General features: G+C 39.0%; 80 protein-coding genes, 1 tRNA gene, 1 riboswitch and 3 other annotated features. Of the genes, 6 read left to right on the plus strand and 75 right to left on the minus strand.

The annotated features are described in order from the left end of the window. From safA to nadB, 4 genes are all read right to left on the minus strand, one after another. The coding region (gene safA, locus CWS20_RS06110) for a SafA/ExsA family spore coat assembly protein (protein WP_142385364.1) at positions 1-495 on the minus strand (495 nt) is incomplete at its 3' end. A 317-nt stretch (positions 496-812) separates the two neighbouring features. Beyond that, the gene (gene nadA / locus CWS20_RS06115; RefSeq protein ID WP_066191723.1) at positions 813-1,916 is read right to left on the minus strand and encodes a quinolinate synthase NadA; all 1,104 of its coding nucleotides are present in this window, start codon (positions 1,914-1,916) and stop codon (positions 813-815) included. Positions 1,917-1,940: 24 nt separating this feature from the next. After that, entirely contained in the window at positions 1,941-2,774 is an 834-nt protein-coding gene (gene nadC / locus CWS20_RS06120) for a carboxylating nicotinate-nucleotide diphosphorylase (RefSeq protein WP_066191720.1), read from the minus strand. Next, entirely contained in the window at positions 2,743-4,314 is a 1,572-nt protein-coding gene (gene nadB / locus CWS20_RS06125) for an L-aspartate oxidase (RefSeq protein WP_066191717.1), read from the minus strand. The genes nadC and nadB overlap by 32 nt, the downstream gene beginning before the upstream one ends. A 176-nt stretch (positions 4,315-4,490) precedes the next feature. On the opposite strand from nadB, the gene CWS20_RS06130 reads away from it, so the two are divergent. Beyond that, the gene (locus tag CWS20_RS06130; RefSeq protein WP_066191714.1) at positions 4,491-5,615 is read left to right on the plus strand and encodes an IscS subfamily cysteine desulfurase; all 1,125 of its coding nucleotides are present in this window, start codon (positions 4,491-4,493) and stop codon (positions 5,613-5,615) included. Between the two features lie 23 nt (positions 5,616-5,638). Next, positions 5,639-6,175, plus strand: a complete 537-nt coding sequence (locus tag CWS20_RS06135) for a transcription repressor NadR (RefSeq protein WP_066191712.1) — start codon at positions 5,639-5,641, stop codon at positions 6,173-6,175. 277 nt (positions 6,176-6,452) lie between these two features. On the opposite strand, the gene pheA is transcribed toward CWS20_RS06135, so the two are convergent. From pheA to CWS20_RS06250, 22 genes are all read right to left on the minus strand, one after another. Next, a complete protein-coding gene (gene pheA, locus CWS20_RS06140) occupies positions 6,453-7,319 on the minus strand; it encodes a prephenate dehydratase (RefSeq protein WP_066191710.1) in 867 nt (288 codons plus the stop codon). Positions 7,320-7,458: 139 nt separating this feature from the next. Next, positions 7,459-7,914, minus strand: a complete 456-nt coding sequence (locus CWS20_RS06145; protein ID WP_066191708.1) for an ACT domain-containing protein — start codon at positions 7,912-7,914, stop codon at positions 7,459-7,461. A 27-nt stretch (positions 7,915-7,941) separates the two neighbouring features. Beyond that, the gene (gene obgE / locus CWS20_RS06150) at positions 7,942-9,231 is read right to left on the minus strand and encodes a GTPase ObgE (RefSeq protein ID WP_066191706.1); all 1,290 of its coding nucleotides are present in this window, start codon (positions 9,229-9,231) and stop codon (positions 7,942-7,944) included. A gap of 246 nt (positions 9,232-9,477) precedes the next feature. Then, positions 9,478-9,882 carry a Spo0B C-terminal domain-containing protein gene (locus CWS20_RS06155; RefSeq protein ID WP_338064069.1) on the minus strand — a complete coding sequence of 135 codons (405 nt, stop codon included), beginning with the start codon at positions 9,880-9,882 and terminating at the stop codon, positions 9,478-9,480. A gap of 408 nt (positions 9,883-10,290) precedes the next feature. Next, the gene (gene rpmA / locus CWS20_RS06160; protein ID WP_009333115.1) at positions 10,291-10,584 is read right to left on the minus strand and encodes a 50S ribosomal protein L27; all 294 of its coding nucleotides are present in this window, start codon (positions 10,582-10,584) and stop codon (positions 10,291-10,293) included. Then, a complete protein-coding gene (locus tag CWS20_RS06165) occupies positions 10,585-10,929 on the minus strand; it encodes a ribosomal-processing cysteine protease Prp (protein WP_066191702.1) in 345 nt (114 codons plus the stop codon). An 11-nt stretch (positions 10,930-10,940) separates the two neighbouring features. Then, complete coding sequence (gene rplU, locus CWS20_RS06170; protein WP_066191699.1) at positions 10,941-11,249, minus strand: 50S ribosomal protein L21; 309 nt, start codon at positions 11,247-11,249, stop codon at positions 10,941-10,943. A 12-nt stretch (positions 11,250-11,261) separates the two neighbouring features. After that, positions 11,262-11,341, minus strand: a sequence feature (ribosomal protein L21 leader region). Between the two features lie 47 nt (positions 11,342-11,388). Next, entirely contained in the window at positions 11,389-12,846 is a 1,458-nt protein-coding gene (locus CWS20_RS06175) for an Rne/Rng family ribonuclease (protein WP_066191697.1), read from the minus strand. Positions 12,847-12,862: 16 nt separating this feature from the next. Further along, a complete protein-coding gene (locus tag CWS20_RS06180; protein ID WP_066191694.1) occupies positions 12,863-13,729 on the minus strand; it encodes a M50 family metallopeptidase in 867 nt (288 codons plus the stop codon). Continuing rightward, positions 13,722-14,492 carry a M23 family metallopeptidase gene (locus tag CWS20_RS06185; RefSeq protein WP_066191688.1) on the minus strand — a complete coding sequence of 257 codons (771 nt, stop codon included), beginning with the start codon at positions 14,490-14,492 and terminating at the stop codon, positions 13,722-13,724. Before CWS20_RS06185 ends, CWS20_RS06180 begins: the two co-directional genes overlap by 8 nt. A 632-nt stretch (positions 14,493-15,124) precedes the next feature. Further along, positions 15,125-15,928: a septum site-determining protein MinD gene (minD, locus tag CWS20_RS06190; protein WP_066191686.1), complete on the minus strand. Its 804-nt coding sequence runs from the start codon at positions 15,926-15,928 to the stop codon at positions 15,125-15,127. A 1-nt stretch (position 15,929) separates the two neighbouring features. Then, positions 15,930-16,607, minus strand: a complete 678-nt coding sequence (minC, locus tag CWS20_RS06195; protein ID WP_066191683.1) for a septum site-determining protein MinC — start codon at positions 16,605-16,607, stop codon at positions 15,930-15,932. A gap of 392 nt (positions 16,608-16,999) precedes the next feature. Further along, positions 17,000-17,518 (minus strand): rod shape-determining protein MreD, encoded by a 519-nt coding sequence (gene mreD / locus CWS20_RS06200; RefSeq protein WP_066191680.1) that lies wholly within the window; start codon positions 17,516-17,518, stop codon positions 17,000-17,002. Further along, the gene (gene mreC, locus CWS20_RS06205; protein ID WP_066191677.1) at positions 17,515-18,411 is read right to left on the minus strand and encodes a rod shape-determining protein MreC; all 897 of its coding nucleotides are present in this window, start codon (positions 18,409-18,411) and stop codon (positions 17,515-17,517) included. The genes mreD and mreC overlap by 4 nt, the downstream gene beginning before the upstream one ends. Positions 18,412-18,640: 229 nt before the next feature. After that, positions 18,641-19,663 carry a rod shape-determining protein gene (locus tag CWS20_RS06210; protein WP_066191673.1) on the minus strand — a complete coding sequence of 341 codons (1,023 nt, stop codon included), beginning with the start codon at positions 19,661-19,663 and terminating at the stop codon, positions 18,641-18,643. A 160-nt stretch (positions 19,664-19,823) separates the two neighbouring features. After that, on the minus strand, positions 19,824-20,513 hold the full coding sequence (gene radC / locus CWS20_RS06215) for a RadC family protein (RefSeq protein ID WP_066191670.1): 690 nt from the start codon (positions 20,511-20,513) through the stop codon (positions 19,824-19,826). 54 nt (positions 20,514-20,567) lie between these two features. Next, a complete protein-coding gene (locus CWS20_RS06220) occupies positions 20,568-21,134 on the minus strand; it encodes a Maf family protein (RefSeq protein WP_066191667.1) in 567 nt (188 codons plus the stop codon). A gap of 223 nt (positions 21,135-21,357) precedes the next feature. Then, on the minus strand, positions 21,358-22,455 hold the full coding sequence (locus CWS20_RS06225) for a hypothetical protein (RefSeq protein ID WP_066191664.1): 1,098 nt from the start codon (positions 22,453-22,455) through the stop codon (positions 21,358-21,360). Positions 22,456-23,121: 666 nt separating this feature from the next. After that, positions 23,122-23,871: a prepilin peptidase gene (locus tag CWS20_RS06235; RefSeq protein ID WP_066191661.1), complete on the minus strand. Its 750-nt coding sequence runs from the start codon at positions 23,869-23,871 to the stop codon at positions 23,122-23,124. A gap of 492 nt (positions 23,872-24,363) precedes the next feature. Further along, positions 24,364-24,747 carry a type II secretion system F family protein gene (locus CWS20_RS06240; protein WP_066191660.1) on the minus strand — a complete coding sequence of 128 codons (384 nt, stop codon included), beginning with the start codon at positions 24,745-24,747 and terminating at the stop codon, positions 24,364-24,366. Positions 24,748-25,188: 441 nt separating this feature from the next. Beyond that, positions 25,189-26,490, minus strand: coding sequence for a bifunctional folylpolyglutamate synthase/dihydrofolate synthase (locus tag CWS20_RS06245; protein WP_066192069.1), 1,302 nt, complete (start codon positions 26,488-26,490; stop codon positions 25,189-25,191). Between the two features lie 80 nt (positions 26,491-26,570). Beyond that, on the minus strand, positions 26,571-29,216 hold the full coding sequence (locus tag CWS20_RS06250) for a valine--tRNA ligase (protein WP_066191655.1): 2,646 nt from the start codon (positions 29,214-29,216) through the stop codon (positions 26,571-26,573). Between the two features lie 145 nt (positions 29,217-29,361). Continuing rightward, positions 29,362-29,603 (minus strand) — a binding site (T-box leader). A gap of 216 nt (positions 29,604-29,819) precedes the next feature. Here CWS20_RS06250 and CWS20_RS06255 point away from each other — a divergent pair. Then, positions 29,820-30,011 carry a YszA family small membrane protein gene (locus CWS20_RS06255; protein WP_241198789.1) on the plus strand — a complete coding sequence of 64 codons (192 nt, stop codon included), beginning with the start codon at positions 29,820-29,822 and terminating at the stop codon, positions 30,009-30,011. A gap of 11 nt (positions 30,012-30,022) precedes the next feature. Here CWS20_RS06255 and ysxE read toward each other — a convergent pair whose 3' ends face one another. The 8 genes from ysxE to hemA all read right to left on the minus strand — a co-directional run bounded on the left by ysxE (position 30,023) and on the right by hemA (position 39,554). Next, a complete protein-coding gene (ysxE, locus tag CWS20_RS06260; RefSeq protein WP_066191648.1) occupies positions 30,023-31,087 on the minus strand; it encodes a spore coat protein YsxE in 1,065 nt (354 codons plus the stop codon). 114 nt (positions 31,088-31,201) lie between these two features. After that, positions 31,202-32,713 carry a LysM peptidoglycan-binding domain-containing protein gene (locus CWS20_RS06265; RefSeq protein ID WP_066191645.1) on the minus strand — a complete coding sequence of 504 codons (1,512 nt, stop codon included), beginning with the start codon at positions 32,711-32,713 and terminating at the stop codon, positions 31,202-31,204. A gap of 563 nt (positions 32,714-33,276) precedes the next feature. Next, positions 33,277-34,563, minus strand: a complete 1,287-nt coding sequence (hemL, locus tag CWS20_RS06270) for a glutamate-1-semialdehyde 2,1-aminomutase (protein ID WP_066191643.1) — start codon at positions 34,561-34,563, stop codon at positions 33,277-33,279. An 18-nt stretch (positions 34,564-34,581) separates the two neighbouring features. After that, positions 34,582-35,562: a porphobilinogen synthase gene (gene hemB / locus CWS20_RS06275; RefSeq protein ID WP_066191641.1), complete on the minus strand. Its 981-nt coding sequence runs from the start codon at positions 35,560-35,562 to the stop codon at positions 34,582-34,584. Between the two features lie 11 nt (positions 35,563-35,573). Next, positions 35,574-36,338 carry a uroporphyrinogen-III synthase gene (locus tag CWS20_RS06280; RefSeq protein ID WP_241504147.1) on the minus strand — a complete coding sequence of 255 codons (765 nt, stop codon included), beginning with the start codon at positions 36,336-36,338 and terminating at the stop codon, positions 35,574-35,576. Continuing rightward, positions 36,335-37,270 carry a hydroxymethylbilane synthase gene (hemC, locus tag CWS20_RS06285; RefSeq protein ID WP_066191639.1) on the minus strand — a complete coding sequence of 312 codons (936 nt, stop codon included), beginning with the start codon at positions 37,268-37,270 and terminating at the stop codon, positions 36,335-36,337. Before hemC ends, CWS20_RS06280 begins: the two co-directional genes overlap by 4 nt. A gap of 95 nt (positions 37,271-37,365) precedes the next feature. Next, on the minus strand, positions 37,366-38,199 hold the full coding sequence (locus tag CWS20_RS06290; protein WP_066191637.1) for a cytochrome C assembly family protein: 834 nt from the start codon (positions 38,197-38,199) through the stop codon (positions 37,366-37,368). A gap of 14 nt (positions 38,200-38,213) precedes the next feature. After that, positions 38,214-39,554 carry a glutamyl-tRNA reductase gene (hemA, locus tag CWS20_RS06295; RefSeq protein ID WP_066191635.1) on the minus strand — a complete coding sequence of 447 codons (1,341 nt, stop codon included), beginning with the start codon at positions 39,552-39,554 and terminating at the stop codon, positions 38,214-38,216. 269 nt (positions 39,555-39,823) lie between these two features. Between hemA and CWS20_RS06300 the strand changes: the two genes are divergently transcribed. Continuing rightward, a complete protein-coding gene (locus CWS20_RS06300) occupies positions 39,824-40,309 on the plus strand; it encodes a LiaI-LiaF-like domain-containing protein (RefSeq protein WP_066191632.1) in 486 nt (161 codons plus the stop codon). 85 nt (positions 40,310-40,394) lie between these two features. Here CWS20_RS06300 and CWS20_RS06305 read toward each other — a convergent pair whose 3' ends face one another. The 24 genes from CWS20_RS06305 to CWS20_RS06420 all read right to left on the minus strand — a co-directional run bounded on the left by CWS20_RS06305 (position 40,395) and on the right by CWS20_RS06420 (position 68,647). Next, positions 40,395-41,132, minus strand: a complete 738-nt coding sequence (locus CWS20_RS06305) for an amino acid ABC transporter ATP-binding protein (protein ID WP_066191629.1) — start codon at positions 41,130-41,132, stop codon at positions 40,395-40,397. A 16-nt stretch (positions 41,133-41,148) separates the two neighbouring features. Continuing rightward, the gene (locus CWS20_RS06310; protein ID WP_066191627.1) at positions 41,149-41,796 is read right to left on the minus strand and encodes an amino acid ABC transporter permease; all 648 of its coding nucleotides are present in this window, start codon (positions 41,794-41,796) and stop codon (positions 41,149-41,151) included. 171 nt (positions 41,797-41,967) lie between these two features. After that, entirely contained in the window at positions 41,968-42,750 is a 783-nt protein-coding gene (locus tag CWS20_RS06315; protein WP_066191623.1) for a transporter substrate-binding domain-containing protein, read from the minus strand. 318 nt (positions 42,751-43,068) lie between these two features. Then, positions 43,069-43,653 (minus strand): ribosome biogenesis GTP-binding protein YihA/YsxC, encoded by a 585-nt coding sequence (gene yihA, locus CWS20_RS06320; protein WP_066191620.1) that lies wholly within the window; start codon positions 43,651-43,653, stop codon positions 43,069-43,071. Next, on the minus strand, positions 43,650-45,977 hold the full coding sequence (gene lon, locus CWS20_RS06325; protein ID WP_066191617.1) for an endopeptidase La: 2,328 nt from the start codon (positions 45,975-45,977) through the stop codon (positions 43,650-43,652). The genes yihA and lon overlap by 4 nt, the downstream gene beginning before the upstream one ends. Before the next feature lie 203 nt (positions 45,978-46,180). Beyond that, on the minus strand, positions 46,181-47,863 hold the full coding sequence (gene lonB, locus CWS20_RS06330) for an ATP-dependent protease LonB (protein WP_066191614.1): 1,683 nt from the start codon (positions 47,861-47,863) through the stop codon (positions 46,181-46,183). Positions 47,864-48,409: 546 nt separating this feature from the next. Continuing rightward, positions 48,410-49,675, minus strand: coding sequence for an ATP-dependent protease ATP-binding subunit ClpX (clpX, locus tag CWS20_RS06335; RefSeq protein WP_066191612.1), 1,266 nt, complete (start codon positions 49,673-49,675; stop codon positions 48,410-48,412). 619 nt (positions 49,676-50,294) lie between these two features. Further along, the gene (gene tig / locus CWS20_RS06340) at positions 50,295-51,581 is read right to left on the minus strand and encodes a trigger factor (protein ID WP_066191607.1); all 1,287 of its coding nucleotides are present in this window, start codon (positions 51,579-51,581) and stop codon (positions 50,295-50,297) included. Positions 51,582-51,746: 165 nt separating this feature from the next. After that, positions 51,747-52,766 (minus strand): tetratricopeptide repeat protein, encoded by a 1,020-nt coding sequence (locus CWS20_RS06345; RefSeq protein WP_083957182.1) that lies wholly within the window; start codon positions 52,764-52,766, stop codon positions 51,747-51,749. Between the two features lie 100 nt (positions 52,767-52,866). Next, positions 52,867-53,451, minus strand: coding sequence for a 3-isopropylmalate dehydratase small subunit (gene leuD / locus CWS20_RS06350; RefSeq protein ID WP_066191604.1), 585 nt, complete (start codon positions 53,449-53,451; stop codon positions 52,867-52,869). A gap of 24 nt (positions 53,452-53,475) precedes the next feature. Then, entirely contained in the window at positions 53,476-54,891 is a 1,416-nt protein-coding gene (gene leuC / locus CWS20_RS06355; protein ID WP_066191601.1) for a 3-isopropylmalate dehydratase large subunit, read from the minus strand. 193 nt (positions 54,892-55,084) lie between these two features. Continuing rightward, positions 55,085-56,197 (minus strand): 3-isopropylmalate dehydrogenase, encoded by a 1,113-nt coding sequence (gene leuB, locus CWS20_RS06360; RefSeq protein ID WP_066191599.1) that lies wholly within the window; start codon positions 56,195-56,197, stop codon positions 55,085-55,087. A gap of 15 nt (positions 56,198-56,212) precedes the next feature. Continuing rightward, positions 56,213-57,766, minus strand: a complete 1,554-nt coding sequence (locus CWS20_RS06365) for a 2-isopropylmalate synthase (protein ID WP_066191596.1) — start codon at positions 57,764-57,766, stop codon at positions 56,213-56,215. Then, entirely contained in the window at positions 57,753-58,775 is a 1,023-nt protein-coding gene (gene ilvC / locus CWS20_RS06370) for a ketol-acid reductoisomerase (protein ID WP_066191594.1), read from the minus strand. The genes CWS20_RS06365 and ilvC overlap by 14 nt, the downstream gene beginning before the upstream one ends. Positions 58,776-58,811: 36 nt before the next feature. Further along, positions 58,812-59,330, minus strand: coding sequence for an acetolactate synthase small subunit (gene ilvN / locus CWS20_RS06375; protein ID WP_066191591.1), 519 nt, complete (start codon positions 59,328-59,330; stop codon positions 58,812-58,814). Then, complete coding sequence (gene ilvB / locus CWS20_RS06380; protein WP_066191589.1) at positions 59,327-61,045, minus strand: acetolactate synthase large subunit; 1,719 nt, start codon at positions 61,043-61,045, stop codon at positions 59,327-59,329. Before ilvB ends, ilvN begins: the two co-directional genes overlap by 4 nt. A 73-nt stretch (positions 61,046-61,118) precedes the next feature. Then, positions 61,119-61,374: a binding site (T-box leader), on the minus strand. 759 nt (positions 61,375-62,133) lie between these two features. Further along, positions 62,134-62,210, minus strand: a tRNA-Arg gene (locus CWS20_RS06385). 115 nt (positions 62,211-62,325) lie between these two features. Continuing rightward, entirely contained in the window at positions 62,326-62,847 is a 522-nt protein-coding gene (locus CWS20_RS06390) for a metallophosphoesterase family protein (protein ID WP_066191586.1), read from the minus strand. Beyond that, the gene (locus CWS20_RS06395; protein WP_066191583.1) at positions 62,844-63,452 is read right to left on the minus strand and encodes an XTP/dITP diphosphatase; all 609 of its coding nucleotides are present in this window, start codon (positions 63,450-63,452) and stop codon (positions 62,844-62,846) included. The genes CWS20_RS06390 and CWS20_RS06395 overlap by 4 nt, the downstream gene beginning before the upstream one ends. Before the next feature lie 187 nt (positions 63,453-63,639). Then, positions 63,640-64,707 (minus strand): GerMN domain-containing protein, encoded by a 1,068-nt coding sequence (locus CWS20_RS06400; RefSeq protein WP_066191580.1) that lies wholly within the window; start codon positions 64,705-64,707, stop codon positions 63,640-63,642. Positions 64,708-64,828: 121 nt separating this feature from the next. Beyond that, positions 64,829-66,964, minus strand: a complete 2,136-nt coding sequence (gene recQ, locus CWS20_RS06405) for a DNA helicase RecQ (RefSeq protein ID WP_066191575.1) — start codon at positions 66,962-66,964, stop codon at positions 64,829-64,831. 156 nt (positions 66,965-67,120) lie between these two features. Further along, positions 67,121-67,918 (minus strand): glutamate racemase, encoded by a 798-nt coding sequence (racE, locus tag CWS20_RS06410; protein ID WP_066191572.1) that lies wholly within the window; start codon positions 67,916-67,918, stop codon positions 67,121-67,123. Positions 67,919-67,930: 12 nt separating this feature from the next. Next, positions 67,931-68,389, minus strand: coding sequence for a MarR family winged helix-turn-helix transcriptional regulator (locus tag CWS20_RS06415; protein WP_066191570.1), 459 nt, complete (start codon positions 68,387-68,389; stop codon positions 67,931-67,933). A 153-nt stretch (positions 68,390-68,542) separates the two neighbouring features. Then, entirely contained in the window at positions 68,543-68,647 is a 105-nt protein-coding gene (locus tag CWS20_RS06420) for a spore gernimation protein (RefSeq protein ID WP_101226251.1), read from the minus strand. A 925-nt stretch (positions 68,648-69,572) separates the two neighbouring features. On the opposite strand from CWS20_RS06420, the gene CWS20_RS27920 reads away from it, so the two are divergent. Next, positions 69,573-69,743, plus strand: coding sequence for a hypothetical protein (locus CWS20_RS27920; RefSeq protein WP_157090489.1), 171 nt, complete (start codon positions 69,573-69,575; stop codon positions 69,741-69,743). 929 nt (positions 69,744-70,672) lie between these two features. Here CWS20_RS27920 and CWS20_RS06425 read toward each other — a convergent pair. The 6 genes from CWS20_RS06425 to CWS20_RS06450 all read right to left on the minus strand — a co-directional run bounded on the left by CWS20_RS06425 (position 70,673) and on the right by CWS20_RS06450 (position 79,147). After that, positions 70,673-70,897 carry a helix-turn-helix domain-containing protein gene (locus CWS20_RS06425; RefSeq protein WP_066191568.1) on the minus strand — a complete coding sequence of 75 codons (225 nt, stop codon included), beginning with the start codon at positions 70,895-70,897 and terminating at the stop codon, positions 70,673-70,675. 147 nt (positions 70,898-71,044) lie between these two features. Further along, a complete protein-coding gene (locus tag CWS20_RS06430) occupies positions 71,045-71,509 on the minus strand; it encodes an acyl-CoA thioesterase (protein WP_066191566.1) in 465 nt (154 codons plus the stop codon). Between the two features lie 234 nt (positions 71,510-71,743). Then, the gene (locus CWS20_RS06435) at positions 71,744-75,610 is read right to left on the minus strand and encodes a 5'-nucleotidase C-terminal domain-containing protein (protein WP_066191564.1); all 3,867 of its coding nucleotides are present in this window, start codon (positions 75,608-75,610) and stop codon (positions 71,744-71,746) included. A gap of 299 nt (positions 75,611-75,909) precedes the next feature. Then, complete coding sequence (gene sdhB, locus CWS20_RS06440) at positions 75,910-76,683, minus strand: succinate dehydrogenase iron-sulfur subunit (RefSeq protein WP_066191561.1); 774 nt, start codon at positions 76,681-76,683, stop codon at positions 75,910-75,912. A 31-nt stretch (positions 76,684-76,714) separates the two neighbouring features. Further along, the gene (sdhA, locus tag CWS20_RS06445) at positions 76,715-78,466 is read right to left on the minus strand and encodes a succinate dehydrogenase flavoprotein subunit (protein WP_066191557.1); all 1,752 of its coding nucleotides are present in this window, start codon (positions 78,464-78,466) and stop codon (positions 76,715-76,717) included. Positions 78,467-78,538: 72 nt separating this feature from the next. After that, a complete protein-coding gene (locus CWS20_RS06450; RefSeq protein ID WP_066191555.1) occupies positions 78,539-79,147 on the minus strand; it encodes a succinate dehydrogenase cytochrome b558 subunit in 609 nt (202 codons plus the stop codon). 470 nt (positions 79,148-79,617) lie between these two features. Between CWS20_RS06450 and CWS20_RS06455 the strand changes: the two genes are divergently transcribed. Continuing rightward, positions 79,618-80,061 (plus strand): YslB family protein, encoded by a 444-nt coding sequence (locus tag CWS20_RS06455; protein WP_066191553.1) that lies wholly within the window; start codon positions 79,618-79,620, stop codon positions 80,059-80,061. A gap of 125 nt (positions 80,062-80,186) precedes the next feature. On the opposite strand, the gene CWS20_RS06460 is transcribed toward CWS20_RS06455, so the two are convergent. The 11 genes from CWS20_RS06460 to polX form a co-directional block, all read right to left on the minus strand. Further along, complete coding sequence (locus CWS20_RS06460; RefSeq protein WP_066192066.1) at positions 80,187-81,416, minus strand: aspartate kinase; 1,230 nt, start codon at positions 81,414-81,416, stop codon at positions 80,187-80,189. A 153-nt stretch (positions 81,417-81,569) separates the two neighbouring features. Then, positions 81,570-81,750, minus strand: a riboswitch (Lysine riboswitch). 69 nt (positions 81,751-81,819) lie between these two features. After that, a complete protein-coding gene (gene uvrC, locus CWS20_RS06470) occupies positions 81,820-83,592 on the minus strand; it encodes an excinuclease ABC subunit UvrC (protein WP_066191547.1) in 1,773 nt (590 codons plus the stop codon). A gap of 119 nt (positions 83,593-83,711) precedes the next feature. Beyond that, complete coding sequence (gene trxA, locus CWS20_RS06475; protein ID WP_066191545.1) at positions 83,712-84,029, minus strand: thioredoxin; 318 nt, start codon at positions 84,027-84,029, stop codon at positions 83,712-83,714. A 180-nt stretch (positions 84,030-84,209) separates the two neighbouring features. Beyond that, the gene (locus CWS20_RS06480; RefSeq protein ID WP_066191540.1) at positions 84,210-85,187 is read right to left on the minus strand and encodes an electron transfer flavoprotein subunit alpha/FixB family protein; all 978 of its coding nucleotides are present in this window, start codon (positions 85,185-85,187) and stop codon (positions 84,210-84,212) included. A gap of 41 nt (positions 85,188-85,228) precedes the next feature. Then, the gene (locus CWS20_RS06485; protein ID WP_066191537.1) at positions 85,229-86,002 is read right to left on the minus strand and encodes an electron transfer flavoprotein subunit beta/FixA family protein; all 774 of its coding nucleotides are present in this window, start codon (positions 86,000-86,002) and stop codon (positions 85,229-85,231) included. Positions 86,003-86,241: 239 nt separating this feature from the next. Continuing rightward, positions 86,242-87,015: an enoyl-CoA hydratase gene (locus CWS20_RS06490; protein ID WP_066191535.1), complete on the minus strand. Its 774-nt coding sequence runs from the start codon at positions 87,013-87,015 to the stop codon at positions 86,242-86,244. Positions 87,016-87,055: 40 nt separating this feature from the next. Next, positions 87,056-87,640: a fatty acid metabolism transcriptional regulator FadR gene (gene fadR / locus CWS20_RS06495; RefSeq protein ID WP_066191531.1), complete on the minus strand. Its 585-nt coding sequence runs from the start codon at positions 87,638-87,640 to the stop codon at positions 87,056-87,058. Positions 87,641-87,923: 283 nt separating this feature from the next. After that, the gene (locus CWS20_RS06500) at positions 87,924-89,630 is read right to left on the minus strand and encodes a long-chain-fatty-acid--CoA ligase (protein ID WP_066191529.1); all 1,707 of its coding nucleotides are present in this window, start codon (positions 89,628-89,630) and stop codon (positions 87,924-87,926) included. A gap of 319 nt (positions 89,631-89,949) precedes the next feature. After that, entirely contained in the window at positions 89,950-90,357 is a 408-nt protein-coding gene (locus CWS20_RS06505; RefSeq protein WP_066191525.1) for a DUF350 domain-containing protein, read from the minus strand. Positions 90,358-90,375: 18 nt separating this feature from the next. After that, positions 90,376-92,733, minus strand: coding sequence for an endonuclease MutS2 (locus CWS20_RS06510; protein ID WP_066191521.1), 2,358 nt, complete (start codon positions 92,731-92,733; stop codon positions 90,376-90,378). 23 nt (positions 92,734-92,756) lie between these two features. Further along, on the minus strand, positions 92,757-94,484 hold the full coding sequence (gene polX, locus CWS20_RS06515) for a DNA polymerase/3'-5' exonuclease PolX (protein ID WP_066191520.1): 1,728 nt from the start codon (positions 94,482-94,484) through the stop codon (positions 92,757-92,759). Positions 94,485-94,601: the final 117 nt, after the last annotated feature.

Consider the following 94,601-nt stretch of genomic DNA (forward strand, 5'->3'; position numbering starts at 1 on the left):
TTGTTGAATAGGCTGCAATGGCTTCTGCTGCTCAACAGGCTTTAACGGTTTTTGTTCTTGTATCGGCTTTAATGGCTTCTGTTTTGGCAAAGGCTTTTGTGGGGCTACATTGTCAAAATTAAGCATATAGTAGTTATTTATATCAATATCTGGCAAAATCTGCTTGGGCATTTTTGGTTTATAAGGCTTCTTCTGCTCCGCCTTCGGTGCAACCTGCTTAGGCGCTTCTTTTGCAGGTAATGTTTGCGGCTTTTCTTTTGGCTGCTCCTTTTTAGGCATTTCTTTTTTCGATCCAAAATTCACATTCGCCCCTGAAATTGGTGCTTCTTTTTTTATAGAACCGCCAGATCCAGGCACTTTTATTTTCATACCGGGCATAATCATATCAGGGTTACTAAGCTGTGTATTCATTTTTTTCAGCTCTTCAAAATTTACGCCGTACTTCTTCGCAATCTTCCAAAGGGTGTCTCCCTTTTGAACGATATGGATCTTCACTCTGAATTCCCTCCTATGCAAAAAACTTTCCTCAGTGGGAGCTAATTCCACTGATGGTTGATATAACTAATCGGGCATTAAAGCAGTTTCACCTAAACTACAAGCAACCGGGCAAATGACCTGCTTTTCGACGAGTCCATATAGTGTATGAAGAAATGGGCAAATTGCTAATAATCTTCAAAAAAACTTATGCCAAAAGTTTTAAAAATATGCTTGATAGTTGTAAAAGCATCAAAGAGCCTTTTAATCGCTTCTGGAAAATAAATCATAAAAAAACTGATTAGAAGTATTTTCTAATCAGTTCCTTCAATATCCGGTTATCTTGCCAGCATTCTGTCCAATGCTAACTTTGCATCGGCACCGATATGGGATTCGACTTTTATTATATTATGAGGTTCTCCTTGTTCAATCGCTTCCAAACACCAAGCAAGATGAGGGAGGTCAATGCGATTCATCGTCATACATGGGCACATATGCGGATTTAATGAAACAATTTCTTTATCAGGATGTTCTTTTATAATGCGGTTAACAAGGTTCATTTCCGTCCCAATTGCCCAAGCTGATCCCTGTTCGCTTCTATTTATTTCATTGATAATATAATTCGTTGATCCAGCAAGGTCGGATAATTCTACAACTTCTCTACTGCATTCAGGATGAACGATAATTTTCATATCCGGTTTTGACTGGCGAATTTCTTTGATGTTCTCAACAGTGAAGTTTTCATGAACAGAGCAATGCCCTTTCCAAAGAATCACCTTCACCTTTTCAATATCACCTTCAAATTCTAAACGATCTAATATAGGGTTCCAAACTGCCATTTCATTCAGGGGTACACCTAAATTGAAAGCTGTGTTTCTTCCTAAATGCTGATCAGGCAGGAATAGAATTCTTTGTTTTTGCTCAAATGCCCATGTGACCATTTCCTCTGCATTTGAGGAGGTTACAGTTGCCCCTCCGTTTTTACCGACAAAGGCTTTGATTGCAGCAGTGGAGTTGACGTATGTTAAAGGAAGAATTGTGTTGCCAAACAACTCCGCAAGTTTTAGCCATGCTCTATCTGTTTGATGAATATCTGCCATATCTGCCATAGAGCAGCCAGCCCTCATATCCGGCAAATACACCTTTTGTTCTGGTGTTGTTAAAATATCTGCAGTTTCTGCCATAAAATGTACCCCACAAAAAACAATGTATTCTGCTTCTTTATTTTCCTCGGACAGTTGAGCAAGCTTTAATGAATCACCAGTTGCATCTGCAAATTGAATGACTTCATCTTTTTGATAATGATGGCCTGGCAGGAATAGTTTGCTTCCTAACTTAGTCTTCACTCTTTGAACAATAGCTTCAAGCTCACATGTTGTCATTTGCCTGTATTTTTCTGGTAGCATGCCTGCCTTTTCTTCCACCGCTTTAAATATATTCATTTTCCTCTTACCCCTTTAATTTATTTATATAGAAACTTTCACGCTTATATCCAGGGCATTGACTGAATGCGTTAAAAATCCTAAAGAAATATAATTCACACCTGTTAGACCGTAAGCCGGCAAATCTTCCATTGTTATGCCTCCAGAAGCTTCGGTAATAATCCCTTCTGGCACATGTTTGACAAACTCCTTAATCTCCTCTGGAGAACGATTATCAAACATAATGACATCTGCTTTAGCCCGGGCAGCTTCCACCACTTGTTCAAGCGTCTCTGTTTCTACTTCGACCTTTACCATATGCCCCACGTTTGACCGAATTGCTTCAACAGCGGTTGTAATGGACCCGGCAAAGGCAATATGATTATCCTTAATCATCGCCGCATCATATAATCCGAAGCGATGGTTAAATCCTCCACCGCAACGGACTGCATACTTTTCCAACATTCTTAAACCAGGTGTCGTTTTACGTGTATCAACAATCTTTGTTTCGGTACTATTAAGGGCATGAACAGCTTCATTAGTTTTTGTCGCAATGGCGCTCATTCTTTGTACAAGATTTAAAATTACACGCTCCCCTTTTAATAAAGCCGCGACAGAACCACTTACTTCCGCCAGTACCATACCCCGCTCAAAAGCTTCACCATCCTTTACTCTAAGAATGATTTCACAGTCTTTTTCGAGCAGAGGAAAACCAATGTTAATCACATCCTCACCTGCAAATATGCCGGACTCTTTAGCAATAAACGCGATCTTCCCCTGCTCCTGATCTCCAAATATCAATTCACTTGTTACATCTCGTTCACCTATATCTTCAAGAAAGTATTGCTCAAGTTGCAACCGCAATTTCAGTTTGTTCATGAATATCATCCTTCTTTTTAGTTTGTATGACTGTTTTCGCGAGCCAGCTCTTCGTTTCAGCAGGGTAGTCCGTCCGGTAGTGTCCACCTCTGCTTTCCGTTCTTAATAGTGCTGCTGACGTGATTAATTTTGAAGTTATTATCATAAAAATGGTTTGTATTTGCTCAATTGAAAGTTGGCTCAAGGACCATTCAGTGTTGTAATTGCTTAACCATTCCTTTTGCCGTAATAGATCTGCTTCCTCTCGTACGATACCGACACGATCCATCATTGTTTTTTGTATCTCACATGTTGTCGGAAGTTTTAGCTTTACATTATCCTCGTAAAGCTCAATCTCTGTGGTGGCTGGCGGCATCATTGCCGTACAAGCATCCTGTTTATTTAAGTAACCCGCCAGCTGTTTTCCAAAGAATAATCCTTCTAATAACGAGTTGCTTGCCAGACGGTTTGCACCATGCACACCCGTTCGTGCAACTTCGCCGATTGCATACAAACCTTTTATATTTGTGCGGCCATAAAGATCTGTGCAAACACCTCCCATTAAAAAATGGCTGCCCGGAACAACTGGAATGCGCTTACTTTTTAAGTCAACACCATTGTCCTTGCATAATTGGGCAATAGTTGGAAAACGGAATGCAAAGCGAGTAACTCCCGAAATATCTAAATAGATTGGTTGCTTTTGTTGTAAATAGCTATATATTGTTTGCGAAACTACATGGCGCGGTGCCAAATCTTTTAAAGGATGTACTCCCTCCATAATTTTGAATCCATTTTCAGTTACTAATTTTCCTCCTTCACCTCTTACTGCTTCTGATACAAGTCCTCTCGCTCTTCCGTTGATATAGAGAAGTGTCGGATGAAATTGCATAAATTCCATATCTGCCAACCTTGCACCTGCCTGGTAAGCAAGGGCAATGCCATCGCCACAGACCGAAGCTGCATTTGAAGTGTAGCTGTATAATTGCCCACAGCCTCCTGTAGCCAATACAATATGATTCGCCATATAAGTCTCAATCCCGCCGTCCGTTCTCTTTACTTTTACTCCATAGCAGCGATTTGCCTGATGATCTATAAGCAGTTCGTAAGCAAGTCTGTTCTCTTTTATTACTATATTCTTTTGCAGGCTGTACGAAAGAAAGTTCATCACTTGCTTGCCAGTCGCATCACCGCCACTATGAACAATGCGATTTTTACTATGTGCACCTTCCAGACCTAGCTTCAGCATTCCGTTTGAATTGTGATCAAATGCACAGCCTTGAGCCATTAATTCTCTAATTAAAAAAGGACCAGCAGCCGTAATGGCCTCAACAACTGCTGCATTATTGTGATACCTTCCTGCTTCAAGGGTATCCTCATAATGATTTTTCGGACTGTCGAGGGCGTCTATTGCAGCAGCAATTCCTCCTTGTGCCATATTAGAATTGCCTGATAGCAATTTAGACTTTGTGATAATTATCACATTTAAATCATGACGAAGATTCTTTGCTAGTTGCAAGGCCGCAATACCGCTGCCAATAATTATGACATTCTCCTGCTCCATTATTTAACCCCCTGAAAGATCCGCTCTTCCACATATACATAATTAATTGATTTAACATCTGTCTTGACACCTATATTTACATAGTTTTAAACTTATGACAAGTATTTTTATTGATTAATTCAGAATGAGCGTCGAAAATACTAGATATTATCTAATAATAGGAGTGTTTACTTCAGATGATTTATTTTGACTATGCCGCCTCTTGTCCGCTGGATGAAGAAGCTGCCGAGGTTTATATAAAAGCATCAACTGAATATTACGGAAATACGAAAAGTTTGCATGATATTGGCAGCAAGGCAGGCACCTTGCTGGAACATTGCCGACAAGAATTGGCAAGGCTGCTGGCAGTTGAAGAAAAAGGGGTTTATTTTACAAGTGGTGGATCCGAGGGGAATTTCCTTTCGGTAAGAGCATTGTTATCTTCCACAGAAAAAAAAGGAAAGCACATTATTACAAGCATTGCAGAACATTCCTCTATACAATCTGTGTTTCAACAATTGGAAGATGAAGGGTATGAAACAACTTACCTTCCATTGGATAATGAGGGCTTCATTCACATGGATCAACTGCATGCTAGCATAAGAGAAGATACAATTCTAATATGCATCCAGCATGGAAATTCAGAAATTGGAACACTGCAGCCGATTTTAGATATAAGTCGCATCTGCAAGAAAAAAGATATCCTTTTCCATAGTGATTGTGTGCATACATTTGGTAAAATTGATTTAAAGCCTATTGCGCAAGTCGTAGATAGTCTCTCTATTTCCAGTCATAAATTTTATGGACCAAAAGGTGTTGGCCTTATATATATTCACCCACGACATAATTGGCAGCCTTTTTTTCCAGGTGCTGTTCATGAAAAAGGCATTAGGCCCGGTACAATTAATTTACCAGCTATTGCAAGCATGACTGTCGCTGCGTCAAAGGCATATAACACACTGCAGCAATCCCAATCGCATTATCGAATGTTAAGGAAAGCCTTGATACAGCATATAGCATTGGCCAATCAGCCAATATTAGTCTATAATGCGGATGAAAATAAACAAATAATGTCAACAATAGGGATGAGAATAAAGGGCTTGGAGGGTCAATATGTCATGCTTGAAGCAAATCGGCTAGGATTCGCGCTTGCAACCGGCAGTGCATGTTCAACCGATCAACTGGCGCCTTCAAAAACAATGAAAGCAATAGGCGTTCCTTATAAAGAAGCAAAGGAGTTTTTCAGAATTTCCTTAGGCCGTTCTACGACATTAAAAGATATAGAGGAATTAGCAGCTGCACTATTAAAGATAACTCATTAATATTAAGACGTAGGAGGTTTCACATGAGCGACCAAAAGAAAGTATTGGGAGAAGAAAGACGGGCGCTGCTGCTAAAGCTTTTAAAGGACAGCGATCAGCCGATTACCGGAAGCGACTTAGCAGCAAAAGCAAATGTGAGCAGGCAAGTGATTGTTGGTGATATTACTCTGCTTAAGGCAAGAAATGAGCCTATTATTGCCACAAGCCAAGGATATATGCGGCTAAATCATTCTTCACCTAATCCAATTGCAGCAAGAACCATTGCCAGTTACCATCCTCCTGATCGCACGGAGGAAGAACTTAATTTACTTGTCGATTATGGAGTAACAGTAAAAGATGTAACGATTGAGCATCCAGTATACGGTGATTTAACAGCCTCCATTATGGTATCCAACCGTAAGGAAGTCAAACATTTCATGGACAAAATCCATTCAACAGGTTCTTCCTACTTATCCGAGTTAACTGGCGGCATACACCTTCACTCCCTTACCGCCTCCAGCGAACAAAAACTGGACGAAGCGGAACAAGCATTAAAGGAAGCAGGATTCTTAGTAGAATAATGGAGATTGATTCATCCCCTTTAAGCTAATTGCTTAGAGGGGTATTTTTCTTCAAAGAGTAGGAGAATGCCTTTGCGCTTTGCAGCTTCGCCCATCTAAATATCGAATAAAATGACGGGCTCCTTCTCGCTGATGGCGTTTGTCTCTTTAAACTTCAATTAAAGCGACGATTTCCTTCTCGTAGTTGGCGATTGTCTCTTTAAACTTCAAATAAAATGCCAAAAACCTATTTTTCACTAGAGGTTTTCGGCACTTTGGATAGGGATCGCCTAAAGAATTAGCTTACTACTTGCTTCTCCCTCCCTAGTTGAAAGGAAGGATAGCTCCCCAAATTATTTACTTTACAGCCGAGTGCCTCAAGTTCTGCTACTACACCTGGGATTAAGATATGGTCTTCTTTCATTTCAATATCGATAATGAAGAAATAATTGCCCAAGCCTGTTTTCATTGGCCTTGATTCGATTTTTGAAAGATTTAACTTTCTCCAGGCAAAGGCAGACAAAACTTGATGGAGCGCACCAGCTCGATCATCCGGTAATGATACCATCACAGTTGTCTTAAAGCCTTTAAAGTCTCTATTTTCTGTTTCCAGTTTGCGATTTTGTTTAGAGACGACGATGAATCGTGTATGGTTGTGTGAAAAATCATGGATATCCGTTTTCACAACTTTTAGTGCGTATTCTTCAGAGGCTAAAATATTCGCAATCGCGGCTGCCTTTTCTTGCGGGTTTTCTTTAATATATTTCGCAGCAGCTGCTGTAGATGTTGTATTTACAAGACTTGCTTCCTTTAATTCTGCATGCAAATATTTATGACACTGGGCAATCGCATGCGAATGACTGTAGACTGTCTCGATTTCTTCAAATTTATTATCGGGATGAATCATTAAATGTTGACGAATCGGCGCAGTCACTTCTCCTACAATTGGATAATTCGCTTCATGCACCAAATAATCAAGCGTAATATTTACTGATCCTTCCAAAGCGTTCTCAATTGGCACGACAGCTAAATCGATTGCTTCTGCCGCTAATGCATCAAGGCATGACGGAATAGTTGGATAAGGCATAGCTGATTCGTCAGGAAATAATCCTCGAACTGCTATATCTGTAAATGTTGCTTTTGGACCTAAGAAACCTATTTTCATGATTGTTGTACTCCTCTCAAGAACCGCTTCTTGCTTTATGTTATTTTTGAAAAATAAGAAAACTCATAATAGTACTTTACCACTTTACACCACCAATGTAAAAGCAAAAAAATAGGAGGCTGGAGAGAAGCGTAAAAATTTACGCTCCTGATCCAAGAACCTCCACTTTATCAATAAATTCAAGTTTTCTTAAGCTTGTAAGCAAGTCATCGATTTCCACGGCCATGTCTGCCACATTAAGAGAAAGAGTCACATTCGCTCTTCCCATCAGCGGAATAGTCTGATGTATCGTCAATACGTTGCAGCCGGAAGAAGCAACAATACTTAAGAGCTCTGATAAAGTACCGGACCGATCCTCCAAGTGGAAGAACAAAGTAATAATCCGTTCTTTTACAACCGTATGGAAAGGAAAAACAGTATCTCGATATTTATAAAATGCACTTCTGCTTAAGTCTACTTTCTGCACAGCATCCCATACCGATTCTGCTCTCCCTCTTTCAATCATTTCCTTTGCATCAAGCGTCTTTTTCATTGCTTCAGGTAATACATCCTCACGCACCAAGAAAAACTTTTTATAAGATTTATCTTGTTTCATTCGCACACCTCATCGCCTTCGAAAAGGTTAATCAATAAACTCAAATTCGTAGTCCATCAATTTTACTATATCTCCATCTTCAGCGCCTTTTTCACGCAATGCCTCATCTACACCCATTCCTCTAAGCTGTCTTGCAAAACGGCGCACAGATTCGTCTCGAGAGAAGTCCGTCATTTTAAATAATTTTTCAACCGCATTACCAGAAACAATAAATGTGCCGGAAGAATCTCTCGTAATAACAAATTCTGTTTCCTCTACTTCATGTTTATAAAGGACACGATGGACACCAGTATCTTCTTCCTCATGAGAAAGAGGGAATTCCGGTGTTTCCTCTATTTTATCTGCTATCGCAAATAAAAGGTCTCTTAATCCAGATCTTGTAACTGCTGAGATGGGGAAAATCGGATGATCCTCTTCCAGCTGTTCCTTAAATCTTTGCAGGTTTTCTTCCGCATCAGGCATGTCCATTTTATTTGCAACAATAATTTGTGGTCTCTCAGTTAACCTCAAATTATACTCCTGAAGCTCTTTGTTAATCGTTACATAATCAGTATAAGGGTCTCTGCCCTCCATTGCAGCCATATCAATAACATGAACAATTACTCGGGTTCTTTCAATATGTCTCAAAAATTGATGACCTAATCCTACACCTGAATGTGCTCCTTCAATCAAACCAGGCAGATCAGCCATAACAAAGCTTCTGCTATCTTCTGTTTCAACCATGCCTAGATTCGGTGCAATGGTTGTAAAATGATATTCGGCAATTTTTGGACGAGCGGCTGAAACAACAGATAGCAAGGTTGACTTTCCAACGCTTGGAAAACCGACTAATCCTACATCCGCTAAAAGTTTTAGTTCAAGGACAATATCTCTTTCCTGTCCAGGCTCACCATGCTCCGATAATTCCGGTGCTGGGTTTGCCGGTGTAGCGAAACGAGTATTACCTCTTCCGCCTCTTCCACCTTTAGCAATGATAGCTGTTTGACCATGCTCTGTTAAATCAGCAATTACTTCCTGAGTTTCTGCATCAGTCACAACCGTGCCAGGAGGAACTTTCACAATCATATCCTTAGAATTACGTCCATGCTGGTTTTTAGACATACCATGTTCCCCACGGTCTGCCTTGAAATGACGCTGGTATCTAAAGTCCATCAGTGTTCTTAAACCCTCTTCAACAACGAAGACAACATTTGCTCCTTTGCCGCCATCACCGCCTGCAGGTCCACCTTTTGGCACATATTTTTCACGGCGGAACGCAACCATCCCGTTGCCTCCGTCACCGCCTTTTACATATATTTTCACTTGATCCACAAACATAGATCATTTTCCTCCTATCTCAAGATGCACCTATTCAACCCTTGAAAAACGCATCGTATATCCTCTTTTAAAAAAGCGCTTTTTTTCCATAAAAAAGAATGATAAGCATTATGTTAACTATAGTTCATAAAAACATCAAATGAGAGCTCCTCAGTGGATAGAGACTGCATTGTTAGTTTTAATGCAGATGGTATAGTTTCAAAAAATGATTTCATATCCTTCTTATGTATTATTATCCCGCTAAAATCAAAAAAAGAAACGAACTCCTTGCTTTTGCGGTTCAATTGATACAGATAAATGATTTTCATTAAAGGGTTGGATAGCATGATTCAGACACGAGAAAAAGGATCTAGTCCAATTTGCAAGACTTTTGTCATCCAATTTACCGCATCTTATTTCCTCTAAAACATCATATTCGAGTTGAAACATATGATTTTCCCAATTATATGTAAACAAAAGTGATGCAAATTCAGGGAGATGCAAATTAGAAAGCTTAGCTTCCTGCTGGGCTTCCACTACAATCTCATCTATTATCTCCTTTGCCCTATCCACCTTATTAAGAGCTAAGTTACCTTTGATTAATTGTATTTTATTTAGCCAGTCATGCCTAGTATGACGCAGCACTTCTATCATATCCCAGTCTTTTTCCATAATTTACTCCTACACTTCTTTTAAGGTATTTACAATTTACACTATATGTTGTAAGTATATCAAAAAAGCATATAGGCGTATGTACCTTTATAGTAGAAAGAAAAGAAAATTTGCCGAAAGGTTTCTTTTTATTTCCAATAAATATATAAAATAACTAACTCAGCAAGAAAATTACTTATTATTTTTGTGAAGACTCACTAAAAATGATAAATAATGTCTTGCCGTTGCATTTATCCGGCACAGGTTTAGTCTACCAACCAGGTATGGGTCATGCAAGCTGTTTCTCTGCTGCATGGACAAAGCTGTACTGCTTTGTTTATCGAGCTAATCGGGCTAAACAAAGCGCCCCAGCTTTTCTTATAAAAAAGAAAACTCTAACCATTAATGGTTAGAGTTTTCCACTAAAGCTTATGCTTCTTGAGCTGCAGGGTATACGCTCACTTGCTTACGGTCACGTCCAAGACGTTCGAATTTAACAACTCCATCAACTTTCGCGAAAAGAGTGTCATCTCCACCTTTACCCACGTTTACACCTGGATAAATTTTAGTTCCGCGTTGACGGTATAGGATGGAACCACCTGTTACGAATTGCCCGTCCGCACGCTTAGCACCTAGGCGCTTAGAGATTGAATCACGGCCGTTCTTTGTAGAACCTACTCCTTTTTTAGAAGCGAACAACTGAAGATCTAATTTTAATAGCATTTATTCCACCTCCTGCTTTTTGAAGGTTATTTTTATATTTTGTCCATAGGTCTCTTCTATCGTCTTCAATGAAACAATCATTCCTTCAAGCAATAGCTGAATCTTCCCATTTACCTCACCCGAAAGTCCATCAGGAATCGTGCAGGAAAGAAGGCCTGACTCGTCATGCTCAATATCAGGTGTAATGCCAGTTAATTCATGCACTGCATTAATTGCACCGACTGATATAGCTGATACACCAGCACAAACGATGTCTTTACCTCTATTTGCAAAAAAAGCATGACCGCTTATTTTAAATGACTGAATAAATCCTGAACTGTTACGATTAATCGTAATTTGAATCATCTTTAACAACCTTAAGCGTTGATTTTTTCAATAACAACTTTAGTGTATGGTTGACGATGACCTTGTTTCTTGTGATAATTTTTCTTTGCTTTGTATTTGAAAACAGTGATTTTCTTCGCACGGCCTTGTTTTTCAACTTTTGCCGTAACAGTAGCACCTTCAACAACAGGGCTTCCTACTTTTACACTGTCTCCGCCTACGAAAAGAACTTTGTCAAAAGTAACCGCTTCGCCTGCTTCTACGTTAAGCTTTTCGATGTAGATTGTTTGTCCTTCCTCTACACGTACTTGCTTTCCGCCAGTTTCAATAATCGCGTACATAACTGCACCTCCTCTAAGACTAAGACTCGCCATCCCAGGCGTTTTGCAAAAAGCAAAAGCTTGCAACCTGTTCTGTGCGGTTGTAGCATGGGCGCTACAAACATAACATAAAAATGTTATCATAAAATGATTAAGAATGTCAATGTAAATTCTGCTTTAATTCTAACAGTCCGCCAAACCTTTTTATTCGATAAAAAGGCTTATCCCCTTCTTTTAATGTAAATATTACTTTCAAATGAATCATTTCTTCCAGCCTTTGCAAATCTTCCTCTTTATATACAGCTGACACTTCATTCGTACATTCAATTAATACCGCTTCTTCATCCGTATTGCGATATTCCCAAAGTTCTCTTTCCAATCGATAAGCCATCGTTTCTGCGCTTAAAACCTTTCCAGTCCCATCACATACAGCACAATTTTGCTCTAAGCTTTCTGAAAGGGATACTTTTGTTTTCTTTCTCGTTAATTGCAATATACCCAGCGGAGTAAATCCGATAAGCTTTGTTTGCCTATCATCTTTATGCAACGCTGCTTCCATTCGCTTCAGAATATGTACACGATCTTTTTCGTCTCTCATATCGATAAAGTCTATTAAAATCATGCCCGCAAGATCTCGGAGGCGGATTTGCCTTGCCGCTTCGTCTGCAGCCCATTCATTCGTTTTAATTACTGTATCTCTGAGATTATGCTTGCCAGAGAATTTCCCTGTATTTACATCAATTACAGTAAGTGCCTCTGTTTCATCAAAGATTAAATAGGCGCCATTTTCTAACCACACAATCCGTTTCAGCGCTTTATCAATCTCATGCTCCAGCCGGTGAGCAGAAAAAATATTCTCTCTGCCCGAATAAAACTTTACTGGAAGTTTGGAAACCGATTGCAATCGATTTTTCAACTCTAATTGATCGACAATTATTTCTCCGTCATTCATTTTTTGAATCTCATCCTTCACTTTAACGAAGAACGTGTTTTCACTATAAACAATACCGGTTTTTTTTATTCGTTCTGCTTCCTGCAATAGTTGTTTATATTCCATGCGCAGACTGTAAAGTTCCTGGCGAATCGTATCTTCATTAACATGGGCTGCAGAGGTTCTCATAATGATTCCCTCAGGCTCAGCTTTTAGCTGTAGGCCTACTTTGCGGATATGCTCGCGGACCGTTCTGTCTTCAAGCTTTTTTGAAACAGCAACATATCGCCCCTTCGGCATATAAACGAGATGATCTCCTTTTATTTCAATCACTCCTGAAAGGCGGGGCCCTTTCGTTCCTGTTGCATCCTTTTCGATTTGAACAAGCAGCTTTTCTCCCTGATGAACAAACGAAGATATGCTTTTTTGTTGTTTTGCAGCATTCTCTTCGTTTGACTGCACATAGCTAGCTAATTTATCTCTATGCAAAAAACCGCTTTTTTCTTCACCAATATCTACAAAAACAGCATTTAATCCGGGAAGCACCTTTTCTACAACACCGAGAAAAATATCACCAACTGATGAGGCTGCCGCTGGCTGCTCAATATATATTTTCTCAACTGTATCTTTTTTTATTATCGCGTATCTTTTCTCTCTTGTATTTTGATTAATTACTAATTTATCCAATGTTGTTCCTCACTTTTTAATATACATAAACAAGATCACCTATTTTAGCTGTCAATATTTTGTCAGAAAAATAGGCATGTAGCAATTCATTTTCATCTAAAGACATTTTTTCTTTATCTTTTTTCTCCACAATAATCGAGTGTTTGCATCCGCGTTGGAACTTTTGAAGGACTTGAATTATGGTATCCTCTTCGTTCACAACCAATGGCTTTAATGTACGAAATTCACTATTCTTACCATAATGTCTTTCGAGCAAAAATCTCATAAACACATATCTGCTCTGTTTCCATTCATAGTATAAAGAAAAGATTAAGAAAGCAAGAACAATCCATATGTTTATATTAAACGGCATCATAAATACTGTCAGCAAAAAGAAAACCATTAATGAGACCGCTGAAATATACAATGCTTTTTTATGCGCGGTTGGAAAAGCATTGGAAAGTGATAAGCATAAAAATATGAGCTTTCCGCCATCGAGCGGCCATATCGGCAATAAATTAAAAATTAGAATCATTAAATTATACTGTATAAATAGTGAAAATAACTCGGGTGATAAAAGAGAAGATGCATAAGCAATATAGGCAGCCCCCATCATCCAAATATGCTGAAGAGGTCCCGATATAATCACAATTACCTCTTCTTTCAAAGGGCGATTCCCATGCTCATCCATCTCGGCCACCCCGCCAAATGGCAGGAGCATAATTCGCTTAATGCGCCATGAGAAAAATGCCGCTGCTGCAGCATGTCCCATTTCATGAACAAAGATAATAAATAGCAATAGCGATAATTCAGTAAAATGGGCTGTAATAATCGCTATTCCCATAACGACCCATAGCAGAGGATGAACCTTTATATTTTTGAGCAAATGAATAACCTTATTCAAATGGGATCACCTGATATGGATCGACAAAACTTTCATCCTTCTTAATTGCAAAATAAAATAAGCCTTTACCATCCTCTGTAGTCGCTGCTTGGCCGACATCCTTGCCCTTTTTAATATATTCAAATGGCTTTACAGTAATTTCTTCAAGGTTGCCATACCATGACTGACTTTCATCGGCATGCTGGATGATTACAGTTTTTCCAAAGCCTTCTTTTTCACCTGCATACTCTACGAGTCCTTCATTCATCGCTTCGACTTTTTCTCCTTGGTTTGTTTCTATTAAAATTCTTTGACCGTTGTCATCAAATTCTTCCAATATTTTTGCTGAAGCCGGTAAAGCGTACCCTGAAGGCTCTGCCTCTTCAGCCTGTTCCTTCTCCTTTGTTGGAAGAAGAGCGAAGGTTGTCCCGAACTTTTCTTCGTACCATTTAGAAACAGCAGCAAACTGAAAGCTTTGCTCCATGGACTTCTCTACAAAAACCCTCGCGTCTGTAAATGTATCTGAATCATTTTTAAAAAGTATAGCTACAATTAAAAATAAACATGCAGAAGCTAAAATTTTAAAGAAAAAAACTTCCTTGCGAAATAGCGGATGACTATTTTTGTCGCCTGGAGGACCATCATAGGAAGGGAGTTGATTAAACCCATGCCGCTCTTCATCTTCCGGCCATACTAAGTGATGATCATTGTTTTTATTTAGTCTTTCTCTTTCCTTTTTACGCTTCGCCATCTTCCTCCGTATTTCATCAGCTCTTGAACTCATAGCCTTTCCCCACCTATTCATAAACAGTTTGTACAAGTTTATGAGTGAAGGGAGTTGAGTATGACTTAAAATACGCGGACGGTTTTATTCGATTTTATATCAAGGCCTCTTCCGCGCAGCCAGTTCCCTTTATCACCATGCAAGTCACAATAAAGAGCAACTTCAATCAGTTGGGGGTCACTATCCCCGTTTTGGCCCGCAGGATGCGGGGCACTCAGACATTTCCACATAATTGGGGATTTACACCACCTAAGCTTCTTCGATTCCTCTATACTTTGTGAACTGCACCGGACGTTGGTACATGGACAGAAAATCTTTGAAGAAAATGGGTACGATTATACGAAAAGACCATTTTCTGTTTAATTACATCTCATTTCGGTTCCAGTTACACTAACTATGACCATTTTTTGCTGAATACTTACAATTTCGGTTCCAGTTGCACAAACAAGGAAGTATTCATTACTATAACAACAAACGATTAAGCTAAAATAAAAAGAACTGAGTACAGTACAAACTCAGTCCTTGCTGGCATAAATAATATGTCTGGTCACTTTATGTGAGGTGGGTTTTAGTACCCATTAACCTGCGGTAAATAGACTTGAAAAAGCTGAGGAGTATATCCTCAGCTTTTGTTATTTTACGCCAAAAAACTTTTTAATTTTTGTAAAGACGCCTTTATTTTCTTCTTGTAGTTGCTGTAATGGTACAGATTCACCTAAAATACGGCGAGCAATATTGCGATAAGCAACAGAGGCTACATTATTCGGGTTCATCGCAATGGGTTCACCATGGTTTGATGCTTTAATTACTTGATCATCGTCTGCAACAATTCCAATCAAATTGATCGATAAATGCTGTGTAATTTCCTCAACATCCAGCATATCGCCATTCTTCATTAAGTGCGGACGGATACGATTAATAATAAGGTTCGGTGATTCAACATGTTCTTCCTTTTCAAGCAAACCGATGATTCGGTCAGCATCGCGGACTGCAGAAACTTCAGGTGTTGTAACAACGATTGCTTTAGTCGCACCGGCAACAGCATTGCGGTACCCTTGTTCAATACCTGCAGGACAATCAATAATTATATAATCATAGTCTTGCTTTAATTTGTCGATTAATGTCTTCATTTGCTCTGCACTTACTGCATTTTTATCACTAGTTTGCGCGGCAGGAAGAAGATAAAGAAGATCATCAAAGCGTTTATCCTTTACAAGTGCCTGTTGTACTTTACAGCGCCCTTCCAATACATCTACAAGGTCGTAAATGATGCGGTTTTCAAGCCCCATTACAACATCAAGGTTTCTAAGGCCGATATCTGTATCCACCAAACAAACCCTTTTTCCTTGTAAGGCTAAAGCTGTACCAATATTCGCTGATGTTGTCGTTTTACCAACACCGCCTTTACCGGATGTAATGACTATCGCTTCTCCCACACTAGAATCCCCCTTGCAATTTAGATATATTTGGCCTTAAATGCATTAAAACTTGTAATCTATCAATAGTAATCTGGTTTTCATCATCAATATACGCACATTCCATTTCCCGCTTGCCTTCTTCCATGTTTTCATCAGGTGCCCTTGTGATGCTATCACTGATACGGAGCTGAGTCGGTTTCATAACGGATGCGGAAATGACAGCATTCTTATCTCCATTATAACCTGCATGGGCAATTCCCTTTAAAGCACCTAAAATAAATATATTGCCGCCAGCTTTAACTGTACCTCCAGGATTTACGTCACCGATTAGCAGTAAGTCTCCTGGAACTTCAAGCACTTGACCGGATCGAATAATCTTAGCTACGGAAATGATTTCATCGTCCTGTTTCAGCTTTTCAGCTTCTACTTTTGTCAGCACATTCGAACGTATGGATTCCACCACTAAATTTTTCTTTTGTCTAATAAGCTCTTTTAATTCTTCCTCCTGAGCCTTTGACAAATAGCGGTTTCCTGTATGTACGAGCACCGAGATGAGCCGATCTTCATTAGAACGACTGCTTTCGGTTAATTTATGATTTAACTCTTTCTTTAAATCTTCATAGGAACATGAATCATCAAGATGAAGAGTAAGTCCATCCTTTGTTCCTTTAATGGTTACATTTTGTTTTTTATTCATATCAAGATGTTCACCTCAAAAAAAGCTCCAGCGCCTAGTAAGCGAATCACTCCATTCATTTCATGGCCGGACCATCCGCTCTGGCAGCAGTCTGAATCATATATTTTCAACAATATTAATGAATTCGACAGAAGCCTAGTAAAATCCTTTTTCTCACCGATTGAATGTTGTTAATGATTTTTAGCCACCAACAACTGTTCATGACTAGGCTAAAAGATTTGATATTTTTAACAAGCTAATGATTAGAAAGACTTGGCGTTTGCCAAGTCTTAACGGCGAATGCCTTCGTTGATGCGATATTTTACTAGAATCGAAATAATAAGGAACCTTCTCTTCCATACAGTCCCGCTTAATTATTAGCAGAAAGAAACCGGATGGCTCCGGCTTCTTCTTTATTCTGATAAACTTTCAATGAATTTCTCAAAATGCCGCTTCAAAGGATATACCCCTGCGATAATAACAATGAGATTTAAAATGAGTGTTGGTATTAATCTGATTAAAGTAAAATCAGCTAAAGGCATTGCGGTGCGATTTATAATAATATTCATACCATATGCGCCAAACTCTAAAACACCTATACCGAAAAGAACGACAAGGCTTGTTACGATAATATTATTCTGCAATATTCTCATGAGCTGTGAAGTAATATAAGCGATTAGCGGGAATAGGCATAAATAAATGCCAATGATTTCAGTATATACAATGTCAAACAATAATCCAAAAATAAAAGCATAGAGTAAGCCATACTTTTTTGAACCATAAATAGTTAAAAAGAGAATGGCAATCATTAAGAAGTGAGGAATGAGAAAGCGTTCATTTCCGAAATACTCTTTAGGCGGAACCATTTGTACAAAGGTGCTCTCTATCACAAATAATAGGATGAATAAAAGAGGAAGAATGAACTTTCTCAATTGTCTTCCTCCTCCTCACCTTTTTGTAATTCCTTTTGAATTTCTGGATTCATACTGCTTATTTTTGTAACCATAACATGCTGAATATCATATAAATCAGCACCTGGCTCAATATATGCGGTTTGTGTCAAGCCATATTCTGCTGGTGTAACTTCTACAACCTTTCCAATTGGAAGCCCTTTTGGAAAAACACCGCCATAGCCTGAAGTAGTAACCATTTGGTCCTTTTCAACCTTCGCATCATATGGAATCTTTGTTAACATTAAAAGCTTACGTTTTTCATCATAGCCTTCTATCAAGCCGAATATTTCTGTATCTTTGTCCGCGTCCTGAACCACTGCAGAAATACGATTCGTTGGATCCATAGAACTTAGCAGCTGGACAGTTGAAGTAAATGTTTGCGCACTCTTTACCTTCCCAATCAATCCATTGGATGTGATGACTGCCATATTCGGTTCTATTCCATCTCTCGAACCTTTATTAATCGTCAGCATTTCATGCCATCTATCCGGGTTTCGGCCTACAACTGTTGCTTGTACAGGTTCGTACTGACTTAAACTCTCTTCTTTATCTAAAATTTCACGAAGCTCTGCGTTATCTTTTTGCAGCAATTGCACTTCTGCTTCAAGAAATGCAAGATCGTCCAATCTAGATTTCAGTTCTTTATTCTCCGTGTATGTATTTTGCAAGTCTTGAACATTTTCAAAGAAACCAGCGATATACTGTGTTGGTCCAGCAACAATATTTTGTACCCATCCTGTCATATCTTTTAAAAATTGTTCAGGCCATGTCACATTTTCTCGTTCTCGCAATGAGAAGCCAATTAATGATACAAGAATAATGATACTAACAAGCAAAATAATCAGGCGTTTATTCAAAAAGAACTGTGGCATACTAAACACCTCGATCTATTTAAATTCTATCGAAACTAATTAGAAAAACTTGGCGTTCGCCAAGTCCTTCCGGCGAATGTCTTAGTTTTACTTATGCGCTATTATTACTTTAATATTAAGCAACTTTCGCATGAGTACATTAGCTACGTTAAACATTCTTATTTAGCCTAGAGGAAGGCATCAAAAAGAAAATCTCGATGCCTCTTTTTCATTTACTCACATAGCAAAATTAACGAGAATCCTTCACTTTGTTTTTAAATAAGTTAATATGATCCAAAGCTTTCCCTGTACCAATTGCAACACAATCCAATGGATTTTCGGCAATAAGTACCGGCATTTTCGTTTCTTCACTAATTACCTTGTCCAAATTGCGAAGCAAAGCACCGCCACCTGTAAGTACAATTCCACGGTCCATAATGTCTGCAGCTAATTCCGGAGGAGTTTTTTCCAAAGTAACCTTCACAGCGTCAACAATGGCATAAACAGTATCGTGCAAAGCTTTTGAAATTTCTTCTGCAGTGATTTCAATTGTTTTTGGAAGACCAGTTAATAAGTCCCGTCCTCTAATTTCGATATTCTCCACATCTTCCGGTTTTCCAGCCGAGCCTACTTCAACTTTAATCATCTCAGCTGTCCGATCACCAATCATTAAATTATATGTTTTGCGAATATAATTAATAATCGCATCGTCCATTTCGTCGCCTGCAATCCGAATTGATTGGCTTGTGACAATACCGCCTAAAGAGATGATGGCAACTTCTGTCGTTCCGCCGCCAATGTCCACAACCATGCTTCCGGTTGGTTCCCAAACTGGTAAGTTTGCACCGATTGCCGCTGCAAATGGCTCTTCAATTGTATAGGCATCGCGCGCACCAGCCTGACGAGTTGCATCAACAACTGCACGTTCTTCGACCGCTGTGATACCTGAAGGCACACATACCATTACATAAGGCTTGCCGGCGAAAATCCCTTTATTTTTATTTGCTTGTTTAATATAATATTTCATCATTACTGCTGTTGTTTCATAATCTGCAATGACGCCGTCTTTCATCGGGCGTAGAGCTACGATATTTCCTGGCGTACGGCCGATCATATTCTTCGCATCATTTCCGACAGCAACAATACTTTTTGTATCTGTCTGCAAAGCTACTACAGACGGCTCTCTAACAACGATTCCTTTTCCTTTAACATATACAAGTGTATTTGCAGTTCCTAAATCTATTCCAAGGTCTTTTGTACCAATTCCAAACATCACTGTATCTCCCTTTCTGATACCTATACAATTTTAAAAATAAGGTGAAATAGTTATAATATAAATCCTAAGATTAGGTAATAATGTAGAATTTTTTTCTAATCTTTCCCTAAAAAATCATAAACAATATTATATCGTATCGTCAAATAAAAACCTAGTGTTATATATAACCTTTTTCCTTTAAACTAACAAATTTCTTTTCTCCAATAATAATATGATCAAGAATTTCAATACCTATTATTTTACCACATTCTGCAAGACGCTTTGTCACATCAATATCTTCTCGGCTTGGAGCTGGGTCGCCAGAGGGGTGGTTATGGAGACAAATGATTGAAGCAGCAGATTGTCTAAAAGCTTCCTTATAGACTTCACGTGGATGTACGATTGAGGCATTTAAACTGCCAATAAAGATTGTTTGCTTACTTAAAATTTGGTTTTTCGTATTTAAATACAAGCATACAAAATGCTCCTGTGATAAAAAGCGCATATCATTCATTACATAGTTTGCGGCATCTTCAGGTGAGCGAATTGCATAACGCTCTTCGAAAACTAAATTGGATATGCGCCGTCCAATTTCAACAGCCGCAAGAACTTGAACCGCCTTAGCCGCGCCAATTCCATTTACTTCAGTAATTTCAGTCAAACTCGCATCCTTTAATAACCTTAAACCATCGAATTTGTTTAATAGCCGATTAGACAGCTGTAAAACAGATTCATTTTTCGTACCCGTCCTTAACAGCAAAGCAATTAATTCATGATTGGATAAGCTTGCCGGTCCATTCTGGATCAGCCGTTCACGCGGGCGCTCATCCTGGGGAAAATCCTTCAACATCAACTTGGATACTTCCATTTGATTGCCTCCCTTACTCATACGTTAAGGGAGCTCCAATAGAAGTGTCATTTATTAAAGCCGAAACCCTGCAATTTGCAACTCTCGAATGGTCCTAGATAAAGGAAGTCCAACCACAGCAAAATAATCTCCGTGAATCTCCTTTACAAGCGTTGAGCCAATCCCTTGTATTCCATAGGCACCTGCTTTATCAAATGGTTCTCCGGTGTGAATATATTTGTGTATCTCTTCATCGGATAGCTCCCAAAACAGCACATCTGTTTTTACAAAAAATTTTTTTTCAGCATGGGGTGAAATGATCGAAACGCCTGTATATACTGAATGCATTTTTCCAGATAAGCTTTTTAGCATGTTAAAAGCTTCATCGCTATCCTTTGGCTTTCCTAATACAGCTACTTCATCTACAACGACTGTATCGGACCCGATTACAAAAGAATCGCTACTTTCCGCAAAAACTGCTTTGGCTTTTCTTGATGCCAATTCCATTACAATTTCTTCAGGACTTAAATTTGGATTATAGCTTTCATCTACATCACTGCTTTTAATCTCGAAAGTTAAATGAAGATTATCAAGAAGTTCTTTTCGCCGTGGAGAAGAAGAGGCTAATATGAGGTTTGTCATATCCATTCACCTTACCTTGTCTGATCATATCAAAATGGGAGATACAACCTTATCGTACCAAACTTCCTTCAGCCAAACAATTTTTAACAGACAAGTTTCAGAAAAATTTTCGACAAAACTGTCAGTGGATTAGAAAAAAATAAAAGCCTGCCGACTTAATAAAGTCTACAGACTAAAACTTCGTCATATTTCCCGGAAAATTTCATTTTTCAATAGTACTTGATTATGACTGTGCTAAGTCTTGATAAGCAAATAAAAATGTCAGCAAATGCTGCTGTAGCTGAACAAGCGCCTTATCGTCAGAAGAACTATGAAATGCATTCGCTTGTTGAATTGCCTTTGTGATGGCATCCTTTGCTGAGATTACACCTTTATTTTTAATCTTTCCTTCATCTATTTCCGATAACCTTGCTTCATAAGCCTCTAGTTGTTCGACCGCTTCTCCTGATATTTCTCCTGACAGAATTCCGGCAGTTACACTTGATGTCAATTGGTTAAAAAGCTGCGGCGAAATCTCTAACACCTTTTTTTCTTCTGCCGATAAGTTTTCCAATGGTCCGCCAGCTGCGATATATTCTTTAGCAAATACTTCAGCGCCTTTGCCTTCTAATTGCTTGCCAACTTGTTTTGCATCCTCAATACTATCAGCAAGACCTATAAATAGAACTTGTTGATCATTTACAGGTTTTATTAAAGCAGGTATTCCTTTAGAACTGTACGCTTCTTTCTTACCCGCAGCACTTTCTGAAGAATTGAAAACCCCTCCTTGAACAACAAAAGTTTTAATATCTGGAAGTTCCATACTTTCAGCACCTCCAGCTACACTCGTTTCTTTTGCTTCGCCCGGTGTGGTTGCAGCAGTTTGTCCGGCAAGCTCCCCTTTCTCTGCATTTACTAAATTCAGCATCATCAGCCCAAACCCTGTACCGATCACAATAGCGAATAGGATTGTAAAAAACATAGATGGATTAAACTGATACTTATTTTTCCTAATTGAAGATTTCTTGCTGCTAAATATAGACTGATTCTTGCTCTTTTCCTCTGGCGTTTTCTGAACCGCTTCTGATTCTTCCCACTTACCTGCAAATGCGTCCTCGTCTGGTAATATCCAATCGAAATGATCACTGGATTCTGATTCTTTTGTAGCGGCAGCCAATTCATCAGCTATTTCATTTTTCTCGATTTTGTGATGATTCTCGCCGACTCCGATTGCTTTTTCGCTTTTTTCAGCATTACTCGCACTGTCATTATTTTCAATTGACTGACTGTTTCCATTCAGCTTTATCGTGATTGTTTTCCGTCTATCATCCTTGTCCATCATGGATTCCCTCCTTGTCCTGCTCCTAATTGCTCTCATCCTATCATAAGGATAAAAAAAAATAACAAGACTTTTGTCGTCTCGTTATTGAATGCTTTCGTCAAATTCCTTCATTTTTAAATTAATTGTCAAAGCAGGGAGGTTAATCTTGTTGGGAATAGATTTCAGGCAGCTGTTGAACTTGATTTCTTTTCATTGATGTTGTGTCATAATGCTAGTTTATCGCTTTTTATCCATCTTAAGCGATGTTATGAAAAAGAGATAAAGTGAACATGAGGAATAACACGAAAACGATAAAGAAAGCAATGTATGTTTATCATTTGTTCTGTTTCACGACTCTCCAATCTCCTTCAGAAGAAAAGGGTCCTTCTTCATTTTGTATTTGATAGCTAGCCTTATAGTGCGGTACTTCCTTTTTAAAATCGACATCTCTACTTTCACTGACACACAAGGACTCAATATGTTCAGTTCTTCTATACAGCTTTCCCATATCAGTTGCATTCAGGCTCATCTCATTATTGTTCCTGCACGAATGATGCCATAGAGGCGCAGTCTCTCACCTGACCACACACATCAAGGGGAATATTCCATTCATTTCACAATAGCGAATACTATAATCCCGAGAAAAAAGGCAATGCTGACATTATCATATTTTCTTTCATCTATTTCTTAAAACAGTCTAAAGTAATATTGTAAAATAACATCACCACAGTAATAAGCTGTTAATGTTCCTACAGCGATAAACGGACCGAATGGTATCGGATTGCCCCGCTTGACTTTCCGCAGCAGCAGGGCAGCGATACCAAAGGCAGCACCGTAAAGGGTAGCCAGAAAAAAAGACAACAGCACAGTTTTTGTACCGACCACAAACCCTATCACAGCAAACAGCTTGATGTCTCCGCCACCCATGCCGCCATTGCTGACCACAGCTATCGATAAGAGCAATACAAATCCAACAGCAGCACCCACCAATGAATTCCACCAAGGCATTAGAGGAAAGAATAGTCTTTCTATAATAAAAATGGCCGAGTAAGCAAGAAGGATTTTATTTGGTATCAGCATATAAGTTACATCAGAAACAAAAATAATCATAAACAATGATATGAGCGTCCACGCAATGATTACTTCCCAATTCCAGCCAAGTATGAGAGGCGCCATGACAAAAAGCACAGCCGTCAATAACTCGACTATTGGATAGAGCGGGGAAATTGGCTTCTTGCAGCGCTTGCATTTCCCGCCTTGAAAAAGAAAAGACAGCACAGGTATCAACTCTAATGCACGAAGCTGATGGCCGCATTGCGGGCAGGCAGAGCGCGGCGCAACAATGGACTGCTTGAGAGGGACACGCAGTCCAACAACGTTAAAGAATGAGCCTAAAATGAGGCCGGTGATGAAAATACTAAAAAGATATATATTCATTATGGCGTGTTATCTATGATATCCCGTTTTAATTCAAATTCTTCCACTACAGCTCCTCCTCTTGTTTGAACCCCTCTCGTTTCGTTAATTAATCTTACTTTATAGCGCAATTTATTTTCACAAATGGGTTAGTGATACCAAAATTCCCAAGATAACTACTACTCACAGTTATTCTATTAAAGTCAAACCTCTTTCATTCTTTCATGCCTGTCTTATTCTCTTCACCATATCAATCTAATTTTCCATCTATTTTCAAGTAAATAAACCTAGGTAAATTATACTATATTCTCATTAAAATAATTGATTATTCCCCTCATTCTGGCATTTTTTATTTATGCTTTGTTGACGAGCATTATTTCACTTCCTTTTACAGAACATTTGTTTCTATTATACTTGATTGTTCACTTTGGAAGATGAAAAGTTGTGTTTAGTCGGACAATTAAGATAACTGAAGCTATCTCTTGTTCGAAGCCGATTCAGCCGCCCACCTACTCATTGGGCTATTCGCCCTTCACATTCCTTGAGGTGGAGGTTTTCTCGCCTATTTTTGCTAAAATCAAGAATAAAAACAGTGTCTCCAGGTAAATTTGCTCCAAAAGCAGCAAACATCCCTACAAAAGCTGGCACAACATTTGTTAATAAAAATAATACAACCTCAATGGCTATGGCTACTACTGCTGCAACGATAGGATAGGCAAGCGCTAATAGAATGTCCTGCTTCATATAATGCTGCTTATCTTGGCGAGCTTTTAACCGCTTCAAAGTCTCATCCTTCATTCCGCTCGCTTCACCAGCTTTAATCATATTAATAAAAAATACCAGGATGCTTTGATACTGCCACTGATAGCGGGCGAACTTATCAAGCTCTTCTTTCATATATGCCAGTGCTCATGTAGACCCTAAAAATGTGCAGCTACACAAAGATAGGTTGCATTTATCTTGCGTGCAGATTTAAAAAAAATATAAATGCTGACATGAGCAGAGTAGCAGATGAGAAAGCACTCGTGTTAATCTGACAAGTTAAAAACAAACCAGAGCGGCTGTTTGAGCTTGAGTTTTGGTTTATTGATGAATCAATCGCGATCATTGTTCAAGAGAACAAACTGTATGTCAAATTAGATAAAGAAGATGCAATTTCTTTTAAGTGATAATTAATTAAATTTTTCATCTTATTATCGGCAAAAAAAAGAGATGACCATTGGCCATCTTCGAGGTTGTAGACAAATGAATTCCTAATTAAAAACGTATGGGATTTTCAAAGGCATTCTGCGGGCGGACACCTCCGCAAATCCACCTGAAAGATCGTTATTTTTTCCTCTAGCTATTCCTCTTCATCCACTTCTTCACTTCTGAAATAAAATAAAGAGAACCTGTTACAACTAATATATCTTTCTTAGCAGTTGTGTCTTTTTTCGCTTGAACTGCTTCCTTCCAATCAGTGTATGCCGCTTTATCGTCATGCTTGCTTATTTTCACTAATTCACTCGAATCTGCTGCTCTTGGAAAATCAAAGTTAACAAAAGTAATACTTTTTGCCACTTTATCAAGTTGCTTAATCATTTCATCTAACTTTTTATCAGCAAGTGCTGCAAATATAATATGAATATCCCGATCTGAGTATCTTTTCTCGAGCTCATTGCACAGAGCAGAGATTCCTTCTTCATTATGGGCACCATCAAGAATCATAATAGGATTATGTTGTACGGTCTCAAAACGCCCTGGCCAATATGCTTTTTTTAAACCAGCTTTCATACTCTCCTCAGAAATTACAAACGAGAAATATTGATTTAAAAATTCTACAGCCATCACAGCTAATGCCGCATTTTCGACTTGATGAGCACCTGGCATAGAAATCTCTAAATAATCTCTCTCACTGAAGATATCTTTATAAGAAAATGCCTCCCCAGTCTCTGTTGATAAAATATGTTCAAATGTGAATTGTTTTCCTAATTGATAGACCTTTGATTGTTTTTCCTTGGCAGCTGATAAAATGACCTCTCTAGCTTCCTCTTGTTTTACGCCTGTCAATACTGGTGTCCCTTGTTTGATTATACCGGCTTTCTCGAAAGCAATGTCTTTATAGTTGTCTCCTAATATTTGCATATGATCAAGACCGATATTTGTAATAATGGAGAGCAGCGGGTGAATGACGTTTGTAGAATCTAGCCTTCCGCCTAAGCCCACCTCAAATAAAGCAATATCCACCGGCTCAATATGGGCAAAATAATGAATCGCCATCGCTGTAATCACTTCAAATTCTGTCGGTGCGCCAAGTTCAGTACCTTCAAGTTCAACTGCTAGCGGGTAAATATCATTAGCTAGCTTTAAGATCTCTTCATCCTTAATTGGAACGCCACCCACGCTAATGCGCTCATTAAACTGTTCAATATAAGGAGAGGTAAAGCTACCAACCATGATCCCTTCTGTTTCAAGGATGGAACGGACATAAGTGAGTGTAGAGCCTTTCCCGTTCGTACCACCTATATGTATGGCTTTTATACGTCTCTCTGGGTGATTCAGCTTTTCCATCATCCATTCCATTCTTTTTAATCCAGGCTTCACACCTAAACGAAGTCTAGAATGAATCCAGTCTATTGCTTCTTCATATGTAGTAAACATCATAAAACGCCACCTTTTCAAAATAGACATAAGATGGAGACGACTCCCAGCACCGGGACTCGCCTCCATTCCATTTTACTTTATTCGCCTTTTAATTCGTTCATTCTCGCTTCAACTGCAGCGCGTTTTTCCGCATAATCCTTTTCTTTCGCACGTTCTTCTTCAATTACCTTCTCAGGTGCTTTCTTTATAAAGCCATCATTTCTTAATTTCTTTTGCACACGCTCTACTTCTTTATTTAATTTATCCCATTCCTTTTGCAGGCGGGCAATTTCTTCTTCGATATTGATGAGGCCTTCAAGCGGAAGGATGATTTCAGCTCCTGTTACAACCGCTGTCACCGCTTTATCCGGCGCCGTTAATTCTGTATTGATTGTCAGCTCTTCAGGATTACAGAAGCGATCAATATAACCTTCATTCTTAGTTAATACTGCAGCCGTTTCAGCATCTTTCGCTTTAATCATCATGTTGATTTTCTTACTCATCGGCGTACTTACTTCAGCCCGAATATTACGAACTGAGCGGATGATTTCAACTAATAGCTTCATCTCTTCCGCAGCGGCTTTATCTGTCAGTTCTTCGCGTACAGTTGGCCAAGCGGCAACCGTGATGGATTCTCCTTCATGAGGAAGGTTTTGCCAAATTTCTTCTGTAATAAATGGCATGAATGGGTGAAGCAGTCTCATCGTGTTATCAAGGACATGTGCAAGCACTGATCTTGTTGTTTTCTTCGCTGCTTCATCTTCGCCATAAAGCGGAAGCTTCGCCATTTCTATATACCAATCACAGAAGTCATCCCAGATGAAATTGTAAAGGACGCGGCCAACTTCACCGAATTCATAACGATCAGAAAGTCGAGTAACTGTTTCAATCGTTTCGTTTAAGCGAGTTAAAATCCATTTATCTGCTACTGACTTTTCACCTGTTAAATCAATTTCTTCAACTTTTAGGCCATTCATATTCATAAGAGCGAAGCGGGAAGCATTCCATATTTTATTAGCAAAATTCCAAGTGGATTCTACTTTTTCAATGCTAAAGCGCAAATCCTGCCCTGGAGAGCTTCCTGTTGATAAGAAATAGCGCAGTGAATCCGCTCCGTATTTCTCAATTACATCCATTGGATCTACACCGTTGCCAAGGGATTTACTCATTTTTCGTCCTTCTGCATCACGAACCAAACCGTGAATCAATACATCTTTAAATGGTCGGCCGCCTGTGAATTCGATGCCTTGGAAAATCATGCGGGAAACCCAGAAGAAGATAATATCATAACCTGTTACAAGTGCAGCTGTTGGATAATAGCGCTGATAATCAGCACTTGATTCGTCCGGCCAGCCTAATGTTGAGAACGGCCAAAGTGCGGAGCTGAACCACGTATCAAGAACGTCCTCATCTTGCTTCCAGTTTTCAATATCGCTAGGTGGCTCTGTGGCAACATATACTTCTCCAGTCTCCTTATGATACCATGCAGGGATGCGATGTCCCCACCAAAGCTGACGGGAAATACACCAATCGCGAATATTTTCCATCCAGCGAAGATACGTTTTCTCGAAACGGTCCGGGACAAAGTTTACTTTTCCGTCTTCTTTTTGAAGGTCAACAGATGCATCAGCTAACGGCTGCATTTTTACAAACCACTGTGTAGAAAGATACGGTTCTACAACAGCACCGCTTCGCTCAGAATGACCTACAGAGTGCATATGCTCTTCTATTTTGAAAAGGATTCCTTCCTCTTGAAGGTCTTTTACAAGCTGTTTACGGCATTCAAAGCGATCCATGCCTTCATATTTACCGGCTTTTTTATTCATTGAGCCATCCTCATTCATCACTAAAATGCGCTCAAGATTGTGGCGGTTTCCAATTTCAAAATCGTTCGGGTCATGTGCCGGTGTGATTTTTACTGCACCAGAACCAAATTCCATATCTACATAATCGTCTGCAACAATCGGAATTTCTCTGCCTGTAATCGGCAATTTTACCATTTTCCCAATTAAATGTTTATAGCGTTCATCTTCCGGATGTACTGCAACAGCCGTATCGCCAAGCATCGTTTCTGGACGTGTTGTTGCAATCTCAATATCTCCACTACCGTCTGCTAACGGATAGCGCATATGATAGAATGCGCCTTGAACATCTTTGTGGATTACTTCAATATCTGAAAGAGCTGTTTTTGTTGAAGGATCCCAGTTGATAATATATTCACCGCGATAGATCACCCCTTTTTTATAAAGGGTAACAAATACTTCCTGGACTGCATCAGACAAGCCCTCATCCAATGTGAAGCGCTCTCTATTATAATCCAGGCCTAGACCAAGCTTTGACCACTGCTCTCTAATATGGCCTTTATATTCATTCGTCCATTTCCAAGTCTCTTCTACAAATGCCTCACGGCCAAGATCATAACGGCTCTTTCCTTCTTCGCGCAGCTTTTGCTCTACTTTCGCTTGTGTTGCAATCCCTGCATGGTCCATACCAGGCAGCCATAAAACATCGTATCCTTGCATGCGCTTCATGCGAGTTAAAATATCTTGCAATGTTGTATCCCACGCATGGCCAAGATGCAGTCTCCCAGTTACATTTGGAGGAGGAATAACAATCGTGTATGGATCTTTTTTCGGGTCATCTCCCGCTTCAAAGTATTTTCCTTTAAGCCACCAATCGTAGCGTCCCTGCTCAATAGACTTCGGGTCATATTTAGTCGGCATTGTCATATTTGTTTCTTCCATCGTCTATTCATTCCTTTCTTCTCTTTGTTCAGCTCTACCGCCTAGCCCTCAAAAAACGCAGTATTTGCATTCTTCAATTTTAGCTTTTGAGGCGAGGAAGGCGGATCCGCTTTTCCTAATAAAAATAAAAAACTCCATTCGTCTTTAAAAGGACGAATGGAGTTTGCTTCGCGGTACCACCTTTTTTTCAATCAACAAAAAGCTACAGCTGATTGACTCTTAAAATAGATAACGGATTTCCCGGCTTTCACTACTAAGGCAAATTCCCGTTCGCAAAAGCAGCTCTAGGGCGACCTTCCAATGGTTTAGCCTGAAAAACCTCACAGCAAATGGTTTCTCTCTCTTAAGGCAACTTGCCATCGTACTCTTCCCTGTCAAAGCTTTTATGATTGTATGAATATAAAGTTATACTACCTAAAATAGACCATTATAGTCAATAAGGATTGCCAATTTTTTTTATTATATACGAAAAAAACGAGAATGTTCTTTGTTTTTACTATAAATGTATTTCACATTGAAAGATTTGAGCGGAAAATAGGCAAATTATGGGCGGTTGACTCATAGAATAAATTTAATGATGGCTTTATGGAGAGGAGAATAGTATTGAAGAGGAGGTTTAACCCGCATCATTTACCACCATGGCTTAAGACTATACGAGGACTCGGAGCCCAGTTCATTATCCCATTTTGCGTATTTCAGGGGATACGTACATTTTTACTGCCGAGTGCATTTGATCTTTTCTTACTCGTGATATTATTAATCATTGCTCTTGCTTATCGGCTGGAATTAATATAGGAGCTCAGGGTTTATCCACCTTGGGCTCCTTCTTGTTCTGCTTTTGCTGCTGCTTCTGCTTGCGCTTGCTTTTTCTGCCGCTCGATTTCATCAATTCTCATCGCGACATATTCCGTGTTTTTTAACAGCCAAAATTGGCGCTGAATATGCTGTACATGCTTTCGCTCGCTTTTTTTCCCCTTTGAATTATGATATTTCTCCGCAGCACGAATGACTGGTCCAGGATTTGCAAAATAGCTTTGAAACAAAAGCATTTCATCGTCACGAAACGGAAAATGCTTCAAATAAGTATAAAGCCAGTCAACTGCATCATCCGCTCTCTTTGGAAAAGTTTTCAATGATCGTGCGAGAAACGGAAGCAAATCATGCATTGGAGAGCTCTGTCTTGACTCCTCAAAATTCATGAAATAACCGAGTCCGCGTTCATCATACAAAAAGTGTTCAGGTGAAACTTTTCCATGTATGATAACTGTTCTTGCTTTTTCATCATCCTTTGTTTTCTCATACCACTCCTTTAATTTATTTTTAGAATATTTTAATGCTTGTGAGATGTCATTATAGTATTGAGTAAATAATAATTCGTATGGAGACATATAATCTCTGCTCTCACACTCTTCTATAAATCCATTCAAAAATTCATTTTGTTTATCCCATTCATTTATCGTATTATCGTAATGCTCTTCTCTATCTTCCTTGTTAATTGGAATATCCTTTACAGATAAAACATGCAGTCTTGCGAGCTCCCTGAACATTTGCTGATGGCGTTCAAATCTGTTTTCCTTCTCTTCATTTGCCATCCATGGCATTAAATAATAGAGCTCAGTGCTTTGAAGAACCGCATATCGCCCGTCGACCGTAGGATAGATAGGAACGATGCGATTGTATCCTTTTTGATAGAGCGTTTGAATATTTTTAATAAAATCTGCCCCATGGTGAGGACTTATTTTCTTTAATGCAAAGACGCCTTTATTGGCATAAACCTTTTGCACTCTGCCAAAGTCTTCGATAAAATTTGGTTCTACAGCATAATGGCGTAAAATATGTCCGTATTTCATTAAACGATTCTCTTTCTCCATTAGAACCACTCTCTTTCAAAATGGCCAATTATGAGTGGCTTGAAAAATTACCGCCACAAAAATATAAAGAGCTGAGCAGACCAAAGCTGATCTGCTCAGATGAAAGATACGTTGCTAATAACTCGTTACCGTTGCCGGGATATATAATGCCTGACCTTCATAAACATCCTGGTTAATTTCAAGATTATTCACTCGAAGCAATGTTTGCGGTGAGATGTCGTATCTTTCTGCAATGATATCAATTGTGTCATCCTGCTGTACGATACAAACTTTCAATTTAGTGACTTCCACTTCTTCCTCTTTTCTCGCAAAGAATTCAGTCAGACTCATCCCTTTTTTACTCTTTTTCTTTTTCACCTGCTTTTCTTCCTCATGTGAAGAAGATTCCACTAATACAGCTTCTTCTTCGTGTACGGATTTTACCTCTTCTACAAACGATTCTTCTTCTACAGGCTTAACCTCAAAAATTTCCTTTGCTTCAAGCTTTTTTTCTTCATATCGCTGGCTCATAAATGAAACTTCAGGCATCTGTGCTGGCGACTCTTCAAACTCTTCATCTGGCAGAGATCTGCTTAAAACCGGTTCCTCTTTTACTATTTCCGGCTCTTCCTTTCCCTCTGCACTCAATGGCTTGAAATTCTTCGGTTCTTCTTTTGAATGAGATTGATTTAAAACCGGTTCCTCTTTTATCTTCTCAGACTGTTTCCTCGCCTCAACTACAAATGGCTCTAGACTCTTTGGTTCTTCCTCTTGGAAATTTGATTGATTTAAAACTGGTTCCTCTTTTACTTTCTCAGGCTGTTTCCTCTCCTCTACAATAAACGGCTCTAGACTCTTTGGTTCTTCCTCTTGGAAATGAGATTGATTTAAAATTGGTTCCTCTTTTATTTTCTCAGGCTGCTTCCTCGCCTCTACAATAAACGGCTCTAGACTCTTTGGTTCTTCCTCTTGGAAATGAGATTGATTTAAAATTGGTTCCTCTTTTATTTTCTCAGGCTGTTTCCTCGCCTCCGCAGCAAATGGTTCAAACTCTTCTGAGCCATCCTCTTCTGGAGCTAAGCTGAAACTAATTTCAGTTTTTTCTTCTTCTGTTTCTTGAAGTTCATCATTTGGCTCTTCCACACCATTAAACCTGGGGGCTGATTCGAATTCCAGAACATTATTTTCTTCCTCCTGAACCGCTACATGCTGTTGATCACCATATAAACCTGTAATAGTCAAATTTGCATTTAGCTTCATGCAGCTGCGCTCAGGGAATACATAATCAAATGATTCAACCTCTACATCGATGTCATTGATGCTTTCAATTCTATTATTTGGTATGGTTATATCGACAGGAAAATAATGTGTAAACTCACAAACGCCTTCATCTCTTTCCTCAACTGTTTGAATAAATCTTAATGTTGAAACAGACCCATTATCACTTTCATTAACAGATGACGCATCGCGATGATATTCGCCTGTTAATTCAAGAGCTCCTTGAATGGTTACATATTGCTCACTTTCCTGGATCGTTATATTTGGGTCAAGCGAAATCGAAATTAATTGAGATACTTCCTGTCCTTTTTGAAACCAAACAGACTCTTCTAATGAAAATCGCAAGCACGATGGATTTCCTTGAGACAAAGCGACTCCTCCTCTCATATCTTTCACGTGTATAAATCACTATGTCATTTACACTTTATGAATAAGTTAAATTAATTATGATTAATTTGGAATAATATTGGGTTGATCAGCTTTGGATCGCAGTATATACGATCGGATTGCCATTTAAAGTGAAGTGGACTGCTTTCTTTTACGTGTTCGTCACTTTATTGGCTGTTTAATGTGACGAGTCTCAAAAGAAAAAGAGAATTTATCATTTTATTTGGGTTAGTGCAGTGCAAAAGGTTTAACTGTATTTTTTTCACATCTGAAAAATCATTTCCCCCGCTTTTGTACTGGCAATTTTCCAGAAAATTTGTGCCAGCTGTTGGAGTTATTACTCTTAAATTCACCAACACAATGAGAACATTTGCCTACACCCTATTCAGCAACTATAGTTCGTCCCATAATATTGCCGATAACCCACTTTCTCTTTGTTGTTTTGCTATTTTAATATGCAGCTCTGCCAATTTGATAACACCTTTCCTTGATTCAGTTTCTTTTGCATAAAAAAACACCCATCAAATGATAGGTGTTCCTCTCAATTATTTTAGCTTTGAAAATGCCGCTTCTGCTGCTATGATTGTTTTTTCTATGTCCTCATCAGTAAGGGCCGTTGATAGGAATAACCCTTCAAATTGAGATGGCGGCAGGAATACGCCGTTATTCGCCATTTCACGATAATATGAAGCAAAAAATTCCAGATTGGATGTTCTTGCTTTTTCATAATTGATGACGTCTTCGTTTGTGAAGAAAATGCCAATCATAGAGCCTGCACGATTAATCGTATGAGGGATGCCATATTTTTCTGCAGCCGTTCTTAATCCAAGTTCAAGCTTATCTGCTTTTTTGCCGAATTCTTCATAGCTTTCAGGAGTCAGCTGGCTAAGTGTTGCAAGGCCGGCTGCCATTGCAAGCGGATTGCCTGATAGTGTACCGGCCTGATAAATCGGACCACTTGGAGCAATCTGTTCCATTATTTCTTTTTTACCGCCGTAAGCACCTACCGGCAGTCCGCCGCCGATGACTTTTCCAAGGCAAGTAATATCAGGTGTTACGCCGAAATAGCCTTGTGCGCAATTGTAGCCAACGCGGAACCCTGTCATCACTTCATCAAAGATTAATAACGAACCGTATTCTGCCGTAATCTCTCTTAATCCTTCCAAGAAGCCTTCTTGTGGTGGGACAACCCCCATATTGCCTGCAACAGGTTCAACAATGACACCTGCAATATCATCGCCGAATTGTTCAAACGCATATTTTACACTATCTAAGTCATTGTAAGGAACTGTAATTGTATTCTTAGCAGTTCCTTCTGGTACACCTGGGCTATCTGGCAGACCTAATGTAGCCACTCCAGAGCCCGCTTTAATTAATAATGAGTCACCATGGCCATGATAACAACCTTCAAATTTAAGAATTTTATTGCGCCCAGTATAGCCGCGAGCAAGGCGCAGTGCACTCATGGTAGCTTCAGTACCAGATGAAACCATCCGAACAATTTCAATCGAAGGTACACGTTCAATGACAAGCTGAGCCAGCTCATTTTCAATTAAAGTTGGTGCGCCAAAGCTTGTCCCGCTCTCAGCTACCTTTTTTACCGCTGCGACAACCTGCTCATTGGCATGGCCTAAAATGAGCGGCCCCCATGAAAGCACATAGTCAATATATTCATTACCATCAATATCATAGATTTTAGATCCTTTTCCTTTTTCCATAAAAATTGGATCCATATCAACAGATTTAAAAGCACGAACAGGTGAATTTACTCCACCCGGCATGAACTTGACAGCCTCTTTGAAGGCTGCAGCTGATTTCTCATAAGAACGCATACTATCCCTCTTTTCGTTTTATTTTTGCTCTTGCAGCCATCTTGCCGCATCTTTCGCATGGTAAGTAATAATCAAGTCGCAGCCAGCACGCTTCATGCCTGTCAGCATTTCAAGTACAATTCTTTCCTCATCAATCCAGCCGTTTTGCGCTGCAGCTTTTACCATCGAATATTCACCACTTACATTGTAGATGACAAGTGGAAGATTAATATTATTTTTCACATCGCGAACGATATCTAGATAAGGCAATCCCGGTTTTACAATTAAAAAGTCTGCGCCCTCCATTAAATCAGACTCTGCTTCTCTTAGAGCTTCTAGACGATTAGCCGGATCCATTTGGTAAGCTTTACGATCACCGAACTGCGGTGTGCTGTCAGCTGCGTCCCGGAATGGACCGTAAAATGCTGAGGCATATTTAACAGCATAGGACATGACAGGTACATGAGAAAAACCAGCTTCATCAAGCCCCGCACGAATGGCTACAGTGAAACCATCCATCATATTGGATGGGGCAATGATATCTGCTCCAGCTTTCGCTTGACTAACGGCTGTTTGCACTAGCAGCTCAAGCGAGGCATCATTTAGCACTTCACCATTTTCGATTAATCCGCAATGACCGTGATCTGTATATTCGCACAGACAAGTATCCGCCACCACGATGATTTCAGGATATTTTTCTTTAATAAATCTTGTAGCCTCCTGAACAATGCCGTGATCGTGATACGCTTGAGTACCGCAATCATCTTTTTCCAGCGGTATGCCAAATAGTAATACAGATTTAATACCTAAAGAAACAACCTCATCCATCTCTTCTGCCAAATGATCTAATGACAGATTAAACACCCCGGGCATCGATTTAATTTCTTTTTTAATATCCTTGCCTTCAGCGACAAAAATAGGATAAATAAAATCATTTACATGCAAATCTGTTTCCCGAACTAAACTTCTCATATTTTCTGTTTGACGAAGACGTCTATGACGATTAAATTGTAAATCCATTAAAACCCCTCCTAGTGATTGATATATGTAATAATACTTTTTAATAAATCATGAACAGTATACGAATCAGGCATTGCGTGAACCGTTAGTCCTTGTTCAACCGCCCTCTCCTTTGATACTGGACCGATGCAGCCAATTATGCAATGCTTTATCTGCTTTTCGAGATGACCGTCCCTGACTACATGCATAAAATGATTAATGGTGGATGGGCTAGTAAAAAGCAGAATATCGATTTCTTTCCGCGCTATTTTTTCATGAAGCAGTTTCTTGCTTTCTTGTGGAAAAAAAGTTTCATAAATAACTAGCTCTTCAACATCGGCTCCATGCTCAGCTAATCCCTGCTTAATATATTCTCTTGCCAAATTCCCTTTTGGCAGCAAAATATTGGTGCCTTCAGCCACTTGTTCAGCAAATTCTTCTACAAAGCTTTCAGCCACAAACACTTTCGGAATAAAGTCTGCATGATAGCCGTATTTTCTTAACGTCTTTTCTGTTTTCTTGCCTATCACTGCAATTCGCGGGAGATTCGCAGAAGCATCTTTTGCTGAAAAGAAAATATCGACTGTTACGCTGCTTGTGAAAATGAGCCAGTCAAATTTTTCTAAGTCAATACTGTCTATATGTTTTGCTATGCTTGTTGGCCTAAAAGCAATAAGAGGGATTTCCACTGGCAATCCCCCATATTCCTTTATTAAAGCAGAGACAGGCTTAGATTGATCCTTCCCACGCGGCACTAAAACGGACATTCCTTTAAGCGTCCTCACTGCCGAGTTCACTGACCATCAAGCTCCTCTTTTACACGGTCAATCAATTCCTTTGCCCCCATTTGTGAAAGCCTGTCTGCCACTGCATAGCCAATTTCTTCAGGAGAAGTCCCGCTGACCATCTCTTTATAAATTGTTTGACCATCAGGTGAGCCTACAAGACCAGTTAGAACAATCTCTTCATTGTCAGATACTGTTGCAAAGCCAGCGATTGGCACTTGGCAGCCGCCTTCCATCTTATTTAAAAAGGCGCGTTCAGCAAGAACGGTTTGACTTGTTTTCTCACATGTGAATTTCTCTAGTATTCCAAGAAGCTCTTCATCTTCTGCGCGGCATTCGATTGATAATGCCCCTTGCCCCACCGCTGGCAAGCAAATATCTGGATCAATAAATTCGGTCACAATATCCTTCGCCCACCCCATTCTTGAGAGTCCGGCTGCAGCAAGAATAATTGCGTCGTAGTCTTCTGTTTCCAGCTTTGCTAAACGTGTATCAATATTTCCTCTTATCCACTTAATTTCTAAATCAGGTCTTCTCGCTAAAATTTGAGAGCCCCTTCTCAAACTGCTTGTACCTACAACAGAACCAGGCTTCAAGTCAGCCAGCTTTACATGATTTTTTGAAACCAGCGCATCGCGGTGATCTTCTCTTTCAGGTATACAGCCTATTGTTAATCCTTCCGGTAAAACAGCAGGCATATCCTTCATGCTATGTACAGCCATATCAATTTCTTTATCTAGCATTGCCTGCTCAATCTCTTTTACAAATAGGCCTTTTCCTCCAACCTTGGAAAGCGTGACATCAAGAATTTTATCTCCTTTTGTTACAATTTCCTTTACTTCAAAATCAACGGTAGGATCGATGCTTTTTAATTGCTCAATCACCCAATTTGTTTGTGTTAATGCTAGTTTACTTCTTCTAGAACCAACAATGATTTTTCTCATGACAGCCTCCATTAAAAAAATATATTGAAACCCCACATTTCGAAGTTTTGAGTATCTCCAGTAGCTATTAATCATGAAATAGCCGTTTACTGCAGTTATTTATACCAGAAATGAAAAGAGGATAGTTTCCCGAATAAGAAAAAATTAATCATAACGACTAAAAATGAAGCGACATTCCATAATGCGAGTGATTTACCGCTCATTCCTCTTCCAACTTTGAGGTACAAATAAATACTGTAAAGGGTAAGAACAAGTATCGACCCCAACACTTTAGAGTCAAGCCAAATCATCGCCGGCAGTTTAATATAAGCCCATTGTATACCTAGAATTAAGCTAATTACCAGCATTGGTACTCCGATTATGTTTAATACATAGGACATATGCTCTAGCTTTGAAAGGTCCGCAATCCTCAACAGTCTTGAGCCCCACTTCTTCCTTTTCAGCAAATCATACTGTATTAAATAGAGCAGAGAAAAGACAAATGACAGTGAAAAGGCGCCGTAAGATAATATCGCTACTGTAATGTGGAAAAATAATAATTCAGACATCAACCTGCTTGCTAATACTTCCGATTCAATTTGCATCGGAGCAAAAGTATGCAATGCCATGATGAAAAAACCAAGAACATTAGCAAAGAATACAATAAAATCTACCTTCATTAGCCTGTTGATTACTAGTGAAAATGTAATCAGGACCCATGCATAAAAATATAATCCTTCAAAAATTGTCAGGACTGGGAATCGACCAGTTTTCATCATATATAAAACTAAAAAAACGGTTTGTAATCCCCACACAAATGCAAGTAACCAGAAGGCAACTCTATTTGCCTTCCGGTTACTTGTTAAGAAGTCGATAAAATATAGTAAGACACTTAATGCATATAGAACCACTGTTAATTCATGCAAACGTGTCATATAGATTTCGAACATGGACAGTACCCCTTTTATGATTGAAAGGAAGCCTGGCGCGCTTTTGCAGTCGAGTGTTTACCTTGATCTTGATTGGTCTGCTGCGCTGCAACTAAATCTTCTATATTAAAGATTTTTACGAAAAGGTCTAAAGCGTTATCAGCATCCTTTTGTCCTGCAAGTTCCTTCGCCTGCAAGATAGGATCCTTCAACATTTGATTGACAATGCTTTTCGTATGCTTGCTTAATACCTTTTTATCACGATCACTCAAGTGCGGCAGCTTTCTTTCGATACTAGTCATTGTTTCAGCTTGAATCGCAAGCGCTTTCTCACGTAATGCAGATATGACAGGTACTACTCCTAATAAATTTAACCACTGTTTAAATTCTAGTATTTCTACTTCGATCATGAGCTGAATTTTTTCGGCAGCTTTTTTACGCTCTTGCAGGTTTGCTTCAACAATCCCTTCAAGGTCATCAATATCGTATAAGAAAACACTTTCTAAATCAGCCAGCAATGGGTCAAGATCTCGAGGGACAGCAATATCAACCATAAATAATGGCTTTCCTTTACGCATCTTTTCAACGTCAGCCATCATTTCTTTTGTTACCATATAATTTTTGGCGCCGGTTGAACTTATCACAATATCTGCTTCAATTAAAGCACATTGAAGCTCCTGTAAAAGTTTTGCTTGTCCTTCATAACGAGCAGCCAAATCTTTGGCTTTCTCAAATGTACGATTAATTACTGTAACTCTCGCCCCATTTGAATGCAAATTTTGAATCGCAAGCTCTCCCATTTTGCCTGCTCCTAGAATTAGGACTTGTTTATTCTCAATTGAACCGAAAATTTTCTTTGCAAGCTCCACAGCTGCATAGCTGACAGACACAGCATTCGCGCCAATATCAGTTTCAGAATGCGCTCTTTTACCTAATGTCACGGCTTGTTTGAATAAATGATTAAATATAGTTCCGGTTGTGTTTTCAAGCTGCGCCTGTAGGAAACTTGTCCGAACCTGACCAAGAATTTGCGTTTCACCAAGCACCATTGAATTTAAGCCGCAGCTTACTTTAAATAAATGCTCAATTGCACCCTCTTGCTCATAAATAAACAAGAATGGAGAAAATTCACTTTGCTCTATATTAAACCATTTTGATAAAAATTCTTTAATATAGTATCGCCCTGTATGCAGCTGGTCTACAACCGCAAAAATCTCAGTACGATTACATGTAGATAAAATGACATTTTCTAAGATGCTTTTCTTCTGTTGCAACGCCTGCATTGCTTCACCAAGCTGAGACGGCTCAAATGTTAACCGTTCTCTTATTTCTACAGGGGCAGTTTTATAATTTAGACCAACGACCACTATATGCATTTTAAATAGACCCCCCAAATAAATTGCATAATCTTATAAGACCATTATATCATTAGCTCATAATGCTTTGATGCAAAAATGTGAACAGATAATGAACACATATGTTAATATTAGAACAACTTCGTGTTCACTCACTTAGCATGCTAAATTAAAAGCACACCTTGATTATAACTATTATAATTTAATATTTATTTTAAAAATACTCCCTTATGTACCTTAACAAAAAATGATGACAGTTTCAAGTGAACCTTTCTGGAAGTGGTGTATAAATGAAAAAACAGCGAATTTTCCCTGGAGTCGTACTTATTGGTTTTGGTTTGTACTTTTTATTACAGCAAGCAAATATAGAAAGCTTGAAGCCATTTTTCACCTGGCCGACCCTTCTGCTCATTCTCGGTCTGGCATTTCTTATTCAGGCATATATCGGACGTGATTACGATGCGATACTGCCTGGTGTTGTTTTGGCTGGTTTCGGCCTGCATTTTTTAATCGTCCATCGCCTTGCCATTTGGCCGGATCATATTGGAATATTCATTCTAATTATTTCACTCGGCTTCTTACTTCGTCACTTAAAAACAGGCAATGGCCTTTTCCAAGGAATGTTATTCTTATTATTAGCCGTTATGCTGCTATTTTATGACAAAATCTTTTCGTCTCTCGGTGAATTTGGTAAAAGCGTTTCTTACATATGGAATTTCTGGCCGATATTATTCATATTAATCGGTTTCTATTTTCTCATTTCTAAAAAAAGATAGCAATATCAAAAGTTGCTCAGATATACTTTAGTTTTTTAGAAAGATTAATGAAGGGAATGATTCAAGATCATTCCCTTTTTACATATTATAGTACTGAATCAAGAAAGTTCTTCGTTCTTTCTTCTTTCGGATGGTTAAATAGCTGTTCTGGATGCCCTACTTCAACGATGCGCCCATCGTGCATATACACAGCCCAATCAGCTACTTCGCGCGCAAAGCCCATTTCATGTGTAACAACAATCATCGTCATGCCCTCTTCAGCAAGCTCCTTCATCGTTGCGAGCACCTCACCAACTAATTCCGGATCAAGCGCCGAAGTCGGTTCGTCGAAAAGCATAATATCCGGCTTCATTGCGAGCGACCTCGCGATTGCAACACGCTGCTTTTGCCCGCCGGAAAGCTTAGAAGGGTATACATCCTTTTTGTCCGATAAACCGACTTTTTCAAGCAATGCTAATGCATCTTTTTCCGCTTGTGCTTTAGGAACCTTTTTTACATAAATTGGGGCTTCCATTACATTTTCAATGACCGTTTTATGAGGGAATAAATGAAAATGCTGAAAGACCATGCCAACCTTTTGCCTTACTTCGTTTAAATCATGCGTTTCCTTTTCCACTTGACTGCCTTCAAAGGTGATGATGCCGCTATCCTTAATTTCTAAAAAATTTAAACATCTCAGCAATGTGCTCTTCCCAGAACCACTTGCTCCAATTAAACAAACAACATCGCTTTCCTTTACAGTCATATCAATATCCTTTAAAACATGTAAATCCCCAAACGATTTATTTAGTTTGTCAACTTGTATCATAATCGAATCACTCATTATTCTCTTCCTTTCATCAATCGCTGCTCGCCATTCTTTTTTCAATTATACTAACGATAATTGAGAAGAAGAGGACAAGAACAAGATAATAAACGGCAACAATTAGTAAGTAGCTCATGTAGTCATATTTAATCGACCCTTGTGTCGTTGCAATATTGAATAATTCATACACGCCAACAAAGGATGCAAGAGATGAATCTTTCAATGCAATAATAAATTGGTTACCAAGCGGCGGCAGTGCTCTTCTGCTTGCTTGTGGGAGAATAATTCTACGCATTGAAAGACCTGCACTCATCCCTAAAGAACGACCGGCTTCCATTTGTCCATTATCAATCGATTGTATTGCTCCTCTAAAAATTTCTGCAATGTATGCACCATTATGAAAGGCTAAACCTAACACGACCGACCAAAACCCAGAAATATTTAATGAAGTGAGTCCAAAGTAGAAAATGAAGATTTGCACTACAAGAGGGGTACCTCTTACAAGAAAGATATAAAGGTCTGCAATCCATTCTAATATTTTCACCTTTGAAATCTTAAGAAAAGCGAAGAAAAGCCCGATAAAAATCGCTATAAATATTGAAACAATTGTTAATTGAAAGGTTAGGAGCATCCCTTTTAAAAATATTGGATAGGTGTCTATAAACTTTGTCAGTAAATCCATGGTTCCTCCTCATTGGCATTAGTTTAGATCTTTTCGTTTTTGTTCTGAGCTTAAGTAGAGTTTGCTACTCTCTTGCCGCAATGCTCATCTCCAGTAGGAGCTGTATATTATCTCTTCTAATAAAATCAGGGGCGAATGCACGCTAATCTTCGTGTGCATTCGCCGCCGAGTTTATTCTGAATCTGGATCAACAGTAATATCTTCGCCGATATATTTTTTGCTGATTTCAGCTAAAGTACCGTCTTCATGCAATTTCTCTAATGCAGCATTAATTTTCTCTAGCAATTCTTCATTTTCTTTGGCAACTGCGATCGCTTGCTCGCTTTTACCTAATAATTCTTTTCCTTCAATCTTAAATCCAGCGCCTATCGCCTCTTTGCCAGTAATGAAATCTGTAATAACTGCATCATGCTTTCCATTAGCTAATGCCTCTAAAGCAACAACATCACTATCATAAAACATAATATTATCTGTCACATCAGAAACTGTATCCGCATAAGTCGTTCCTTTTGCAACAGCCACCTCTTTACTTTTAAGATCATCGAGTGTTTCAATATTGCTGTCTGGTCTCACATAGATTTGCGGACCTGAATAATAATATGGAGTTGAAAAGTTTACCGCTTCTAAACGCTCTTCAGTAATCGTATGACTTGCTACTGCAGCATCAAAACGTCCCGATTTGACACCTTCTACTATTCCACCAAACTTAAATTGGTGCTGAACTGGCTCAAGACCAAGCTCAGCAGCAACTGCTTCGCCTACTTCAATATCGAAGCCGGTCATCGTACCATCAGCTTGCATTACGCTGAACGGATTAAACTCGCCTGATGATGCATATGTAAATTTACCTTCATCCACTAGCTTCATTCCATCACCACTTGAAGCATCTGAACCACACGCAGCCAGAACAGCAATTGAAGCCGCTACAACTAAACCTTTAACCAACTTTTTCACTAGTCTAATATCCCCCTCATTTTTTCTTTTTTATATACGCTTTCAACCTTACCATTCATAAAGACTATTCTCAAAATTCATATTTTATGATAATTAATGGTATACAAGTGTATAGTTGAGTTTGATGAACCGATATATGCCATCCTCCTAATTAAGCCGCTATCCTCTCCTATTCTTGCGATTCCTATCAAAATTGCATGAACAAATCTCAATATTAGCAATTTTTATCATTTTCGATAATTTCAGCCTATAGTCTATATTCCCTAAATAAAAAAAGTAAAACCACATTACCTAATTAGGCAATGTGGTTTTACTAAATTAATTCATATAGCTTTTTAATGCCGCCCAAGCTTCTTCTTTTCCTTTTCCAGTTTCTGAAGAGAATAAAATAAGCTGGTCATCAGCATCTAATTCCAATGTTTCTTTAACAACTTTCACATGCTTCTGCCATTTTGATTTCGGAATTTTATCCGCTTTCGTCGCAACAACCACACATGGAATATGATAATGCTTTAAAAAGTCGTACATCATCACATCATCGCTCGTTGGCTGATGGCGGACATCAATAATAAGAACCACTGCTTTAAGCTGTTCTCTTTTTGTTAAATATGTCTCGATCATTTTACCCCATGCTTCGCGTTCCTTTTTAGAAACCTTTGCATAGCCGTAACCAGGCACGTCAACAAAATGTAAAATTTCATTGATTATATAAAAGTTTAATGTTTGTGTTTTTCCCGGCTTAGAAGAGATTCTGGCTAATCCTCTTCGATTTAGCATTTTATTGATAAAAGACGATTTCCCGACATTCGACCTGCCTGCAAGTGCAAATTCAGGCAAGTCTCCTTCAGGGTATTGGTCCGGTTTAACTGCACTGATGACAATTTCTGAGCTCGTTACCTTCATGCGTCAGCACCGCCAATCAACGCGTGCTTTAACACCTCGTCCACATGTGATACTAAAACAAAGTCCAATTCCTCGCGAATGCTTTCAGGGATATCATCTATATCCTTTTCATTGTCCTTCGGTAAAATAATTTTTGTAAGGCCTGCTCGATGTGCACTTAAAGACTTCTCTTTTAAGCCACCGATAGGCAGTACACGGCCTCTTAAAGTTACTTCACCAGTCATTCCAACTTCTTTTCTAATCGGCTTGCCTGTGAGTGCTGATACTAATGCAGTTGTCATTGTAATACCAGCAGACGGTCCGTCTTTAGGTACGGCTCCTTCTGGCACGTGAATATGAATGTCATATTTTTCATGAAAGTTTTCATCTATATTTAAGTCTTTCGCTTTTGAACGAACATAACTAAATGCAGCTTGTGCAGATTCCTTCATCACATCACCGAGTTTTCCGGTAAGGACAAGCTTTCCTTTTCCAGGTGATAGTGATACTTCAATTTGCAAAGTGTCTCCACCGACTGTCGTATAAGCTAAACCTGTCGCAATCCCGACTTGGTCCTCTAGCTCAGCCTGTCCGTAGCGAAACTTGCGCTTACCTAAAAATTCTTCGATGTTTTTGTCGGTAATAACCACGCGTTTCTTTTCACCGGAAACAATGATTTTTGCCGTTTTTCTGCAGATGGTTGCCAATTGGCGCTCCAATCCCCTAACACCTGCTTCTCTCGTATAATAACGGACAATGGATTGAATTCCATCTTCTCTAATCTGCAGCTGAGCTTTTGATAATCCATGCTCCTTAATTTGCTTTTGCAAAAGGTGATCTTTTGCGATATGGATTTTTTCCTGCTCCGTATACCCCGCAATTGAGATAATCTCCATACGGTCTAATAATGGTCCAGGAATAGTGCTTAAATTATTTGCAGTGGCAATAAACATTACGTTTGATAAATCATATGTTTCTTCAATATAGTGGTCGCTAAAATTATGATTTTGCTCAGGATCCAATACTTCCAGCATTGCAGATGATGGATCGCCTCGGAAGTCGCTTGACATTTTATCAATTTCATCCAGCAAAAAGACCGGATTCACCGTGCCCGCACGCTTCATTCCCTGAATAATTCGTCCTGGCATGGCCCCTACATATGTTCTTCTATGACCGCGGATTTCAGATTCATCCCTCACTCCGCCGAGAGAAATTCTGACAAAGTTTCTATTTAGCGAGCTGGCAATTGATTTAGCAAGACTTGTTTTACCTACCCCTGGAGGTCCGGCAAGACAAAGGATCGGACCTTTTAAGGAGTTAGTGAGCTTTTGTACGGCCAAATATTCAAGCACACGCTCTTTTACCTTTTCAAGCCCATAATGATCTTGATTTAAAATTCTTTCTGCTTTTAGAATATTTAAATCATCCTTTGTTTCCTTTGACCACGGCAGGGCAATGAGCCAGTCGATATAATTTCGGATAACAGAGCTCTCTGCTGAACTGGATGGCACTTTTTCATAGCGGTTTAATTCTTTTAATGCTGTTTCTTCCACATGCTCCGGCATGTCCGCTTCTTCAATCTTTGCTTTCAGCTCTGCGATTTCTCCAGTTTTCCCTTCCTTCTCGCCGAGCTCAGATTGTATCGCCTTCATTTGCTCACGCAAATAATATTCCTTTTGCGTTCTCTCCATTGATTTTTTTACACGCTGTCCGATTTTCTTCTCAAGACTTAACACTTCTTTTTCATTATGAATGATTTCAATGACTTCATTCATTCTATCCTTAATATCAATCGTCTCAAGAATATCCTGTTTTTCCTTTAGCTTCAGTGGTAAATGTGAAGCAACGATATCTGCAAGTCTCCCTGGCTCCTCGATATCAACAACAGAAGTATAAGTTTCAGCTGATATCTTTTTAGACACTTTTATGTACTGCTCAAAATATTCAAGTAATGTGCGCATAAGAGCTTGGGCTTCTACATCTTTTGACTCAGACTCCTCATGAACCTTAACCTTAACGGAAAAATGCTGGTCATCATCCAAAAACTCGATGATTTCAGCTCTCTTTAGCCCTTCAACTAATACGCGAATTGTGCCATTAGGGAGCTTTAGCATTTGCTTAACGCGGGTAAGAGTTCCCATATGGTACAGATCATCTTCGTTAGGCTCATCTATAGAAATGTCCTTTTGAGTTGTTAAGAATATTAAATGGTCATCTACCATTGCTTTTTCAAGTGCTTGTACCGATTTTTCGCGGCCAACATCTAAATGAAGCACCATTGTCGGATACACAAGCAATCCTCGAAGCGGCAGGAGGGGGACGATGATCTCTTTCTTATTCGTCATTCACTTGCACCTCCAAATGCATTTCTTTTCATAATTTCTTTGTACAATTCTATCTTATTTACCTCATAGTGTCGACTTTTTTAGACTATTATTGTCCTAAACAACATTAGTATCGAGACTTTTGCGAGAAATTATGTTATATTATCGTTATTTTTTGATTAGAAATGAAAAACTCCGGCTTGGCTATGCCGAAGTTTTCTATTTTACATACTTTCTTTTTTTGCTAATTTTATTGAAGCTGATTCAAGCGGAGATGTTAAAGGTTGTTCACTTTGATATTCTTTCAATAAAGCCAAATCAAAAACCTCATGAAGGTGACTAACAGGAATGATTTTAATGCCATCAATTTCATTGAGAATAGATTGCATATTTTCCTGAGGAATGATGACAGTTTTTGCGCCGGCTTTTTTTGCCGCTTTCACTTTTGGATAAACTCCGCCAATCGGCTTTACAGTCCCGTGAATACTAATTTCTCCTGTCATTGCAACTGTGTGATCAACCGGATGCTTAAAAATAGCAGAGTAAATTCCCGTTGCCATTGCGATCCCTGCAGACGGGCCATCGACTGGACCTCCGCCTGGAAAGTTCACGTGAATATCATAATCGTCAGCCGGTACCCCCATAGATCGGAGGACAGTAATGACGTTTTCAATTGATCCTCTCGCCATACTTTTCCGGCGAATGGATTTTCCTTGGTTGCCGATATTTTCTTCCTCAACAATACCTGTAATATTAATGCTGCCTTTTTCCTTAGCCGGAATGACGGTTACTTCAATTTCCAACAGAGCACCTGAATTAGGCCCATGCACAGCGAGACCATTGACAAGCCCCACTGTAGCAGCTTCGCCTATTTTCCTTTCCATTCGCGGAGTAAGCTGACTCGATTGAATCACCCATTCAATATCCTCATCTTTTATATAGTCTCTTTCCTCTTGAATCGCTAAACCTGCAGAAATTTGTATCATGTTAACTGATTCCCGACCATTCCTAGCATAGGAAGCTAATGTATGCAATCCATGATCACTTATTTTCAAATTAACCTTATCCGCTGCCTTTTTTGCAACATCTTCAATTTCCTCTTCAGTCAATTCACGAAAAAACACTTCCATGCAACGCGACCGAATTGCCGGTGGAAGTTCACTCGGTGTTCTCGTTGTAGCCCCGACTAGACGGAAATCAGCCGGCAATCCGTTTTTGAAGATATCATGAATATGCGTGGGTATTTGCATGTTTTCCTCATTATAATATGCACTTTCTAAAAACACCTTGCGATCTTCCAATACTTTTAACAGCTTATTCAACTGAATTGAATGCAGCTCTCCTATTTCATCAATGAAGAGAACACCTCCATGAGCATTCGTGACCGCCCCTTGCTTAGGCTGCGGAATTCCCGCTTGCCCCATTGCTCCTGCTCCTTGATAAATCGGGTCATGCACAGATCCAATTAACGGATCTGCTATTCCTCTTTCATCAAACCTCGCAGTAGTGGCATCAAGCTCTATAAACACAGAGGATGGACGAAAAGGAGATTTTTGATTTTTTTTCGCCTCCTCTAACACAAGCCTTGCTGCTGCAGTTTTCCCTACTCCTGGAGGACCATATATAATAACATGCTGTGGATTTGGACCGCATAATGCTGCCTTTAAAGATTTTATTCCATCTTCCTGACCAACAATATCAGCAAACGTAGTCGGCCTTACTCTTTCTGATAAAGGCTCCGACAATTTAATTGATCTCATTTTCTTTAATTGATCCATTTCTTTTCGTGATTCACGATCAATGGAAACCTTCTGTGTTCGCTGGCTTTTAAGCAAATTCCAAAAGTATAATCCGATAATGATCCCAAAAAATAATTGTACAAATAACGCAATTCCGGTCCAACTCATAGTTTTCCCTCCTGAACTTTTTCATGATGTTAAGAGATAGTATCTCCTTCAAAAAGTTGGAATAAACAAGGTTTTTTATTTAATAAAGTGGAAGAATTTTGGGTAAGCGATTATTGTTTTAATGGGGACGATTAAGGATTAATCATCCTCTTTTTAAGAAGAATGGGGCTATTTGTATTAGGAGGGCCACCTCTCCTGTTTTTTAGAAAAGGGATTTTCCTTCATCAGGAAATACGAGCTCGTTTTCTCTTTCCTTGTAGAAAGCGATTTTACAATTGTCTGGACGAAATATGTGTGTTATTCCTGTAGGGAGCGTTTTCATTCTGTGATTGCCGAATAAATGGGATTTATTCCACTATAGACTGCGGTTTCACTCGAGAACAGCCGATTAAACTAGAATTATCGCCACTATATTTCTGGTTAAAAATTTCAAACTAACTCTCACACTCTGTTTTCCGTCACATCAAAATACAAATTTAGCAGCTCCATTCCTTCACAGCACAAAAAAACCAAGCTCATGATAGAGCTTGGTTTTCTTTATCTAAATTAAGCTGAAGTTTTTCTTTCTTCTTCAACAATAGTTCCGTCTTCTAAGAGAAGTTTCGGTGCACCGCTTTCGAGAACGGTATCTTTTGTGATGATACATTTCTTTATATCATCGCGAGAAGGAAGGTCGAACATGACGTCGAGCATGATTCCTTCAATAATAGAGCGCAGTCCGCGCGCACCAGTTTTGCGTTCGATTGCTTTTTTGGCAATTTCGATTAGTGCATCCTCTTCGAATTCTAATTCAACATCATCCAATTCGAGCATTTTTTGATATTGCTTAACTAATGCATTTTTCGGCTTAGTCAAGATCTCAATTAATGCCTCTTCATCAAGCGGTGTTAAGCTTGCAATGACAGGCAAACGACCGATAAATTCAGGAATTAAACCAAAGCGAAGCAAATCTTCTGGAAGTACTTTTGCCAGTAATTCATTTTGTTCGTATTCCTTTTGTTTGTTATCAGAGCCGAAACCAATCACTTTTTGGCCAAGACGTCGCTTAATAATTTGCTCGATGCCATCAAATGCACCACCGCAAATAAATAAGATATTCGTTGTGTCGATTTGAATGAACTCTTGATGTGGATGTTTTCTTCCACCTTGAGGAGGTACGCTTGCAACTGTACCTTCAAGAATTTTTAATAATGCTTGCTGTACACCTTCACCGGAAACATCTCTTGTAATCGATGGATTCTCAGATTTACGTGCAACTTTATCAATTTCATCAATGTAGATAATTCCTTTTTCTGCTTTTTCCACATCATAATCAGCAGATTGAATCAGCTTTAATAGAATATTTTCTACATCTTCCCCAACATAACCCGCTTCTGTTAATGAAGTCGCATCTGCAATTGCAAATGGAACGTTCAAAATACGCGCCAAGGTTTGAGCTAGTAAAGTTTTACCGCTACCAGTCGGACCAATCATTGCAATATTACTTTTTGACAATTCAACCTCATCAACTTTGCTGTTAGAGTTGATGCGTTTGTAGTGATTGTAAACAGCTACAGCTAGAGACTTTTTCGCCTGGTCCTGTCCAATAACGTATTCACCTAGAATATCACGGATTTCAGATGGCTTTGGCACATCTTTGAATTCTACTTCTTCTTCAGTGCCAAGCTCTTCTTCAACAATCTCCGTGCACAATTCTATACATTCATCACAAATGTAAACGCCGGGACCGGCAACTAACTTGCGTACCTGGTCTTGAGTTTTCCCACAGAAGGAACACTTTAACTGACCTTTTTCATCATTAAATTTAAACAAAATCCTTCACCCCTTAATCCAAACTTCTAAGCGATATATAGACTGCGAATCCTATGCAAGATATATTTTTTAGAAAAACTTGGCATTCGCCAAGTCCTTCATGCGAATCCTATTAAGCAACATTCGCTCTAGTACTAACTAAATTCAAATAAAACAAAAATGCACCCGTACTCACGAGGACGAGCTTCATTTATATGCTTACCTTCTTTTTACTTCTTAAACTCTCCAACAGTTATGTATTGCATTGTAACACATTTTTACAAAAGACAGGAAATGAAAACTCTTACCTTAAGAATATGTAGTTTTACTTGCATTCATGATTCGCAGTTTAAATTCGCCAAAAAACATGTACTTACATAAGGATATCCAGAAAACAATCCATCCATAAGTGGAAGTTTTTAATCTTACACTTATTGTATTAGAAAAACTTGGCATATACCAAGTCCTTTCACGAATACCTTAGTTTTTCTTTAACTATCTTTACAATATGTATGAAGAATTCCATATTCCTGTCGACTTTAAAACAATTATGTATAATCTGAATTGTATAAAACAAGGCACGATATCATCGCGCCTTGTTACTTATAAGTCCGGGTTGCTACCGATACTTTATTATATTTTAAACAGTTTTGCTATTTTCTACAAGTAAATCGATTGCTTTTTTCGCTTTAATGTCAGAATTCAATCCATCAAGGCTGCCACCAAGAGCCATCTTAATGTTGTCAGCTGTCATATTGTACATTTCAGCCATTTTATTAAGTTCTTCGTTTACTTCATCTTCAGATACTTCGATGTTTTCAGCTTTAGCGATTGCTTCAAGTGTAAGGTTGATGCGAACGCGTTTTTCAGCATCTGCTTTCATTTGATCGCGTAGGGCTGCTTCATCTTGACCTGAGAATTGGAAGTAAAGCTCAAGATTCATACCTTGCATTTGTAGACGTTGTTCGAATTCTTGCATCATGCGGTCAAGCTCAGTGTCAACCATTGCAGATGGAATATCGATTGTAGAGTTTTCTGCAGCTTTTTCCACTACTGTATCACGTACGTGATGTTCAGCTTCATGTTTTTTGCTGTCTACTAATTGGTTTTTGATTTTTTCTTTAAGCGCATCTAACGTTTCGACTTCTTCATCGACATCTTTCGCGAATTCATCATCTAATGCTGGAAGCTCTTTTCCTTTAATTTCATGAACCGTTGTTTTGAAAATAGCTGCTTTTCCAGCAAGCTCAGCAGCATGGTATTCTTCTGGGAATGTTACATTAACATCTTTAGATTCACCAGCAGCTATGCCGATTAACTCTTCTTCAAAACCAGGAATGAATTGACCAGAACCTAGTTCTAATGAGAAGTTATCACCTTTTCCGCCTTCAAATGCTTCACCATCTACGAAGCCTTCGAAATCGATAACAACTGTATCACCGTTTTCAGCTTTGCCTTCTTCTTTTACAACAAGCTCAGCTTGCTTTTCTTGCATTGAAGTAAGTTCGTTTTGAACGTCTTCATCAGTTACTTCAGTTTCGAACTTCTCAACTTCGATTCCTTTGTAGTCACCTAATTGTACTTCAGGCTTGACTGTAACAGTTGCTTTGAAAATAAGCGCTTTGCCTTTTTCAATTTGCTCAACATCGATTTCTGGGCGATCAACTGGCTCAATGCCTGTTTCATCGATTGCATTTGAATATGCTTCTGGAAGAAGTATATCAACAGCATCTTGATATAATGATTCTATGCCAAAACGCTTCTCAAATAAGCTGCGCGGCATTTTTCCTTTACGGAAACCTGGAACATTTACTTGCTTTACTACTTTTTTAAATGCAGCGTCTAAACCTTCGTTTAGTTTCTCTGCATCTACTTCAATTGTAAGAACCCCTTGGTTCCCTTCTAACTTTTCAAATTTAGCAGACATACTGTTATTTCCCTCCAAAATCTATTATCATTTCATTCACTACAATTAGAATGAATATGTCTTGTCAATCAAGCCATAATCAACCTGAGTATGTTTTAATAGTACCTATCCACATAATACAACCATTATATTATAACATAACAGCCTTAGCTTTCAACAATGAGACTATATTTTAGAATAAGAAAATTCTTCTATCTTTTGTAAATACATCTTTGCACTCTGTAAATCCTCGGCTGATATCTCATATAAATGAGTAACTTCCTCAAGAGATATTTCTAAACCAAGGTATTCACTTGCGAGCAAATGATAACCCGCTGCTAAAAGATGATCCTCATAAGGTCGCATTTCAAAAGGGTAAATCATAAAGAAATGCCGCTGGGCAAGTCCCTTTGTATGCTCAAATAATATAGGATCTTCATGCTCTATTAAGTTTCTAATAATGGATTCTATCCGTTTTTGTTGAGGAAAATCGTCAATTCCCGGCAATTCTGCAGGAACAAACTTCTCGGTTCTTCCCATTTTTTCGACAGTTGTTTCCTTATTATATAGATGCTGTTTTAATACATTTATTAATAATGATTTAAAAAATGGCTGACCTTCTTTCGAACGAAGATAGGATAGAATTTCTTCTATAAATGGAACAATATTTTTATCAGCTAGCTGACCGGCGATGATTAGTTGATCTTTTTGCTCAATGATTTTCTGAAGCTGAAGTGGTTCCGCTATAATATCCTCTTCTACTTTTTCTTCAACAGGCGGTTGATCCATTCTTCTGCAAAACTCTAATATCCGACTAAAATGCTCATATTTTTCTTTTGGAACTTCCTTTTCCTCCAATAAGCATTCAATGAAAGTAATAATCTCCTGATATTGATGAAGTTCTATAAGTATCATTAAGTACATATCTACAACTTGAATATATTCGCCAATACCGCTTTGCAGCATAAATTCAGATTGTTCTTTTGCTTCGGTAAGCGCACCTGATTCAAAGTATGCAAGCACTAAAGCAATATGAATTTCTTCATTTTCTTCAGATATTTCTGCCGCCTGCTGCAAATAATCTACAGCTGCTTTATATTGCTTCGACTGCAATGAATCAAGGCCTTTATCCAGCAGTCTTTTATCTAAATCGGGAAACTGAACGACCTTTTCACCACGCTTGCCTTTCTCCCGTTTCTTCATCATTACAACCGTCCCTTATCTATTTATTTAGATGATAGTGTAGCACGAATCACTTAAAAAGCAAAAGGATTCATGGCTTTGAGGCCATAAATCCTTTTGCTCTTTAAACAATCGCTTTTTCATATTCTGCAATCTTATCATCCAATTGCAATGTGATTTCAATTTCATCCCAACCATTTACAAGCATCGTCTTCCAATATGGATCAATTGAGAATTCAGTCGAGAAGCCTTTTTCATCTGTTATTTTTTGATTTTCTAAATCAACTTTTAACTGATAAGGCTGTTTTTTCCCTTTGTCCAATAAATAGTTGACCTGATCATGCGGTAACTTTATAGGTAATAAGCCATTTTTCAGACAGTTTTGATGGAAAATATCGGCAAATGATGGAGCAATAATGACGTTGAAGCCATAATCCATTAATGCCCACGGTGCATGCTCTCTTGACGAGCCACAGCCAAAATTCTCATTTGCAATTAAAATGGATGCTCCTTGGTTTTCTTCCATATTTAATTCAAAGTCCTGATTTGGGTTGCCATCAGATTGATAACGCCAATCATAGAAAAGATATTTTCCGAACCCAGTTTTCTCGATTCGTTTTAAGAATTGCTTCGGGATAATTTGATCAGTATCAACATTTGCCCGATCAAATGAAATAGCTTTATCTTGTAAGGTTTTAAAACCGTTCATCTTATGTGCTCCCCCTTTATTTTCTTAACTGACCGTTTCAGCTGCAAGTAATGTGCGGGCATCTACAATATGTCCGTGAATAGCTGCTGCGGCCGCCATCATTGGACTAACTAGATGGGTTCTTGCACCTGATCCTTGACGGCCTTCGAAGTTTCGGTTTGAAGTAGAGGCACAGTGCTCACCGCTAGGAACCACGTCATTATTCATACTTAAACACATGCTGCAGCCTGATTCTCTCCATTCAAAACCAGCATCTTTAAATACTTGATCAATCCCTTCAAATTCTGCCTGCTGTTTTACTTGCTGCGAACCAGGCACGACTAATGCCCTTACATTCGGGTGAACGTGTCTGCCTTTTACTACTTCAGCTGCCTGCCTTAAATCTTCAAGTCTAGAATTTGTGCACGATCCGATAAAAACATGCTGGATATGAATATCCTCAATTCGCTGACCTTCCTCTAATCCCATATATGTGAGCGCTCGTTCAAGCGACTTTCGTTCAATCTCTGTTTCACATTCTTCCAATCTTGGGATTCGCTCATTCACCTTCGAAGTCATCGCAGGATTTGTCCCCCAACTCACCATTGGTGCAACATCATTCGCATCAATGGTAATGATTCTGTCATAGACGGCATCTCCGTCAGAAGCAAGTTCCCTCCACTTTTGCACTGCTTCTTCAAAAGCTTCTCCCTTTGGTGCGTATTTACGCCCCTTTAAATAGTTATAGGTTGTTTCATCCGGACTAATTAATCCGGCCCTTGCACCACCTTCAATGGACATATTGCAAATTGTCATCCGTTCTTCCATCGACATTTTTCTAATTGCTTCTCCACTATATTCAATGACATGGCCAGTACCAAAATCAAATCCATAGTTTGCTAGAATATATAGAATAATATCTTTTGAAGATACACCTTTTTTCATCTCACCTTTTATATCAATCTTCAATGTTTTTGGTTTGGCACGCCATAGTGATTGAGTAGCTAATACATGTTCAACTTCACTCGTTCCAATCCCAAAGGCAATTGAGCCAAATGCTCCATGGGTAGAAGTGTGACTATCACCGCATACAATTGTCATCCCCGGCTGTGTTAACCCCAATTCAGGCCCAATAACATGCACAATCCCCTGGTCAGGGCTATCAATTCCAGCTAGCGGAATATTAAATTCTTGGCAGTTTTTTTCAAGCGTCGTCATCTGGTTTAGTGCGACCTTATCATTGATCACATGACGATTGTCTGTAGGAATATTATGATCCATTGTTGCAAAGGTGCGATCAGGTCTCCTCACCTTGCGATTTTTCATTCTTAATCCGGAGAAAGCTTGCGGAGAAGTGACTTCATGTACTAAATGTAAATCAATATACAATAAATCCGGTTTTCCTTCCTCCTGGTGGACAATATGCTGATCCCATATCTTTTCGATAATAGACTTTCCCATCTTTTTATTCACACCTTTCTAAGAAAAGCGCAGATGCGCCTTGTTCACCTCCATCGAAAAAGGTTGTTTTCCTTTCACAGAGGCACTCCCTAGAACACCAAAGGAAGCAAGAAGCACTGCACCACTCAGTTTTTCTAATCTATCGCTTTTTCAAAAGAACACGACCACCCGGCCGTGTTCTTTTTGATTGTTTTTACGCATACGCTCCCATGATATGCATGATGGCCTCATTTTCTAATAGCACTGCCTTCACTTCATCAATCATTTCTGTTGTTGATGAGTGGGTCTGGCCAAATGAGGCGATATCTCCCGTTCTAAATCCAGCATCCAGCACTTGGTTAACTGCCCTTTCTACCTCTGCCGCTTCCTCCTCCATTCCAAAGGAAACACGAAGCATCATTGCAGCAGATAAAATCATTGCCAATGGATTCGCCATATTTTTCCCGGCAATATCAGGAGCAGAACCATGAATGGGTTCGAATAAATATGGACCTTTTTCAGAGATGCTGGCAGATGGCAGCATGCCAAGTGATCCGGTTAATACGGATGCTTCATCGCTTAAAATATCGCCAAACATATTTTCAGTCACTACTACATCAAACCGTTTCGGGTTTTTCACCATTTGCATAGCTGCGTTATCAACAAGCATATGATCAAGTGTGACATCAGGGAAATCTTTGGACACTTCCTCTGCAATTTCTCTCCACATGCGGCTGGATTCCAGTACATTCGCTTTATCAATAGAAGTAACTCGTTTTTTTCTGCCTTGTGCAAGTTCAAAAGCAAGCTTGATGACACGGTACATTTCAGCTTTTTGATAATAAAGAGTGTCTACTACGGCGTCCTGCCCATTGTCTTGAACTCTTTCACTTGGTTTACCAAAATATAGCCCGCCGGTTAATTCACGAACGATAAGCATATCTACATCCTGAATGACTTCCTTCCGCAATGGCGATGAATCTGCAAGACTTTCATAATAGCTCGTTGGCCGCAAGTTTGCATAAAGGTTTAAATCTTTACGAAGCTTTAAAAGCCCTTTTTCGGGACGAACATGAGCAGGAGCCTTATCCCATTTAGGCCCGCCAACAGCTCCTAGTAAAACCGCATCGCTTTCTTTGCAAAGTTGAATGGTTTCATCTGTAAGTGGTGTACCGTATTCATCAATCGCTGTTCCGCCAATTTTCCCGTATGAAAAATCAAATTGATGACCAAAGCGCTCTCCAACTGCTTGAAGAATTTCTACCGCTCCCCTTGCCACTTCTTTTCCGATTCCGTCTCCTGGTAGTACTGCGATACGTTTTTTCATCTTAATCCCTCCGGTTTAATATATTATTAAATGACTTTGCATAACTGGTGTTTCTTTCTCCTTCATATAGATCACGCGGTTGATTGCATTTAAGTAGGCTTTTGCTGATGCTTCAAGTACATCTTGAGCAAGTCCGCGGCCGCTTGTTTCAATACCTTCATAGGTCAATTTCACATATACTTGAGCTAGCGCATCTCTGCCCGCTCCTACGGATTGGATGCGATAATCCAATAGGCTGATAGAGCCGTTCACACATGTTTCCAATGTGTTGTAGAGCGCTTCGATACTTCCAGCACCTGTACCGGCTTGCTGAATGACTTCATTTCCTACGCCGGAAAGAGTGACAGTTGCAGTCGGAACCTGATTGGTGCCATATTGTATTTGTATCTGAATCAGTTCATAAAAGCTTTGATCTTTCGACAGCTTTTCTTCTAATACAATTGCTGCTAAATCATCGTCTGTCATTTCTTTTTTACGATCTGCCAAATCTTTAAAAACGGTAAATAAATTTTTAATATCTTGTTCAGGAACATCCAAACCTAGCTCTTCCAATCTGTTTTTAAATGCGTGACGGCCAGAATGCTTGCCTAGAACTAATGAATTTGTTTGGACGCCGACTAATTGTGGAGATATGATTTCGTATGTTGTTTTTTCTTTTAGTACGCCATCCTGATGTATGCCTGATTCATGCGCATAAGCATTGGCGCCAATCACCGCTTTATTTGCAGGTACCGGCATGCCTGTCAATTTGCTGACAAGGCTGCTCGTGCGGCTGATCTCACTTAAATTCATCGTCGTATTCGCTTTGTAAAAATCATTGCGAATATAGAGGGCGACTGCAACTTCTTCCAGTGCTACATTTCCTGCTCTTTCTCCGATTCCATTAATTGTTCCTTCCACTTGAGTGACACCATTTTCTATTGCTGCGAGTGAATTAGCTGTAGCCATTCCAAGATCATCATGACAATGAGCAGACAGAGAAACTTTATCTATAGAAGGAACATGTTCTCTTAAATATTTGAAAATGGCACCATATTCCGCAGGTGTTGCATATCCCACTGTATCTGGGATATTAATGACTTTAGCTCCTGCTTGTATAACCTTTTCTACGATTTCGACTAAGAAAGGAAGCTCTGTTCTTGAGGCATCCTCAGCTGACCATTGTACGATTGGAAATCTTTCGGCTGCATATTTCACCGTGTCAACTGCCGTTTGAATCACTTGTTCCTTCGTCATCTTTAATTTGTAATCTCTATGAATCGGGCTGGTAGCCAAGAATGTATGCAGCCTTGGCTCCGCTCCGCCCTTTAATGCACCCCATGCAGCATCTATATCCGTTAACACCGCTCTTGCTAATCCAGTAACTGAAGCATTCTTCACTGTTTCAGCAATGCTTTTCACAGAAGCGAAATCACCTTTAGATGCAGCTGGAAAACCAGCTTCAATGATATTGACATTTAAACGCTCAAGCTGCTTTGCAATTTCCAATTTTTCCGAAAAGTTCAGATTAATGCCTGCCGATTGTTCCCCATCTCTCAACGTCGTATCGAATATATTAATGGTTTGCACTTATCACCACTTCTTTCTTTTTATTATTTTGGACGAACGGCATCATTTTGCGTAATTCTCTGCCGACCTTTTCAATTTGATGCTCGCTCTCTCTGTTGTTAATTGCGTTAAATACTGGACGGTTCACTTGGTTTTCCATGATCCAACCTTTAGCAAATTTACCTTCCTGAATATCTTTTAATACCGCCTTCATCTCTTGCTTCACGCGCTCATCAACGACGCGAGGTCCGCTTACGAAATCACCCCATTGAGCTGTATCTGAGATCGAATATCTCATTCCCTCTAAGCCGCCTTCATACATAAGGTCAACAATGAGCTTGAGTTCATGCAAACACTCAAAATAAGCTAATTCTGGCTGATATCCAGCTTCTGTCAAAGTTTCGAAGCCTGCTTTTACAAGTGATGTTAAACCGCCGCACAGCACCGCTTGTTCACCGAATAAATCGGTTTCTGTTTCTTCTTTAAATGTCGTTTCTAGTCCGCCCGCTCTTAAAGCGCCGATTGCTCTTGCATATGCTAATGCAAGGTCTCTTGCCTCGCCTGATACATCTTGATGGACTGCGAATAACGCCGGTACACCTGCACCTTCCTCATAAGTTCTTCTCACTAGATGTCCTGGTCCTTTTGGAGCGACTAGAAGCACATCGCTGTCCTTTGGAGCGACAATTTGGTTAAAATGAATGTTGAACCCGTGTGCAAACATCAATGCCTGATTCGTTAAATTCGGTTCAATTTCTTCTTTGTATACTTTCGTTTGCAATTCGTCTGGTAAAAGAATCATTACTACATCAGATTTCGCTGTTGCTTCACCTACTGAATATACTTCAAAACCGTCTTCAACTGCCTGGTCCCATGACTTTCCTTTTCTTAGGCCGATGATGGCATTCACACCGCTGTCTCTCATGTTTTGTGCATGTGCATGACCTTGTGATCCGTATCCGATTACTGCTACTGTTTTCTCATTTAAATAGGATGGATTTGCATCTCCGTTATAGTACATTTTTGCCATTTTACATTCTCCTCTTTATTGTAAATTTATTGGAATTTATACGATTGAAAAGTTGGTTTTTTGATTGCTTTGACGCTGAGTGCCTCTCGGGAAAGCTGTCGTCCCAGTTCTTGCTAATTCTTTAATTCCATATGGTTTGATCAATTCAACAAATGCTTCGATTTTCTCAGACTCACCTGTAATTTGAATCACCATACTATCCTTGCTGACATCAATGACTGAAGCCCTGAAAGGTTCAATTAATGAGTAGATTTCATTTCTTGATTGCGGACTTGATTGCACCTTTATGAGTGCTAATTCTCTTGCAACAACCGATTGCTCAGTAATATCTGTCACTTTGATAATGTCGATTTGTTTATTCAGCTGCTTAGTAATTTGTTCACTGATTTGCTCAGACTCTACATGAACGACACACGTAATTCTTGACATGCCATCATGTTCTGACAGCCCAACTGAAATACTTTCAATATTGTAATTCCTCTTTGAAAATAAATTTGTAATGCGGTTAAGGACGCCCGGCTCGTTCATGACTAATAATGAAATAATTCGTTTCATTCTTTCACACCTACCATCTCATGAAGCCCTTTGCCTGGAGCAATCATCGGAAAAACATTCTCTTCGCTGTCAACTCTGAAATCTAATAGCACCGGCTCACGGGTATGTAGCACTTCATCTAGCACCCTTTCGGCTTCTTCTACATTTGTGATTGTATAGCCATTAATATCATAGGCTTCAGCTAATTTTACAAACGATGGCTGCACCGGAATTTTGCTGTAAGAATAGCGAGATTGATAGAAAAAGTCCTGCCATTGCCTAACCATCCCCAATGATTGATTATTGAATATTGCGATTTTTATCGGGAGATTTAATTCTTTAATGACTGCCATCTCCTGAGTCGACATTTGAAATCCAGCATCACCAACCATTGCTATGACACAAGCTTCCGGGTCTGCAAGTTGTGCACCAATACTTGATGGCAATCCGAATCCCATCGTTCCCAGCCCGCCGGATGTTACCCAGCGATCAGCATTTTTAAATTGATAATATTGAGCAGCCCACATTTGGTGCTGACCGACATCTGTCGTAACAATGGCTTCTCCATTCGTCTTTACATGAAGCATTTCTACCACTTGCTGCGGTTTTAAGTTAGGCGAGTCTTTGTCGTAATGATAAGGGTGCTTTTCTTGCCATGTTCTTAATTGAGCAATCCACTCCGCCTGATCAGGTTTTTCTTCCATATGTGTGAGCAGAGCGGTTAGCGCTTCTTTTGCATCTGCTACAATCGGAATCAATGTAGGAACATTTTTGCCAATTTCAGCAGGATCGATATCAATATGAGCAACTGTTGCATGTGGAGCAAAATGAACTAAATTTCCTGTAAGTCTGTCATCAAATCTAGCGCCAATATTTATAAGCAAGTCGCATTGGGATAATGCCATATTTGCTGTATAGCACCCGTGCATGCCGCCCATTCCTAGGAATAATGAATGATCTGCTGGAAAACCTCCGAGACCTAGAAGTGTGTGAACAACTGGTACTTCCTGTTGTTCCACATACGCCAATAGCTCAGCAGCAGCTTTTGCATGTAAAACGCCTGCACCAGCGAGGATGACCGGTTTTTTTGCTTTTGATACTGCCTCAGCAAGCTTTCTTATTTGCAAAAAGTTTGGTTTGAGTGTCGGCTGGTATCCTGGCAAATGAATCTCCTGAGCTTCAGGCTGTTTAGTAATACTAGCTGCAATATCCTTTGGAATATCGATGAGCACTGGTCCCGGCCTGCCGCTTGTAGCAATATAGAATGCCTCTTTAATGATTCGAGGAATATCCTCTAAATTACGAATTTGCATATTGTACTTTGTAATCGGTGTTGTAATCCCTAAAATGTCTGCTTCTTGAAAGGCATCAGATCCAATTACGCCAGTCGCCACCTGACCTGTAAAAGCTACGATCGGAAGTGAATCCATCATCGCATCAGCTAAACCTGTGACAATATTTGTTGCTCCGGGGCCCGATGTGGCTATGACAACCCCCGGTTTACCAGAAATTCTCGCGTACCCTTCTGCTGCGTGTATGCCTCCTTGCTCATGCCTCGGCAAGACATGAAGGAATTTCGCATCATAAATCTTGTCATAAATCGGAAGTACAGCACCTCCTGGATAACCAAAAACAACTTCTACGTTTTCCTCCTCCAAGGCAGCCATTAACAGGTCTGCACCTGTGACTGTCTCGGTTTCTGCTTTTAATTCTGTTAAGGCAGCTTCCCGCACCATCGCTCTATAACCTCCCTATAAAAAATCAATATAAAAAGCCCTTCCATCCCCTATACTGACTAATTGAATTAGTCAAAGGGATGAAAAGGCTTTGAGAACCTATCCACGGTACCACCCTGATTCACGTAAAAACGTGCACTCATTAACAGCAAGTCACTGTCAAGTTTTGATAACGGGTGGTCTGCCACCCGGCATACTCTACTAAACAATTTGTTCAAGCATGCACTCCGAGGTGAGTTCATTTAATGATGGTATTACCGGTTTTCAGCTGCCCCGGCTCTCTGGAAATCCCAACTCAAAAAACTACTTATCCTCATCATCGTTTTAAAATGTTTGACGCTTTAAACCACTAAAATTTTAAATAAAAGAATGGTGTTATTTTCTAAGCTGCCTTAATAATTTCTTTCTCTCGATTGTTTGCTGCTAAGTTGTTTGCTTTGTTGAGGACTATCTTACGCCCATTTCCCTTTGTCGTCAACACCCTTTTCAAGAATTATTTGATAATTTGAATTAGTCAGTTTAGTTGTATCCGCTTACAATGTTGATATATTCATGTTTTAGATAGACAATTTTTTTTAGAAAAAAATTAATTTAAGGTTTCATTTTCGGTATTATTTAGGAGTATATGTCGTCACAGAAGTAAGGAAAAAAACTGAAGAAAAGCAGAATAATTGATCATGTTTTTCGAAGCTGTAGAGAAGCCCATCCAAAAAATAAAAATGAAAGGTTTGGGATTCTCCGAGGCTTAACGCTCGCTTTCCACAGGGCGAGCGGACACCTCTCCAGATTTAGGAGATTTATTTTTTTATAGGAATTAATTCATAAGAAATTCGACACAAATTTTATTCAATTAGAAAAAAGAACAGGCAGACGTCACATAATTTTCGGCTGGATTTTTTAGTCAAAATAATCTTACAACTAGCATCCTATTCAGCTATAATGCAAACATCTGGCTTACCCCTCGTTTAGATGAGAATAACCCTAAACTAAAAGAACTTTCATATCTCCTAGACAATAAAAAAACCTCTAATTTTGAGTAGGCTTACTCAAATTAGAGGTTAATATCGGTAGATAAATATGTAGCTAAATGGCGTCCCAGGAGAGATTCGAACTCCCGACCGACGGCTTAGAAGGCCGTTGCTCTATCCAGCTGAGCTACTGGGACATTTTTTATTTTTCAAAGACAAGATTTATTATACTAGCAGAATAATGCAAAGTCAATATGAAAAAAGAAGATTATTCTTTATTTGAGGGGGATTCCCCCTCAAATTATACTGCATCTAAATTGATTTTGGAAGGGTGAAATTTTGTCGCAATTCCACTAGTTCTGTCCCGTCCAGCTGGTGAATAAAAACGGTTGCCCGATTTTCAATTAATCGCAATATCATATATGTCTTTTCTTGTCTTCCCCTCGGCATTCTTATACTGCCAGGGTTAAGGAATAATGTGCCCTCGAGAAGTTCTGCACCTAAGAGATGCGAATGGCCGAAGCAAACGATATCTGCCTCAATCTCGCCTGCTCTATAAGCGAGATTCATGAGCGAAGATTTGACTGAGTATAAGTGGCCGTGCGTCACATATAGTGTTAAATGGCCAATCCTCTTGATTTGCTCATTTGCCAAGCTGCTGTCAGCATCACAATTTCCGCGAACAATCGTATATCCATCCAGAAATGGAGATGAGGCAGGCAATTCTGAATCCCCGCAGTGAATAAAAGTATTGGTGTCAGCTTCGTGACGCGCTTTTATATCAGCCAGCTCATTTGACCAGCCATGGCTGTCGCTGACAATCAGCAGTTTCATGACTGACCCTCTCCAAAAAGTGTCGGCAAGTCTTTTTCCAGCAATCTTAACGCATGCGCACGATGGCTGATTTCACTCTTTTCCTCCGGCTCTAATTCTGCCATCGCCTTTCCTTTATCTATTGCAAAGAATATCGGATCATAGCCGAATCCGTAAGAGCCTTTTCTTTCATGAAGAATTTCACCTTCACAAGTCCCAGAAACAGTATATGTCTCTTTTCCCGGAATGGCGACTGCTAATGCGCAGTAAAATCTTGCTGTACGGCTGCCATCAGGCACATCCTTCATCTCGTTCAAAACCTTATCCATATTAGCTTCATCACTTTTTTCTTCACCTGCATATCTTGCAGAAAAAATGCCCGGTCTGCCCTCAAGTGCATCAATTGAAAGACCCGAATCGTCAGCAATAACAATTTGTTTTAGTACTTTTGAAACTTCCTCCGCCTTTAATATTGCATTTTCTTCAAAGGTTGTTCCTGTTTCATCAACATCAGGTATTTCCGGATAGTCTAGCAATGTTTTCACTTCATATCCGAGGGGTTGAAACATCTGTTTGAATTCTTTTGCTTTGCCTGCATTCTTTGTTGCGATAATAATTTCTTTCATTTTCAAGAACCATCCTTTCCTTTTCTGTTACTATTATGCTTTGTTTGGTGTTTGAAGTGCGCTCATTGTCTAATCTTTCAGCAATCAGGTGTAATCATATGTATTTGACACATTTACAAACATGAAATAAGAGGCGGCAATTGCCAACCTCTTTTTTATTTTACTATATTGTTTTTTAATTACAAGTTTAGAAGCTGCCTGTATTCACATTCTCTGGTCTTGTTACAGGCTCTAATTTCTTCCCGTCTTCATTGACAATATCTGCATTACCATCCACCTGAACGGCAACGCTCTCAATTCCTTTTTGTTCTGTTAGTGATAGGACGAGTGCGTTTAATAAGTTTACGGAGACGTACTTATCTTCGAAGCTGCTGTAGATAGCTTCGTTAAAGTTTAGCGTAACGACCCCATCCTTCATTTCCGGCTTTTCTAACAGCTCTACTTCTTTTGCCAGCGATGGAGATAGATTTGTTCCTGCTCCAGGCCCTTTCACAAGCTCTGCAACAACTGCTTCGATATTATTTTCATTCTTATTGGATACCCGCTTAGTCACGGGAACATAGTAGTAATTCCCCTCTTCTCCGCCTAAATAATACACGGTTACAGGTTTTGTATTGGAAATATCAGTTACTAATGAATGATCAAAGTTGATACCGATTGCTCTGCTTGTTGTTTCACCAATTGGCGTACCATTCACAGGCATTTCATCCATTTCGTTGCCATTGAGTGTCATTTTTACTTTTTCCACTCCATCAAATTGTGTGAGTGTCCAAGTAACTGCTTGAAGAATTCTCATCTCATCCTCTGGCTTGTATTCACTGAATTCCTTTGAGAAATCGACATTGGCTACGTCCTTTTTAATATCAACAGATACCTTCGTTCCAGCTGGAAGCACAGCACGGAAGTTGTTAGGCAATACCTCTGTTACTGGTCCATCTTCAACTAAGTGTTCTAATGCCTGTTTCGCTACAGAGTTTGTTTTTGGCAAGTCCAAAACTTGCGAAACAACATAGCCGTTATTATCAATTAAGTATAATTCAGTTTTCACTGTTGATGCTTCCGCCTCTTCAGTACCCTGGTCTGCATCTTCTGTTGATTCCTCTGTTACAACATCTTCATCCTCGTACGAGACCGTTTGTGGAGGGTCGATTTTTTCTTTTTTATCTCCACCTCCGAATAAGCCGCACCCTGATAATAATGCTGATGAGACGAGTACAGCGGAAACCACTATGGTCGTTTTTTTATTGATAGACATAACTTTTCCCTCCTAAGACAGTTTGTACTACATGTATACGAGCCTTTTTACAAAATAGACCGTCTTAACAAAGAAAAATCATAGGATTCTTTAGACAAATTTGGACAAACTAGAAAAAAATTTAGTTTAGCTCATTTTTAACTAGCACTGCTTTAATCATGAAATAATCAATCTTATCATCCAGTTGTTCCTTTATTGGCTTCAGCTTATCATTGCCGACTTTATCAGCCGCTTCGAGTACTTGCTGTTCAACATTCTCATCAAAAATATTTTGCCAATCTAATTCATGCCCTTCCTGCACTGCTCTCATAATATGGTTTTGAATCGTTATCGGAGAAAAGTTCCGTTCCTTAGCAATCTCCTTAATCTCTTTTCCAGAAATAAAAGCTTCAAAGGATAGCAGATAGCTAGGTACACCAGAGTCTGCCTTCGTGTCCTTCTGTTCATCTGGCATTCTCTGCTCAATTTGGATATTATGTTCTTCAACAAACGCTTGAATCGCACCTATAAATTTCTCACCATATTTGTCAAACTTCATTGCACCGACACCTTTAATGCTCAGCATCGACTGTTTTGTCGTTGGAAAATAAGCGCTCATTTCCCTTAATGCAGTATCTGCAAAGACAACATATGGAGGTACATTCTCTTCATCTGCTATTTGCTTGCGCAGCTGCCTTAGACTAGCAAATAAATCTTCATTGCCATTTGTTTTAACTGATTCCGGCTTTTCTTCTTTTGCTATTTTCATAAATATTTTCTCTTCACCTTTTAACACTGGTACCGCGGCTGCCGAAAGCTTTACGACAGGAAATTTGCCGTCCGTTAAAGTCAAATAGCCTTCAGCAAGGAGATAATTTATCATCGAAACAATGTTCTTTTCCGTTCTCTGCTTCATTAATCCAAAGGTAGATAGCTTTAGAAAGCCAAGTTCTTTGATCCTTTTATTGTTAGAGCCCTTCAGCACTTGAGCTGTTAATGTCACACCAAAGCGTTCACCCATTCGTTTAATGCAGGAGAATATCATAAGTGCTTCATTCGTTATTTCAACTGACTCGCGGTTATCGACACAGTTTGAGCATTTTCCGCATGCTTTCTCAGTGCTACCATCAAAGTACTCGACAATATATGTTTGCAGGCATTTTTCTGTATGGCAGTAGTTTACCATTTGTTTAAGCTTTGCATATTCCTGTTCTCTTAAAGACTGATTTAAGTTCGTTTCTTCTATTAGAAACTTTTGCAATTGAACATCCTGTGGTGAATACAGCAGGAAGCATTCACTTTCCTCGCCATCACGTCCTGCACGGCCTGCTTCCTGATAATACGCTTCAATATTACGCGGCATATTGTAATGAACAACATATCTTACATTCGATTTATCGATGCCCATTCCGAATGCATTCGTTGCAATCATTATTTGCGCTTCATCATATACAAATGCATTCTGTGCCGCTTTCCTTGCACTCTCAGACATTCCCGCATGATACTTTTCAACAGCATATTTTCCCGACTTTAGAAAATTATACAGCTGATCTGTTTCTTTTCTACTGGAGGTATAAATAATTCCTGACTCTTGTGGACGCCTTTTTATAAATTGCTGAATAAAATCGCGTTTATTGACACCCTTCATAACATTAAATGTTAAATTTTCACGGGCAAACCCAGTTATGAATGTATCCTCTTCCGTTATCCCTAATAGTCTGCAAATATCGCTTTCCACATCTCTTGTTGCAGTAGCTGTTAATGCAGCAATGACAGGATTATGCTCGAGAGTTTGGATATGCTGTACGATGGAGCGGTAGCTTGGGCGGAAATCATGTCCCCATTGCGATATGCAATGAGCTTCATCAAAAACGACCATCGATACTTGAATAGAGTTTAGGAGATGAATAAAGCTTTCAGATTCAAATCTTTCCGGCGCAGCGTAAACAAGCTTATAATCTCCTCGTTTTATGCCATTAATCGTTTCATGATATTCCTGATTGGATAAGGTGCTGTTAATAAATGCAGCCTTTATGCCTGCTGTCATTAAAGCATCAACTTGATCTTTCATGAGGGAAATAAGCGGAGAGATGACGATAGTTGTCCCGTCATTGATTAGTGCAGGAATTTGAAAACAGAGGGATTTACCTCCTCCAGTAGGTAAAATGCCAAGCGTATTTGTTCCATCCAATAGATTTCGAATAATCTCTTTTTGGCCTGGACGAAAAGATTCATAGCCAAAATATTGCTGCAAGTATTCTTCAGCCTGTAATAACAATGATTCTCACCTCATTTGAAATTTATAAAAACGATTTACGAACTGCTTTTCTTGATGCAAATTGTCAGTGTGCTGGCTCAGTGTTTCCGATAGTATGAGCTAAAAAGAAAAACACCTATATTTATCCGGTGTTTTTCTAGTTTGAGGGACAAATGATTAGCCTAATTGAATTCTTTCAACGTTATCGATCTTTTTTTCCAGCCATTTCGATGCAATTTTTGAAAAAATTGCAGGAGAGCCTGTTGTAAAGAATTGATATATTGGCGGCTCGCCCTCTTTATTTAAATAGCCACGATCATGAAGGATCGTACTAGCTTCCCGCGCTGTTTCATCACCGGAGCTGATGACTTTTACTTTTTTACCCATTACATTTTTTACTAAATCTTCAAGCAGCGGGTAATGCGTACAGCCTAAAATTAATGTATCGAGTCCAAGATTAGTTAATGGAGCCAGTGTTTCAAAAACAATTTTCTTAGCTAAAACGCCGTCATATTCACCGCTTTCTACTAGCGGGACAAATTTAGGGCATGCCAAGCTATACACAATCGTACGGCTATTAATCTCTTTTAAAGCAATTTCGTATGCTTTGCTTTTTACGGTGCCTAACGTGCCAATAATGCCTACAACATTGTTATTCGTTACTTTAATCGCCGTTCTAGCGCCAGGATAAATGACGCCAATAACTGGAATGGGCAATTCTTTTTTTATTTCCTCAAGGGCAACTGCAGTAGCTGTATTACATGCAATGATTAGCATTTTAATTCCTTTAGACATTAAAAAATCCGTCATTTGCCATGTAAAGGCTTTAACTTCTTCCCCTGTTCTCGGTCCATACGGGCATCTCGCTGTATCACCGAGATAGATAATATTTTCATTCGGCAGCTGTCTAATAATTTCCTTTGCTACCGTCAGGCCTCCAACTCCCGAGTCTATAAGTCCAATTGGTTGTTTCACTTTCTTACCGCCTCAATCTATTCGCATATCTTGATGCAAACGTTGTAAATTTTCCCTAAGATGCAAAACTTCATCATTTGAAAAATGCTTTAATACTGCCTGTAAATATAACTGCCTTTCATCAATCACTTCTTCGATAATCCTTTCGCCTTCCTCCAGAAGGTGGATGCGGACAACTCTGCGATCATTAGGGTCCTTCACCCTTTTGACAAGATGATTTTTTTCCATGCGATCAACAAGATCTGTCGTCGTACTAAAAGCTAAAAACATTTTAGTTGATAGTTCACCGATCGTCATATCCCCATCTTCATGCAGCCATTGGAGGGCCACAAATTGCGGAGGGGTGATGGTGTAATTACTTAAGATTTCCCTGCCCTTTTGTTTAATGATACCGGAAATATAGCGCAAATCTTTTTCAATATCGGCAACAATCTCATTTACTTCTTGGTTTTTGTGTTCACTGGCATCCATTCTCTACACTCCCATTAGTTCCTACTCTTTGTATACTGGCAATAGTCATCGAATCAATTCCCTTGTCCATTAATTTTCGCTTTTTTTTACGGAAAATTCAAGCGTGAATTGTAAGCAAGAGAAAAAAAGTCGCAGAAAGCGTTAACCGGCAATCTAATTGGATGCCGGTCTTGGATTATCGTTCATACGAAGGAGCTCTACAACAGCTTGCGAAAGCTCCTTTACATCAAGCTTTCTCATGGCATTTGTGATGTCCACTATTGCAAACCACTGTCAAAAGTTACCGGACATATGTGTACTAGATGGATTTAAGTTTGAACTGAATGATAGAAATGATCAAAGGCTTCGTTCATGTGTTAATTACAAGTTCGTTAATTTTTTTGCTACAGCAATATATATTTGTTTTCTCAATCTCAGTCTCACACTCTTTTCAGATATAAATCAATGATTATTCTTAAGTTTTCTAATTAAATCTGTAATGTATATTTCTATCTGTTTCTTCTATAATATATTTTAGAAATCTCTCGAATTTTCGCTTTACGTGCTAATTTTGATAAGGTGTGTGTTTATATCCATAAGTAATTTTAATATCGGGTAGATACTCACTTTTCACTTACGCCCATTCCTCTTTTGTGATGATTGCTGGATGTTGGTTGTCATATACTATCGACCGTTCACTCGAATTTACTTATTATAAGATATCAACATCTAGCTAGTAAAAAGACACCCTGTTAGCGGAATTTTTTTCGATAAAAAATGGATTTTTTGTTTTTAAAGTAAACTTCTAAATTGTTTAAAAGTATTAATGCTGCTCAATTTAAAAACCTTAATGGACAATTGAGGCTTACATATAATTTTAAATATTCTTTTTCTGCTCCTCAACGAAAAAATATATTGATGCTAATAAGACACCCCCTGGATATACATGACATCAATCAAAAGTCAAACCACCGTAAAGCAACTTGAGGTAGTCCATATACTATAAGCCCATTAGATTAACGGGCTTATTTTTTACCCGCATTTTCTAGCCGACATTTATAGTATAGTTAGCCAGCAAAGTGAGAGAGAGCATTCTTACTTTTTTCTCCTCTGAAACTGCACCTACCTTTTTTATAAAATATTGAATCTTTTAACTGATTGAATCGTATATATACAAATCATAAAAATACGGAGGTATTCATTTATGTTCTGGATAAGTATCGCTACTGCATTTCTTATGTTATACCTAGGCATCTCTGGCTTTGAATTATATAAAAAGAAGCAGCTCGGCACTTTACCTTCTAAAGATTTAGAGAATAAAGTTCATTCATTAGAGAAGAGAATCCAAGACTTGGAGCGAAGAAGGGATCAATAAATTGGCCTCTTCAAATCTTTCAATAAATCATTTCAAACATTCTTTTACAGCTTTTTATAATCATGTAGTTTCATAAGATACTGAGTCTATCAATGAAATACACACCTTAATAAATCACCTACGTCTTTTCTAGATTGTCCATAATGTGGCAAACGCTTGTATCATTTGTTTCTTTTTCCATATTAAACTCCCTATTTAAATGGCTTATTATCTTGAAACATAATTGGTCTACATACAGTAAATTTAATCATCCCATCAATGGAGGTTTGGATATGCACTGGAAAAAATATGCTATTCTTTTTATCCCTGGGATCATAATTTTTATCATTTCAATTTTTATCCTACCAGCTGATAAAATTTTTCTTACAGTAATTGTTCCTTTAATTTGTTGGGTTATTTACTTTGCTTGGGTATACATAGAAAAGAAATTTAAAGCGTAGTGTTGTATTCATTCACTCTTTTGTTCACTAAAGAAGGTCGTTCACATGGTGAAATATCGATATTTTGGCATTTCTCTCGCTCTTTTTGGGTCCATAATAATGATTATTAATATGTATTTGTTAAATATACATAATCAGTATGACGTTATCAGATACATCTCTATTGTCATATTCATTATTGGCTTTTTACTTATACCTAATTATTCAAAACCTAAAAAGAATAAATAAACCTTTTTGTTCATGCTTACTCAATAATTCTCTTGTTACTTTTCCTGGAGGATAAAACCTAAACCGTAAGATTAAAAATGTTTACTTTAAATAAAAAAGAGCCTCACAGGCTCGTTTTTATATCATAATATTTAAATACTAAAGCAGAGTTGATTTATGATTTCCAATCACCACCCGGCCATTAACAAGTGTGAATTTAAAAAAGAGAAAAACTCGCTGAAAAATGTTAACCGGCAACCCAAATGGATTGCCGGTCTTTGATTATAGTTCTAGCTCTCCCATACGAAGGAGCTCTACAACAGCTTGAGAACGCCCCTTTACACCAAGCTTTTGCATGGCATTAGATATGTGGTTCCGAACTGTTTTTTCGCTTATAAACAATTCACCAGCGATTTCCCTAGTTGTTTTATCCTGTACTAGCAGCTCGAATACTTCTCTTTCTCGTTTTGTTAGTAATGGCTTGTGAGTATAATCATTCTCCTTCAAGTATTGTAACCCTCCTTGCCTTTCGCCAGCCATGAATCGCGGGGTGGGTGTATATTAGTCATCATATCATATGTACGAAAAACACTTGGAGTGACTGAAAATGACCATCCAGAGAATGTTTATTTTTAAAATGTACTCTTGTCCAGCTTAAACATTTACATTTATTTTTTTTTGAAATGCCTGCTTCATCTCGTCCGTCCAAGGTACACCTTTTCCAGTCAGCTTAGAGATTTGCACGACTGTACCCCTTCCAGTGAAGCAGATTTCTCCATTTTCGCGCTTGCCCATATAATGGATATCTACCGATGAATTGCCGATAGAATCCGCCTTCACATATATATGCAATCTTTCATCAAAAAATACCTGTTTAGCAAAATCACAATGTAAATCCGCCACTACAATAAATGTTTCGTTCTTCTTGCTAACCCAATCGTCCATTAAACCAAGGCTTTTTAAATATTCAATTCTTGCTTCCTCAAAATAAATAAAAGGAATTGTATTATTTAAGTGCCCGAACATATCTGTTTCAGAAAACCGCACCTTCACAGGATAATAAAAACTAAACTCCTCTTCCCATTCCACAATATTGTCAATATAATCATTCTTCTTCATGTTGCCTTCCCCCTAACCTCAAAATGAATGAGCGCTCAGTCTTTTTCATTATTATATAACTTTTTCGAACATTTAAAAAGTAAAAATAATTACAAGTAGAAGGAGGTACCTGTCACCTACAAGATTCGACAAAGTGGAAAAGAGGCCTGTCCCTTTGTTGGGGTGGCCTCTTTTTGGAATTGTTTTCGTTTAGGGTTCGGGTAGAGCTTGTTATTCTTTATTATGGGTTGAGAATTAGAAGCCTAAGAATTTTTTGATGATTTCCCAGATCCATTTTGTTATTTGTTTAGCTTTTTCTTTTAGATGTTCTTTTATTTCTTCTTTACATTTATTCCAATCTCCGTCAGGACCTGGCTTACATGCACTGCCTGGCTCTTCAGGTTCGCCTGGTTCGCCGCCATCGGATTTTGGCTCCTCTATAATTCTGCCTTCTACTTCTGGTGCTACTGGACTATTATTCTCTAAGTAAGTTGCAAACACATCATAATCTACCTCAAACAGCTCAGTGATGCGACCTTCATCTTTTGCAACTTTAAACATATCATAGCCGTCGCCGCCATCCGCAGTAAACGCATTTGTCGCCACTGTATATGTGCGTTCGGAATCAATTGCCTCATACTCATTATCAATCAGTACATCTACAGAATGAACACGTTCTCCTGCCGGCTGCTCAACATCGTATTTGAAACGAAGGCCTGCCACTTGCATAAATTGCCCCGCTCCATTTTCAACCGCTGCTACGCTATGCTCTAATGCAGCAACAATTTCCGCACCCGTTAAATCTAATGTCACAAGCATATTACCGAAAGGCATGACCGTTAACACATCACCAAGAGTAATATCGCCTTCAGCGATTGATGATCTTATTCCACCGCCATTTTGCATAGCGATTTGAGTGCTGACAGATTCATTTGCCTTTTTAAGCATTCCATCCGCAATAAGATTTCCTAAATTTGTTTCCTTCGTTCTTACATCCGTTCTTTCACCATTTAATGGAACCTCTGTATGTCCGACCACTTGCTGTTTTAGCTCCTCTAATGGAACACTTAATTCTGCTAATCTTTGTTTTGCCCATACATCTTCTTCGTATATAAATTCACCATTGCCATCTTTCGCAAGAAGATCTAAAAGCTTTCCATTCCATTCAGTAAGCACACCCTCTTCGTCAAAAATCACGTCCAAGCTGCCAAGATAATTATTATACTCATTTGCCTGAACAATAAGGACCGGTTCTTCATTCTCATGAAAAACGACTGGACTTTCTATTTTTGTATGAGAGTGGCCGCCAACAATAATATCGATACCCTTTACTTCTTCAGCAAGGCGCTTATCAGGATTGAAGCCTAAATGAGTTAGGGCAATAATCTTATTCACACCCTCAGCTTTAAGAGCTTCCACCGTCTGAATGGATGTTTCAATTGCATCCTCAAAAACAATATCATCACTAGGGTTTGCTAAAAATGCAGTATCTTCTGTTGTTAAGCCGAAAATTCCAACTTTTTCTCCATCAATTTCTTTGATGATAGCCGGATAAATCTTTCCTGCTTCTCCTGGCTGGCCAAATTCATTTACTTTTAATGGATTTAGAATTTCGTCATTGGAAACATTTACGTTCGCACTGACAAATGGGAACTCGGCATTGCTTATAAAATCTGCTAAAACTTGAGAATCTTTATCAAATTCATGATTGCCAAAGGTCATAGCATCATAGTCTAATCGATTCATAAACTCTAAGTCTGCCTGTCCAAGATAATAGTTAAAAAACAGGGTGCCTGAGAACACGTCTCCAGCATCTAATAGCAATGTATTTTCTTTTTCATTTCTCATTTGATTTACTGCTGTGAAAAGGCGAGGGACATTATCTAGATGTGCATGCGTATCATTCGTATGCAAAATACTCATATTAAATGGCCCATCATTTTGTTCTGTTTCTTCCAATGTCAACTCGACAACTAATGGATCATGGTCACTTGCACGTCCATGAGTTTCCATAAACAATGAATTAATATTTAAAATATCAATATTCGCCGCTTCAGCTAAATGATTTGATACTAAAATATGGTCTAAAACTTGTGCATTCCCTTGATAATTGTAGGTGAATCTTTTATTTTCATCTAATGCTTCCACCATATTTGTCAGTTCTTCACCTTTTAAAGCGTCAAGCGTTGGTGTAAATTCAAAATCATTCATGTCACCTAAAACGACTACATTTGCTTCAGGATTTTCAGCATGAATATCTTTTACAAACCCATTAATCACTTCAGCAATTTCAATCCGCTTTGCTTCACTTCCCAATTCAGGAGGTTGATTTCTTCCGAATAAAGGCTGATCCCCAGTCTTAGAATTAAAGTGGTTCGCAATCACTACTACATCTTCACCGTTAAACTCAAACTGAGCGGCAAGTGATTTCCTCGTAGATTCAAAGATTGGATTTTCAGGATCAATTCTGCCTGGATTTAATGTTAAACTGCCATTTTCATAAGCAACTGCATCTGTTGCTCCCCCTTTAGCCGCTTCTTTCAAAGTGACTCTTTCAGGGTTGTATAAATACCCAACACGAATATTCCCGCCAGGCTGACCGCCGTCCTGCTTATCTGCAGGAGCAATATCTGTCCATGCATATGTAGGACCGCCATGGGATTTGATTGTTTCAATTAGTTTTTCATAACTTGCTTCTGCCGTTGTTGTGCCATTATCTGTTGGTCCATTGTCATCCTGCACCTCAACAAGACCAATAATATCAGGCGAGTTTAGCTCATTGATCATTGATTGTGCGATTCTATCTGTTTTTTCTTGGCTAGTACCTGCAAAATAATTCTCAATATTATACGAAGCCACTGTCAGTTTGTTTTCATCGTTGCCAAGTTCTGTTTTTATTGGCGTATTCTCGCTTTCGTTCAATGGTGGCAAAGAATCCATATCAACAAGAACTTTATAATTGCTATATCCATAACTGATTACACCAGCTACTGTACCGTCAAAGCTGTCGCCTGCTTTCGCTACATAATTTCGATCCTCAAGCAACAAGTGCAATCTCTCAGGATTTTGATTACCCTCAGCAAGCAATATACCGCCTTGTTCAGAATAGGTTTTCCCTTCCACTTGCTCTGCTATAACTGGCACTTCTCCATATTTTTGCGGAGCGACGACTAATGGATTTTCTACAGCTACTCGCATTCCCTCAATGCTTTCATAAAAATCAATTCCATCTTCTTCAGGGTCAAAAACAGAAAATTGATCGTTATCAATTACATCTGTAGGGATAGGCAAATCCTTACCGAGAATGACTGGCTCTGGTAGTTCATTTCCTGATGAAACAACACGAAGATTTCCGTTTTGCGCATTAATTTCAGTCATAGCCAAGTCAGTTTGTAATTTTTCATCATAACCGTCTAATACCCATTCCTTCACGAGGCCGTCCACTTCAACCAAATCTCCTGCGCGGATATTATGAGCGGGCTTATATACAAGAATTCCTTCAGAAGTATGAGGGTTATCATCTGGTTCCACATCTTGCATGTAGAAATTACGAGCATCCACAACCTTCGTTACAACGCCTTGTACAGCTTTTACATTCTCATCCGCATATGGTGAATTGTGGTCTGCCCCTTGTATGTCATGGATGCGCAGCCCTTCAATTCCTTCAAATGGGTTTTCACCCCCATCACCAGGCTCTTCATCTGTAAAAGACATTGCTGTCGGGCTCTTTAAACCAGGAACAGTGAAATAGCTTTCTAATTTCCCGGTAATTGTTACTTTTTGCCCAATAATGTTAGGATTCGTTTGCAGTCCAAATTTAGCTCGAAAATCAGCCGTTAGTTGCACTGGCAAAATCTTAGCTGGATCTGTTTCATCCGCGCTGTCTGCAATTGCTATATTAAAGTCATTATTGAACAGTGGACTAAATTTATAATTATTTGTTGCTACGGTATGTGCGACTATGTACCCTTCTACTGTTGCGGTTCCTTGATTATTTCTAATTGCATCTTCAACTGTCAGTTCATCACTGCTTGCAGCCTGTCCAATTAAAGGACTAAAACTAGAAAAAACTAACATAAAAATAGTCAAAAAGGCTATAACCCGATTTTTTGCGAGCTTCATTCTGCTCCTCCTCTATACATTTTTTTCTGAAACTTTCAACATTTGAACTATAACAGGTTTTCGTTAATTCGTGTTTACTTTTCGGGGAGATTCAGCAAAAATTGTCAAAAATAAGAAATTAGTATGAGTAATATTTTCCAACAAATATATGTATAAAGTGCTAATTTTCAAATAAAAGAGGCCGAAAGTCTTTGTCTTTTTTCAAGAAGCAACTTATTTTCTTGGAAATAATGATTTTTGAGTAGAAAAAAAAAAGAGAGCATGTCCCAGTTGAACATGCTCTCTTTCGAATTCTTTTATTATACTCTGTCACTTCCGAAGAAGTTTTTGAATGATTGTAATGTTGTGTCGCGATTTAATGCCGCGATTGAAGTCGTTAAAGGAATTCCTTTCGGGCATGATTGCACACAGTTTTGTGAGTTACCGCAGTTAGCAAGTCCGCCATCACCCATTAGTTCCTCCAAACGTTCTGCTTTATTCATTTCACCAGTTGGGTGAGAGTTGAATAAGCGAACTTGTGAAACAGGGGCAGGACCGATAAAGTCTGATTTACTGTTTACGTTTGGACAAGCTTCAAGGCAAACCCCGCAAGTCATACATTTTGATAGTTCATATGCCCATTGGCGTTTTTTCTCAGGCATACGAGGCCCTGGACCCAAATCGTAAGTTCCATCGATAGGAATCCACGCTTTCACCTTTTTAAGTGAGTCGAACATGCGGCTGCGATCTACTTGCAGGTCACGAACAACAGGGAAAGTGCGCATCGGCTCTAAGCGAATAGGCTGTTCTAATTGATCAATTAGAGCTGTACAGGATTGGCGTGGTTTACCGTTAATAATCATTGAACATGCACCACAAACTTCTTCAAGACAGTTCATATCCCAATTAATCGGAGTTGTATGTTCACCTTTTGTATTAACAGGATTACGTCTAATTTCCATTAATGCGGAAATCACGTTCATATTCGGGCGGTATTCTACCTCAAATTCTTCCTGATAAGGGGCTGAATCTGGAGAATCCTGACGAGTAACTGAAAATAAAACGGTTTTTGATTTTACTGCTGCTTCTGACATGTCTTATTACTCCCCTTTCTCTTAATTTTTCTTAGTGTTTCTTAGTGTAGTCACGCTTACGTGGCTCGATTAAGCTGATATCAACCTCTTCATAATGGAACTGTGGAGCCGATTTGCTATCAACAAATTTCGCCATTGTTGTTTTTAAGAATTCCTCATCGTTACGTTCTGGGAAGTCCGGTTTGTAATGAGCCCCACGGCTTTCATTACGATTATACGCACCGATCGTTATTACACGTGCTAATTGAAGCATATTTTGCAACTGACGTGTAAATGCTGCACCTTGGTTGCTCCATTTAGCCGTATCGTTAATGTTGATATTTTCATATCTCTCAAGAAGCTCTACAAGCTTTTGGTCTGTTTTTAAAAGTCTATCGTTATGTCGTACAACCGTTACGTTATCAGTCATCCACTCACCAAGCTCTTTATGAAGAACATACGCATTCTCGTTTCCATCAAGAGACATAATGTGATTCCATTTTTCCTCTTCTTGTTGTACATGACGGTCAAATATTGAAGAAGATAAATCTTCACTACTCTTTTCAAGTCCGCTAATATATTCAAGCGCTTTAGGTCCAGCAACCATTCCGCCGTAAATAGCAGAAAGAAGTGAGTTTGCGCCTAATCTGTTGCCACCATGCTGAGAATAATCACACTCTCCTGCAGCAAATAATCCAGGAATATTTGTCATTTGGTCATAATCTACCCATAATCCGCCCATTGAGTAGTGAACGGCAGGGAAAATTTTCATTGGAACTTTACGAGGGTCTTCACCTTGGAATTTCTCATAAATTTCAATGATTCCGCCAAGCTTAATATCAAGTTCTTTAGGATCTTTATGTGATAAATCTAGGTAAACCATGTTTTCACCATTGATACCTAGTTTTTGGTTTACACAAACATCAAAGATTTCGCGTGTAGCAATATCACGCGGAACGAGATTTCCGTATGCAGGATATTTCTCTTCCAGGAAATACCAAGGCTTACCATCTTTGTAAGTCCATACACGTCCGCCTTCACCGCGAGCAGATTCACTCATTAGACGTAATTTGTCATCTCCCGGAATCGCAGTCGGGTGAATTTGAATGAATTCGCCATTTGAATAGTATGCACCTTGCTGATACACGATAGAAGCCGCAGATCCTGTATTGATAATTGAATTTGTTGATTTTCCGAAAATAATTCCCGGTCCGCCAGATGCCATAATTACCGCATCAGCAGCAAAAGATTTGATTTCCATTGATGTTAAGTTTTGCGCAACGACCCCACGGCAAACACCTTCATCATCAATGACAGACCCTAAGAATTCCCAGCCTTCATATTTTGTTACTAATCCGGCTACTTCATGACGGCGAACTTGCTCATCCAATGCATATAGCAATTGCTGACCAGTTGTTGCGCCTGCAAAAGCAGTACGGTGATGCTGTGTTCCACCAAAGCGACGGAAATCTAATAGTCCTTCAGGTGTACGGTTAAACATAACACCCATACGGTCAAATAAGTGGATGATTCCCGGCGCTGCATCAGCCATCGCTTTTACTGGAGGCTGGTTTGCAAGGAAGTCGCCACCATAAATTGTATCATCAAAGTGGATCCATGGAGAATCCCCTTCACCTTTTGTATTAACCGCTCCGTTAATACCCCCTTGGGCACAAACAGAGTGAGAACGTTTAACTGGTACTAAAGAAAATAACTCGACCTGTCCACCTGCTTCAGCAATTTTTACTGTTGCCATTAATCCGGCTAATCCGCCGCCGACAACGATTACTTTTCCTTTACCCATTTTGGCTCACTCCCTTAATACTTGTACAACTATAAAGTCCGAACGTTTTCAAAACTGTATGTATTCTGTTTCTTAAACAAATGCAAAGATTGCGCGAATACCTACAATTGATAAAGCAACAAAAACACCTAGTGTTACATATGTTGAAATAACTTGTGATCTTGGTGAAACTGTGATTCCCCAGCTAACCATGAATGACCATAATCCGTTAGCAAAGTGGAAAATAGCAGAAAGAACACCTACAATATAGAACACAAGCATGAATGGATTAGCTAAAATGTCGGCCATCATTTGGTAGTTCACGTCTGCACCTAAAGCGGCTGCAATCCGCGTTTCCCAAACATGCCAAACAACGAAAATCAACGTAACGACACCAGTAATACGTTGAAGGTAGAACATCCAGTTACGGAAATATCCATATTTCGTTGTATTGTTTTTTGCAGTAAAAGCGATATAAAGACCATATATTGCATGATAAAGTAAAGGCAAGAAAATAATGAAAATTTCAAGAAAATATCTAAAAGGTAGACTTTCCATGAAATGTGATGCACTATTAAATGCCTCTTCTCCCCTTGTTGCAAAATGGTTCACTACTAAGTGTTGGATTAAGAACACCCCAACAGGTATAACGCCAAGCAATGAATGCAATTTGCGATTGAAAAACTCTCTGTTACCCGCCATTAGTTTACCCCCTTGATTTTGTCGCATGATGCATTGGAATTAATTTAGTTTGTGATATCCCTCACATCAAATAGAAAATGCAAAGCAAATCATTTTCCTACATTTATATGACATGTCCATTTTACTCCCAAGAATAGAGAGCGTCAAGAAAACGGATACATGTTTTTGCCGATATTACGAAAATTTTTTAAATATATAGATTTCATACAAATCCTGTATTTCTGTCACTTTTTCTATTATTATTATGGAGTGCAAATATATTAAAATAACAAAAGCAGAAGAAAAAACTTACATAAAAAAATCTTTCCAAAAGATTGTTTTTTTACAGTCCTCAGCCATTATCATTTTTATTACCAAGTTTTACATTTCTGATACAATGAAAAAATCATACCTTTTTTACTGTACGTATGAGTAAATTAAAAGTAAATTGTATATAATAGACTCATAGAAAGAGGGGAGACTAGAGTACAATGCCATCTTCGGAAGCTTTAACAGAATTACCTGCAGAAACAGTGCCTTCTTTTGGCTACGAATTAATCCGCGAAGATCTTTTACTTGATCTATTAGGTAAAGATACAGCTGACATTTTATATTGGGCTGGTAAAAGATTAGCTCGTAAATACCCATTATCATCCACAGATGAAATTGTAGATTTTTTTCAGCAAGCAGGGTGGGGAAAGCTTGATAAATTAAGTGAAGATCAAAAAGAAATGGAACTAGAATTATCAAGTCCTTTATTTGCTTCACGTTTTAAAAAGAATCCGCAAACAACCTTTCAGCTTGAAGCAGGCTTTATCGCCCAGCAAATTGAACAAAAAAAAGAGGTTGTCTGTGAAGCTTTTGAGCATCCCCGTAAAAAAGGCGGAAAGGTGCTATTCACTGTAAAATGGGATAAAAAAGACAGCACAGAGTAATATGTTCGTCCATTTTTCAGCGAACGCCACCTTTCTTATTATTATGTTTGTTTTTGGTCAAATACAGTTTACTCACCAAACAAAAAGCTTTCACAACCGAAAGCTTTTTGTTTTGTTATCAACTCTTAAGAATTCACTAGTTTTCCTGATAATTCGAATGCGTCATGTAAAATTTGCGCGGCTTCTAGCATTTTCCTTTGATCGATAACTGCCGACACTTTTATTTCTGATGTGCTAACCATTTTGACCTGGATTTGATTTTGCGAAAGAACATTGAACATCTCCGCCGCTACTCCAGGGTTGGAAATCATGCCAGAGCCGACAATTGAGATTTTAGCAAGTTGAGATTCCCATTCAATACTTTCATATTGCAATTCATCACGGTGTTTTTCGAGAATCTTTACTGTTTCAGTTAAATCTTCATTTTTAATCGAGAATGAAAGACTTGCAGGGTTAGATTCTGTGATACTTTGAATAATAATGTCTACATTAATATGATTTTTAGCTAGCAATGAGAAAATAGATGAAAGGCCAGTAAGGGAGTTGGATAACCCTAAAATGGTCACTCGTGTGATATCATCTTCAAATGCTACACCTCTTACAACCAGATTTTGCTCCATATCTATTTCCTCCTTAATTAATGTACCTGATTCTTTCTCCATACTTGAACGCACTTCCAATGAAACTTGATAATTCTTTGCAAATTCAACAGCTCTTGGATGAAGGACACCCGCACCTAAATTGGCCAGCTCAAGCATTTCATCATACGAAATGACCGACAGTTTCCTAGCATTCTTCACATAACGGGGATCTGTCGTAAATACACCTGTTACATCTGTATAAATATCACATTTTTCTGCTTTCAAAGCAGCTGCTAGAGCAACTGCGGTTGTATCTGAGCCACCTCTGCCAAGCGTTGTGATTGCCCCGCCTTCAGCTAAGCCTTGAAATCCAGCTACGATGACAATCTTACCTTCAGAAATTTCCTTTGATACAATCGATGCATCAATATCCGTAATCCTTGCATCTCCGTGTACAGCTTCCGTTTTAATTCCAGCCTGCCATCCTGTCAATGATGTTGCTGCATAGCCTTTAGCATTTAACGCAATCGTCAATAACGAAATGGTCACTTGCTCACCTGTAGATAAGAGCATATCCATCTCTCGTCTGCTAGGATTCGTTGACAACTCTCTTGCCATTCCGACTAGCTTATCTGTCGTCTTTCCCATTGCAGAAACAACCACGACTACATCATTTCCATTATTTTTCTCTTCAATCACTCGATTTGCCACATTTTGAATGTGATCAATGGAACCAACTGAGGTACCGCCAAACTTTTGCACAATTAAAGCCACTTTTTTCCCTTCTTTCTCATACATTCGTTATAGCTTTTTCTGCCGCCTGTATGTACAAAAAGCACTTTCCCTACCTGAATTTGGCACGAAAAAAAGCAATGGGAACCATCCCATTGCTGTGCTGTTTAAACGTATGATAGAAATACGTACACACAGTGAGATAGCACTCCAAGACGGCGTAGTCTTGACAATCCTGCACTTATTCAATGCAGAACCAGCAAAGAAAGCAATGAGTCTTTCCTCACTTCGGCGATCCTTCCCTTTCAAAGCTCTTCCATGAAGCTCAATCTTCTCAGAGACTTTTACTAATGAAGCTCGCACCTCTACCTTCACTTTAATGTTAAAAAGTGATTTGATATAAAGTTGATCCAAGTATAGCATATTGCCTTTTTTCTGACAATGACTATTCTTCAAGTTTTTCCTTCAATTCCTCAGCAACCTTCTGAGGTAGACCAATTTCCCTAAATTGTTCTACCGTCGCTTCTTTCATTTTCTTTACCGAGCCAAATTCCTTCAATAATTGTTTTTTCCGCTTCTCGCCAATTCCAGGAATGTCATCAAGCATGGACTGAAAGGCGCTTTTCCCTCTTAGCTGACGATGGAATGTAATGGCAAAGCGGTGCACCTCATCCTGAATTCTTTGCAGCAAATAGAACTCCTGGCTGTTTCGTGCGAGCGGGATGATGACGAGTGGATTGCCATATAGCAATTGGGAGGTTTTATGTTTATCATCTTTCACAAGTCCTGAGATAGGAATATCTAAATTAAGTTCATTTTCCAGCACATCCCGCACCGATTCAACATGCCCTTTTCCACCGTCAATAATAATTAAATCAGGGAGAGGCAGGCCTTCCTTCAGCACTCTTGTATATCTCCTTCTCACAACCTCCCGCATTGATTCATAATCATCAGGTCCTTTGACAGACTTGATTTTATATTTACGATACTCCCGTTTCTCCGGTTTACCATCGATAAAAACAATCATCGCTGAAACCGGGTCTGCCCCTTGGATATTCGAATTATCAAATGCTTCAATGCGATGCGGTGTATAGATGCCTAATTGTTCGCCTAGATTTTCAACCGCTTTAATTGTTCGTACTTCATCACGGTCAATCAATGAGAACTTTTCCTGTAAAGCGATTTTAGCATTTTTATAGGCAAGCTTAACTAAATCCTTCTTTTGCCCTCTTTGCGGAACAATCATTTTCACACCAAGGAGCTGCTCAGCCATTTCTGCATTTACCGAATCAGGCAAAAATACTTCTTTCGGCTTAAAATGATTGGTCATATCATAAAATTGGCCTAAATACGTTAACATCTCTTCTTCTGGTTCATTATAGATAGGGAACATCGATACATCTCTTTCGATTAGTTTCCCTTGTCTAATGAAAAATACTTGAACGCACATCCAGCCTTTATCCACGGCATATCCAAATACATCGCGGTCAGTAAAGTCCGTCATTGTTATCTTTTGCTTTTCCATCGTTGTTTCAATATGGGCAATTTTATCCCGAAAGTCCTTTGCCCGTTCAAAATCAAGCTCTTCAGCAGCTTCTGTCATTTTAACGGTTAATTCCTTTTTGATCTCTTTATAACCGCCATTCAAAAATCGAGTAATTTCATCTGTCATTTTTTTATATTCTTCTTGTTCAACCTCTTTAATACATGGGGCTAGACATTGACCAATATGATAGTATAAGCAAACTCGATCCGGCAGAGTTGTACATTTTCTTAGTGGATATAATCTATCAAGCAGCTTTTTTGTTTCATTTGCCGCCTGTACATTCGGATAAGGGCCAAAATATTTGCCTTTATCCTTTTTTACTTTTCTTGTCGTAATTAAACGGGGATGCCTTTCATTTGTCAGCTTAATAAACGGATAGCTCTTGTCATCCTTCAGCATGACATTGTACTTTGGATCATGTTTCTTGATTAAATTTAACTCTAGAAGGAGCGCCTCCATATTTGAAGACGTCACAATGTACTCAAAATCCTCAATTTCATTTACAAGCCTAAGTGTTTTCCCATCATGGGAACCAGTAAAATAAGATTTTACTCTGTTCCTTAATAGCTTTGCCTTGCCTACGTATATAATCGTCCCTTGCCGGTCCTTCATTAAATAGCAGCCTGGCTGTGCCGGCAATAGCTGCAGTTTATATTTAATTGTTTCATTCATACCTTATTAGTCACATCCATAAAGAAATAAGATGTAGGCGCATTTAGCGCATGTTTTTGCTGTAGGTAAAAGAACCCCGGTCTTCATATATAGAAGCCGGGGTTCTTTGTTGTTGTAAATTATGCTCCGTGTTTTTCAAGAAGTTCAACTAATGCTTCTTTAGGTTGGAAACCAACAACTTTATCTACAACTTCTCCATCTTTTAAGACGATTAAAGTTGGGATACTCATTACGCCGTATTTACCAGCAGTTTCTTGGTTTTCATCGACATCAAGTTTCACGATTTTTACTTTTTCGCCCATATCTCCATCAAGTTCTTCTAGTACCGGGCCAATCATTTTGCAAGGTCCGCACCATGGAGCCCAAAAATCAGCAAGTACTAAACCTGAACCAGTTTCAGTAGAAAAGTTTTGATCTGTTGCATGTGTAATAGCCATAATTTAATATCCTCCTAAAAATTACTCGAAAGCTTATCGAAAGTATATCACCGTTTTACAAAGGACGCTATTTTTTTGCTCGATATATATTGCCCATTTTTTTACCGGTTCATTCAAGCTCAAAAGAACAGCGGGTAGTATTAAACTACCCGCTTCAGACAAGAATAATCATCTTATCACTTAAGCATTTACTAATAATTGTTTGAATTCTTCAGTTAGCAGCGGAACAACTTCGAATAAGTCTCCCACGATGCCGTAATCAGCTACTTTAAAAATATTTGCTTCTGGATCTTTATTGATCGCTACAATGACTTTAGAGTTAGACATCCCTGCTAAATGCTGAATCGCGCCTGAAATACCGCAAGCGATATAAAGGTCAGGTGTAACCACCTTACCTGTTTGACCAATTTGCAATGAGTAATCACAATAATCGGCATCGCAAGCTCCACGGGATGCACCGACAGCTCCGCCTAATACATTGGCTAATTCTTTTAATGGTTCAAAGCCATCTTCGCTTTTCACTCCGCGTCCGCCAGCTACGATTACTTTCGCTTCAGATAAGTCAACGCCTTCAGTTGCTTTGCGAACTACCTCTTTAATCACTTGGCGCAAATCTTTAATTTCGACAGATACCGCGCTCACATCACCTGTTTTAGCTTCATCTTTTTCTAATGGCGCAATATTATTTGGACGGATTGTCGCAAAAATCACGCCATCTGTTACGATTTTCTTTTCAAATGCTTTACCAGAGTATATTGGACGTGTGAAGACAAGGTTACCGCCTTCTTCTTCCAAATCAGTCACATCAGAGATTAAACCGGATTGTAATTTTGCAGCAATTCTCGGTGCAAGGTCTTTCCCTTGTGCGGTATGTCCAAAAATAATTCCTTCTGGACTCTCTTGGTCAACGACCGCTAATAATGCTTGAGAGAAGCCATCAGAAGTATATTGCTTTAATTTTTCATCCTCAACTGTAATGACACGATCTGCACCATATTGAATGAATTCTGCGCCTAAAGCGCTTACAGATTCACCGAATAAAACTCCTACTACTTCACCGCCTTCAGCTGCTTTCTTCGCTGCTGCAACAGCTTCGAAAGATACATTGCGCAATGCTCCTTCACGGACTTCACCTAATACTAAAATTTTTCTAGCCATTATGTTCTACCCCCAGCGTATTTATTCTTAAATCCCTTAGATCAGACTACTTTCGCTTCATTATGAAGAAGGCTAACAAGCTCTTTCACTTGGTCCGCTAATTCGCCATCAAGAACTTTACCTGCTTCTTTTTTAGGTGGCAAGTAAATTTCAATCGTTTTTGTTTTTGCTTCCACATCATCTTCATCGAGGTCAAGATCATCTAATTCTAACTCATCTAAAGGTTTCTTTTTCGCTTTCATAATCCCTGGCAGTGATGGGTAACGAGGCTCATTTAAACCTTGTTGCGCAGTTACAAGAAGCGGTAATGATGTTTCGATGACTTCTGAATCACCTTCTACATCACGAACAACTGTCACATTTGTGCCATCGATATCAAGCTTTGTAATTGTAGTGATATATGGAATGTTTAATAGTTCAGCTACGCGTGGTCCTACTTGACCAGAACCGCCATCAATTGCAACGTTACCGCCGATGATTAAATCCGCATCTTTATCTTTTAAAAATTCAGCTAAGATTTTAGAAGTAGTGAACTGGTCACCCTCTTCTACATCGTCTTCAGTGTTGATTAATACAGCTTTGTCAGCTCCCATTGCAAGTGCAGTACGAAGCTGTTTTTCTGCTTCTTCCGTACCAACGGATACAACTGTTACTTCTCCGTCGTTAGCGTCGCGCACTTGAATCGCTTCTTCAATTGCATATTCATCGTAAGGGTTGATGATGAATTCTGCGCCATCTTCGTTGATTTTCCCGCCAGAAATTGTGATTTTTTCTTCAGTATCAAATGTTCTTTTCATTAATACATAGATGTTCATAATTTCCCCTCCTAAGTATAAAAACATTGGTTCGCTTCAAAAAATTATGAAAATTAACAACAGAATGACAGCGCATACTGAGCGCCTGCTCATTCACTTGCTACATTCAGTTGCTCCCCATAATTAAAAGAAGCAGATTCAAATCGCGCATAAAAATTAGAACAATTTGAATATTATCATAAACTCATTATAATAGATTCCTAGAATAAATGGTAATGAAAACTTTCAACTATGAAAATTTATTTTCCTGAGAAAACTGGATTACGCTTTTCTATAAAAGCAGCAATGCCTTCCTTTGCATCATTAGATACGAAGACCTCGCCGAATAATTCAGCTTCTCTCTTCACACCTTCATGGTATTTATTCGTCTTAGTATAATTTAAAAGCTCAATTGTTGCTTTAATTGAAACAGGGCTTTTCTTAGCAATTTTCTTTGCCATCGTATAGGCTCTCTCCAGTAATTCCTCTTCAGGGTACGCATTGTTAGCCAATCCAAATTGAACAGCTTCCAGCCCTGTAATTGGCTCGCTTGTAAAGAGCATTTCTGCAGCTTTCGCAGTGCCTACATATTTAGGAAGGCGCTGTGTCCCCGCAAATCCAGGGATTAATCCTAACTGCAATTCCGGCAGGCCGAGTTTAGCATTCTCTGTTACTAGCCGAATATGGCAGCTCATTGCTAGTTCCAGACCGCCGCCTAATGCAGCACCATGGATGGCAGCAATAATCGGCTTAGAGAAGGTTTCCATTCTTTCAAAAAGGACTTGTCCGTTTTCAGACAAACTTGTAAATCCGTCTCCCGAATTGATTGCAGTAAACTCTTTAATGTCTGCTCCTGCTGAGAAAAAGCGGCCTTCACCGTGAATGAGTACCACTCTTACATCCTCATTGCCTTCAATCTCATCCAGTACAACAGCCAATTCTTTAATTAGGCCAGATGACAATGCATTGGCCGGCTGGCGACTGATTGTAATTGTTGCAACTTGATCCGCTGTGGACCATTTTAAGTATTCCATTATTCAAACCTCCCTAGAAAAAATAAGCAAAATTGATGCCTTAATGATTCTTACATCCGGTAATCAAAAGCCGATGAACGGCTCCTGCCAAAGCAGGAAGATCATATTTTTGATCATTCATCACCCAAGTTGTCGCCGTTTCATCCATCGTACCAAAAATCATCTGTCTAGCAAGCCTGACATCCAAGTCACTGGAGAACTCTCCAGATTGCTTCCCTTCAATCAGAATCTTATCGACTAATGCTAAATAGCCTTTTAAGATCGTATTGATTTTTTGGCGTAATTCTTTGTTAGATTGTCTTAATTCCAATTGTGTAACAATTGCTAAGTGCTGATCTTCGGATAGGATCTTAAAATGCGTTTCGACCATCATTAATAACTTCTCTGCAGCTTTTTCTTTTCCTGCTATTTTTTCCTCAATCATATCAACAAAATGTCCCATTTTATCTTGAAAGAGGGAGATCAATATGTCTTCTTTATTCTTAAAATATAAATAAATTGTGCCGTCTGCTACACCAGCCTGTTTGGCAATTCTTGATACTTGAGCCTGGTGATAGCCATTTTCAGCGATAACAATAACTGCAGCATCAATGATTTGCCTGTACTTCGGTTTGTTCTTTTTCAATCTTTATTCTCCCCCTATGCGTGCCTCTCTAATAAGAAAAGGCAACGGAATGGAGCAGAATTTTAATTGAATCAAACAGGACATCCATTCCGATTACGATATTAAATAGTTTTCTAAAATGAATGAATAATCATTCATAATTTTATAATATTATTATATTGATATTCTGTCAAGATTTTAAATTCGCTTATTTTTATATTTTCAGTTTATTTATATTATGCTGTTATTTACTCAGGAAGACAAGCTTTATCGTTTAAAAATAAAGAGCCCAACCCCGGCTCAATTATTTAACCGCCTCTTCTGTTTCATCTTCAAATTTTTTCTTATCTTCTTCAATTAATTTTCTTCGTAAAATTTTTCCGATAGCTGTTTTAGGTAATTCTTCACGGAATTCATAAATTCTCGGGACTTTATACGCAGCCAATTGCTTCCTCACAAATTGATTCAGCTCTTCTTCGGTGACGTTTGCACCATCCTTAAGAACAATATATGCTTTCACTGTTTCACCTCGATATGGATGCGGCACACCCGCAGCGACGACTTCCTGAACGGCTTCATGTTCGTACAGTACCTCTTCAATTTCTCGCGGGTAAATATTATAGCCTCCAGCAATAATCATATCCTTCTTGCGGTCAACAACATAAAAATAGCCTCTTTCATCCATATAACCGAGATCGCCAGTTAACAGCCATCCATCTTTTAAAGTTTGCTCCGTTTCATCAGGCCTGTTCCAATAGCCTTTCATTACTTGCGGACCTTTAACACAAATTTCGCCTACTTCTCCTGGAGGAAGAAATTCTCCCGTTTCAGAGGACTTAATTGCTGCATCTGTATCTGGCCAAGGCAGCCCGATGCTACCTTTCACCCGCGGTTCATCCCAAAGGAAGTTTGCATGAGTGACAGGTGAAGTTTCAGTTAATCCATATCCTTCTACCAGCTTACCGCCTGTTATTTTCTCAAAGTTTTGCTGAACCTCAACTGGCAATGCAGAAGACCCGCTTATACAAGAATCTATCGAGGATAAATCATATTCATTAATTTTAGGATGATTTAACAGGCCAATATATATTGTTGGTGCACCAGGGAATAGCGTCGGACGCTGCTTTTGAATCGTTTTTAATGTAGTTTCAGCATCAAATTTAGGCAGTAAAATCATTTTATTTGCTTCCATTACAGTAAGGATAATGACTGTTGTCATGCCATAAACATGGAAAAACGGCAAGATTCCTAATACAACTTCTTCCCCGCGTTTCGTTTTATAAAGCCATGCATTGCACATTGCTGCATTAGAAACGAGATTACGATGCGTTAACATGACACCTTTTGGAAACCCGGTCGTACCGCCTGTATACTGCAACAGAGCCAAGTCTTCATTAAAGTCAAATTCATATTCCTTAATCGGACCTGCTGGCCCCTTCAATATTTCTGTGAATAGATGATTATTTCCTTCATGCTTTACATTTACGGAAATGCCATATTGCTTTTTTTGTATAAAAGGATAGATTAAATTTTTTGGAAATGGCAGAAAATCTTTGATAGCGGTTACAATAACATGTTGCAAATCAGTTTGAGGCATAACTTTACTTACTCTTGGAAATAGAATATCCATCGCTATAATTGCTTTTGCTCCGGAATCTTTCATTTGAAACTCTAATTCTCTTTCCATATAAAGCGGATTTGTTTGAACAACAACTCCACCAGCAAATAAAATTCCGTAGTAGCTAATGACTGACTGAGGTGTGTTCGGCAGCATAATTGCGACGCGATCGCCTTTCTCTATTCCTATTTTTTGCAGATAGGCGGCGACTTTTAAAGCGGATTCATGCAAATACCGATAAGTAAATTCCTTGCCCATGAAATGAATGGCCTTTTTATCAGGAAATTCCTTAGCAGTTTTCACTAAATATTCCTGTACCGTCTGCTCAGGATAATTTAATTCAGAGGGAATTTCCTTTGGATATAACTTAAGCCACGGTTTTTCTTCGGACATATATGACCCTCCTTCGTTTAATTTTTAGAACATTTTAAATAGTTCATACTTAATTATAATATACCGTTGTAAGCATGACAAACGAAATCGTTCAAAAGATGGTCAGCAGATGATTGTCCACTAGGTGTTTAGTCCTTCATGTTATCCCTTTGGCATCGATCTTAAAAAAGCAAAAAGACTGTCTATCAGCCAAAATATATGACTACTTAGACAGTCTTATCAAAAATTTATACAAATAAATAAATCATGCCTCCAAGAACAAATAACCCGCAAAGAACAATTAAAATTTTCGCCAGTCTCTCCATTTTCCAGTCTCTCCCTATGAAATGCTTGCCCCAATGATATAAGAAAGTCCTATAGATAATATCATTGAAATGAGGCCAACTGCTATATTATTATTTTGAATTTCATCATCAACTTTAAATTTAGGCGTCAAAAATTCAAAGATAAAATAAGCGATAATTAGAAGGAAGAATCCGAATAGCCCCCAGCCGACCATGACAAGCAAATGATCATTGTGCATGATGGAATGGCGAAAAACATTGGCAATCCCAAATATTTTCCCTCCTGTTGCCATAGCTACCGCGACATTCCCATTCTTAATTTCTTCCCAGTTATTATACTTAGTGACAAGTTCAAAGATAGCCAAGAAAACAACAATACATAAAATAACTACACTAAAATACGCAGCAGTTAGTACAAATTCATTTTCCCAAAATTGTTCCATATGATTGTCTCCCCATCATTATTTAAACTCGACAACCGTTACGCCAGTGCCGCCTTCTCCAGCTTCACCAAATCTGATTTTCTTAACAGATCTATGGTTCCGTAAATATTCCTGTACCCCCTGCCTAAGCGCACCCGTTCCTTTCCCATGTATTATTGAAACACGGGGATAGGCAGCAAGCAAGGCATCATCAATATATTTCTCTACGCGCATGAGGGCATTTTCATACCTTTCGCCGCGGAGGTCAAGCTCTAGGCTTACATGGAAATCCTTCCCTTTGACTGTAGCCATTGGTTTCGTTTCCACTGGTTTAGGCGTTTTAATAAACTCTAAATCCTTTTCTTCCACTTTCATTTTCAATATGCCAATTTGAACATGCCATTCTTTGTCGGCAACCTTCTCTATTAACTGTCCTTTTTGACCAAAGCTTAAGACCTTTACTTCATCTCCAGGGTGGAAGGCATGCTTGTGATTTGTTTTTGGTTTGTTTTTATGCTGCTTACCTGCTTCAGGAATAGCGGCTGATAATCTTTTTTTCGCTTCAATTAATTCATGCTCCTTCACCTCGGCATGCTTTTCTATTCGCATTTGCCTTAGATCACGAATAATCTCTTCCGCTTCATCTTGGGCTTTCCCAATAATATTAGCAGCTTCTGCCGCTGCCTTATCACGCAGCTTATCCTTCTCTTCGTAAAATTCTACCATTTGCTTTTGTAGATCGCTATGAAGTTTCTCTGCATTCTTCAGTAAATCTCTTGCTTTATCTCTTTCTCTTTCTGCCTGTTTCTTACTGTCTTCTAATGAGGCAATCATGTTTTCAACTTTATTATTATCTGCGCTAATATATGTTCTTGCAGTATCGATAACTTTCTCGTTTAGACCTAATCGTTTAGATATTTCAAAGGCATTACTTCTCCCTGGAACGCCAATCAAAAGCTTATACGTCGGACTTAAAGTCTCCACATTAAATTCAACGCTGGCATTCACGACTCCTTCTCTATTGTACCCGTACGCTTTTAGTTCTGGGTAATGAGTAGTAGCGATTACTCTAGCGCCTCTCTTATAAACTTCGTCAAGTATGGAGATGGCTAAAGCCGCCCCCTCTTGAGGATCTGTTCCAGCGCCTAGCTCATCGAAAAGGACAAGGCTATTAAAGTCCACTTTATTTAAAATATCAACTATATTGACCATATGTGACGAAAAAGTACTCAAGCTTTGTTCAATCGATTGCTCATCGCCAATATCCGCATATACAGCATCAAATACCGCTATTTCTGATCCATCTAAAGTAGGAATTTGCAATCCGGCCTGTGCCATTAATGTGCATAACCCGACTGTTTTTAATGTGACTGTTTTCCCGCCCGTATTTGGTCCAGTTATAACTATTGTAGAGTAATCCTGTCCTAATGAAATATCATTAGCCACCACTTCATCGGCTGCAATCAGAGGATGGCGCGCTTTAAATAAAGCTAATCTGCCTTCATTATTAATGTTTGGCTTGCTTCCCTTTATACTTTTGCTATAACGCGCCTTTGCAAACATGAAGTCTATTTCTGTCAGCACAGAAACTATCGTTTGCAGCTCTTCCTTATTCTCTCCTGTTTGCAAAGAGAGATCGATAAGGATTTTTTCTATTTCCTGCTGCTCTTTAACTCTTAAACTTTGCAGCTCATTATTCAATTGCACAATAGACTGCGGTTCAATAAATAATGTCTGGCCGGATGAGCTTTGGTCGTGGATAATCCCGCCGTAATGGCTTCTATATTCCTGTTTTACAGGCAGGACAAAGCGATCATTCCGAATCGTAATAATTGCATCGGAAAGCATCTTTTGTGCATTGGATGAGCGGATCATGCTCTCCAGTCTTTCTCTGATTCGGCCTTCTCTTGTACGAAGCTGCGTTCTTAGTGACCTTAACGCTTCACTAGCACTATCCAACACTTCACCATTCTCATCTATTGCATTCCGTATCGACGTTTCTAAGTCTGCTAACACGATAATTTTATCGGTGTAGCTTAATAATATCGGCAATTCATTTTCTTCTTCAATATAGTCTTCAATAAAGCGCTTTATTTGTCTGCTTGCATGGATTGTGCTTGCAACCTGTGTTAGCTCATGAGGACTTAGCATTCCGCCGATGACCGCACGCTTAACATGAGGGACAATATCAAAAATGCCCCCAAGCGGTACATTTCCCTTTATTCTAAGCACCTGCACCGCTTCATCTGTTTCCTCCTGTGTACGAACGACTTCAGAGAAATCAACGGAAGGATAAAGATTTTCCGCTTTCTTTTTCCCAAGCATGGATGAGACATATGTAAGCAGCTGTTCCTTCACTTTATTAAATTCTAAAACTTTTAATATTCTTTCTTGCACGAGGATTCCCCCTATGACTTACCCTACTTTTTCATCTGGCGTTTATGTAAAAAGTTAAGAAAGTCTTCTGTATTCATTGCATTGAGAACCGAGGCTTTTAAAATCCAGGCTTTTTTTGCAGCGGAAACCCCAATTCCCATATGATTCAATGTGTCGATTTTATGTGCATCAGTATTAATAACAATTTTGACACCAGCTTCCTGTGCCATTTTAAGTGGCTCAGTTGCCAAATCTAATCTATTTGGATTCGCATTTAATTCCAATGCTGTATTTGTTTCTTTTGCCAATTTAATTAACATTTCCATATCGACGCTATAGCCGTCTCTTCTTCCAATCAATCTTCCTGTCGGATGAGCAATGATATCTACATGAGCATTTTTTAATGCCGTCCGCAGCCGTTCCATTATATTCTCCTTTGATTGAGAAAAAGCAGAATGGATGGAAGCTATGACAAGGTCCATTTCCGCCAACACTTCATCATCATAATCGAGTGTTCCATCAGGAAGTATATCCATTTCTATTCCGGAAAGAATCGTAATGTCGTCATATTGTTCATTTAAAGCATGAATGATTTCCTTCTGTTTTAATAACCTTTCCGTTGTTAGCCCATTCGCAACTTTTAAATATTGTGAGTGGTCTGTGATCGCCATATATTTATAGCCTTTCGCCCGGCAAGCTTCAATCATCTCCTCGATTGAATTCGCGCCATCGCTCCATGTCGTATGCATGTGAAGATCGCCTTTAATATCTTCTAAGGTGATCAGCTCCGTATCATGTGAAAATTCGTCCACTTCTTTCCCATTCTCGCGAATTTCTGGCGGAAATGCCGGCAAGCCAAAATGAGAATAAAACGCCTCTTCATTTGTAAAAGTTGTTATTTCACCCGTCTCGTTATTTTCTACACCATATTCACTGATTTTTTCTCCACGTTCCTTTGCCAGCTGTCTCATTCTTACATTATGGTCTTTTGAACCTGTAAAATGATGAAGCGTTGATGCAAATTCAGCCGGTGTCACTAACCGAAAATCAACAGAAACGTCATAATTATATTCAAGCACAATCGATACCTTTGTATCGCCTGCTGCAATCACTTCTTTTATATCTGGCAGCGTTAATAGCTGATCTTTCACTGATTGCGGATCATCTGTAGAAATGATGAAATCAAGATCTTTAATCGTCTCTCTCATTCTTCTCAGACTGCCCGCACGTGAATACTTTTCAATATCATTAAAATGCGCTAATTTTTCTTCAATTGCATCAGCAATTGGCAGCATAAAAGCGATAGGCAACCGTTCTGGTCTAGCTCCGACATTTTCAAGAGCGGCAACGATTTTTTCCTCAGTTTTTTTCCCGAAGCCTGCCAACGCTTGCACTTTATGATCCCGGCATGCCTCTGCCAGATCAGCTGCATTCTCAACCCCGAGCTCCTTATAAAGTTTGGCGATTTTTTTCCCTCCTAAACCAGGCAGTTGAAGGAGCGGGATCAAGCCTGCAGGAACCTCATTCTTTAACTCTTGAAGTACTGTGGATTTTTCATCACGTATGAATTCCTCTATTACTGCAGCCGTTCCTTTACCAATTCCCGACAGCTTAGTAAAGTCATCAATTTCAGCCAATGTTTGATCATTCGCTTCAAGCGCACCAGCTGCCTTGCGGAATGCCGCAGTCTTAAATGGGTTTTCCCCCTTTAGTTCCATGTATATCGCTATAGTCTCAAGTAAATGGATCACATCTTTTTTATTCACACTCATTTAACATCTGCTCCATTATTTTAGTATCGTTTTAGTCTTTCCAACTTCCCCAATCCAATAACCCTAACAATAAGATTATACACGCTATGAAATGCAGAGGCGACTGTTTAGGGGCGC

This window comes from Cytobacillus horneckiae (assembly GCF_002835735.1).
Classification (GTDB): Bacteria; Bacillota; Bacilli; order Bacillales; family Cytobacillaceae; genus Cytobacillus; species Cytobacillus horneckiae.

Bases quoted from the DNA above. Each gene is read 5' to 3' on its own strand.
- nadA (WP_066191723.1), bottom strand. From the start codon at position 1,916: ATGAATATATTTAAAGCGGTGGAAGAAAAGGCAGGCATGCTACCAGAA.
- nadC (WP_066191720.1), bottom strand. From the start codon at position 2,774: ATGAACAAACTGAAATTGCGGTTGCAACTTGAGCAATACTTTCTTGAA.
- nadB (WP_066191717.1), bottom strand. From the start codon at position 4,314: ATGGAGCAGGAGAATGTCATAATTATTGGCAGCGGTATTGCGGCCTTG.
- CWS20_RS06130 (WP_066191714.1), top strand. From the start codon at position 4,491: ATGATTTATTTTGACTATGCCGCCTCTTGTCCGCTGGATGAAGAAGCT.
- CWS20_RS06135 (WP_066191712.1), top strand. From the start codon at position 5,639: ATGAGCGACCAAAAGAAAGTATTGGGAGAAGAAAGACGGGCGCTGCTG.
- pheA (WP_066191710.1), bottom strand. From the start codon at position 7,319: ATGAAAATAGGTTTCTTAGGTCCAAAAGCAACATTTACAGATATAGCA.
- CWS20_RS06145 (WP_066191708.1), bottom strand. From the start codon at position 7,914: ATGAAACAAGATAAATCTTATAAAAAGTTTTTCTTGGTGCGTGAGGAT.
- obgE (WP_066191706.1), bottom strand. From the start codon at position 9,231: ATGTTTGTGGATCAAGTGAAAATATATGTAAAAGGCGGTGACGGAGGC.
- CWS20_RS06155 (WP_338064069.1), bottom strand. From the start codon at position 9,882: ATGGAAAAAGACTGGGATATGATAGAAGTGCTGCGTCATACTAGGCAT.
- rpmA (WP_009333115.1), bottom strand. From the start codon at position 10,584: ATGCTATTAAAATTAGATCTTCAGTTGTTCGCTTCTAAAAAAGGAGTA.
- CWS20_RS06165 (WP_066191702.1), bottom strand. From the start codon at position 10,929: ATGATTCAAATTACGATTAATCGTAACAGTTCAGGATTTATTCAGTCA.
- rplU (WP_066191699.1), bottom strand. From the start codon at position 11,249: ATGTACGCGATTATTGAAACTGGCGGAAAGCAAGTACGTGTAGAGGAA.
- CWS20_RS06185 (WP_066191688.1), bottom strand. From the start codon at position 14,492: ATGAGTTCAAGAGCTGATGAAATACGGAGGAAGATGGCGAAGCGTAAA.
- minC (WP_066191683.1), bottom strand. From the start codon at position 16,607: ATGAATAAAAAACAAAATGTAACCATTAAAGGAACAAAGGATGGACTT.
- mreC (WP_066191677.1), bottom strand. From the start codon at position 18,411: ATGCCACAGTTCTTTTTGAATAAACGCCTGATTATTTTGCTTGTTAGT.
- CWS20_RS06210 (WP_066191673.1), bottom strand. From the start codon at position 19,663: ATGTTTGGAATTGGTACAAAAGACCTTGGAATAGATTTAGGAACTGCA.
- radC (WP_066191670.1), bottom strand. From the start codon at position 20,513: ATGGAAGTATCCAAGTTGATGTTGAAGGATTTTCCCCAGGATGAGCGC.
- CWS20_RS06220 (WP_066191667.1), bottom strand. From the start codon at position 21,134: ATGACAAACCTCATATTAGCCTCTTCTTCTCCACGGCGAAAAGAACTT.
- CWS20_RS06225 (WP_066191664.1), bottom strand. From the start codon at position 22,455: ATGATGGACAAGGATGATAGACGGAAAACAATCACGATAAAGCTGAAT.
- CWS20_RS06235 (WP_066191661.1), bottom strand. From the start codon at position 23,871: ATGAATATATATCTTTTTAGTATTTTCATCACCGGCCTCATTTTAGGC.
- CWS20_RS06240 (WP_066191660.1), bottom strand. From the start codon at position 24,747: ATGAAAGAAGAGCTTGATAAGTTCGCCCGCTATCAGTGGCAGTATCAA.
- CWS20_RS06245 (WP_066192069.1), bottom strand. From the start codon at position 26,490: ATGTTTACTACATATGAAGAAGCAATAGACTGGATTCATTCTAGACTT.
- CWS20_RS06250 (WP_066191655.1), bottom strand. From the start codon at position 29,216: ATGGAAGAAACAAATATGACAATGCCGACTAAATATGACCCGAAGTCT.
- ysxE (WP_066191648.1), bottom strand. From the start codon at position 31,087: ATGGAGAAAGAGAATCGTTTAATGAAATACGGACATATTTTACGCCAT.
- hemL (WP_066191643.1), bottom strand. From the start codon at position 34,563: ATGCGTTCTTATGAGAAATCAGCTGCAGCCTTCAAAGAGGCTGTCAAG.
- hemB (WP_066191641.1), bottom strand. From the start codon at position 35,562: ATGGATTTACAATTTAATCGTCATAGACGTCTTCGTCAAACAGAAAAT.
- hemC (WP_066191639.1), bottom strand. From the start codon at position 37,270: ATGAGAAAAATCATTGTTGGTTCTAGAAGAAGTAAACTAGCATTAACA.
- CWS20_RS06290 (WP_066191637.1), bottom strand. From the start codon at position 38,199: ATGTTCGAAATCTATATGACACGTTTGCATGAATTAACAGTGGTTCTA.
- hemA (WP_066191635.1), bottom strand. From the start codon at position 39,554: ATGCATATAGTGGTCGTTGGTCTAAATTATAAAACTGCCCCTGTAGAA.
- CWS20_RS06300 (WP_066191632.1), top strand. From the start codon at position 39,824: ATGAAAAAACAGCGAATTTTCCCTGGAGTCGTACTTATTGGTTTTGGT.
- CWS20_RS06305 (WP_066191629.1), bottom strand. From the start codon at position 41,132: ATGAGTGATTCGATTATGATACAAGTTGACAAACTAAATAAATCGTTT.
- CWS20_RS06310 (WP_066191627.1), bottom strand. From the start codon at position 41,796: ATGGATTTACTGACAAAGTTTATAGACACCTATCCAATATTTTTAAAA.
- yihA (WP_066191620.1), bottom strand. From the start codon at position 43,653: ATGAAGGTAACGAGCTCAGAAATTGTCATCAGTGCAGTTAAACCGGAC.
- lon (WP_066191617.1), bottom strand. From the start codon at position 45,977: ATGACGAATAAGAAAGAGATCATCGTCCCCCTCCTGCCGCTTCGAGGA.
- lonB (WP_066191614.1), bottom strand. From the start codon at position 47,863: ATGAGTTGGACCGGAATTGCGTTATTTGTACAATTATTTTTTGGGATC.
- tig (WP_066191607.1), bottom strand. From the start codon at position 51,581: ATGTCTGCTAAATTTGAAAAGTTAGAAGGGAACCAAGGGGTTCTTACA.
- CWS20_RS06345 (WP_083957182.1), bottom strand. From the start codon at position 52,766: ATGATGAAGAAACGGGAGAAAGGCAAGCGTGGTGAAAAGGTCGTTCAG.
- leuD (WP_066191604.1), bottom strand. From the start codon at position 53,451: ATGAACGGTTTTAAAACCTTACAAGATAAAGCTATTTCATTTGATCGG.
- leuC (WP_066191601.1), bottom strand. From the start codon at position 54,891: ATGGGAAAGTCTATTATCGAAAAGATATGGGATCAGCATATTGTCCAC.
- leuB (WP_066191599.1), bottom strand. From the start codon at position 56,197: ATGAAAAAACGTATCGCAGTACTACCAGGAGACGGAATCGGAAAAGAA.
- ilvC (WP_066191594.1), bottom strand. From the start codon at position 58,775: ATGGCAAAAATGTACTATAACGGAGATGCAAATCCATCCTATTTAAAT.
- ilvN (WP_066191591.1), bottom strand. From the start codon at position 59,330: ATGAAACGAATTATTTCATTATTAGTCATGAACGAGCCGGGCGTCCTT.
- ilvB (WP_066191589.1), bottom strand. From the start codon at position 61,045: ATGGTGCGGGAAGCTGCCTTAACAGAATTAAAAGCAGAAACCGAGACA.
- CWS20_RS06390 (WP_066191586.1), bottom strand. From the start codon at position 62,847: ATGAAACTGCTGATTGTCAGCGACAGCCATGGCTGGTCAAATGAGCTG.
- CWS20_RS06395 (WP_066191583.1), bottom strand. From the start codon at position 63,452: ATGAAAGAAATTATTATCGCAACAAAGAATGCAGGCAAAGCAAAAGAA.
- CWS20_RS06400 (WP_066191580.1), bottom strand. From the start codon at position 64,707: ATGTCTATCAATAAAAAAACGACCATAGTGGTTTCCGCTGTACTCGTC.
- CWS20_RS06415 (WP_066191570.1), bottom strand. From the start codon at position 68,389: ATGGATGCCAGTGAACACAAAAACCAAGAAGTAAATGAGATTGTTGCC.
- CWS20_RS27920 (WP_157090489.1), top strand. From the start codon at position 69,573: ATGTTCTGGATAAGTATCGCTACTGCATTTCTTATGTTATACCTAGGC.
- CWS20_RS06430 (WP_066191566.1), bottom strand. From the start codon at position 71,509: ATGAAGAAGAATGATTATATTGACAATATTGTGGAATGGGAAGAGGAG.
- CWS20_RS06435 (WP_066191564.1), bottom strand. From the start codon at position 75,610: ATGAAGCTCGCAAAAAATCGGGTTATAGCCTTTTTGACTATTTTTATG.
- sdhB (WP_066191561.1), bottom strand. From the start codon at position 76,683: ATGTCAGAAGCAGCAGTAAAATCAAAAACCGTTTTATTTTCAGTTACT.
- sdhA (WP_066191557.1), bottom strand. From the start codon at position 78,466: ATGGGTAAAGGAAAAGTAATCGTTGTCGGCGGCGGATTAGCCGGATTA.
- CWS20_RS06450 (WP_066191555.1), bottom strand. From the start codon at position 79,147: ATGGCGGGTAACAGAGAGTTTTTCAATCGCAAATTGCATTCATTGCTT.
- CWS20_RS06455 (WP_066191553.1), top strand. From the start codon at position 79,618: ATGCCATCTTCGGAAGCTTTAACAGAATTACCTGCAGAAACAGTGCCT.
- uvrC (WP_066191547.1), bottom strand. From the start codon at position 83,592: ATGAATGAAACAATTAAATATAAACTGCAGCTATTGCCGGCACAGCCA.
- trxA (WP_066191545.1), bottom strand. From the start codon at position 84,029: ATGGCTATTACACATGCAACAGATCAAAACTTTTCTACTGAAACTGGT.
- CWS20_RS06480 (WP_066191540.1), bottom strand. From the start codon at position 85,187: ATGGCTAGAAAAATTTTAGTATTAGGTGAAGTCCGTGAAGGAGCATTG.
- CWS20_RS06485 (WP_066191537.1), bottom strand. From the start codon at position 86,002: ATGAACATCTATGTATTAATGAAAAGAACATTTGATACTGAAGAAAAA.
- CWS20_RS06490 (WP_066191535.1), bottom strand. From the start codon at position 87,015: ATGGAATACTTAAAATGGTCCACAGCGGATCAAGTTGCAACAATTACA.
- CWS20_RS06500 (WP_066191529.1), bottom strand. From the start codon at position 89,630: ATGTCCGAAGAAAAACCGTGGCTTAAGTTATATCCAAAGGAAATTCCC.
- CWS20_RS06505 (WP_066191525.1), bottom strand. From the start codon at position 90,357: ATGGAACAATTTTGGGAAAATGAATTTGTACTAACTGCTGCGTATTTT.
- polX (WP_066191520.1), bottom strand. From the start codon at position 94,484: ATGAGTGTGAATAAAAAAGATGTGATCCATTTACTTGAGACTATAGCG.